The organism is Kitasatospora sp. NPDC059599, from assembly GCF_042735125.1.
Lineage (GTDB): Bacteria > Actinomycetota > Actinomycetes > Streptomycetales > Streptomycetaceae > Kitasatospora.
In genome coordinates this window covers 1-91,092 of sequence record NZ_JBHWCL010000020.1, presented here as the reverse complement: position 1 = coordinate 91,092, position 91,092 = coordinate 1, and the positions used below count along the sequence as shown (strand labels likewise).

Here is a 91,092-nt window from a genome sequence, read left to right as displayed (position 1 = left end):
CGCCCATTTCCCCGCCGTCTCCGCCGCAGCCCTCCGCGGGTTACCCTCGGAGACGCCGCGCGCCGGGCCCCGCCCCACCGCCCCCCGGCGCGCGTCCGGCTCACGGGCACAGCGGGTCGCCCGCGGATCGCAGGCTCCGCACCGCACGGGCCACCCGCTCGGACCGGACCTTCGCCGCCACCTTCCGGCACCAGTCGATCTCGTCGGCGAGTTCCATGCGCCCGAGCGTCAGCGTGTCCCCGGTGCCCCGCGGTGCCGCACCCACGCGGTTCGCCTGCAGCGCGAGTGAGAGCAGGACGGCCTCAACGGCGGCGTCCAGATCCGCTCCCGGTGGCATGGCGGCGGACAGCACGCGTTCGGCCTCGTCCCGGTCGGACGGGGAGAGGTGCCGGTCCAACGCCAGAACGCCGTCGTGGATCTCGATCACGTAGCGGTAGAGGACGAGGTCAGGTTCCGACCGGAGCTTCCGTGGCAACGGAAGCACCGTCGCGGGCGTCGCCGCCTTCACCATGCTCCACAGGGGACGGATCGCACGCGCCTGCCGCCAGGCCCGTCGGCGCCGGATCAGTTCGGAGAGCGAAGGCCACGTCATCCCCACGATCATCAGGAGGACACAGACGGCCAACAGCACCTGGGTCGTGGCCACCGCGAGCGCGGGTTCGAGGTTCGGCCACCCCAGCGTGCCGGCCAGCAGGTACACCGAGCGCTGGACGACGTAGAGCAATCCGGCCAGCTTGGCCAGCCCGACGAGCGTCATGAAGGTTCGCGAAGACCCGGGCATCGCGTGCCGACCGTACTGCCAGCACAGTCTGGTCCCGATCACACAGCCGATGGAGATGTATCCGAGGAAGATCGCCCAGTAGGCGTCCGTCAGCGGCTGGCCCACGTTGGCCGTCAGCAGGTCCGCCTCGCCGTCCGGGCGCGGCATCGCCGCGAAGGTGCCGGTGAGACCGAGTACCGAACCTGCCAGGAAGGCCCAGCGGAGCGGGGAGAGCCGACCGGAGGCCTCGGTGGCCTCCCGGACGAACTCGAAGAAGGCCGTCACAGCGCAGAGGGCCAGGATGTGAACGAGGAGGTTGGTAATGCTCCGGACCCCGATGGCCGCGTCGATCACCCTCCGGACGGCGGGCACGCCGATCACGAACGAGACGGCGAACATCGCCCACATCGACCAGAGCACCCGATCGCGCCGGTCAGCCGACGCCAGGCCCCTGGCCTTCCACAGGGCGATCAGCGAGATCGACGGGACGACGATCAGGTCGAACAGCCTCATGACGACCTTCCGATCCCCGAGCGGGTGAAGGCGTCGATGACCCGCCTGAGCGTGTTCGCGTCCTCGGTCGGCGCGGTCGCCGCGGTCAGCGGTGCGACGTTGAAGTGCTGCCACATCATGGACGCCAGCAGTTCGGCTTCCTTCTCCTGCCGGTCGGCCGCTCCGGATTGACTGCGGGCGAGCAGCCTCACCGCCATGGCCGGGTCCAGGTCGGGGAAGAGCTGAGCCAGCATCTCGGGCGCGGCACCGGACGGCTGCCGGTGGTCGAGCAGCATGTGCGCCAGTTCGTGCAGGATGATGTGGGTCTGGTGGACGCCACTGGCGACGGGCGCGTAGTAGACGTGGTCCACCGCCCCGAACGCCACCCACAGGCCGCACACCCCGGCGTCCGCCGGTCGGGGCATCGGGAGCAGCCGGAGCGGACGGCCTCGCAGCGCGGCTACGGCCTCACACAGGTCGTCGAGGCGGAACGGCCTCGGAAGATCGAAGCGCCGGAGCAACTCCGCGAACCTGCCTGCCTGCTCATGGCATTCATCGACGTCCATGCCCGTTCCCCCCGGATCCGACGAGCTGACCCGCCGTCAGCCGTGATCATTATGGCGGACCGTTCTGGCACGGACGTACGAACTCGGGTCACCCCCGCTTCGCGGGTTCCTCTTCTTCGGCCCCACGCTCCGTTGCGCCACCCTGCTCGACGAGCGACCGTACGATGTCCAGGCCCTGGCTGGACATCGTGGCCACGTCGGCGGCACGGAGGGCCACCGACCGCACGTCGTTCGCGCGCATGGCGGAGATCAGCGACAGCTGGGCGGAGACCCTGGCGGCGACGTCGTCGTCGATGAAGTAGGCCTGCGGCACGCCGAAGAAGTCACCCAGCGCCCGCAGGGTCGACACCGTGGGGTTCGACGCCTTGCCCTTGACCAGCGCCCACAGGCGTCCGACCGAGAGCTTCGGCGCGTTGGGGCCGCTCTGCCGGATTCCGTCCACGACCTCCTGCAGCGTGAACCGTCGACCCAGCGGCTGCACGTACTCGAACAGGTACTCCACGCGTCGTCCCAGCAGCTCCGCCTCGGGGTCCGCCTCATGCGCGGCGTCCTCCCCGGAGAGCGGTTCCTTCTCGTCGTCCATCGCGTTCCCACCCCTGTTCGAAGTCGGTCGAGCTTATCCCTCCCATGTGGTGGCAATGTACCCATCTCGCCACGAGTTCCGCCGGACGGTCCGGGTGCGGTGCCGGTTCGGCCGGGCAGCGTACGGGGTGGCAGGCTTGGCGGCCATGGGAGCGAACGAGGGCACGCCGACGCTGCTGGTGGTGGACGGCGCGAACGTGGTCGGGTCGGTACCCGACGGCTGGTGGCGGGACCGGCGGGGCGCCGCCGAGCGGCTGCGGGACGGGCTGGTCGTCGTCGCCGGGCGGGGGCTGGCGGAGTACCCGGGCCCGCTGGAGGTGGTGCTGGTCGTGGAGGGCGCGGCGCGGGGCGTCACCGGACTGCCCGAGGTGCGGGTGGTCGAGGCGGACGGCAGCGGGGACGACCGGATCGTGGAGGTGGTCCGGGCGGCCCGTGCCGAACACCCGGACCGGACCTGCGTGGTGGTCACCGCCGACCGTGGACTGCGCGCCCGCGTCGGTGCGCTGGGCGCGGCCGTGACCGGGCCGCGCAGCGTGCGGCCCTGATCACTCCCAGGGCCAGGCGACGGTGCGGCCGCGTTCCAGCAGCGGGACGAGCGCGAACGACGCGTCGCCGAGGCCGCCGAAGGTGTAGCGGTGCGGGCCCGGGGCGTTGTGGCCGGTGACGTACCCGGCGAGGTTCCAGGTGTAGACCGGGACCTCTTCCGGGACGGGTGCGAAGACGTCGCCCGACGGCCCGTGGGCCTGCTCGTCGGTCACCACGACGACCCGGTCGTGGTCCCGGTAGTGCGCGCGGACCGCGGCGGCCGTGCGGGTGCCGCCGAGCTCGCGGAAGCGCCGCAGGGTCTGCAGCACCGATGGCTCCGGTGTGATCACGCCGCTGCCGGAGCCGAACTGGACCAGGTCGGCCCGCTCGGCCCGTAGGGCCAGTGCCGTGCCGAAGACGGCGGCGGTGTCGGCCCGGTTGAGCTTGGTGCGGGCGGACGGCCGGTCGAACATCGAGCCCGAGCGGTCCACCAGCACCAGGGTCCGGCCGGGCAGCGCCGGGACGCCGGCCAGCGAGTGGCCGAGGGCGGTCTCCAGGGCGTCGGCCCAGCGCGGCGCGCCGGCCGCCCGGTGGGCGGCCAGGAAGCGGAACGGGAACTGCCGGGAGCGCCGCACCTCCTCCGGGTCGGCGATCCGGCGGGCCGCCTCCGCGGCCACCTCGTCGGACACTCCGGCCTCGTCGAAGTTGCGCAGGTTGCGGACCAGCGCCATCGGCCCCATCGAGGGGATGACGGCCTCCCAGGCTGCGGCGTCCAGCGGGCCCTGCAGCCAGCCGGCCAGGGCCTCCCAGGTCATCCCGGCCTCCGCGAGGCGGTCCGCCCCGCCGGGCTCGGTGACCAGTGCGCGGCGGTCGTCCGCCGGGACGGCGAGCAGGGCGTGGTGGGCGCTCAGCAGGCGCTCGTCGGCCGGCGGCACGGCCCGGTCGGGGCGGTGCCGCCGGTCCAGGGCGTGCCGGAACAGCGCACCCTGCCAGGGTTTGGCCGGGTCGGGCGCGGGGTGGGTGAGCTCCAGGACGTCACCGAAGCGGAAGCGGTGCGAGGGGGTGTCGTACTTCAGCAGGGCGCGGCCGGTGTAGAGCCGGCGGACGGCGTCGCCGATGCCCCGGCGCAGCGGCTGGGGCAGCCGGCGGCCGTACCGGGCGGTCCAGTGCTCCAACAACTCCCCCGGTTCGTCCGGCCGTTGGAGCACCGCGTCGACGGCCTGCCGGGAGAAGCCGGCGCAACCGGCCGCGGCCCGGGCGTGGACGAACTCGACGGCGCCGACGACCGCGGCGGTCCGGATCCGGGCCTCGGCGCGCAGCCAGCGCAGCAGCCCGAGGGTCCACTGCGGGTCGCTCACGGCGTGCTCGCGGATCAGCCCGAGGTAGCGCTCGTCGCGTTCGGCGGCTCCCTCGTAGAAGCTGCCCTGCCCGTACAGGTGGGAGACGGCGAGCAGGAACAGCTCCGACTTCGGCTCCCGGACGTACCCGGCCCCGCCCTGGTGGTTGGTGACCGCCCCGCGCCGCCCGGGCCGGCCACCCGGGGCGGCGGCCCGGAGCGAGAGGACCGGAGGCGGCGGCAGCCGCAGGTGGGCGACCTCGGGTACCGGCCAGAGGCCGTCGGTGGCGAGCGGGGAGGACACCCCGCGCCTGGTGAGTCCCGGTAGTTCTCGCTGGATCTCGGCCCTGGTGGCGGCCTTGGTCCGTTGGCGGTTGAACCGGGTCATGCAGAGGTCCCCCTGGTGGGTGGTCGGGCTGGGGCGGGGTGCGGCGGTCAGCGGTGTGCGGCGGTGTGCAGCGGTGTGCGGCGGTCGGTGGTTCGGGGTGCGGTGCGGGCGCACGCGCGGACGGGCGCGAGCCGACACGGGCACACGCCGAAGCGGGCGCCTCCCGGGATCGGAAGTGGCACCGGTGGCACTTGTGTTGCTGTCAGAGGAAGTAACCGGGGCCGGGCGCATCGGGAGGCGCCGTCCCGGACGCTACCGGGCCGGGTGGCGGTCCGTCATCCGATTTGGTTCGGCGACTTCGCCGCGGGGATTTCGGACCGTACGGGAACCGATCGCGGGGCCCGTCCGACTGCTGGGAGGTGAGTGCGAAATCGCCGGGTGTCCGGCCGTCGAGTGTGCTGGCGGGGTTCGCCCTGCTGCTGGTGGTGGTGTTCGTGGTGGCCTACGGGGTGGGCCGGCAGGTGGGGCCGGTGTCGCCCGGCCTGCGGCCGGGCAGCGGGGGCGGGGCGTCGCCGGGAATGGACGGGCACGGCATGGGCGGGATGCGGTGAGCGCCGTCGCGGAGCCCGCGGCCCTGGTCTCCACCGACCTGGCGGTCGGCGGGATGACCTGCGCGGCGTGCGTGGGCCGGGTGGAGAAGCGGCTGGGCCGGATCGACGGGGTGACGGCCGGGGTGAACCTGGCGACCGGCCGGGCCCGGGTGCTGCACCCGGCCGGGGTGCCGGTCGCCGAGCTGGTGGCGGCGGTCGAGCGGGCCGGGTACACCGCCGAGCCGGTGCCCGAGGGGGTGCCGGTCGGGGCGGTGGCGGCGGAGGAGCCGGACGAGCGCCTGCGGCTGCTGGTGACCGCTCTGCTCGCCGTCCCGGTGCTGGTGCTGTCGATGGTGCCCGCGCTGCAGTTCACCGCCTGGCAGTGGGTGTGCTTCGGACTGGCCGTCCCGGTGGTCACCTGGGGTTCGGCCGCGTTCCACCGGCGGGCGTGGCAGGGGCTGCGGCACGCGGCGGCGACCATGGACTCCCTGGTCAGCCTGGGGGTGGCGGCCTCCTTCGGGTGGTCGGCGTACGCGCTGGTGTTCGGCGGGGCCGGGGATCCGGGCATGCGGATGCCGTTCTCGCTGACCGCGGACGGCGGTGGCGCAGCGCACGTGTACCTGGAGGCGGCGGTCGGGGTGCCGCTGTTCGTGCTGGCCGGGCGGCTGCTGGAGGGCCGGGTGCGGCGGCGCAGCGGTTCCGCGCTGCGGGCGCTGGCCGAGCTGGGCGCCAAGCAGGTGTGCCTGCGCGGGGCGGACGGCGAGGAGCGCTTGGTGCCGGTCGAACTGCTGCTGCCCGGGCAGGAGTTCGTGGTGCGCCCGGGTGAGCGGGTGGCCACCGACGGGGTGGTGGTGGAGGGCGGTTCGGCGCTCGACCTGAGCCTGCTGACCGGGGAGAGCGTGCCGGTCGAGGTCGGCCCCGGGGACCGGGTGGCGGGCTCGACGGTGAACGTCGGCGGCGCGCTGGTGGTCCGGGCGACGGCCGTCGGCGCGGACACCCGGTTGGCCCGGATCAGCGCCCTGGTGGCGGACGCGCAGGCCGGCAAGGCCCGGGCGCAGCGGCTGGCGGACGCGGTGGCCGGGGTGTTCGTGCCCTGCGTGCTGACGGTCGCGGCCTCCGTACTGGGCTTCTGGCTGGGCGCGGGCGCGGCCCCGCAGGCGGCGGTGACGGCGGCCGTCGCGGTGCTGGTGGTGGCCTGCCCGTGCGCGCTCGGCCTCGCGACGCCGACGGCGCTGCTGGCGGCGACCGGGCGGGGCGCGGAGCTGGGCGTGCTGGTGCGCGGCCCGGAGGTGCTGGAGAGCCTGCGCCGGGTGGACACCGTGGTGATGGACAAGACCGGGACGCTGACGACCGGCCGGATGGAGCTGGCCGAGGTGACCGCCGCCGGCGGCGCCGGGCCCGACCGGACCGACGCGTCCGACGGCGCCGGGGCGCGGGAGGCGCTGCGGCTCGCGGGCGCGGTCGAGCACCGCTCCGAGCACCCGATCGGGCGGGCCGTCGCGGCGGCGGCCCGGGAACGCTGCGGCGCCCTGCCGCCGGTGGACGGCTTCGCGGCCGTCGCCGGGCTCGGGGTGTCCGGAACGGTCGAGGGCCGGGCCGTCCGGGTGGTCCGTCCGGACGGCGCCGTGCTGCCGCCGGTGCTGGCCGAGGCCGTGGCACGGGCCGGGGACGCGGGCCGTACGGCCGTCGCGGTCGAGCTGGACGGGGAACCGGCGGCCGTGCTGGCGGTCGGCGACACGCTGCGCCCCGGCAGTTGGCGGGCGCTGCACCGGCTGCGCGGGATGGGCCTGGACACCGTCCTGCTGACCGGGGACGGCCCGGGCGCCGCCCGGGCGGTGGCGCAGGAGCTGGGCATCGAGCGGGTGCACGACTCGGCCTCGCCGGAGCGCAAGGCCGAGGTGGTGGCCGACCTGCGCGCCGCCGGGCGGACGGTGGCGGTGGTCGGCGACGGCGTCAACGACGCGGTCGCCCTGGCCTCGGCCGACCTCGGGGTGGCGCTGGCCTCGGGCAGCGACGCCGCGATCGGCGCGGCCGGGCTGACCCTGGTGCGCGGTGACGTCGAGGCGGTGGTGGACGCCGTACGGCTGGCGCGCCGGACCCTCGCAACGATCCGGGCCAACCTGCTGTGGGCCTTCGGGTACAACCTGGTGCTGATCCCGCTGGCCGCGGTCGGGCTGCTCAACCCGATGCTGGCGGCGGTCGCGATGTCGCTCAGCTCGCTGCTCGTGGTGGGCAACAGCCTGCGGCTGCGCACCTGGCAGCCCGGCCGGGGCGCCCCGGGGCGCGGCACGGGCTTCGACGGCCGGAAGGGCGGGCGGCGGTGAGCGTGTTCGAACGGCTGAAGGTCGCCGGCCCACCGGTCGCCGCGGCGGCGCTGGCGCTGGTCCTGCTCACCGGCTGGACGGCGGTCGGCGGGGCCGGCCGAACCCGCCCGGTGGAGGCCGCACCGGGCTGGGTGCTGCTGCCGGCGGCGGGCGCCGCCCCGGCCACGGCGGCCTTCTTCACGATCCGCAACCCGGGCGACGTACCGGACGAACTCATCGGCGCCGAATGGGAGTTCGGCGGGAAGGTCACCCTGAAGCGGCACCTCCACCAGGGCGCGGCGGGCCGCTGGGAGCCGGCCCCGGCGCTGCCCGTCCCGGGCCGCGGCGAACTGGTGATGTCCCCGGAGGACGCGGACCTGATGATCGCCGACCCGCCGCCGCTGCGGGCCGGCCAGTGGGTGGGGTTCACCCTCACCTTCCGCCACAGCCCCGAACTCCGGCTCAGCGCCCGGGTGCTGGCGGCGGCGGACCGGCCGCGCTGAGCCACGGCGTTCGGTACGCGGCGTTCGGGGCACGGCGTTCAGGGCGCGGCGACCGGCCCGGTCGGCGGTGCCGTGGCCACCCCCGGCGACGTCTCCGGGACGGCCCCGGCCGGATCGCCGAGCGCGCCCAGCGTCTCCGCGACCGGGCGCCGGGGCGTGGCCGCGCCGGGCGTGCCGTAGCCGATCCGCAGCACCAGCTGGACGTGGCCCGGCCCCTCGTCCGGGTCGCGCAGCGCCCAGCGGGTGTCCGGCCACTCGACGGCCTGGTGCCAGACCGTCAGCCGCACACCGTGCACGGTGGCCAGCAGCCAGACCCGCTGCAGCCCCTGGCCGGTGCGCAGCCAGTCCAGCGGGCCGTCACCCGGGGTGGTGAGGGTGCACAGCTGCGGCAGCGCCTCGAAACGGCGGGAGGGCTGCGCGGGCCCCTGCGGCGGCCGGCCGGCGAACTCGCGCATCGGCACCCGGGCGTCGTGGTCCTGCGGGCCGAGCGCGGACCGCGGGATGCCGTCGACGGAGGCGGCGCCGTCCGGCCGCAGCCAGGCCCGGGACTCGGCGGTCCGGGCCGGGTCGGCGGCGTTGCGGCGCTCGGCCTCCGCGGTCAGGGCCAGCACCCTCCGCACGCCGTCCTCCTCCAGGGCGGCCAGCGTCACGCCCTCCTCGCGGGCGGCGGTGATCAGCTCGCCGAGCACGGCCTCGGGCACGTCGCGCTGGGCGAAGGGCTCGCGGCTGGAGTGCCGGGCGGCCACGGCGGGGTAGAGGTCCCGGCCGAAGGGGGCGCTCGCGCGGGCCGGGCTCGCCGGGGGGAGGTCGAGCACGGCGAGCAGGGCCGGCTCGGCGGCGTCCGGGAGGAGCCGGACCACCGGCTCACGGCCGAGCCGGCCGGCGGCCACCCGCAGGTTGAACACGGCCGCGCCCACCGCGACGTGCCGGGCGGCCCCGACCGGGTCGGCCAGCGGCACGGCCCGGCCGGGGTCGGCGTACACGGCGAGCCCGTGCCCGTCCGGCGTCGGCGCGAAGCGCCACGGCTGGCTGTTGTGCAGCGACGGCGCCGCCCCGCCGGCGGCGGCGAGCAGCCGCAGGTCCGCCGGGGTGAGCGTCGGGGTCGGTGCCGGGGTGCGCGTCATGACGATCCACTCCTTCGCCGGAGAGCGGTCCACTCGCGCGACCGCGTGGTCCTCACTACCTCCGAGCCTGCGCGCCCGGCCCGGGCGGGCGACAGGGCCGGACGGCTCCCGCCCGCCGGGGCCTTGGTCACCTCACCCGTGCGGGACGACCGCGACCGGCGCCCCGGCGTGGTGCAGCACCGCGTGCGCGACCCGGCCGAGCCGGGGGCCGACGTCGATCGGGCGGCGGCGCCGGCCGATCACCACCAGCGAGGCCCCGGCGGAGGCCTCGACCAGCGCGCGGGCCTCGCCCAGCCGGACCTCCTCGACCACGTCCACGCCCGGGTACTGCTCGCGCGGCCCGGCCAGGGCGAGCGAGAGCAGCTTGGTCTCCAGCGCCTCCAACTGGCCGATCTCGCCCGCCGGGACGGCCCCGCCCGCGTAGCCGAACAGCGGCGGGAGCTCCCAGCCGTGCACCGCCCGGAGCCGGGCGCCGCGCAGGACCGCCTCGTGGAAGGCGAAGTCGAGCACCTCCTCCTCCGGGTCGTGCGCGTCGACGCCGACCACCACCTCGGCCGTGCCCGGCGCGCTCTCCCCGGTGTCGCGCACCACGACCACCGGCACGGCGCTGCGGCCGGCCACCGACCGGCTGACCGAACCGAGCAGCAGTCCGGTGAAGCCGCCTCGGCCGCGCGAGCCGAGCACCAGCAGCCCCGCGTCCGCGGCGGCGGCGACCAGGCCGTCGACCGGCGCGTCCAGTACCGCGTCGGTCCGCACGTCCAGCTCCGGGTGGCGCCCGCGGATGTCCTCGGCCGCCTCGGCCAGGGTCCGCTGGACGGCGTCCGGCAGGTCGTCCGGCTCGGCGAAGGTGGACACGCCGTCGGTCAGCCACGGCCAGGCGTGCACCAGCCGCAGGGTCCCGCCGCGGCGCACCGCCTCCTCGGCGGCCCAGTGGGCGGCGGCGGCGCTCTGCGGCGACCCGTCGACCCCGGCCAGCACGGTCGACGTCAGCTCGCTTCGCTCGGTCATGAGCGTTCCTCCACGGTGTCGGCACTCGGTGGTTCGGCGCTGGCGGCGGGGTGTCCTGACGCCCCGTCCGCTCCTCCCCCACCCTGGCAGCCGCGTCCGGCGCCGCGACAGAGGCCGCAGGACCCTCGGCGACGGGACGAAAGGCCCGCCCGCGGAGCCTACGACCGACCCCGCCGTACACTCCGGCGACACCCTGCCACTACCGTGAACAGGGCAATCCCGCTGGTCGGACGCCGACCGGGCCGGGTCGGGGGCGGGGGCCCGCCGGGGCGGGACACGAGCGGGACGACGAGGAGGACGACGGTGGGCGGAGCGGACGGCGGCGCGCGGATGCCCCGGCTGCGCCTGGACGAGCTGCTGGAGGAACTCCAGTGGCGGATCGACGCGGCGCGCGGGACGCAGAACCGGGTGCACAGCCTGCTGGAGGCGGTGCTCGCGGTCGGGCGTGAGCTGGACCTGGCGCAGGCGCTGCACCGGATCGTCGAGGCGGCCGCGGACCTGGTGGACGCCCGGTACGGGGCGCTGGGGGTGATCGGGCCGGACGGGCACTCGCTGTCGCAGTTCCTGACCGTGGGTCTGACCGACGAGGAGATGGCCGAGATCGGCCCGCCGCCGTCCGGCCGGGGCATCCTGGGGGAGCTGATCCGCGAGCCGCAGCCGTTGCGCTGCCCGGTGCTGTCGGACCACCCGGCCTCGGCCGGCTTCCCGGCGAACCACCCGCCGATGCACACCTTCCTCGGGGTGCCGGTGCGGGTGCACGGCGAGGTGTTCGGCAACCTCTACCTGACCGACAAGCGCGGCGGGCTGGACTTCGACGAGGACGACGAGGCGGTGATCGCCACCCTGGCGGTCGCGGCCGGGGTGGCGATCGACAACGCCCGGCTGTACGAGGAGGCGCAGCTGCGCCAGCGCTGGCTGCGGGCGAGCACCGAGATCACCCGCAGTCTGCTGTCCGGCGCGCCGCGGCTGGAGGTCGTCGAGCTGATCGCCCGGCGGGCCCGGGAGATATCCGGCGCCGAGCTGGCGGACGTCTCGGTGGCGCTGGCGGGGCCGGAGGAGCGGGCCGAGGAGCTGGCCGTGGAGGTCGCGCTGGGCGGCGCGCCGTCGGCGCGGCTGGGGGTGACGGTGCCGGTGGACGGCACGCTGTCCGGTGCCGCGTACGCCTCCGGTTCGCCGGTCACCAGTGACGAGCTGGCCGGCGACGCCCGGTTCCCGGCCGGTCCGGCGGGCCGTTTCGACGGGCTGGGTGCGGCGGTGGCGGTGCCGCTGGGCACCGGTGCCGGGTACGGGCGGGGTGTGCTGCTGCTGGCCCGGGCGCAGGGGCAGCCGGCCTTCGGGCCGGAGGAGACGGGCCCGCTGCTGGGCTTCGCCGATCAGGCCGCGCTGGCCCTGGAGCTGGCCGAACGGCGGCGTGACGCCGAGCAGTTGAACCTGTTGGAGGACCGCGACCGGATCGCCCGGGACCTGCACGACCTGGCGATCCAGCGGCTGTTCGCGACCGGTATGACGCTGCAGAGCGCGGGCCGGCTGATCGAGAGTCCGGCCGCTGCGGACCGGGTGGCCCGGGCGGTGGCGGACCTGGACGAGACCATCAAGATCATCCGCTCGACCATCTTCGGCCTCCGCGCCCACAGCGAGCCCGACCGCGGGCTGCGCGCCCGGGCGACCAGGGCGGTCACCGAGGCGCAGGGCACGCTCGGCTTCGCGCCCCGGCTGAGCATGGAGGGCCTGCTGGACACCGACGTGCCGCCGGAACTGGCCGAGCACGTGGTCGCCGTCCTCGCCGAGGCGCTCAGCAACGCCGCCCGGCACGCGCACGCCTCCCGGGTCGAGGTGACGCTGCGCGCCCTCGCCGGGCGGGTGGTGCTCACCGTCGCCGACGACGGCGTGGGGGTGCCCGAGGGCGGGCGGCGCAGCGGTTTGCGCAACCTCGCCGAGCGGGCCGAGCGGGTCGGCGGGTCCTTCACGGTCGGCCCGGCGGAGGGCGGCGGCACCCGGCTGTCCTGGGAGGCTCCGGTCGGATCCTGAGGCCCGCCCCGGTGGCCGAGGCCCGCCCCGGTGGCGGAGGCTTCCCCTGCCCCGGGGCTGGGGAAGCCGGCCGGGCGTCCCGGGCGGAAACCCGGGAGCCGTCCGGCCACCGGGTGGAGGCCGGACGGCGCAGGGTCAGGCCCGCAGGGCGCCCGGGCCGTCGTCCGGGATCCAGGACCCGTGGAGGCCCGCGCTCACCCGGTGCGGCAGGTGGACGGTGGCCACCTGGTCGAGGCCGGCGGCGTCCAGGACGACGAGCTGGGCGGCGTCCTGCTTGAGGTCCGTCACGACGGTGAGCAGGTAGCCGTCGTCCTCGCCGGTGGCGTCGGCGGCCGGGACGAACAGGGCCTCGCTGGGCATCCGGGCGTCGCCGATCCGGCGGATGCGACGGGCGCCGGTGACCCGGTCGTACTTGACGACGCCGTAGCTGCCCTGACCCGTCTCGTCGGGGAAGGAGACGGCGTACTGGTAGCGGTTCTCGGCGCCCAGGTACTCCTCGTTGAGGGTCGGGAACTCCACCGGCAGGTCGTCGATGATCCGCTCGTCGACGGTGCCGGCCACCGGGTCGACGACCCAACGGCGGGTGTAGGAACGGGAGACGGGTTCGCTGCCGCGCCCCGGCGCCCCGGTCCACCAGTTCCAGGACAGGGCGAAGCCCTCGCGGTCGACGGTCGGGCCCTCCAGGACGATCCGGCCGCGCGCGTCCTCGTAGGCGTTGGAGACGTGCAGCATGTTGCCCGGCTCGATGGAGAACCACCGGATGTTCCGGGCGCCGTCCGCGCCGCGCGGCATCACGCCGATCCGGGACGGCTGCTCGTCCTTCCAGCCGTACGGGATCCCCGAGTGCTCGGTGGGGTCGAAGGTGACGGAACCCTCGACGAACACCACGTGGCCGCGGGTGATCGCGAAGTCGTGCTTGAGCGAGGCGCTCGCCCCGGGCACCTCCACGCTGTCGACGATCCGGCCCTTGGCGTCGGCGACGTGGTAGGTGAGGAACGGCGGGACGGGCGAGGAGCCGAAGAAGTGCAGCTCGCCGGTGACGGGGTCGACCTTGGGGTGGGCGGTCATCGCGGTGCGCAGCTTCCCGCCGAAGTCGTAGGCCCCGACGGTCTCCAGTTCGGGCGTCAGCTCGAAGGGGAGGTTGGCCTCGCACAGCGCCAGCAGGCGCCCGCCGTGCTCGATGACGTGGGTACCGGCGGCGCTGGCGGTCAGGTCCGGGCCGTGCTCGGTCATGTACGGGGCGCCGTCCAGGGCGGGGGTGCGCACCCAGCGGTTGCGGTACCACTCGGCGCGTCCGTCGCGCAGGCGCAGGCCGTAGACCATGCCGCTGCCCTTGAACCAGTGCGTCGGCGTGACACCGGGCTTCGGGTTGTGGCTGTTACGGACGAGCCGGCCGGTGAGCTCGGGGGGCAGGGTGCCCTCGACGGTCAGCCCGGTGGCGGTGACCTCGTCGACGACGGGGGTGTAGTGGCCGGTCAGGTAGGGCTTCTGGGCCGTCATGGCGGCTTCCTCTCGGTGGATGTGACGGTTGTCCGGACGGTTCCGGGCAGTGGGGTGCGGGTCGGTGGGGTGCGGGTCGGTCCGGATCGGTGGGGTGCGGGTCGGCGGGGTGCGGTGCGAGCCGGTGAGGTCGGCCGGGTCAGGCGGCGGTCCGTCCGACCCGGGGTTCGCGGTGATCGGGCAGCAACGGGGCGGCGTCCGCGACCGCTTTCCCGCCGGCGCACCGGACGAGCAGCGGCGCGAGCAGCGCGGTGGCCGTCAGCACGGCAGCCGAGACCGCGAAGGCGGCGCGGTAGCCGGCGGTGAGCGCCTCCGGGTGGGACCCGTGAACGGCCGCGTGGGCGGTGACGGACCCGGCGAGGGTGGTCAGGACGGCCAGGCCGATCGCGCCGCCCACCTGGCGGGTGGTGTTGACCAGTCCGCCGGCCAGCCCGGCGTCCCGGGGCGGGACGCCCTCCACGGCCAGCGCGGTGAGCTGGACGAAGGCGGTGCCGAGGCCCAGGCCGATCAGGAGGCTGGGGCCGAGGACGTCGGTGGCGTAGCTGCCCTCGGCGCCGATCCGGGACAGCCACAGCAGGCCGGCGGCCTCGGTGAGCAGCGCGGCGGCCGCGGTCGTGGTCGCGCCGAACCGCCGGGCGATCCGCGGCGCCAGCGAGGCGCCGAGCATGTTGGCCCCGGCGAGCGGGAGTTGACTCGCCCCGGTGGCGAGCGGCCCCGATCTGAGGACCTGCTGCTGGTAGAGCGGCAGGAAGAAGAACAGGGCGATCCACACGGAGCCCAGCAGAGCCATCAGGAGGTTGCCGGTGGCCACCCGCCCGGTGGTGAGCAGTCTCGGCGGTATCAGCGCGTTCGACCGGCGGCGCTCGATCACGGCGAAGGCCACGAGCAGGACGACCGCGGCGGCCAGCGCGCCCACGACCCGGCCGTCGCCCCAGCCCTCGCTCCGTGCGGTGGTCAGGCCCCAGACCAGGCAGGTCAGGGCGAGTGTGACGGTGAGGGTGCCGGCCAGGTCGAACCGCCCTGCGCCCCGGTCGGCCACCGGTCCGGCGTCCGCCGGCACGAGGACGACCACGGCGGCGAGGACCAGCGCCGACCCGAGGGCGACCGCGTGGAAGATCCAGGACCAGCCCCACGCCTCGGTGAGCACCCCGCCCAGCAGCACGCCACCCGCGCCGCCCGCGCCGGAGACCGCGCCCCACACCCCCAGGGCCCGGCCGCGCCCCGGCCCGGACGGGTCCTGCGCCAGGGCGAGGGCGAGCGCGGCCGGGGCGATCGCCGCCGCGGCGAGGCCCTGGAGGGCCCGGGCGGTGATCAGCACCTCCGGGGTGGCGGCCAGTCCCGCCGCCAGCGAGGCGGCCGCGAACAGCCCGACCCCGGCGATCAGCACCCGGCGGCGTCCGAGCAGGTCCGCCGCCCGTCCGCCGGCCGGCAGCAGCGCGCCGAACGCCAGGCCGTACGCGTTGACCACCCAGGTGACCGCGCCGTCCGACAGCCCGGTCCCGGCGCGGATCTGGGGCAGTGCGACGTTCACGATCGAGGTGGCGAGCATGACCGTGAACTGGGCTGCGGCGAGTGCCGCGAGCGCCGCTCCCGGTCGCGGGGAACGGCCGGTCGCCGACCCCTTCGGTGTGCGTACGAGGTTCATGCCGCACAGCTTCCGGGCGGGCGCTGTCCACCTGCCAGGGCTGACGGGGACGGGCACTGTCCACCGCTGTCCACACCTGTCCACCGCGCCGTCGGGCACGGCCGGCGGCACGCCCGGCCCGGTGCCCGGCCCCGGGCCCCGCGTGCCGGGCCCCGGGCCCCGTGTGCCTAGTCGGCGCCGTGCAGCTCGCGCTGCCAGAGCGCTTCGCAGAGCAGGTCCAGGCCCTGGCGCAGGTGTCGCCGGTAGGTCCCGTACGGGAGGCCCATCCGGCGGGCGGCCGCCTCCTGGGTGGGCGCGCCGGAGAAGTAACCCGCTGTCAGGGCCTCCCGGGCGCGCGCGCCGCGCGGGTCCCGGGCGAGATCGTCCACGGCCTCGCGCAGCAGCGCCCGCAGGTCCTCGACGGGATCGGCCGAGTCGGCCGCCAGCCGGGCCCGCAGCAGCGCGCAGGCGGCGAACGCCCCGGGGTCGCGCCAGTGCGCCAGGGCCTCCCGCACGGCCTGCTCGAAGGCGCTGCGGGAGACCGCCGACGGCGCCTCCTGCACGGGCACGGCCGTGGCCGAGATGAAGTGCCGCAGCCAGGTCTCGACGGGGACGTGACGCCAGTCGACCCCGAACACGCCGTAGGTGCGATCGCCGACCCGCGGCCGCGCGCCGGTGTCGGTGAGGCTGCCCCTGACCCGCTCGGCCCACGCGTCGGCGTCCTGCCAGACCGCGAAGCCGTAGGCACGGGCGCGGGCCCGGGCGGACTCGGCCTGGGCGCGGGAACTGCTCAGGTCGATGACCCGGGAGGGCACCTGGTACCGCTCGGGGTAGACCGTGAAGCGGCTGATGCCGATGTGCTCGCCGGGGCGCACCGGCGCGGTGGCCTCGGTGTACGCCCACGCCGCGGCCACGACCGGGTCGGCGGCCACGTCCTCGGGGTCGGCGGGGGCGGGCAGGGCGAGGCGGGCGGTGAACGCCACCACGCGGCCGGTGCTCACCAGGCGGTAGACGCTGAAGGCCTGCGGCTGACGCCGCGCCCAGTAGCGGACCAGCTCGGCCGAGGCCGGGCCCTCGGTCTGCTCGGCCATGCGCAGCACCACGTCGAGGTCGTCCGGCTGCAGCGGCCGGTCGTGCACCTCGTCCTCGCGGGACCAGGTGCGCAGGCGGGCCACGATCTCGCCCTCCCGGAACAGGTAGAAGAGCTCGTCGGTGACGGTCCAGACCTGCTCCTCGGGTGCCTCCCGGAGCAGGCGCAGGTACTCCTCGGCGAGGCGTTGGCGCATCGCGACGAAGGCGTTGGGGGCGCGCCAGCGCAGGTCGGCGGCCAGGGTCTCGCGGGCGGCGTCGTGCGGGTGGAGCCCGCGGTGGGTGGACTCCATGAAGGGCAGTCCCCGCAGCCAGCCGAACAGCTGGTGGGCGTCCTCCTCGGGCAGCACCGAGGCGAGGAGTTCCTCGGAGGTCGAGTAGGCCTGCGCCGCCAGCTCCAGCGCGCGGCGGTGGGCGGCCGTCGGCACCTCGCCGATCAGGCCGGAGAGCAGGGTGCGCAGGACGTCGGCCGAGGGCGCCCAGACGTCCTCGCGGCTCCAGTCCGACGCCCTGGCGGCGGCCGCGAGCGACAGCGCCAGCGGGTTGCCCCCGGCGAAGCGCAGCACCCGCTCACGCAGCTGCGGCAGGACCTGCGCCGCGGCCAGCAGGCTCCGCGCCTGCTCCGCGGAGAACGGCTGCAGTTCACGGACCTGCAGCAGCCCGGCCCAGGCGGGATCGGCGGTCCACTGCGGCTGCGGTGCCAGCCGGCCCGCCAGGACGACCAGGGTGTCGTCGGCGGCGCGGGGCAGGAAACGTTGCCACAGCCAGGTCTCCAGCCACTGGCAGTGCTCGAAGGAGTCGACGAACAGGACCGTCCCGGGCACCTCCAGGAACGGCGCGGCGGCCCGTTCGAAGTCGGCCGGGTCCCGGCTCACGAAGCGGCCGTCCAGCTCCAGCAGCGGTCGGCCCGTCGCCCGGGCGCGGTCCGCCATCCGTCGCAGCAGCGTCGACTTGCCGATGCCGCCGGGGCCGACCACGTGGAACACGAACGGGGACTGCGGATCGCCGGCCAGGGCGCGCGCGAAGCCTTCCAGTTCGTCGTCGCGGCCGATGAAGGCCTGGACCCGTGCGTTGCTCAGTCTCTCCTGGACGGTCGCCATGACGGCTCCCTTCTCCGTGTGTCGGTGCCGGACCTGTGGGTGTCCGTCGGGTTTCACGAGTCGAGGCCCGGATTCCGGTCATCCGCGCGGCCGGGTGTCGGGCCTGCCGGGCGTCGGGCCGCTCCGGGCGTCAGACCTGGCCGGGTACGCCGTCGTGGACGGGTACGCCGTGGTGGACGGGGGTGAAGTCCAGCGGCAGGGCGACGGGGCCGCGGGTGTACAGGCCGGTCTCCCGGTAGCGGGAGCCGGGGCTGTGCCGGACCCGGTCGAACAGCGGGAGCAGCAGCGCCGCGACGGTCTCGATCTCGGCGCGGGCGAAGGCGGCGCCGACGCACTGGTGGAGTCCGGTGCCGAAGGCCAGGTGCCGGGCGGCGGCGGTGAACGAACGGGCGGTGCCCAGGTCCGGCCGGTGGAGGTCGAACACGTCCGGGGCCGTGAAGGCCTCGGGGTCGCGGTTGGCCGCACCGGTCATGCAGAAGACGGTGGCGCCCGCGGGGACGACGGTGCCGGAGAGTTCGGTGTCGTGCTGCGCCAGGCGGGGCACCAGCTGGACGGGCGGGGTGAGGCGCAGGGTCTCGGCGACGGCGGCGGACAGCAGGGCCGGGTCCCGGCGGACCTGCGCGAGCTGCTCCGGGTGGTCGATCAGGTGCCGGAAGAGCAGGCCGAGGGTCTTGTCGGCGGGCTCGACGGCGGCCACCAGGACGTTGACGACCAGCGCGGTGACGTCACGGGTGGTCATGGCGACGCCGTCGAACTCGGCCGTGCACAGCGTCGATATCAGGTCGGTGCCCGGGTGCCGGCGGCGCTGCTCGATGACCGGGACGAGGTGGGCCTCCAGCTCCAGGGCGAGTGCGAGGCAGTGCCGGCGGCGTTCGTCGGTCAGACCGACGCTCGTGATGAACTCACCGACCCCGGCCAGCCAGGCGGCGACCCGGGGCCGGTCCTCCTTGTCCAGGCCGAGGACGTCCAGCATCACCTGGACGGCGAAGGGCTTGCCGAAGTCGTTGACGAGGTCGATCCGTCCGGTGGGCAGGAAGGGGGTGACCAGTTCGGCGGCGTTGGCGCGGATCGTCCGCACCTGGTCCTGCAGCGCCGGTCCGGTGAAGGACCGCACGACGATCTTCCGCTTGGCGGTGTGCTCCGCTCCGGTCATCCGGGCGAGGACGGGCCCGCGCATCACGGGCTCGGCGCGCTGCTGCAACGTCTCGGTGGTGAACGCCTCGTGATCCTCCAGCACCCGCCGGACGTCCCGGTAGCGGGAGACGAAGTAGGCGTCCACCGTCGGCTCGTGGTGCACCGGCGCGTGCTCCCGCAGCCACCCGAAGTACCGCTCGGGTGCGGCGTCGAACTCCTCGGACAGGACGCTGAAGCGCGCTTCGGCCATGGGCGGCGGACCTCTCGGGGTGCGGGAGCACCGCGGTGACGAGGTGCCGGTTCCTGCGTCGGGGCGGCCGACGAGGTCATCGCCGGAGCGGGTCGGCGCCCGCCCCTGACGATTGTCGTGCGCACTATAACCCGACGCTCCGGGCGCCCCGGAGGCCCTGCTTCCGCACCAAGGACCGTTCGTACCAGCCGAGTTTCCGCACCGCGGGCGGCCGGGCGCACCGTGGGCGGCCGGGCCGGAGCCGACTCGGTGGAGTTCGTGGACCGCCTCGGGCTCGACCACGAGGTGGCCCAGGACGGCCGGCGCCGGTCCGTCGTCCCGCTCAGGGCGAGGCCGGGCCCGCTCGCGAGGGCGGCTCCGGTCGGGGCGAGGCCGGGCCCGCTCAGGTCCGGAAGGACAGCAGGCGGTAGCGCGGGTCCGGGCGAGGTGCGTCCTGGCCGGGCAGGGCGGCCGGCGCCCGGACGGTGGCCGTCACGTCGGCCGGGTCGGCGCACCACGGGAGGCGGCCGCGCTCGACCGCCTCCCGCCAGGCACGCGGGCTGCGGCCCTGCCCGAGGCCGGTGAATCCGGTCCCGCCCGCGGGGCGCAGGCCCAGGGCGGCCGCCTGCCCCGTCAGCCGGTCGGCGTCGTCGGTCGTCCGCGGCGCGTGCCGACGGCGCAGGGGCGCGGTGAGTTCGGCGAGGTCGCTCGGTTCGGCGAAGCGGCGGCGTCCTTGTCGACGGTGGTGATCAGCACCCCGCCGGGGCGCAGCACTCGGCGGGCCTCCGCCAGGACCGGTCCGGCCGCCGGGAGCAGGTGGAGCAGCCGGACCAGCACCACGGCGTCCGCACTGCCGGTCCGGACCGGCAGCCGGGTGACGTCCGCGCGGGCCGCCGCGCCCGGGAGGCGCCGCGCCGCAAGCCGCAGCATCCCGGGCGAACGGTCGATCCCGAGGACGGCGCGGCCGGGTCGCCGCAGCCGGGCGGTGACGATGCCGGTGCCGCAGGCCACGTCCAGCAGTGTTCGGACGCCCTGCGGCAGCAGTCGTTCGACGGCCGTCGCGGCGGCGGCCGCCCGGGGTTCACCGCCGCGCGAGGCGTCGTACGCCCGTGCCTCGGTGTCGTAGTCGAGCATGTGGCGCCCCCTTCCGTGCGGTAGTGAAGCGAACCGGCGGACGCCGGGGCAAGCCCTCCGCTTGTGTTCGGCCCGGCAGGCGGTGCGGACGGGGAGGGCGTCGGGGATGCCCGGCTGACGTTCCGTGATCGGTGGTTTGACGCAACGGCACTTCGTGACATCTCGTCAGATCGCTTCTGCGGCACCGTCCTCACCCGAACGACCACAGCGGCCGCAGGTGGTTCACAGTTCCGTCACGGCCCCTTGGAAGAACACCCTCAACATCCATTGTCGCCACGCATGTTCGAAGGTAGAGTCGCCGTTCGCCGAGCACGGATGAGCACTTCTCGGCTCCATTTGGGGCGGGCATGTCAAATAATCGTGGTTCCCTCCGGGTCGTCCCCGACCTGATCGACGTGTTCAGTGAAATCGCACGTCGAAATCCCCGTCGTCCGGCGATCGTCCACAACGGACACGCCCTGAGTTACGGCCGGCTCCTGGAGTCGGCGAACGCCCTGGCCACACGCCTGGGCCCGGATCCCGGCACGGTCGCCGTGCCGGCGCTCCACACCCCGGAAACGGTGGTCGCACTTCTCGGCGTGCTGGCCGCCGGGGGCACCTATTGCCCCGTCGATCCGGCATTCCCGACGGCCCGCCGACAAGCCATGGCGGCGGCCGCACGGTGCCGTTCCGCGGTGTCCGGACGATCCGGTGACGTCCTCCGACTCGACCTCCCATTACGGGAGTTACCAGAGCCACCCGAATTCACCGGGGACCCCCCGGGACGCCCCCCGGCGAACCCCGCCGGGAACGACCCGGAACAACCGGCCTACATTCTCTTCACGTCGGGTTCGACCGGGCAGCCGAAACCCGTCGTGACACCCCGCCGGGCCGTCACGACCACGGCCCGGGCCCTGGGCGAGCTGTTCGGCCTCACCCCCGAGGACCGGGTGCTCCAGTTCGCCTCGCTCAACTGGGACACCTGCTTCGAGGAGATCCTCCCGGCCCTCACCACGGGCGCGGCCCTCGTCCTGGACCGGGACGCGCACAGCGGGTCGTTCCCCCGGCTCCTGCGGATGGTCGAACGCGAACGGATCACCGTGCTGGACCTGCCGACCGCCTTCTGGCACGAACTGGTCCACCACCTGGTCGACTCGGGCGACCGACTGCCGTCCTGCCTGCGCCTGTTGGTGATCGGCGGGGAGGCCGTCGGACCGGCCCGACTGGCCGACTGGGCCCGGCTGCCCACCGGCGCGGTCCGGCTGCTGAACACGTACGGCTGCACCGAGACCACCCAGATCACCCACGCCGTGGACCTCGCCGGCCCGCTGGCGCCCGGGCGGACCTGGGACGGCACCACCCGCGCGCCGATCGGCCGCGCCCTGCCCCACGTCGTCGAACACCTCGACGAACGGGGCGAGTTGCTGATCGGCGGGCCGGCCCTCGCGCTCGGCTACCTCGGCCTGCCCGAGGCGACCTCGACGCGGTTCACCACCCTGGACGGCGGGCGGTTCTTCCGCACCGGCGACCGGATGAGCCGCGGCCCGGACGGTCTGCTCACCCACCAGGGCCGCCTGGACGGCGAGTTGAAGGTCCGCGGCATCCGGGTGGACCCGGCCGAGGTCGAGGCGCACCTCACCGGCCACCCCGAGGTCACCGCCGCCGCCGTCACCGGCACCACGGCGGCCGGCCGCACCACCCTGGTGGCGTACGTGGTGGCGCGCCCGCACACCCGGACCCGGCAGCTGGACCGCGAACTGCTGTCCTACCTGCGGGACCGGGTCCCCGGCCACCTGGTACCGGGCCGGATCACCCTCGTGCCCCGACTGGTGCACACCCCGAGCGGAAAGATCGACCGGGCCGGCTGCCACCTGCGCTACGCGGCTTCCCCCGACAGGTCGAAGGAGACCTCCCATGAGCACTGACCTCACCACCCCCGCCGGCCCGAACACCGGCACCGGTTCCACGGCGGACGACCTGGTGGCCGTCTTCCGGCGCGTCCTGGAACGCGAGGACGTCACCGCCGACTCCGACTTCTTCGACCTCGGCGGGGACTCCCTCGTCGCCACCCGGGTGCTGAGCGCGGTCGCCCGCACCCACGGCGTCGAGTTGACCTTCGACGACTTCCTGCTCGCCCCCACCCCGGCCCGCCTGGCGCACCGCATCGCGACCACCGCATGAGCGAGGCCCACAGACGCCAGGGCCACGGACGCCAGGACCACAGACGCGAGGGCCGCCGGGGCACCGCCGTCGTGGTCGGCGCCGGACTCGCCGGGCTGACCGCGGCGACCGGACTGGCGGCGCGCGGATTCGACGTCACCGTCCTGGAGGCCCGGAACCGGGTCGGCGGACGCATCCACGGCATCGAAGCCGCCCCCGGCACCTGGGTGGACGGCGGCGCCGCCTACCTGGGCGACCGGCACACCGAACTGCTCGCACTGGCATCGGAGTTGGGTCTCAAGACCACCCCCACCACGATGCTCGGCGCCAGCCGCTTCGCACTCGATCGCGACCCCGATCCCGACCCCGATCCCGACAGCGCCCCGGCGGACCGGACCGGCACCGACACGGTCACCGGCACGGCCACCCGGGACGGCCGGTTCCCGCCGCTCAACGCCGTCGCCCTCGGCGACCTCTTCGAGCGCCTGGCCCAACTCACCGCCGCGGTAAGGCCGGAGGCCCCCTGGCTGACCCCGGACGCCGAGCGGCTGGACACCCTGACCGCCGCCGAGTGGGCCGAGCAGCACCTCTCCCACCCGGACGCCCGGCTCTTCTTCCCGCTCTTCCTGGGCGAGATGTGCGCCGCCGACCCCGCCGACGTCTCCGTCCTGCACCTCGCCTTCTACCTGCGCTCCGGCGGCGGTCTGCGCTACCTCAACGCCTTCGCCGGAGGCGCCCAGCAGGACCGGATCGACGGCGGCGCCCACCGGCTGTGCGAGCGGCTGGCCGAGCGGCTGGGTGAGCGGGTACGGCTGGGCGAGGCGGTCCTGGCCGTCCACCAGGACGACCGCGCGGTGACCGTCCGCAGCGACCGGAGCGCGTACCGGGCGGACGTCGCGGTGATGGCCCTGCCGCCACTGCTCGCCGACGCGATCGCGTACGAGCCCGCCCTGCCGGTGCCCCGGGCCGGGGAGCGCACCGCGCGCGGCTGCGCCGTCAAGGTCCACCTGGTGTACCCGGCGCCGGTCTGGCGCGACCACGGCCTCTCCGGCTGGTCGGTCAACGCCCGGGGGCCGCTGCTCTCCACCGTGGACGACTCCCCCGAGGGCGGGATCGGCGTCCTGACCGGCTTCGTCACCGGTGCCGAGGCCCACCGGTTCGGCGCGCTCACCCCGGAGCAGCAGCGCGCCGAGGCCCTCGCCCAGGCCGGGCGGCTGTTCCCGATGCTCCCCGAACCGGTCGGCTTCCACGTCACGGACTGGCTCGACGACCCGTTCAGCCGGGGCTGTTACGCCGCGCTGCTGGGGCCCGGGGACTGGACCCGGCTCGGCCCCACGCTGACCGCGCCGCACCGCCGGGTGCACTGGGCCGGCACCGAGACCAGCACCGCGTTCTTCGGGCTGATGGAGGGCGCGATCCGCTCCGGCCACCGGGTGGTCGCCGAGGTCCTCGACCGCGGCTAGGGCTTGTCCGACCGCACTGACACCTTCGCACCACTCCCCGCCACCGCACCTCCGCACCCCCTCACCCCCTCACCCCCGCGCGCGCACGCCCCGACGGGCCCGCGGGCAGCTCCCCCCACCCCTCCCCCAGGCGCCGGTTCCACGAGAACCCCGCGCCCGGCACCCCACGTCCGGAGACCGCCATGAGCGACCAGAGTCCCATCGCGCCCCTCGCCGCCCGGGAGCGGCTGATGACCGAGCCCGCCCTCGGGGCAGGCAACTTCCTCGACCACGCGGTCGCGGCGAACCCCCACCGGTCCGTCCCGTCCGTCTTCACCCACCGCACCGACCACCGCGGTGAGGTCGTGCTGCGCGGCCACAGCCTGCTCGACCTGGTCGCCCTGCGCGACCGCTACGCCGCCTGGTACCACGCCAACGGTGTGCGCCCCGGCGAGCCGGTCGCCGTCGTCATCGCCGAGGGCCTGGAGCCGCTGCTGCACTTCCTCGCACTCACCTCGCTGGGCGCCGTCCCCGCCCTGGTCAACGACGCGATGCGGCACGACGTGATGGTCCGCTACCTGGACCACGTCGGGGTGGTCGGGGTCGTCGCCGACGACACCACCCGGCTGGCCGCCGCCTACCGCGAGGACCCCGGGCGCCGTCCGCGCTTCCTCGCGCTCGCCGCCGAGGTGCGGGCCTTCGACGCCACCGCCGTCGAGCTGCCCGCCGAACACCCGTACCGGCACGGCGCCGACGACGTGGTGGCGCTGATCCACTCCTCCGGAACGACGGGCACCCCCAAGTCCACCATGCTGGCGCACCGCGGGTTCTGGGACGGCAAGCAGCCGCGCATGGTGCGCTTCCCCGCCGAGCCGTACGACCGGCTGATGTCGCTGATGCCGCACACCCACGCCGGCGGCCTGAGCTACTTCCTCACCGCCGTCCTGCTGGGCCTGCCGGTCGTGGTGATGTCGGACTGGCGGCGCACCGTGGTGGAGCCGGTGATGGAGGCGTTCCAGCCGACCATGGTCGCCTCCTTCCCGCGCACCTTCGTCGAACTGGCCACCGGGGAGCTGCCGGTGCGCGGCGCCGCCCGGGTCCACTCCTGGTTCAACACCGGCGACAGCGCGCACTTCGGGCACGTCCGCCGGCTGGTCACCCTCGGGGAGCGGCCCGCCGGGCTGATCCGCCCCTGGCTGCTGCCGCAGCAGAAGGCCGAGCAACCCGCCCTGCCCGGTTCGCAGTTCGTCGACGGGCTGGGCTCCTCGGAGATGGGCATGGCACTGTTCGGTCAGGTCACCACCCCGGAGAGCGCGCGCGACGACCGCTGTGTCGGCAAGCCGCTGGAGGTGGTCCACAAGGCCGCCGTCCTGGACCTCGACGGCTCCGAAGTCCCGGACGGGACGGTCGGGTTGCTCGCCGTGGACTCCCCCTCCCTGACCCCGGGCTACTGGAACGACGAACGGCTGACCGCGAGCTTCGAGCTGTCCGGTTACTGGCTCACCGGCGACGTCGCCCGCCGCGACGCCGAGGGCCGCTACTACCACCTCGACCGCACGGTGGACGTCATCGACACCGCCGCCGGCCCGGTCTACAGCCTGCCGATCGAGGAGGTGCTGCTGGCCGACTGCGCGGACCTGGTCCGGGACTGCTCGGTGGTCGGCGTCCCGGCAGGCCCCGGCACGGGCCAACACCCCATCGCCGTGGTGCAGTTGCAGGAGGACGCCGCCGACACCGACGCCGACTCGGTGCGGGCCGCGGCCAACGGGGCGCTGGCCGCGGCCGGGCTGACGGCCCTCGCCGCCGTCCGGATCGCCCGGACGGCGGCGGACTTCCCGCTCGGCCCGACCGGCAAGGTGCTCAAGCGCGAGCTGCGCACCCGCTACGCCACCCTCCTCACCGGCCAGTAGACCACCATGGACCACCCCGTGATCCGCCAGCCCTACCAGTACGCGCGGACGGCGCTGGTCGAGCCCGACTGGCGCCGGCTGCCCGGCTGGCGGCAGGTCACCGAGGCGCAGTGGCGCGACGCCCAGTGGCAGCGCGCCCACTCCGTCAAGAACGCCCGCCAGCTGCGGGCGGTCGTCGGCGACCTGCTCACCGACCGGTTCTACGACGAACTCGCCGCCGACCAGGACGACTTCGCCACCATGCCGATCCTGCTGCCACCGCAGGTCCTGAACACCATGGCACCCGGTGCCCCGGCCACCCCGGCCGCCTTCACCGAGGCGTTCCTGGCCGACCCGGTGCGCCGCTACATGCTGCCGGTGCGCGCCGACCGCCACCCGCGGTGGCCCAGCCACCCGCTGGCCGAGCGGGACTCGCTGCACGAGGCGGACATGTGGGCGGTCGAGGGCCTGACCCACCGCTACCCCACCAAGGTGCTGGCCGAGCTGACCGCCACCTGCCCGCAGTACTGCGGGCAGTGCACCCGGATGGACCTGGTCGGCACCTCCACCCCCCAGGTGGCCAAGACCCGGCTGCTGCTGCGCCCCGCCGACCGGCAGGAGCAGATGCTCGACTACCTCAAGCGCACCCCTTCGGTGCGCGACGTGGTGGTCTCCGGCGGCGACGTCGCCAACGTGCCCTGGCCGCGCCTGGAGTCCTTCCTGCTGCGGCTGCTGGAGCTCGGCTCGGTGCGCGACATCCGCCTCGCCAGCAAGGCCGTGGTGGGTCTGCCGCAGCACTGGCTGCAGCCCCGGGTGCTGGAGGGAGTGGCGAAGGTCGCCGGGATCGCCGCCGGCCGCGCCGTCAACCTGGCGGTGCACACCCACGCCAACCACGTCCGGTCGGTCACCCCGCTGGTCGCCGAGGCGGCCCGGGCCCTGCTGGACGCGGGCGTCCGGGACGTCCGCAACCAGGGCGTGCTGATGCGCGGCGTCAACGACACCCCGGAGGACCTGCTGGACCTCTGCTTCGCCCTGCAGGGCGAGGCGAACGTCCTGCCGTACTACTTCTACCTCTGCGACCTCGTCCCGGGCGCCGAGCACTGGCGGACCCCGCTGCACCGGGCGCAGCACCTCCAGGAGGCGATCATGGGCTACCTGCCCGGGTACGCCACCCCCCGCCTGGTGTGCGACGTCCCGCGCGTCGGCAAGCGCTGGGTGCACCAGGCGGTGGAGTACGACCGCGAGCGCGGCATCTCCTACTGGACCAAGAACTACCGCACCGGCCTGGACGCGACGCCCGACGGCGACGGCGACGGCCCGCAGGCCGCGCTCGACCGGCGCCACCCCTACTACGACCCGGTGGACACCCTTCCCGAGTCCGGCCGCCGCTGGTGGACCGGGTCGTCCGCCGCACCCCACCCGGCCGGCCCGTCCCACCCGGCCGGCCCGACCCGCACGCCCGACCCGGCCCGAGGAGCACGATGAGCGCCCACCCCCCGACCGGCGGACTGCGCCGGATGTGCTGGATCTTCCCCGACCGGGAGTCCTCCCGGATGGCCGAGATGTGGCACGGGTTCTTCTGGGACCTCTACGCCGAGTGCGCCGCGGACCTCGGACTGCGCTGGAGCCGGCACGCCCCGGAGGCGGTCTCGGTCGACGCCACCGGGCCGGGGCGCCCCCGGGTGTACGTGGACGACGAGCCCGTCACGCCCGAGGACACCCTGTTCATCACCGCGCTGTACTCGCTGCCGTACCAGTCGATGGACGTCTTCAACCAGTACGCGCTCTACGCGGTGCTCGAACAGGCCGGTTTCTACCTGCCGTTCCCGCCGCAGCTCTCGCTGATCGGCAACGACAAGCTGGCCACCCTGCTGTTCCTGGCCGGCTCTCCGGTGCCGACCGTCCCGACCGTGCGGATCGGGACCGGGCGCGACACCGGCAAGCACGTCTACGAGGTCGCGCTCGGGACCATGACCTACCCGGCCATCGTGAAGCCCTCGGGCTGGTGCGGCGGCGGCGGGATCAACCTGGCCCGCGGCCCCGAGGACGTCCGGGGGCTGGCCAGCCTCGCCCAGGGCGGCGACACCACCCTGGTGGTCCAGCCGTACCTGGGCGACGGCACCGTCGACTACCGGGTGTACGTGATCGACGGACAGCCGTACGCGGTGATGAAGCGCACCCCCGAGCCCGGCTCCCCGGTCGCCAACGCCAGCCGCGGCGGCACCATGGAGTTCCCCCCGGTGCCGCCCGAACTCGCCGCCGCCACCGCCTGGTTCGCCGAGCGGCTGCCGATCCCGTTCTTCTGCGTCGACTTCCTGTACGACGGCGAGCGGTACTGGTTCTCCGAGCTGGAGCCGGACGGCGTGATCGCCCCGGACCTCACCGACCCGGAGCGCACCCTGCAACGGGACGTCACCCGGGCCCGCTTCGCCGCCTGCCGGGACGGCCACGCGAAGTGGCTGGCCGACGGCGCCCGCCCGCTCACCCTCGACCTCACCCCCTCCCCCGCCCACCGGACGGACCGCCGATGACCGCCTTCTCCCTCTCCCCCGAGGCCGCCGGGCCCCGGCTGCCCGTGGCCCGACGCACCCTGGAGCGGCTGCGGAGCGTCCCCGCACTGGCCCCGCGCTACCCGAGCCACCTCGACGCCGGGTCCCTGGAGCAGCTCGCCGCACTGCCACCGCTCGCCAAGGACGATCTCAACACCGCCCTCGCCCACCTGGAGCCGGCCGCCGAGCACTCCGCCACCTGGCTGTTCCAGAGCGGCGGCAGCACCGGCGCCCCCAAGGTCGGCTACGCCCCCACCGGCTTCTACATGGCCGGTGTGCACGCCCACTGGCAGCCGCTCGACCGCACCGACGTGTTCGTCAACGCCTGGGGCGCCGGGCGGATGTGGGGCGCGCACTTCCTCGCCGCCGCGCTCGCCGACCTCTCCGGCTGCCGGATCATCGCGCTCGGCTCGGTCGCCGGGGAGGAGTACGGCGACTGGCTGGCCTTCCTGGCCGCGCGCCGGGTGACGGCCATCGGCGGCACCCCCAGCGTGCTGCGGCTCTGGTTCGCGCACGCCCGGGCCGCCGGGGTCGAACTGCCCTCGCTGCGCAAGGTGTTGTGGCTCGGCGAGGCCTGGCAGGAACAGCTGACGGAGGACCTGGCGGCGGTGGCGCCGCAGGCGCGCCGCTGGGGCATGTTCGGCAGCACCGAGACCTGGGTGGTGGGCACCAACACCCCGCACTGCCCGGCGGACGTCTTCCACCCGCTGCCGTCCCAGCTGGTGCACGCCGACGCCGGAGGCCTGCTGGACTTCACCACCCTCGACCCGGAGATGCTCAACCCGGTGCTGCGCTACCGCACCGGCGACGCGGGCGAGTTGACCGCCTGCCCGTGCGGCCGGCCGGAACCGGCGATGCGCGTCCTGGGCCGGCGCGACAGCGTCGTCCAGGTGCGCGGCCTCGGCCTGGACGTGGACGAGCTGATCGCCCGGGCGGAGCGCGAGCCGGGCGTGGCCCGGGCCCAGGTGGTGCTCACCGAGCAGGGCGGCCGGGCCGCCTCCGTGGAGGTCCTGGTGCTGGCCGCCGGCCCCGGTGCCGCCCCCGACGTCGAGCGGCTGCGCAAGGAGCTGTTCGGCGCCACCTTCACCCTCAGCACCGCCTTCCAGCACGACCCCAGGTCCTTCCGGGTGCGCCCGGTCGGCGAGCTGGTCAGCAACGGCCGCACCGGCAAGACGGCGGCGCTGGTCGTACGGGAGGAGTCGTGACGGCGGCACCCGCGGCGGACGCCGCCCGGGGCGGCGCGCAGCCGCCCGCCCGCCCGGCGCCGCTCGGCCGGAGCTTCTCGGTGTTCTGGGCCGGACAGAGCGTCAGCCTGGTCGGCGACAAGGTCACCGTGTTCGTCGTCCCGACCCTGATGATCTTCGTGCTGCACGCCTCCGCCCTCCAGGTCGGTGTGGTGGCGATGGCCCAGTACCTCGGGATCCCACTGCTCGGGCCGGTCGCCGGGGTGCTGGTCGACCGCTGGGACAAGCGCCGGACGATGCTGGTCTGCGACCTGGTCCGGCTGGTCGCCGTGGCGGCGATCCCGCTCGCCTACGCGCTGGACGTGCTCTCCACCCCGCTGCTGTTCGGCTGCGTGGCCGTCATCAGCGGCGCGACCATCGTCTTCAACGTCGGCTACCTGGTCGCCGTCCCCGCCGTGGTGCCCGAGGACGGCATGGTCCGCGCCTACTCCCGACTGGAGGGCAGCGGCTCGGTCGCCGAGGTCGCCGGGCCCTCCGTCGCCGCCGCCCTCTACGGCGCGCTCGGCGTGGCCGCCCTGCTGGTCGACGCGGCCAGCTACCTCGTCTCGGCGGCCTGCTTCCGCTCGATGCGCCCGTGGGGCGAGCGGACGGTCGAGGCGGGCTCGATCCGGGAGCGGCTGACCAGGGGCTTCCGGCTCAACTGGGCCGACCCGGTGCTGCGCCGGGTGGTGCTGGCCGCCGTCACCCTCAACTGCGGCGGGCCGGTGTTCGTCACCGTGCTGCCCGTCCTGGCCTACCGCGGCCTGGACGTGCGGGTCGGTGTCTTCGGCGCGGCCATGTCGGTCGCGGCGGTGGGCGCGCTGGCCGGCGCACTGGTCGCACCCCGGCTCTCCCGGCGCTTCGGCCTGGGCCGCACGATGGCCTGGTCGCTGCTGCTGCACTGCCTGGTCGGACTCGGCGTGCTCGCCGCGCCCGCACTGCCCGCCGGACCGGTCATCGCGGTGACCATGGGCTGCTACGGCTTCTTCATGTCCTGCATCAACGTGTGCAGCGCCCCCGCCCGGCAGTCCCGGATGTCCGCGCGCAACCAGGGCGTGATGCACGCCGCCTTCCGCACCGTCACCTGGGGCGTGATCCCGCTCGCCGCGCTGGTCGGCGGCCTGGCCGTCTCGCTGCTCACCGGCCCGCTCGGGATCCTGGACGCCGCCCGGGTGGTGATGGCCGGCGGCACCCTGCTCGCCGCCTGCTCCTTCCTCCCCGCCCTCGGCCTCCAGCCGCTGCTCGACGCGGCCGAACGCGAGCGGGCCGCCGAGGCCACCGCGTCCGCTCCCGCAGCGCTCCCGGAGGCCGGCGCATGACCGACCCGCACACCGGCCCCACCGACCTCGCCGACCTCGCCGACCCCACCGACCTCGCCGGCCCCGCTGCCCCTACCGACCTCGCTGCCCCTACCGACCTCACCGAACCCGCCGGGCGGGTCCTGCTGATCACCGGCACCTCCTCCGGCATCGGCCTGGCCACCGCCGTCGCCGCGGCCCGGGCCGGGTACACCACCGTCGCGACGCTGCGCGAGCCCGACCGGGCCGGGCCGCTGCGCGCCGCCGCCGAGGCCGCCGGGGTCACCCTGGACGTCCGCCGACTGGACGTCACCGACCCCGCCTCCGTCACCGCCTGCCTGGACGCGGTGCGGGCGGCGCACGGGCGGCTCGACGCCGTCGTCAACAACGCGGGGGTGTCCAACTCCGACCCGACCGTGGAGATGTCCACCGACGCGGCGCTGCGCGCCAACCTGGAGGTCAACTTCTTCGGCGTCGCCGCGGTCAGCCGGGCCGCACTGCCGCTGCTCCGCGCCTCGGGCGGCCGGCTGGTCACCCTCGGCAGCGTGCACGGCGTGGTCGGCCAGCCCTTCAACGAGGCGTACTGCGCGGCCAAGTTCGCCGTCGAGGGGTTCATGGAGGCACTCGCCCCGGTCGTGGCGGCGCACGGCGTCCTGGTCTCCGTGGTGGTGCCCGGCTTCGTCCCGGACACCCGGTTCGGCGTCTTCCCCGACATCGACCGGACCACCCTCGGCGCCGCCTCCGGCCCGTACGCGCCCACCTTCGCCGGCTACCTCGACTGGGTCGGCGGACAGGGCTGGGAGTCGGCCGGCCAGCCGGCCCGGGAGGTCGCCGAGGTCGTGGTCCGGACCCTGCGCGAACGGCGCCCGCCGTTCCGGGTGCCCACCGGCCCGTGGGCCGCCGACTACCTGGCCGCCAAGCTCGCCGACCCCGACGGCTCCGCCGTCCAGACCCTCGCCCGGACCTGGCTCGGGCAGCCCGCCCCCGCCGTCTGACGTCTCCCTCCCCATCCACGGAGTCCGCCCATGCCCGCGAAACCCCTGGCCGAGCTGATCCGGATCGCCCGCGCCGACTCGCCGTTCTACGCCGAGCTCTACCGCGACCTGCCCCCGGGCGTCGACCGGCTCGACCTGCTCCCCGTGATCGACCAGGCCGCGTTCTGGGCCGCCAACACGTGGCCCGACAACCGGGTGCTGACCGGCCCGCTCACCGACGCCGGCGTCTACAAGACCGGCGGCACCACCGGCGTCCCCAAGTTCTCGCCGTGGACCCGCACCGAGCACGCCGACTCGGTGACCGCCTTCGGCGCCGGACTCGTCCGGGCCGGGCTGCGGCCCGGGCACCGGGTGGCCAACCTCTTCACCGCCGGCGAACTCTACGGCGGCTTCCTGTACATCGAGAACGCCCTGCACCACGCCCCCGTGGACAACGTCCGCCTCGGCGTCGGCGGCGCCGCCCCGAACCCGTACGTCGCCGACCTGATCACCGGCTTCGGCGTCCAGGTGCTGGCCGGCGAGCCGATGAAGCTCAGCGCCGTCGCCGAGTGCCTGATCGGGCGCGGCGAGAGCGCCGAGGGGGTGGAACTGCTGCTGTTCGGCGGGGACCTGCTCTTCACCGACCTGCGCCCGCTGCTCTCCCGCGCCTTCCCGAAGGCGGCCGTCGCCTCCGTCGGCTACGCCTCCAACGACGCCGGGCTGGTGGGCGCGCCCGTCCCCGGGGACGACGTCCGGGTCCACGAGGCCTTCGCCGACCGCACGGTGGTGGAACTCCTCGACGAGGTCACCGGCGAGGCGATCACCACGCCCGGCACGCCCGGCCGGGTCGTGGTCACCAACCTCTTCCGCACCCTGATGCCGATCCTGCGCTACCCGACCGGCGACCGCGCCGAGTGGGCGGACGACGGGTGCCGCCGCTTCCGCCTGCTCGGCCGCTCCACCGAGGGCGCCCGGGTCGGCACCGTCACCCTGCCCACCGAGGAGGTCCGGGCCGTGCTGATCGCCGCCGACCCCGGCCGGCACATCGCCGGGATGCAGCTGGTGCAGCGCCGCTGGGACGGCCGGGACGGCCTGATCCTGCGCCTCGGCCACCTCGACCAGCCGCCCGCCGACCTCGCCGGCCGGCTGGTCGAGGCCGTGTACGCCGCCCTCCCGCTCTACCCGTCGGAGGTCGCCGTCGGCAGCCTCCACCACCTCGCGGTGGAGTGGGTGCCGCGCTCGGAGCTGGTCACCAACCCCCGGACCGGCAAACTCCAGCAGGTCCTGGACGAGCGCCCGCAGGAGTAGTCGCGACGGCGGGCCGGCCGCTCAACCCGACTGCGGCCGGCCCCCGATGACGACGCTCTGCCCCCGGAACTCGGCGATCACCCTGCCGTCCACCCGGCGCACCGTCACGTCGTAGATCCCGCTGCGCCCGGCCCGCGAACGCTCCACCGCCTCGGCGACCAGCTCGTCCCCGACGGCCGCCGGGGCCAGGAAGGCCACCTGCGCGGCCTGGGCGACGGTCACCGGACCGTGGCTGTTGCAGGCGTACGAGAACGCCGCGTCGGCCAGCAGGAACAGGAAGCCACCGTGCGCGGTGCCGTGCCCGTTCACCATCGTCGCGGCCACCGTCATCCGCATCACCGCACGGCCGGTGGACGCCTCCTCCAGGGCGATGCCCAGCGTCCGGCTGGTCTCGTCGCGCTCGTACAGCGCGGCGATCACGGGGTCGAACATGGCGTCGCGGTCCCTCCGTCGGCGGTGTCCGGCCCAGCGTAGGGGACGGACCGCCTCCGGTCACGGGCCGTCGGACCGGCAGTCCGTTGGCCCGGCAGTCCGGCAGTCCGGCAGCCTCACGCCAGGCAGCGGCCGATGACCAGTTCCGGGCGGATCCGGATCCGCAGCGTGTCCGCCGCGTCGGCGGTGCCCCGGCGGACCTGGGCGTGGCCGAGGACGGTGACGAACCAGCCGGAGCCGTCCCGGCCGTCCACCTCGTCGGCCTCGAAGGCGATCACCGCGCCGTCGACCGCCCGGGCCAGTCCGGCCTCGGCGGGTGCGGAGACGAGCACGCCGCCGGGCACCAGCCGGAACGGCACCGGCAGGACGGCCGGGAGGGCGTCGACGGTGTAGACCACCCGTCCGACGTCGGCCCGGCCCAGCAGCTCCAGGGCCCGGTTCCGGTCGAGTTCGCGGAGTTCGGGCAGCGCGGGCCGGTCGGACGAGGAGTGCCGGGGGTCCCGGACCTGATCGTGGTTCATGCGAGCGATGCTCACCCGGGGCCGGGTCCGATCACGAGGGCCGATGGTCCCGGCGGAGCCCGCCGAGGGCCCCGCACCGCGGTACCAGCGGCCCCCGGGCCGGTCAGCCCCGGCCGCCGCGCAGCGGGGAGGACTGCGCGGCGGCGGACGCCTGGCGCAGCTCGGTGGCGATCAGGGCCGCCTGCACCCGCCGCTCCACGCCGAGCTTGGCGAGCAGCCGCGAGACGTGGTTCTTCACCGTCTTCTCGGCGAGGTAGAGGCGTTCGCCGATCTGCCGGTTGGTCAGGCCCTCGCCGATCAGCGCCAGCACCTCCTGCTCGCGCACGGTCAGCCCGGGGCCGGTGGTGACCGGCTGGACGGGTTCGGCGTCGCTGCGCAGCCGGTTGAGCAGGCGGGTGGCGGCGCCGGGGTCGAGCATCGAGCGGCCGGAGGCGACGGTGCGGACGGCGGCGACCAGGTCGGTGCCGCTGATCTGCTTCAGCACGTAGCCGGCGGCGCCCGCCATCACGGCGTCCAGCAGTGCCTCCTCGTCGTCGAAGGAGGTGAGCATCAGACAGGCGAGGTCGGGCATCCGGGAGCGCAGTTCACGGCAGACCGAGACGCCGTCGCCGTCGGCCAGCCGGACGTCCAGCACGGCGACGTCGGGGCGCAGCGCCGGTACCCGGACCAGCGCCTGCTCTGCGGTCGCGGCCTCGCCGACCACCTCCAGGTCCGGCTCGCCGTCCAGCAGGTCGTGCACCCCGCGGCGCACCACCTCGTGGTCGTCCAGCAGGAACACCCGGACCGGGGCCGGGGTCCCGGCCCCCTCCGTCTTGGTCGCCATCACGCGGCTCCACCTTCGTCACCCCCGCACACTCCCAGCGGGGCCCAGGGCATCATCACCCGCGGCGCGGCCGGGTCCCAGGGTCGAACGGCCCCATTGCGCCGGGTTCAGCGCCCCGGACGGCGGACGTTCCCCAGCCCCATCAGCAGGAACGCGAGGGCGACCGCCGCGCCGCTGACCGCGGCCAGGACCACGCGCGGGCCGGCCCCGCCGCCGCCCGACAGCAGGATCGCCGCCGCGCCCAGCGAGGCGACGGCGGCGCCGACCACCAGCCAGCCGGCGAGGGCGACGGCGAGCGGCCAGCCGGTGCGCGGCGCCGGGCCGGTGTCCAGCGCGGCCCAGCGCGCCGCCGTCTCCCGCACCTCGCGCCGGCGGTCCCGGAGCGCCCGCACCCGCAGCGCCGTGCCGCCGACCAGACCGGCGAGGGCGATCTGTGCGGCGGGCCGCCAGTCCGGCACGACGAGCAGCAGTCCGCCCGCCAGCGCGAGCGCCGCCCACCACAGCACGCAGGCCGCCGCGGCGGTCCGGGTGGAGCGGGGGCGGTCGGCGCCGGCCTGGAGGTCGGCGATGGCGGGCAGGTACCAGACACAGCCGCTCGCGGTGAGGGCAGCGGTGCCGATGGCGAGAACGGTGTGGTTCACGACCCGGCCTTCCTGGTCACGAAGGGGTGAGGGAGCGGGGCCGTCCCCGCCCGCCCGGGGGCAGCGACGCGGGCGGGGACGGCGTTCGGGGGGCGGCCTCAGCCGTCCGAGGGGGGCGGGTCGTCGGTCGCGGCGGTCGCGGTGGACGACGCCGGGGCGCCGGACGCCACGGCCGGTGCGGTCGGTGCGGTCGAGGCGGCGGCGGAGCCCGAGGACACCCGCGCCCGGTCCGCCCGGCTCAGCGGCCGGTCGTACTTCACCGGCTCCACGTCGCCCAGGTGGGCGGCGGGCTTGCCGCTGTGCACCAGGACGTCGCGGGCCGCGATGTCCGGGTGGTGGAGGTCGAAGGCCGGGGATTCGGAGCGGATCCGGGGCAGCTTGACGAAGTTGTGCCGCGGCGGCGGGCAGGAGGTCGCCCACTCCAGGGACCGGCCCCAGCCCCACGGGTCGTCCTCGGTGACCTTCTCGCCGTACTTGGCGGTCTTCCAGACGTTGTAGAGGAACGGCAGGATCGACAGGCCGAGCAGGAAGGAGCCGATGGTCGAGACGGTGTTCAGGGTGGTGAACCCCTCCGAGGCCAGGTAGTCGGCGTAGCGGCGGGGCATGCCCTCCGCGCCGAGCCAGTGCTGCACCAGGAAGGTGGCGTGGAAGCCGACCGTCAACGTCCAGAAAGTGATCTTGCCGAGCCGCTCGTCCAGCTTCTTGCCGGTCATCTTCGGCCACCAGAAGTGGAAGCCGGCGAACATCGCGTACACCACGGTGCCGAAGAGCGTGTAGTGGAAGTGGGCGACGACGAAGTACGAGTCCGAGACGTGGAAGTCGATCGGCGGCGCGGCGAGCAGCACGCCGGTCAGACCGCCGAAGAGGAAGGTGACCAGGAAGCCGACCGTCCAGAGCATCGGGGTCTCGAAGCTCAGCGAGCCCTTCCACATCGTGCCGACCCAGTTGAAGAACTTCACACCGGTCGGGACCGCGATCAGGAAGGTCATGAAGGAGAAGAACGGCAGCAGCACCTGCCCGGTGACGTACATGTGGTGCGCCCACACCGTCACCGACAGGCCCGCGATGGCCACCGTCGCGGCGATGAGTCCCGCGTAGCCGAACATCGGCTTGCGGCTGAACACCGGGATGACCTCCGACACGATGCCGAAGAACGGCAGCGCCAGGATGTACACCTCCGGGTGCCCGAAGAACCAGAACAGGTGTTGCCACAGCATCGCCCCGCCGTTGGCCGGGTCGAAGACGTGCGAGCCGAACTTGCGGTCGCACTCCAGGGCCAGCAGCGCGGCGGCCAGCACCGGGAAGACCATCAGCACCAGCACCGAGGTGAGCAGCACGTTCCAGCAGAAGATGGACATCCGGAACATCGTCATGCCCGGGGCGCGCATGCAGATGATCGTGGTGATGAAGTTGACGGCGCCGAAGATGCTGCCGAAGCCGGAGAGCGTCACCCCCATGATCCACATGTCGGAGCCGACGCCGGGCGAGTGGACCGCGTCGGACAGCGGCGCGTAGAGGAACCAGCCGAAGTCGGCGGCGCCCTGCGGGGTGGCGAAGCCGGCGGCGGCGATCAGCGAGCCGAACATGAACAGCCAGAAGGACAGCATGTTCAGCCGCGGGAAGGCCACGTCCGGGGAGCCGATCTGCAGCGGCATGATCCAGTTCGCGAAGCCCGTGAACAGCGGCATCGCGAACAGCAGCAGCATCACCGAGCCGTGCATGGTGAAGGCCTGGTTGAACTGCTCGTTGGAGAGGATCTGGGTCCCCGGCCGGGCGAGTTCGGCACGCATGACCAGGGCGAGGACGCCGCCGATCAGGAAGAACGCGAACGACGACACCAGGTACATGGTGCCGATCGTCTTGTGATCGGTGGTGGTCAACAGCCTGACCAGGGCCGAACCGGGCCTCCTGGCCCGAACCGCCGCGGCCGGTACGGCCGTCGGCGGTCGCGTGGGGTCGCCCTGTGCCTGGATGGCGCTCAAGGACCCACTCCTTAGGAACGTCGTACGAATGATTGGCGCTCCATGATCCGAACAGGCCGCCTCCCGGCCCCAGGGCCCTTGGGCCCGCCCGCCCGGGGCCGCTGGACCCGAGTTCCCGGCGCCGGACCGGGACTTCCCGACCGGTGGGCCGGGACCTCCCGGCCGTCGGCCCGTCCGCTCGGGCCGTGCTCGCCCGACTGCGGAGCCCCGGTCGAGAACCACCGGAGCACCGCCCTCCCCGCACACCCGAACACCCGGCCGACGGACGCCCGTACGCCGGCCGCGCACCGGGCCCCGGCACCGTGACGCACCCGGCCCGACCTGCCGGAACACCGTCCGCACCGCGGTGCGGAACACCCCGCCGGCCCGGCCCCCGGACGCCCCGGTTGTGAGGACGGCGTGCGCGAACCGGCCCGATTCCGTGCCCTTCAGCCCCGATCGACCGTCAAGTAGCCTGCGCGCAGCGACGACCGCGGTCGAACCGTCGGTCGCACCGCGCACCGCACCACGCACCGCAATACGCACCGCACCGCACCGCACCCGCCCACGCACAGCCCGCCCACGCACAGCCCTCACCCTCGCCGGACGGTCACGCCCCGCCCTCGCCCCGGAGGTACGCCGATGCCCCTGGCCCAGCCCGCCGCCGCCACCCGGCTGCGCTTCTCCGTCCTCGGCCCGCTCACCGGCGAGGCCGCCGGCCGGCCGCTGGCCCTCGGGCCGCTGAAGCAGCGGCTGGTGCTGGCCGTCCTGCTGAGCCGCGCCAACACGGCCGTCCCGGTCGACCTGCTCACCGACGCCGTCTGGCCGGAGGAGCCGCCGCGCACCGCCCGCAAGAACCTCCAGGTCTACATCTGCACCCTGCGCACCCTGCTCGGCCGCGAGGAGGGGCCCGACCGGCTGGTCCACTCGGCCGGCGGCTACCTGCTCCGGGCGGCCGAACCCGAGCTCGACCTGCTGCAGTTCCGCGCCCTCGCCAGGGCCGGCCGGGCCGCGGCCGACGGCGGCGCGCTCGCCCCCGCCGCCCGGCTGCTGCGCCAGGCCCTCGACCTGTGGCACGGCGCGCCGCTCGCCGACCTGCGCTCCTCACCCGCCGTCGAGGCCGAGGCACGCCGGTTGGAGGCCCGCTGCCTGGGCGTCCACGAGGACTGGGCGGAGACCGAGTTGGAGCTGGGCAACGCCGCGGACGTCGTGGAGGAGCTGGCCGAGCTCGCCGAGCGCCACCCGCTGCGCGAACGCCTCCAGGCGGCCCGGATGAACGCCCTCCACCTCTCCGGCCGCCAGGCCGAGGCGCTCGCCGTCTACGACACCCACCGCCAGCTGCTCGCACGCGAGTTGGGCCTGGAGCCGAGCCCCGCGCTGACCGCCCGCTACCGCGAGCTGCTCGCCCGCGGCCGGACCGGGCCCGCCGCGGCCCGCCCGGAGCGCGGCACCGCCCCGCACGGCGACCTGCTGCCCGCCGACACCGCCGACTTCACCGGCAGGACGGCCGAACTGCGCGAACTGGTCGACCGGTTGGGCGAGGGCAGCGGCCGCGTCACGGTGCTCTCCGGGCCGGCCGGCAGCGGCAAGACCGCGCTCGCCGTCCACGCCGGCCGGCTGCTCGCCGACCGTTTCCCGGACGGCCGGCTGCTGGTGCGGCTGCGCACCGGCGACGGCACCCCGCGTGCGCTGCCCGAGGTGCTCGCCGAACTGGCCTCCCTCACCGCCCGGCCGGGCGCCTCCCCGGCGGATCGCGCCCCCGCCGACCCCGGCCGGGCCACCGCCCTCTGGCGCGCCTCGCTCGCCGGCCGCCGGATGCTGCTGGTCCTGGACGACGCCCCGGACGAGGCCGTGGTCCGGGAACTGCTGCCGGGTCACGGCCCGAGCGCCGTCCTGGTCACCTCCCGCAGCCAGCTCGCCGGGCTGGCCTCGGTGCACCGGACCACCGTCCCGCCGCTCACTCCCGCCGAGGCCCTGGAACTGCTCGGCCGCATCGTGGGCACCGGCCGGATCGGCACCGACCGCGCGGCCGCCGCCCGGATCGTGGACGCCTGCGGGCTGCTGCCCCTCGCCGTCCGGGTGGCCGGCACCCGGCTGGCCGTGCTGCGCCACCTGCCGCTCGCGGAGTACGCGGCCCGGCTGGAGGACCCGGCGGGCGCCCTGGACGAGCTGGAGGCCGGGGACGTCACCGTCCGGGACCGGCTCGACTCGGGCTGGCGGGACCTCACCGACCAGGGCCGCCTCGCCCTCGCCCGGCTCGCCGCCCTGCCGCTGTCCCTGCTCTTCACCCTCCCCGAGGCGGCCGCCGCCCTCGGCCGCCCCGAGCGGCTGGCCCTGCGCACCCTGGAGGCGCTCACCGACACCGGGGCCGTCACCTCGCCCACCGGGGAGGTCACCGCCCACGCCGCGCTCTACGCGCTCCCCCGGCTCACCCACCTGCACGCCCGCGAGCACGCCGCGGACCCGCTCACCGTGGTCTCCTGACGCCGCGCCGTGGTCTCCTGACGCCACGCCGGGGCCGGAGGCAGCCGCGAAGGGCCCGGAGACGGCTGCCCCCGGGCCGCCGGGCCACCGAGCCCCCGAGTCACCGGCCTTCCCGGCCCCCCGGCCCCCCGGCCTCACCCCAGGGTCAGCAGGTCCAGCACGTCCCCCCGCTCCTCCTCCAGCCCCCACAGCCCCAGCAGCACACCCGCCGCCCCGGTGTGCAGGTCCGCCGAGAACCGGCGCAGCCGCATCCCCGGCACCAGCAGCCCCTCGGGCCGCGCCACCAGGTGCCACTGCAGCCGCGCCACCTGCCCGGCCACGGCCTCCGGCGCGCCGCCCAGCCCCCGCAGCGCCAGGGTCAGCCCGACCCGTCCCCGGAACAGTCCCGGTTCCCGGACGAACCCGGGCCCGCAGACCGTCCGGACGTCGGCCAGGAACTCCTGCCCGCCGGGCAGTGCGGCCGTCTCCAGGTACTCCCGCAGCACCAGCGCGATCCCGCTGCTCCCCCGGTCCAGGTAGGCCAGCCGCCGTCCCGCCTCCAGCACCTGCAGCGACCCGTCCGGCACCCGTACGCACTGCGCCACGGCGCGCTCCAGCGCCAGCCGCGCCGCGTCCAGCAGCCACGGCTCGCCGGTCCGGCGGTAGAGCCGCAGCTGCAGCAGGGCGATTCCCGCCAGCCCGTACAGCAGCCCGGCCGCCGAGGGCGCGTCCAGCCCGTCCACCGGCTCGCCGCGGACCACCGCCGCCAGCTCGCAGGCGTCGGCCAGCGCGTCCGCCTCCTCCCGCCGGCCACCCAGCGCCTCCGCCAGCCGCAGCCGGGCGAGCGTGGCACCGGCCCGCCCGCCGAACAGGCCGACCTGGCGCGCCGGACGGGCGGTGCGGGCCGCCGCCAGCAGTTCCGCGGCCGCCTCCGCCCGCCCGGTGCGGGCCAGCACCACGGCGGTGCCGAGCGGGCCGTCGTACAGCCCGCCCGTGCCCGGCCGGGCCCCGCGCCGGCGCAGTGCCGCGACCAGCCAGTCGGCGTACTCCTGCGGCCAGTCGGCGCCTGCCCGGTGCAGCGCGTACAGCACGCCGGCGGCGCCGTGCGCGACGCCCGTGCCGCCGTCGGCGAACCCGGCGACGTCCCCGGGGAAGAGCCGGTCCGGCCGGTCGGGGGTGGCTCCCGCGTGGATGCCCGCGACCAGTTCGCGGCGGGCCCGCGTCCAGGACGGGCCGTCCAGCAGCTCCCGGCCCCGCCGTTCCCTCACCGACTCCGTCCGCGCCGTCAGCACCCCTGGACGCACCGGCCCCTCCTCCGGCCCGAGTCCGAACCACTCCCGCGCCCGCCGTTCCAGCGCCGTGAGCTTCCCCTCGTCGCGGTCGGCCAGCTCCAGCACCGGCATCAGCAGCATCAGCCAGGTCGCCCACAGCATGTACCGGTCCGCGTCGGTGCCGTCGAGCCCCGGCGGGATCCGCAGCCCGGCCGCGCCGGCCGCGGGCACCAGCCGGTCGTCCGCCTCCGCCGCGTACTCGAAGTCCACCAGCACCACCGAACCGTCCGGCCGGAGCCGCACGTTGGCCGGGTGCAGGTCCCCGAAGCGCACACCCCGCCCGTGCAGCGCGCCGAGCGCCTTCTCCAGCCCGGCGACCACCCCGTCGACCCACTGCGCGTACTCGGCGCGCTGCTCGGCCGTGCAGTCCTGGTGCACCAGCGGGTAACGCCGGACCGCCTCGTCGAACAGCTGGACGCCCTCGACGTGCTCCTGCACGAGGAAGGTGTGCTCCCACACCGTCCGCACCTCGTGCAGCCGGGGCACGCAGTCCAGTCCGGCCAGCCGCTCCAGCGCCCACTGTTCGCGCCGCAGCCGGGTCACCGCGTCCGCCCCGGCGGCGTCCAGTCCGGCGTGCGGCCGGGCTTCGCGCAGCACGACCCTCTCCCCGGTGCCCGGGCGCTCGGCGAGGTAGATCCCGCCGGCGGCGGAGAACTGCAGCACCTCCAGGATCCGGTACGGCAGGTCCCCGACGGCCGCGTCCCGCGCGGCCAGGTGCGGGCGCAGCACCTCGGGCGGCTCGACCCACTCCGGCAGCCGGAACACCGGCTCGCGCGGGTCCGGGACGAGGGTGCCGGAGGGGTCCCGCAGCGCGGGCACCGGCCGTCCGGCCCCGTCCTCGCACCAGAGTTCGACGAACGCGCCGTAGCGTGCGTACACCGGGGCGGTGCCGATCCGCAGGTCGGTCAGCACGTACGGTCCGGGGCGGCCGTCCAGTTCCCGTGCCAACTCCTCGGCCAGTGCGGCGAATTCCGCGTCCGACCGGGGGTAGGCGGTGATGAACTTGCCGCTGCTCCCGCGCCCGGTGAACTTGCCGTTGGCGACCCGCAGCGCCGCAGCGCTGCGCAGGAACTTGAACGCCACCCGGCGCTGCGCGCAGATCCGGTGGACGACGGCCAGCGTCTCCTCGGCGCCGTCCTCCACCGCCGACACGTGCAGCTTCCAGCCCTGCTCCGGCAGCGGGACGCCGTCGGGCCGCAGCACCGTCCACAGCCCCCGCTGCTCGCGTCGCCAGCCGGCGGGCGGTTCGCCGAGCCCCGGCGCGTAGCGGCTCGCCCGGTCGCGCAGTCGGCCCGGGGTGTCGTAGTACATCGGGTCGGCGAGGCAGTACAGCTGGGTCTCGTGGGCGCCGGCCATGGCGCGCCTCCTCTTCCGGTCGCTCCGGGGCGGGTGGTGCGGGGCGGGTCAGACGGCGGGCACCGGCACCGGTCCGCGCCGCACCGGCGGCGCCCAGGTGACCACGGCCGCGCACAGCGCGATGGCGAGGGCGAGCAGCCCGAAGGTCCGGGTGCCGCCGACCGCGCCGAGCAGGGTGCCGCCCACCAGCGGGCCGAACGGCTGGATCAGGGTGGAGAGGAAGCCGGCGGCGCTCTGCACCCGCCCGATCCGGTCCGGCGGCGCGGCGAGCAGCATGCCGGAGACGAAGCCGATGCTGGCGACGGTGGACAGGCACATGCAGGCCGCGCAGAGCAGCCCGATCACCAGCGGCACCCGGGTCACCGTCAGCACGCCCGCCGTCAGCGCGGAGGCCCAGCAGGCGAGCGCCACCAGGCTGCCGTCGCGCGCCCGGGCGCCCAGCCTCGGGGCGAGCAGCGCACCCGCCAGCGCTCCGGCCGCGGTGCAGGAGACCACGGTGCCGCCGCCGACGCCGGAGCGGCCGCCGTCGGAGGCGACGGCCAAGGTGGCGAACATCAGCGCACTGAAGGCGAAGTTCATCCCCAGGCCGAAGATCAGCAGCAGGGTGCGCAGGTAGGGCTGCTGCCAGATGAAGGCCAGCCCGGCGGTCAACTCCTGCTTGCTGAAGACCGATCCGCTCTTCTCGGCGGGTTTCGAGCGGGTCCGGATCAGGGCCACGCAGACCGTGGACAGCAGCAGTCCGACGCCCTCGGCGAGGAACGGCAGCACCGGGTGCCAGCCGAACAGGGCGCCGCCGCCGATCGGTCCGGCCAGCCGGGCCGCGGCGCCGCGCGCCTGCATCCGGGACGAGGCCTCCCGGGCCTGGTCGCGCGGCACCACCGCGCGCAGCAGGGCGCCGGCGGCGGGCCCGTAGACGCTGGAGATCAGCGCCCCGGCGGCGGCGACCAGCAGCACCAGCGCCAGCGGGGTGTGCCCGCGCAGCACGGCGACGACCAGGGCGCTGACCGCGAGCAGGCTGCCGACGTCGCAGATCCGCATCAGCCGGCGCCGCTCGATCCGGTCGGCGAGCACGCCGCCGGGCAGCATGGTGAGCAGCAGCGCACCGACCGAGACGGTGCCGATGGCGCCCGCGCGGGCGGCCGAGCCGGTCTCCCGAAGGACGAGCAACGGCAGGGCGATCGAGGCGAGTTGGGAGCCGAGCGAGGCCAGCAGGCCGCCGGCCCAGAGCAGCCGGAAGTCCCGGTTGCGGGCGAGCGGGGTGGGCTCCATGGCCGTCCTCCTGGGGGCGTGACATCGGGCCGGGGTGACATCGGGCCGGGGCGGCCCCGTGTCGACGGGACCGCCCCGGAAGCCTTGCGCCGGCCGGCCGCCGGGGGCGAGGGTGCGCCCGTCCCCGCGTCCGGCTCGGTGGTTCGATCCGCGACCGGTCGGTCAGGCCGAGGTCTCGGCGCCGCCGACGTAGCTGATCAGGCTGAAGCAGTTGCCGTCCGAGGCCTCGGCGAGGACCTTCATCGACTGCAGGTCCAGGACGTTGGCGGCGTGCGCCTCGACCTCCGGGGTCTCCTCGTCGTTCTCGCCGACGTTCTGGTCGATGTTCTCAGCCATGGTCGAACTCCCTTCCACAGGTGGGCCGTCACGGTGACGGCGAGCGGCTGCCCGCCGCACCGACCATGGTGGGAGGGGCCGGCTGCGCCCGGCTTCGGCGGCGGTTGGCCACCGGTATGGCCGCAGGCCGGGGCCCCGTCGGCGGCGCCCGCCCGGCGGCGCGGGGTGCCCTCCGGCCCCGCAGCACCCCGCGCGGCCTGCGGCCATACCGATCGCCGGGCGTTCCCGAACCGGGCCCGAAGCCGCCGCCGCAACCCTGGCCCGAGTACCCGAACACCCCCTGCGCCCGGCTGTCCGGGCGCCCGGACAGCCCCGCGCCCGAGCATCCGCACCGCCCGCGCCCCGTACGCCCCGCACCGCGGAGGACGACCGAAGGACGGCCCCCATGCCCTGCCCACTCTGCGCCCAACTCGTCGCCACGAACGACCAGTTCTGCCCCTCCTGCGGCACGCCCCGGGCGGCCGCCCTCGACCTGGCCGCCGAGGAGCGCAAACTGGTCACGGTGGTCTTCTGCGATCTGGTCGACTCCACCGCGCTGTCCGGCGCGCTCGACCCGGAGACCCTGCGCGAGGTGATCCTGCGCTACTTCGAGCGGATGCACCACCGGATCGAGGCGCACGGCGGCACCCTGGAGAAGTTCATCGGCGACGCCGTGATGGCCGTCTTCGGCGTGCCGGTGATCCGGGAGGACGACGCCCACCGGGCGCTGGCCGCCGCGCTCGCCATGCTGGAGGACCTGGAGGACCTCAACACCGAGCTGGACGCCACCCTCGGGGTCCGGCTGGACGTCCGGATCGGCGTCAACACCGGTCAGGTGGTGGCGGGTTCGGATGCCTCGGCGCGCCAGGCGCTGATCTCCGGCGAGACCGTGAACATCGCCGCCCGGCTGCAGACCCAGGCCGCCCCCGGCCAGGTGCTGATCGGCCCGCAGACGCTGCGCGCGGCCGGCCCGGCCGCCCAGGTGGACGAGGTCGGCCCGCTGCGACTCAAGGGCAAGGCCGAGCCGGTCACCGCCTACCGCCTGGTCGGCCTGGACGAGGACGACCCGGAGCTGCTGCGCCGCTTCGACGTGCCGCTGGTCGGCCGGGATCGCGAACTGGCCGGTCTGGACGCCGCGTTGGCCCGGGTGGCGGGCGGCTCGGGGGCCGAGCTGCTGCTGGTGGCGGGCGAGGCCGGGATCGGCAAGACCCGCCTGGTGCGCGAGTGGCGCGAGCGGGTGGGCCGGCGCACCGCGCGCTGCGGCACCGCCCGGTGCCGCAGCTTCGGCGAGCAGGGCGTGCTGGCGCCGCTCGCCGAGGCGGTGCGCACCCTGCTGGACGAGCCCGAGGGCGCGGCGCCGGCCGAGGCGCTGGCCCGGCTGGACGAGGCGACCGCGCCGGGGATCGGCGCCGGGCGGTCGCTGGAGCTGCTGGCCGCGATCCTGCGCGGCCGCACCGTGGAGCGCCCCGCCGTCCTCGTCCTGGACGACTGCCAGTGGGCCGGCCCGGTCCTGTTGGACGCCGCCGAGCGACTGGTCGAGCTGCTCGGCTCGGCTCCCGTGCTGCTGCTCGGTCTGGCGCGGCCCGAGCTCCAGGCCGCCCGCCCGGAGCTGCCGACGCTGCCGGTCGGCGGCCTGTCCTGGGACGAATCGGCGCTGTTGGCCGCCCAGTTGACCGAGCTGAGCGCCCACCAGGACACCGTTCCGACCCGGTTGCTGGAGCGCGCCGAGGGCAACCCGCTGCACCTGGAGGAGCTGCTGGCCGCCCTCACCGAGGCCGAGGGCCCCGCCCTGGCCGACGAACTCCCGCCCACCGGACGGGCGTTGCTCAGCGCCCAGATCGACGGGCTGGAGCGCGACGAGCGCGCCACGCTGGACCTCGCCGCCGTCCTCGGACGCGCCTTCACCGCCGCCGAACTGGCCGAACTCGCGCACGGCGGCTCCGATCAGGACGCCTTCGCCGATCCCGAGGACGACGTCTTCACCGGCCCGATCGACGGCCTGCCGGTCGGTCCGCCCGCCGAGGCGGACGGCACCCCGCCCCGGCTGCACGCCGCGCTCGCCCGGCTGGCCGAGCGCCGCCTGGTCGAACCGACCGGCACCGGCTACCGGTTCAGCAGCGGCCTGGTCCAGGAGTCGGTCTACCAGTCGATGTCCAAGCGGGCCCGCGCCGAGCGCCACGAACGGGCCGCCGACCTGCCGGCCGTCCGCTCCACCGGGCCCGCCGCCGTCGGCGGCCACCTGGAGCGCGCCCACCGCTACCGGCTGGAACTCGGCCTGCTGGACGCCCGCACCGACACCCTGCGCACCCGGGCGGCCGCCGCCCTGGGCGCCGCCGGGGCCCGGGCCCTGGCCGGCGCCGACCTGCCCACCGCCACCGACCTGCTGGAGCGCGCCGTCCGGCTGCACTACCCCAACGAGCGCGCCGCCGGCCCCGTGCTGCGCCGCCTCGGCGAGGCCCGCCTCGCCCTCGGCCGCGCCGACGAGGCCCTGCCCGTCCTCGCCCAGGTGCGCGACGCGGCCGCCGACCCGCTGGACGCCGCGCACGCCCGGCTCGCCCTGGCCGCCCGCGGCCTGCCGCCCGGCCAGGACCAGCCCGCCGCCACCGCCCGCGCCGTCCTGCCGCTGTTCACCGACACCGGGGACGACCTCGGCCGGGCCCGCGCCCTGCTGCGGCTGGCCGAGGAGCACCTGCTGGCCGGGCGGCACACCGAGGCCGAGCAGCTGCTGGACCAGGCCCTCGACCGGGTCTCGCGCACCGACGCCGAGCTGGACCGGGCCGCCGTGCTGGCGGCGCTGGCCGCCTCGCTGCTGGCCGGCCCCGAGCCCGTCCCGAACGCCACCTTCCGGCTGCGGGCCCTGCTCGCCGAGCACGGTGCAGGCCGCCGGACCGTCCGGGTCGCGCTGAACGGCCCGCTGGCCGTCCTGCTGGCCCTGCGCGACCGCCCCGACGAGGCCGAGCTGCTGCTCGCCGAGGCCAACGGCCTGGCCGGGGAGCTGTCGCTGGCCGAGGCGATGGTGGCGCTGCCCGCGCTGACCGCCCAGGCGGCGGCCGCCACCGGCCAGTGCGGCCAGGCCCTGGACCTGCTGGCCGACGCCGCCGAGATCGCCCGCCACCAGGGCACCGCCGCGCCGCTGCCGCGCCTCGCCCTCACCACCGCCCGGGTCCTGCTGGACACCGACCGTCCGGCCGAGGCCGCCCAGCACCTGGACGGCGCGGACGCCGCCGCCGCGCTGCCGCCGGTGCTCGCGATCGAGCTGGACGCGCTGCGCGGCCGGCTCGCCGCCGCCCGGGGCGAGGTCCAGCCCGCGCTGGACCTGACCGCGGCCGCCCTGGACGCCGCCGGGGCCACCGAATCGCTGCTGCTCCAGGCGCTCACCGCGGTCGACCGCGCGCACGCCCTGCTGCTGCTCGGCCGCCCCGCCGAGGCCGCCGAGGCCGCCGCCACCGCCCGGGACCGCTTCGCCGCCAAGGGCCACCTGCCCGGCGTGCGGCGGGCCGAGCGGCTCGGGGGCACCAAGTGAGCGGCCCGGCCGGCCTCACCTGGAGCCTGCGCGACCGCTCCCCCGCCGACCTCCCGGTGCTGGCCGACGCCCTCGGGGCGGACGCGGTCGCGTCCGGGGCCCCCGACGCCGGCGACGCGGGCACCGGCAAGGGCGTGCGGGTCTGCGTGGTGGACTCCGGCGTCGAGCCGGACCACCCGCTGGTCGGCCCGCTGCAGGGGTCCTGGGCGGTGGTCAAGGACCCGGTGACCCGGGAGCTGACCGTCCGCCCGGACACCGCCGGCGACACCTGCGGCCACGGCACCGCCTGCGCCGGCATCATCCGCCGCACCGCCCCGGACTGCGAGCTCTACAGCGTCCGGGTCCTCGGCGAGCGCTTCACCGGCACCGGCGACATGCTGATCGCCGGGCTGCGCTGGGCCGTCCGGCAGGGCTTCGACGTCGTCAACCTCAGCCTCTCCACCACCCGGACCCGCTTCCTGGAGGAGCTGCACGCGATCGCCGACGACGCCTACTTCGCCCGCACCGCGATCGTCGCCTCCGCCCACAACACCCCGGTGGAGAGCTTCCCGTGGCGCTTCTCCTCGGTCATCTCGGTCGGCAGCCACCAGGAGGACGACCCGGCCCTGCACCTGTACAACCCGGCGCCGCCGGTGGAGTTCTTCGCGCCCGGCCAGAACGTCCGGGTGCCCTGGCTCGGCGGCGCCACCATCCGCACCACCGGCAACAGCTTCGCCACCCCCTACGTGGCCGGGCTCTGCGCCCGCGTCCTGTCCCGGCGGCCGCGGCTGACCACCTTCCAGCTCAAGAGCGCGCTCTACCTCACCGCGGCCAACGTCCAGGTCCCGACCACCCCCACCCCGGAGGCGCCCGATGACGCTCAGCACTGACCCCGCCGTCGATCCGCTGGCCCGCGAGCTGCTGCAGTCCGTGGTGGACGTCGCCCGGGCGATCTTCGACGCGCAGGCCGGCTCGGTCTGCCTGCTCGACGAGTCGGCCGGGGAGCTGGTCTTCCAGGCCGTCTCCGGGCGCGGCGAGGAGTCCCTGGTCGGCCGCCGCTTCCCGGCCGGCCGGGGCATCGCCGGCTGGGTCGCCGCCTCGGGCGAGCCGATGGTGGTCGACGACCTGGGTGCGAACCGCACCTTCGACCGGGACTTCGCCGAGTCCACCGCCTACGTCCCGAACGCCCTGATGGCCGCGCCGCTCACCCACGGCAGCCGGGTCCTCGGCGTCCTGGAGGTGCTGGACCCGGCCCCGCAGGCCCGCGCGAGCCTGCCCGAGCTGGACCTGCTGGCCATGTTCGCCCGTCAGGCCGCCGCCGCCCTGCGGGTCCTCGCCGACCGGGCCCCCGCCCCGGAGCCGGCCCCCGACCGCGCCGCCGCCCTCGGCCTCCTCGCCGACCTGGAGGAGCTGCTGCGCCGTCAGCCGTGACCCGGCGCTGCCCGCCAGCGGTGACCGGCGCCGGGCCGTCGGCCGTCAGCGGTGACCGGCGCCGGGCCGTCGGCCGTCAGCACTGACCCGGCGCTGCCCGTCGGCCCTGACCCGGCGCCAGGCGGAGGAGCTGCCCGCGCTCCAGCGCCGCGTACACCGCGCCGTCCGGGGCGACGGCGATGCCGTGCGGCTCGGCGCCGGCGCCCGGGACCGGGTACCCGTCCGGCCGCCCGTCCGGGCCGAGCACCCCGATCCGGCCGGCGCCCCACTCGGTGAACCAGAGTCGGCCGTCCGGCGCCGCCGCGATCGCGTGCGGCTTGGCGGCCCGGTCGGCCAGCGGGTGCTCGGTCACCTCGCCGTCGACGGTGATCCGCCCGACCAGCCCGCCGCCGATGCCGACGTACCAGAGGGCGCCGTCCGCCCCGGCGGTGATCCCGACCGGCGCGGTGCCCGGGGTCGGCAGCCGGTGGACGGTCACCTCCCCGTCCGTGCCGATCCGCGCCACCGCGTCCGCCCGGTTGAGCGTGCACCACAGGGCGCCGTCCGGACCGGCCGTGAGCAACGCCGGGAAGGCCCCGGTGACCGGCAGCAGGTATTCGGTCACCTCGCCGTCCACGGTGATCCGCCCGATCCGGTCCGCGTTCGTCTCGGTGAACCAGAGCGCCCCGTCCGGCCCGGCGGCGATGCCGTACGGCCCGGCGTCCGCCGTCGGCACCGCGAACGAGTCGACCCGCCCGTCCACCGTGATCCGCCCGATCCGGTGGTCCCGCATCCGGCTGAACCACAGTGCCCCGTCCGGACCGGCCGCGATCACCGCCGGTCCGCAGTCCGGCGCCCCGAGCCCGTGGTGCCGCACCGTCCCGTCCGCTGCCAGCCGCCCGATCTCCCCGCTGTGCACCAGCGTGAACCACACGCCGCCGTCCGGCCCCACGGCCACCCCGTACGGCCCTGCCCCCCGGTCGGACACCTCGATCAGTTCCACGGACACCCCCCCCTTTGCTATCGCGACTCCTGTCGCGTTAGAGATGCTGCCATGCCCGCACCCCCACCACAAGCGGATTACGCGTCCCGCCCCGGGAGACCGCGCAGGACCGAGATGACCCCCGTGGCCGCCGCGCAGACCGGCACCGCGAGCAGGGCGCCGATGATCCCGGCGATGCCGGAGCCGGCCACCACGGCGACCATGATGGTCGCCGGGTGCAGCTCGACCGTGCGGCTCTGGATGACCGGCTGCAGGACGTTGCCCTCGATCATCTGGACGGTGAGCACCACCCCGAGGGCCCAGAGCGCCGTGCCGAGACCGCCGTCGGCGAGGGCGACCAGGACCGCCACCGTGCCGGACAGGAACGCCCCGACGAAGGGGATGTAGGCGCCCATGAAGACCAGCGCGCCGAGGCCGGGCGCGCCGGGCACCCCGAGGGCGAGCAGGCCGATGGTGATGAAGCCCGCGTCGATCAGGGCGATCAGCGTGGTGCCGCGCATGAAGCCGGCCATCGCCGCGAAGGCCCGCTCCGCACAGGCGATGACGGTCTCGGCGCCGCGCCCGGGCAGGTAGGAGCGGATGGCGTCGCCGGTGCGGTGCCCGTCGCGGAGGAAGAAGAAGACCAGTGCGAGCGCCAGCACCCCGCCGGTGATCAGCTGGGTGAGCAGCCCGAGTCCGGACAGCACGCTGGTCGTCAGGGTCGAGACCAGCGAGTTGGTCTCGCCCTTGGCGTTGTTCAGGGCGTGCTGGATCTTCTGCCCGAGCGGCCCCAGCCACTGCTCCAGCCTCCGCCCGGCCGCGGGCAGCGCCTCGGCGATCTGCGGGGCGCTGTGCACCAGGGAGTTGACCAGCAGGGCGATCACCCCGCCGCCCGCGACGACCAGGACCGCGCAGGTCAGCCCGGCGGCCAGGCCCCGCCCGACGCCGTGCCGCACCAGCCACGGAACCACCGGGTAGAGCAGCGAGGCCCCGAGCAGCGCCAGGATGAAGGGCACCGTCGCGGCCCGCAGCTCGACCAGCGCGAACACCACCAGCGAGGCGACGGCGATCAGCAGGATCACCGCCGCCGACCAGGCCGCCGCCCGCCGCAGGACGGGCGGCAGCATCAGGTACGGCCGGCGGTCGTCGGGCCGCTGCGGTCCGCCGGGCGGGCGCTCCACGGACAAGGCCACCTCCGCCGGGATCGTCGATGAGTCCGAACCGATCCAGCTCAGCAGAGAATGTGACGGTCCGCCCGTCGTGTCCCTACTCGACCGCCTCGAAGCGGACCGTCCCGCCGCCGTTCCGGACCCGGCCCCCGTCGCGGTCGCCGTGGCCCCCGTCGCCGCCGCGGTCGCCGCGCTCGGCCGCGAAGGCCAGCACCCGCTCCGCCTCGGCCTCCGCCGCCTGCCGGTCGGCCCGCCGCAGCGCCGTGAAGGGCCGCAGGACGACCTCCTGCTCCGCCGTCAGCTGCCAGGAACCGGCGACCAGCCCGTCCACCAGCAGGGTGCCGAGCACGATCCCGTTCTGCGTCATCACCCGCGCGCGGTACTCCTCCGGCAGCACCCTGGTCCGGTCCGCGTGCGAGAGCAGCAGGTTGTCGAACGGCGCGACCAGCCGCACCGGTGCCGGGGTGTCCTCCTCCGGCCGGGGCGCCTGCGGCAGGTCGTACAGCACTCGGCCCTGCTCGTCGCGGAAGGTCAGCAGCCGCGGCGCGAGCCGCCGCACCACCGGGGCGAGCCCACCGAGGCCGGACCACTTCTTGAGGTCGGCCGCGGTGGCCGGCCCGAAGGCGGCGAGGTAGCGCAGCACCAGGTCCTCGACGGCGGGCGCCGGGTCGAGCGTGCGGCCGAGCCAGGACTCGGCGGTGGTGTGCGCGGCCGGCCCGCCGCGCCCCCACAGGCCGCGCGGCGGCACCTGCACCAGCGGCAGCAGGCAGCGGGCCGCCTGGGCGAGTGCGGCCGGGTCTCGGTCCGGGCGGGTCGCGGCGAGCAGCGCGCCCAGCTGCTGGAAGGTGCGCGGCTGCGCCTCGACCAGCTCCCGGGCCTCGGCGGCGAGCGCGTCCAGGTCCAGCCCGGTCAGCCGTTTGCCGTAGGTGGTGCGCAGCCCCTGGTCCAGGACGGGCTGGAGCAGGGGGCGCAGCGTCAGGCAGTCCTCGGCGGTGACCAGGTGGATGGTGCCGCGCTGGAGGGCGATCCGGACCGCCGCCCGCTGCTCGATCAGGGTGCTCAACCGCTCGGGCGTGAAGCCGTCGAGCCGGGCGAGCAGCCCGAGGTAGGGCGGCTGCGGTGCGGCCTGGGCCTGGAGGCCGCCGAGGTGGTGGATCGTCGCGGTGGCCGTCCGGTCGGTGCGGGCGAGCAGGTGCTGACGGGCCAGCAGGGCCCGGCCCAGCGCCCGCCGCCCCAGCACCGGCTCCGGAGCCGTCACCGGCGGCCGTCCAGCACCGCGCGCAGCAGGGCGATCCGGTTGGTGGTGATCGAGGCGACGCCGGCGTCGCGCAGGCGGCGCATGGTGCGGCGCCGGTCGGCGGTCCAGGTGGAGACGGCGAGTCCGGCGTCCGCGGCGGCGGCGGTGAACTCGGGGGTGACCAGGCCGAACGGCGGGTTGAGGTAGCGCGGGCGCAGGTCGTCCAACAGGCTGCGGACGGGCATCCTGGGCTGCTTCCAGGTGAGCGCGATCTCGGCGTCCGGGGTCAGCGCGCGCACGGCGAGCATCGCGGTGACGGGCCCGCAGAAGGCGACCTGCCGTTCGGCGCCGAGTCCGGTGACCACGGACCAGGTGGCGGCTGCCGGCCCGGGCTCGTCCAGGTCGATCAGCAGCCGGCGGCCCTCGACGGCGGTGACCGCCTTGATCGCCTCGGCGAGCGTGGGGACGGCGAGCGGGCCCTGCCGCAGCTCGTCCAGCTGCTCGGCGGTGACCCGGTCGATCGGGCGCGGGTCTCCCCAGAGCCGTTCCAGGGTGCGGTCGTGCAGCAGGACCGGCACCTTGTCGCGGGTGAGCTGGACGTCCACCTCGACGGCGTCGGCGCCGGCGGCGAGCGCGGACTCGACGGAGGGCAGGGTGTTCTCGCGGTGGCGGTACGGGTCGCCGCGGTGGGCGACGGCCAGCACCCGGGGGCTGCGGTCGGTGCTCATGGGTTCCTCTGGTCGGTGGGGCGTCAGCGCCGCTCGATCATCACGTTGGTGGACTTGATGACCGCCGTGGCGGGTGCGCCGGGGACCAGGTTCAGCTCCTCCGCCGACTCCCGGCTGATCAGCGACACCACCCGGAACGGCCCGGCCTGGATCTCCACCTGCGCGGCGACGTCGCCGAGCAGCACGTCGGTGACGATCCCCGGGAAGCGGTTGCGGGCCGAGGACGGGCGGCCCTCGGCCTCGGCGTTCTCCGGCCGCGCCAGCTCGCGGGCGAAGGCGGCGAGCTCGGTTCCGGGGATGATCCGGTGCCCGTGCTCGTCCCGCGCGGCGGCGAGCCGCCCGGCGTCCACCCAGCGCCGCATGGTGTCGGCGCTGACGCCGAGCAGCGCCGCGGCCTCGCCGATGCGGTACGGGTTCGCCGGCACCTCGGGCTGGCCCATGAGCGACTCCTGACGGTGGTTCGAGGGACAAGGGTCTCGGCAGTGCGCACCCCCCGGCGGCCATCCTGCCGTACCGGGCGCGGCGAGGGGAAAGCGAGGGCTGCCGCGGGTTCGAGGACGGACCCCGGGGTTCGTCGTCGAACCCGCGTCTGCGGGGCTCCGGGCGGACGCCGGGGGTTTGAGGACGGACCCTAGGGTTCGCCGAAGAGGTCCCGCCGGACCGCGTCCCCGGCGGTCAGCACCGCCCCGGCGAGCACCGCGCCGCCGCCCGCGGTGCCGGCCCGCACCTCGGTGCTCAGCGGGGAGAGCCGGGCGAGCCGGCGCTCCACCCGCCCGGCCAGCCCGGCGCCGCCGGCCCGGCCGACCTCGCCGCCGAGCACCACGCAGCCGGGGTCGAGCACGACGCAGACGCTCGCCGCGCCGACGGCGATCCGTTCGGCCAGCTCGTCCAGGAAGCGTCCGCCCGCCTCGCCCGCGTCGACGGCCGCCCGGACGGCGGCCTCGGCGGCGGGGGCGTCCCCGGCGGGGTCGGCGGGCAGGCCGTGCTCGCGGGCCAGCGCGCAGACCGCCGCGCTGCCGACCAGACCGTGGAAGCCGCCCTCGCAGCTGTCGGCGCTGGGCAGTCCGACGGTGCCGGGGACGGGCAGGAAGCAGATCTCGCCGGTGCCGCCGGAGAAGCCGCGGCGCAGCCGCCCGTCCAGGATGACGGCGGCGCCGACGCTGTGGCCGAGCCACAGCAGCACGAAGGTGTCGCGGTCGCGTGCGGCGCCGACCCGGTACTCGGCCCGCCCGGCCAGGTTGACCTCGTTCTCCAGGATCACCTCGGTGCCGGGCAACTCCTCCAGGGCGGCGAGGAGTTCGGCGTGCCAGCCGGGGAGCTTGCCGGTGCTCTGCAGCCGTCCGGTGGCGGGGTCGACCAGTCCGGGGGCGCCGACGGCGACGGTGTGCAGCCGTTCGACGCCGGCGCCGCGGGCGGTCTCCAGCAGCGTGGCGGTGATGGCCGCGGCGGTGCCGGGTCCGCCGTCGCCCTCGACCGGGACCTCGGCGGTGGCGAGGGTGTGCCCGGCGAGGTCGGCGACGACCAGGCTGACGCCGCCGGAGCGGACGTCGAAGGCGGCGATGTGCGCGCGGGAGGCGACCAGTCCGTAGACCCGGGCGTTGGGGCCGCGCCGCTGTTCGCCGCGTTCGCCGATGACGGCCACCAGTCCGGTGCGTTGGAGGCGTTCGAGCAGGTCGGCGACGGTCGGCCGGGAGAGGCCGGTGAGGTCGCGCAGCTCGGTCGCGGTCAGGGGGCCCTGTTCGAGCAGGAGGTTGAGCGCCAGCCGGTCGTTGATCGCCCGGGCGGTGCTCGGCGTGGCCGTACGCGCGGTGGTCATGGCAGCTCATCCTTCCAGAGTGTTTCTATCAGGGTCCCTTCCTGATAGTTTATTGAACCGTCCGGCCGAACCGCTCGCCCGGGCCACGAGACCCGGACTTTGAGGCCCGGACCGGGCGAACGGACCACACGCACCACCCGCCGCAGGCACCGCACGGACCGGACACACCTGCGCTTGACTGCCGACAGGGGCACCCACAGGGCACTGTCGCGCCCGCCTCGCGCGACCGGGAGGGAAACGCCGATGAACCGCACCACCGCACCACCCCCGGAACCGCTGACCGCCCCACGCCGGGCCCGGGCGAGCATCGCCCTGGTCTTCGGCGTGCACGGCGCCGTCAGCGGCAGCTTCGTCACCCGCATCCCGTGGATCCAGGAGCGCCTCGACCTCTCCACCGGACAGCTCGGGCTGGCCCTGGTCATGCCCGCCATCGGCTCCTCGCTCGCCATGCCGCTGGCCGGCCGCTTCGTCCACCGCCACGGCGGACGGGCGGCGGTCCGCGGCCTGATCTCGCTCTGGTGCCTGGCCCTCGCCCTGCCCGCGCTCGCCCCCTCCCTGCCGGTGCTGTGCGTGGCGCTCCTGGCCTACGGGGCGACGGCCGGGATGGCGGACGTCGCGATGAACGCGCAGGGCGTGGAGATCGAGGAACGGCTCGGCCGCTCGATCATGTCCGGCCTGCACGGGATGTGGAGCGCCGGCGGCCTGCTGGCCTCCGGCTTCGGCATCCTCGCCGCCCACCTCGACCTCGACGCCCGGCTGCAGCTGGCCGTCACCGCGCTGGTCCTGCTGGCCCTCGCCCAGCCGGTCTGCCGCGGCCTGCCCGACCTGCGGGCCCACGAGGGCGCGGAGGAGCCTCCGCGGTTCGCGCTGCCGCCGCGCAGCTCCCTGGTGATCGGACTGGTCGGCTTCTGTGCGGTCTTCGCCGAGGGCGCCTCGATGGACTGGAGCGGCATCTACCTGCGGGACGTCACCGGCGCCTCGGCCACCTTCGCCGCCGCCTCCTACACCGCCTTCTCGCTCACCATGGCGGTCAGCCGCCTCGCCGGGGACGCCGCGATCCGCCGCCTCGGCGCCGTCCGCACCACCCGGATCGGCGGCGCCGTCGCCACCCTCGGCGGCCTGCTGGTGGTCGCCGCGGACAGCCCGGCGCTGGCCATCCCCGGCTTCGCCCTGATCGGCATCGGCATCGCGGTCATCGTCCCGCTCGCCTTCGCGGCCGCCGGCCGGATCGGCAGCAACGCCAGCCAGGCCATCGCGGGCGTCGCCACCGTCACCTACACCTCCGGCCTGATCGCCCCCGCGGTCATCGGCGCCCTCGCCCAGGCCACCTCGCTGACCGTCTCGTTCGGCCTGGTCACCGCGCTCGCCTTCGCGCTGGTGCTGAGCGCCGGGGCGCTGCGCCTGGCCGAACGGAATTCCGCCGGCGCAACCGTGACCGCACCGGAATCGAAAGAGCCTTCCGGAAAAGATCTCTCCACGATATGATCGGGAATTCTTCAGGGAATTCCCCGCTAATGTCTCCGACCGTCGGGCGCAGCCGCGCCCGGCGGTTTTTCGCGATCCGCGAGAGGGATTCCCGTGTGCTACGACCCGGATGCCGCCCCACCCGCCTTCTCCCCCGCCCGGCAGCCCCTGGCGGAGGCCGTACCGCTCACCCTGACCTCGGCCGACGGCACCGGATTCGGCGCGTTCCTGGCCCGGCCGGAGGTCGCCACCGGCGTCGGCGTCCTCGTCCTGCCGGACAACAAGGGGCTCTCCCCCTTCTACCGGCGGACGGCCGTCCGGCTCGCCGAACAGGGGCATCCCGCCCTCGTCCCGGACTATTACGGCCGGACCGCCGGAGCCGACCCGGAGAACCGCCCGCCGGAATTCGGCGAGCTGCCGAACCTGCTCCCCCACCTGCTCGCGCTCACCCCGGACGGGCTGGACGCCGACCTCACCGCCGCCCTGGAACGGCTGCGCGCCGCCGGGCCGTCCGACGTGGTCGCGCTCGGCTTCTGCTTCGGCGGCCGCCAGGCCTTCCGCGCCGCCGCACCCCGCTTCGGCCTGTCCGGCGCGGTCGGCTACTACGGCTACCCCGACGCCGTCAACGGAGCCCCGGGGCCGACCCAGCTCGCGGCCGGCCTCACCGCCCCGGTGCTCGCCTTCTGGGGCGGCGCCGACGAACACATCCCGCCCGCCGCCGTCGACGCCTTCGACGCGGCGCTCACCGAGGCCGGCTGTCCGCACGAGTTCGTCACCTATCCGGGCGCGCCGCACAACTTTTTCGAACTGTCCGCAGTCGAACACTCCGTCGCGGCCCGGGACTCCTGGCAACGCCTGCTGGCGTTCCTCGCCGGGCCGCGCTGAACCGCCCGTCCGCCACCGGGCCCGCCACCGGACGTCCGTCCGCCGACGGGCACCCACTCACCATTCCCAGGGGGGAACGCATGACCGCCGTACCCGACCGAACCCGCCTCCGAACCGTCGCCGGCGCCCTCGCCGCAGCCGGCCTCCTCGCGCTCGCGCCGACCGCCCCGGCCGGCGCCGACGTCACCACGCCCGGCTCCGAGGACATCCCGCGGGCGATCGTGGCCTCGGATGATGTCAAGAAGTGCCTGGAGGTCGCCGACTGGCGCACCGACGACGGCGCACCCGTCCGCCTGTGGTCCTGCACCGGCGGCGCCAACCAGCAGTGGGTCCGGCGTTCCGACAGCACCTACGTCAACGTCCACAGCGGCAAGTGCCTCGAAATCCCCGGGTCCAGCACCACCTGGGGCACCCAGGCCGACCAGTGGACCTGCCACGGCGGGCCGAACCAGCAGTGGCGGATGATCATCCTGCCGCAAACGGCCGTCTTCCACCTGCAGAACGAGGCCAGCCGGCTCTTCCTCGACGTCTCCGGAGCCGGCACGGCCGACGGCACCCCGGTCATCCAGTGGCAGCCGACCATGGGGGCGAGCAACCAGTACTGGCGCAACGACCCGTCGTGGCGGCGCTGACCCCGCCGGCCGGGCCCCGGGCACCCCGCCCGGCTGCGGCCCCGGCCGCACGGTGCTTCCGACGCACGTCATCCCATGACCACGTTCCCAGGGGGGAATCCATGACCACCTCACACCTCCGGCAGGGCCGGCCCGCCCCGCTCACCACGGCGCGCCGCCTGCTCGTCACCGCCGCCCTCGGGCTCGCCACCGCCGCCGCGACGGTGCCCGCCGCCCCGGCGGCCTCGGCGAGTCAGGCCGGGCAGTACCGGATCAGCAACGTCGTCACCGGCAAGTGCCTGGAGGTCGCCGACTGGCGCACCGACGACGGCGCCCCCGTCCGCCAGTGGACCTGCACCGGCGGCGCCAACCAGCAGTGGACCAGCGGGCCGGGCTCGACGATCGTCAACGTCCACAGCGGCAAGTGCCTGGAGGTCCCCGGGTTCAGCACCGCCGGCGGCACCCGGATCGACCAGTGGACCTGCAACGGCGGCTCCAACCAGGGCTGGTTCGACTCCACCCAGGGCCCCGGCCACCCCCACGTCTACGCGAACGTGAACAGCGGCCTCCGGCTCGACCTGTTCGGCGGGAGCCCGGAGGACGGGACGCCGGTGATCCAGTGGCCGCTCAACGGGAGCGGCAACCAGGCCTGGTACACCGACGTCGCCCCGGCGGCCCGGTAGCACCCGCTCCCGGTTAGGCTCGGGCAGGTGTCCGAGCCCGATGCCGCCCCCGCACCCCCCGCCGCGCCGCGTTCGCCCTGGTGGCGACTGTCGCTGCTGATCGTGCTGCTCGGCGCGGCGGCCGGGTCGCTGCTGCTGTGGAGCCCGACGGAGCTGCTCTCCGGCGGGCTCGCGGACCGGCTGCCCGGGTACTGGTTCGGGCCGCTGTTCGCCCTGGTCTACGCGGTGGCGACGCTCGCCTTCGTGCCCCGGCCGGCCTTGAACGCGGCGGCCGGGCTGCTGCTCGGCATCCAGCAGGGCGTCGCGCTGGCGGTGCTCGGCACCACGCTGGGCGCCGCCCTGGCCTTCGGGCTCGGCCGCGGCCTCGGCCGGGACGCGCTGCGCCCGTACCTGCGCGGGAAGGTGCTCGGCGCCCTGGACCGGCGTTTCACCGAGCAGGGGTTCCGCAGCGTGCTGGTGATGCGGCTGCTGCCCGGCATGCCGTTCCAGGCGGTCAACTACGGCGCCGCCTTCTCCGGAACCCGCGCGCTGCCCTTCGTCCTCGCCACCGCGGTCGGCGCGGTGCCGACCACGGCGGTGTACGTGACGGCGGCGGCCAGCTCGGGCAAGCCCGGGTCGGCGGCGTTCCTGCTGTCGGCGGGCCTGATCGCGCTGCTGGGCCTGGGCAGCGTGGCCGGGCTCTGGCGGGCGGCCCGGGCCCGTCGCCGGGCGCCGGCGGTCTGAGTACCCCGCCGGCCGTCCCGGCCCGTACCGCCGCATCGCCGCCCCTCCTCCCGCCGTCCTTCCGAGCGGCCCGCCCCGGCGAACAATTCGTTCGCGCCCGAGCGGCGCCGGGCACCAGGATGGCCCGCATGACCGAACAGAACCCGCGGGTGGACCCACCGATGGCCGCCGACGAGGCCGCCACCCTCACCGCCTTCCTCGACTACCACCGCACCACCCTGGCGCTCAAGTGCGAGGGGCTGACCGACGACCAGCTGCGCCTGCGCTCCGTCCCGCCGTCCGGGCTCTCGCTGCTCGGCCTGGTCCGGCACATGGCGGAGGTGGAGCGGTACTGGTTCCGGAGCGTCCTGCTCGGCGGGGAGGTCGCGGGCCACTTCTGGACCGAGGCCGAGCCGGACGGCGACTTCGACAACGTCGACACCGCCGACGTCGCGGCCGACTTCGCGACCTGGCGCGCCGAGATCGACGCCGCCCGCGGCGCGGCCGCCGGTCTGCCGCTCGACACCGTCGGCAAGCGGCTGCGCCACGGGCAGGAAGTGACGCTCCGCTGGATCCTTGCCCACATGGTCGAGGAGTACGCGCGACACAACGGGCACGCCGATCTTCTGCGCGAGTCGGTGGACGGCGCGACCGGGGAGTGATGCGCCGGGTGAAATCTTTTCCGCATTGTTGACAGAAGGTCAATTACGCGGCGACCGCTACCGATATGGTCTACGCGCGCAACCGTACGGTGCCGCGCCGCGTCTGCTCTCTTTGCCCGGGTCCGCCCGGGTTTCCGGCACGGCACGACTCGTACGGGGGTCGCGAGCGGGCACGGGACCGGTGAACAGTGCGATACTCGGACAGTTCCGACGAGTGGATGACGTGTCAAAAAGGGCACGCGACCCCGGGGGACCAGGACGGGACGAGGCAGGGAGGCGCGGCATGGGAGCACTTCGCGACGAGCACCACAACGGCTGGCTGATGCCCTCGGGGAACTACCCGGCCGCGGTGTACGACGACGAGTGGGTGGATCAGGAGACGGTGCCGTCCGTCCCCGCGCCCACGAAGATCGTCTCCCTGCGGCCGACGGGCTTCGAGGCGGCGCGCACGGTCGGCGAGCACATCCGGGCGAGCACCCCGGTGGTCATGGACCTCACCGAGATGGCGGAGGCCGAGGCCAAGCGCATGGTCGACTTCGCCTCCGGGCTGATCTTCGGCACCAGGGGCGGCATCGAGCGGATCGCCCGCCGGGTCTTCCTGCTCACCCCGGCCGAGGTCGAGGTCATGGTGATCGACCGCCCGCTCGACGAGACCGGCTTCTACAACCAGAGCTGAGCCGCGCGCCGGAGCCGAGCAGCACCGGAGCCGAGCAGCGCCGCAGCGGTTGCCCCGACCGGGGACGGTACCCACCGTCCCCGGTTTTTTGCTGTCCGGACACCCGTCACCTGTGGATCATTTGAGACTCGGAACTTAATAATGAGACATCCATGTCTCAGATGAACTAGACTCGATTCATGGCCACCGACCGCGACACCGTCCTCGAAGCCGCCGTCGGCGTGCTCTCCCGCCGCCCGACCGCCCACCTGGACGAGATCGCGCGGGCCGCCGGCATCAGCCGCGCCACCCTGCACCGACTCTTCCCCGGGCGCGAGGCGCTGATCCGCGAGGTCGGCCTGCTCGGCCTGCGCCGGTTCGCCACCGCACTGGACACCGCCGACGTCGAGGAGGGCGACGCCGAGGCGGCACTGCGCCGCCTGGTGGACGCCTCGGTCCCGGACGCCATGCTCTGCGCCTTCCTGGCCGGAGAGAACCAGCTCTACGACGTCGACGACATCAACGACCTCTGGGAGCTCCAGATCGCCCGGCTGCACGCGCTGTTCCTGCGCGGTCAGCAGCAGGGCGTGTTCCGCATCGAGCTGAGCGCCGCCTGGCTGAGCGAGGCCTTCTTCGACCTGGTGGCCGGCGTCGGCTGGGCCATCCAGGACGGCCGGCTCGCCCCGCGCGACGCGGCCTTCTCGCTCGCCGAGCTCTTCCTCGGCGGCGCGCTGCGCAGACCGGGCGCCCCCTCCCCCGCCCCCACCACCCACAGCACCTCGGACCGCAGCACCTCCGACTGCAGACCGGACACCGATACGCCATGAGTTCCCCGACCGCCCGCCAGCGCTGGACCGGCCTCGCCGTCCTCGTCCTGGCCGTCACCGTGGTCGCCCTGGACGCGACCGTCCTCTCCCTCGCCATCCCGTCGATCAGCGAGACCCTGCGCCCCAGCGGCACCCAGCTGCTCTGGATCGGCGACGCCTACTCCTTCGTCCTGGCCGGCCTGCTGGTCAGCATGGGCGCGCTGAGCGACCGGATCGGCCGCAAGAAGCTCCTGCTGGCCGGTGCCACGGCCTTCGGCGCGGCCTCGCTGCTGGCCGCCTACGCGCCGAGCGCGGGCTGGCTGATCCTGGCCCGCGCGCTGCTCGGCGTCGCCGGGGCGACGATCATGCCGTCCACCCTGTCACTGATCCGCAGCCTCTTCCCGGACGACCGGGAGCGGGCCACCGCGATCGGTATCTGGGGCGCGGCCGCCACCGCCGGCGCCGCGCTCGGGCCGGTGGTCGGCGGGGTGCTGCTGGAGCACTTCTGGTGGGGTTCGGTCTTCCTGCTGAACATCCCGGTGCTGCTCCTGCTGCTGGGCTTCGGTACCTGGCTGCTGCCGGAGTCCAAGGACCCGAAGCCGGGCCGCTGGGACGTGCTGAGCGTCGTCCTGTCGATGGCCGGGGTGATCGGCGTGGTGTACGCCGTCAAGGAGGCCGCCGCGCACGGCGTGGTCCGCTGGGACGTGCCGGTCACCTTCGTGCTCGGCGCCGCCGCGCTCACCGCCTTCGTCCGCCGTCAGCTGCGGCTGGAGACCCCGCTGCTCGACGTCCGGCTGTTCCGCGACCGGAGGTTCACCGCGGCGGTGTCGGCCTCGCTGATCTCCCTGGTCGGCCTGTCCGGCGTGATCTTCGTGGTCTCGCAGTACCTGCAGCTGGTCCGCGGCTACCAGCCGCTCCAGGCCGGCCTGGCCGAACTGCCGGCCTTCGCGGGCTCGGTGGTCGGCGGTCTGCTGACCGTCCGGGTGGCCCGGCGCTTCGGCGCCCGGAAGGCGCTGACGGCCTGTCTGCTGGTGATGGGTCTGGGCGTCGGCGTACTGGGCGGGCTGGAGCAGGACACCACCTACCTGCTGCTGGCCGCCTCCTTCCTGCTGGTCGGGACGGCCGAGGGCGTGGTCTACACGCTCGGCGCCGACCTGGTGCTGGGTGCCGCGCCCGCCGACAAGGCCGGGGCCGCCTCCGCGGTCTCCGAGACGGCGTACGAGCTGGGCACCGCGCTCGGCATCGCCCTGGTCGGCTCGGTGGTCGGCTCGATCTACGCCAACGGGCTGGCCGTCCCGGCCGGGACGGACCCGGCGGACGCGGCCCGGGCCGGTGAGTCGCTGGGCGCGGCGGTCGAGACGGCGCATGGGCTGTCGCCGGAGCTGGCGCAGCCGCTGCTGGCGAGTGCGAAGCAGGTCTTCGTCGGCGGCATGAACACCGCCGGACTGCTGGCCGCCGCGCTGCTGGTCGGCGCGTCCGTGATGGCCTGGCGCCTGCTGCGCGGGCTCGCCGGGCCGACGCCGGCGGCGGACGGCGCGCAGGCGCCGGAGCTCGCTCCGGAGGAGGCGCCGGCCGGCTCCTCGGAGCAGGTCCGGGTGTGACCCGGCCGGCCACACGGTAGGACACGCCCGGGACCGGCCCGGACACGACGCGACACGAACGGCCGTTCTCCCGAGGAGAACGGCCGTTTCCGTGTGTCGCGCGGCGGCGGCTACCCCGCCCCGAACGGCAGCTCCAGCTCGGCCCAGACGACCTTGCCGTCCCGGGTGAGCCGGCTGCCCCAGCGTTGGGCCAGCTCGCTGACCAGGAACATCCCCCGCCCGCCCTCGTCCTGCTCGGCGAACGGGCGCAGCTGCGGGGTCTGGCCGCCGGCGTCGGAGACCTCCAGGGTGAGCACCCGGTCGCGGAACAGCCGCAGCCGCCGCGGGGCGTCGGCGTGCAGCAGGGCGTTGGTGACCAGCTCGCTGACGAGCAGTTCGGCGTAGTCGGTGAGCGCGGACAGCCCCCAGGACTCCAGGGTGGCGCGGGTGAAGCGGCGGGCCTTGCCGGGCAGCCGGCCGCCGCCGCTGAGCGGGAGGGTGGCGATCCGGTCGGCGGGCAGCGGCAGCACCCGCGCCATGATCATCGCTATGTCGTCCTCGGTGCCGTCGGTGACCAGCGCCCCGAGGACGGCGTCGCAGCTCTCCTCCAGCGTCCGGCCGGGCCCGGAGAGCGTGCCGGCCAGCAGGTCGATCCCGGCGTCCAGGTCCTGACCGCGCCGCTCGACCAGGCCGTCGGTGTAGAGCGCGACCGTGCCGCCCTCGGGGATGGTGAACTCGATCGACTCGAAGGCCACCCCGCCGACGCCCAGCGGCACGCCGGGCGGCACCTCGACCATCTCGGCGGTGCCGTCGGGGGAGACCCGCACCGGCGGCAGGTGCCCGGCCGAGGCGACCTGGACGGTGCGCTCCAGCGGGTCGTAGACCGCGCAGATGCAGGTAGCGAACTGGCCCTCGCCGATGCCGGAGGCCGTCTCGTCCAGCCGGGTGAGGACCTGTTCGGGCGGCATGTCGAGGGTGGCCAGGGTCCGGGCGACGGTGCGCAGCTGGCCCATCGTGGCGGCGGCCCGGATGCCGTGGCCCATCACGTCGCCGACCACCAGGGCGACCCGCCCACAGGACAGCGGCACCACGTCGAACCAGTCGCCGCCGACCTCGCTGACCACGCTGCTGGGCAGGTAGCGGTAGGCGATCTCCAGGCCGAGCGTGCGGTGCACCTCCTGCGGCAGCAGGCTGCGCTGCAGGGTGAGGGCGGTCTCCCGCTCGCGCCGGTAGAGCCGGGCGTTGTCGAGTGCCAGCGCGGTCCGGGCGACCAGTTCCTCGGCGAGGGCGACGTCGGCGGCGGTGAAGGGCTCGGGGTTGCGCATCCGGATGAACTCGGAGCCGCCGAGCACCATGCCCCGGGCGGTGATCGGCACCATCAGGTACGAGTGGATGCCCGCCGCCATCCCGGGGGCGACCCGGTCGTCGCTGGAGACCAGTCCGCGCAGCACCTCCTCGTCCACGCTGGCCCGCAGCAGCGGCTTGCCGCTGCGCAGGCACTGGGTGTAGCTGCGGTCGGGGGCGTACTCGGAGGTCTCGCCGACGACGTCGACGGCGCTCGCGAGGCCGGTCTCGTAGGACTCCCCGACGGCGACGGCGCGCAGGGTGACGGTGCGGTCGGAGGGGATCGGGGTGGGCTCGGCACCGCGCAGCACCGGTTCCAGGAGGTCGACGGTGGCGAAGTCGGCGAACCGGGGGACGACGGCCTCGATCAGTTCCTCGGCGGTGCGCTGGAGGTCGAGGGTGGTGCCGATCCGCGCGGTGGCCTCGGCGATGGTGGCGAGCCGTTCCTGGGCCCGGGCGGCGCGGGCCTCGGCCTGGAAGCGCTCGGTGACGTCGATGATCGAGGAGCAGACGCCGAAGACCCGGCCGGTGGAGTCCTCCAGCCGGAAGTAGGAGGCGGACCAGGCGCGGTCCCGCCTGGGGTCGCCGGGGACCCGGCCGTGCGAGCGGGCGTCCACGACGGGCTTGCCGGTGCGCAGCACCAGCCGCATGGTCTGCTCGATCTCGGCGCTGTTGATGCCCGGCAGGACGGCGGATATCCGGCGGCCGAGGTGGGCGGCGACCGGTACGCCGTTCATCCGGGCGAGCGCCTCGTTGAGCCGGATGTAGCGCAGGTCGGTGTCGTAGACGGCCATGCCGATCGGGGAGCGGCCGAAGATGCCGTCCAGCACCGCCAGGTCGGCCTCGACGGCGTGCAGGGCGCGGGTGTCGGAGGCGGTGGCGAGGAGCAGCAGGGTGCCGGTCGGTCCGGCGATGGGGTAGGTGCGGAACTCCAGGTCGACCTTGTGGCCGTCGCGGTGCCGGACGGGGAAGACGCCGGACCAGCCGGTGCCGCCCATGATCCGCTCGAACAGGGCCAGCACCTCGGCGCGGTCGCCGCTGTCGGTGAGCAGCTGCGCGGCGTAGCTTCCGACGGCCTCCTCGCTGGTGTAGCCGAGCAGGGCCTCGGCGTCCTCGCTCCAGTGCAGGATCAGGCCGTCGTCCTGGAGGAGGGCCGTCGCGAGCGGGACGAGCCGGTGGCCTTCGGGACGTACCCCCTCCGGACGCACCGATGTGCCGCCCGGTGCCGGGTCGGCGGCGTCGGTCGCGTCCCACTCGTGTCCGTGCATGATCAGGCAGCACCCCGGTTCGGCTCGTGCCCGGCCGGGTGGGCCTCGCGGTCCGTGCCGGCCGGGGTTCTTCTCCAGACTGCACGGACATCGGCCGCCCGGCGACCCCTTGGTCAGGGGTTGTCCGGCCGCTCCGGATGTACGGGCGTCATGGGCGTACCGGGCGCAGCGTACTCTCAAGAACGCCCGCCCACTGCCGGATCACTCCGGATCGTCGGAGGCTGTCGTCGGTGAGCAGGTTGGCCAGACCCAGCCCGCGGGCGAGGTCCAGCGTGGCCTGCACCGATTCGCGCACACCGGGGTTGCCCTCGTCGGCGTCCAGGAACTCCACGGCGGCCCGGTGGGCCTCCCGGCCGACGTGCCCCTCCAGGGCGATGATCCGTTCGCGCAGCGCGTCCTCGGTCGCGGCGGCGGTCCACAGGTGCAGGGCGGCGCGGAACAGCGGGCCGGTGTAGAGGCGCACGATCATGTCGACCACGGCGCGGGTGCGGTCGGGGCCGCCGACGGGCAGTTCGTCCGCGTGGGCGCGCACGGCCGCCAGCCGCTCGGCGGTGACGTGCTCGACGGCTGCGGTGAACAGGTCCTCGCGGGTCGGGAAGTGGTGCTGGGCGGCGCCCCGGGAGACGCCGGCGCGCTCGGCGACGACGGTGACGGTGGAGCCGTTCCAGCCGAGTTCGGCCAGGCAGTCCACGGCCGCCGCGAGCAGCCGGGCCCTGGTCGCGCGGCTGCGGTCCTGCCGGGGGGTGCGGGCGGCGGCGTGGCTGGTCATGGCGGTGGGCGGCTCCTGTTCCGGTGGTGGCGCGGCGGGTCGATCCTCACAGACGGGCGCCGGTCGGCGCCGTTCAGGGTCCGGTCGGCGCCGTTCAGGGTCCGGACGGCGGCGTTCGGGGTCCGGACGGCGGCGGTGCGCCCGCCCGGCGGCCACCCGCTCAGTCGACGGCGGCGCGCCCGGCCTCGCGGGCCCGCAGTTCGCGGCGGAGGATCTTGCCGGCCGCGGACTTGGGGACGGCGTCCACGAACTCCACCGCCCTGACCTTCTTGTACGGGGCGACCTGCCCGGCCACGTACCCGGTGACCTCCTCGGCGGTCAGTCCGCTGCCGGGGACGCGGACCACGAAGGCCTTGGGGCACTCGGTGCCCTCGGCGTCCCGGACGCCGATCACGGCGGCGTCGGCGATCTGCGGGTGGCCGAGCAGTACGGCCTCCAGCTCGGCGGGGGCGACCTGGTAGCCCTTGTACTTGATGAGTTCCTTGACCCGGTCGACGATGTGCAGGTAGCCGCGCTCGTCCACGTGGCCGACGTCACCGGTGTGCAGCCAGCCCTCGGCGTCGATCACCGCGGCGGTCTCGGAGGGGCGGCCGAGGTAGCCCTTCATCACCTGGGGGCCGCGGATCAGCAGCTCACCGCGCTGCCCCGCGCCGAGGTCCCCGTCGGAGCCGTCCAGGGCGGCGACCCGCAGTTCGGTGGAGGGGACCATCCGGCCGACCGAGCCGCGCGAGGGCTCGCCCTCCCGGGGGGAGACGACGTGGGTGACCGGGGAGAGTTCGGTCATGCCATAGCCCTGGAGGAGGTGCGGCAGGCCCAGGCGCCGGGCGCAGGCGTCGGCGAGCTCGTGGTCCAGCGGGGCGGCGGCGCACAGCAGGTACTCGACGGAGGAGAGGTCGAACCGGTCCACCGCCGGGTGCTTGGCGAGGGCGAGGGCGATCGGCGGCGCCACCACCAGGGCCTGCACCCGGTGCTCCTCGACGGCGCGGCAGAACTGCTCCAGGTCGAAGCGGGGCAGCACGACCACGGTGGCGCCGCAGCGCAGCGGCTGGTTGAGCAGTGCCGCGAGGCCGTAGATGTGGAAGAACGGCAGGACGGCGAGGACCCGCTCGCCCTCGGCGGGGCGGTAGAGGGCATCGCACTGGGCGAGGTTGGTGGCGATCGAGCGGTGGGTGAGCATGACGCCCTTGGGCAGGCCGGTGGTGCCGCTGGAGTACGGCAGGACGGCGACGTCCTCGCCCGGGTCGATGACGGTCTCGGGGGCGGGGCCGGGCGCGGCCAGCAGGTCGGCGAGCGAGCGGTGGCCGTCGGCGCCGTCCAGGACGACGATCTCGGTCAGCGGGTGGCCCTGCTCGGCCAGCAGGGCGGCGGCCGTCCGGGCGGTGGGCAGGAACGGGGAGACGGTGACCAGCAGGCGGGCGCGGCTGTCGCGCAGCTGGCCGGCCAGTTCGGCGGGTGTGGCCAGCGAGGACACGGTGGTCACGGTGGCGCCGGCCCGGGTGGCGCCGTAGAAGGCCATCGGGTAGGCGGTCGAGTTGGGGCTGAACAGGGCGACGACGTCGCCCCGGCGCACGCCTGACGCGACCAGTGCGGCGGCGACCCGTTCGACGGCGGCGGCGAGCTGCGCGTAGCTGACGCGTTCCCCGGTGAGGCCGTCGATCAGGGCCGGCCGGTCGCCGTACCGGGCCGCGGCGCCGAGGACCGCGTCATGGATCGGCAGGTCGACCACGGGGACGTCCGGGAACTCACTGCGGAACACCAAGGTAAGCCTCCAGTAAGGAAGTTGACGCGGCAACAAAACCCCGCGAGGGCGCCTTCAGGAGCATACGGACAGTCAGGGGGCGGGCTCGGCCATTGTGGGGAACCGGGGGCGGCGCTCGCGTGGCACGGTTGTCACCGGGGGCGCCCGACCGGCCGGTGCTGCACCACGGCCGCCCGCCCCCGGGTCGCGGCCCCGACCCCGGAACGCCCGACCGTGAAACCGCTCTCCACCCCCCGGCCACCGGCCCTCCGGCTGCTCGCCGCCACGGGCGCGGCCCTGGCGCTCACCCACGGCAGGCCCCCGCCGCACCGCGCGCACCGGGCCGACCGGGCGACAACGGCACCGTCGAGATCCACGGCGACACCACTCCAGTGGCCGATACCCGCGACGAACCCGGGGTCCGCGTGCTCCCCCTCCCCCCGGACGCGTTCGGCGCCGACATCGTCCGGCGAGCCGACCGGACGATCACGCGGCAGCCGCCGGCCGGCACCGCCCAGGTGCCGACCGCGCGGAGCTGCGACTGATCACCTGCGGCGGGACGTTCGACCGCAGGACCGGGTACGAGTCCGACACCGTGGTGTTCGCCCACCTCTCCTCGTCGCGCTGACCACGGTGACCGCTGTCACCACGGCAGCCCCTGCGGCTCGGCGCGGCTCAGTACGACTTCGGCAGGCCGAGCGTGTGCTGGGCGACGTAGTTGAGCACCATCTCGCGGCTGACCGGGGCGACCCGGCCGACCCGGGTGGCCGCCAGCAGCGCACCCAGCCCGTACTCCTGGGTGAGGCCGTTGCCCCCCAGGGTCTGCACCGCCTGGTCGACGGTCCGCGCGGCGGCCTCACCGGCGGCGTACTTGGCCATGTTGGCGGCCTCCCCCGCGGCGAGGTCCTCGCCCGCGTCGTAGAGCAGCCCCGCCTTCTGGGTCATCAGCCGAGCCAGCTCGATCTCCACCGCGCACTGGGCCAGCGGGTGGGCCAGGCCCTGGTGCGCGCCGATCGGGGTGGACCAGACGGTGCGGGTCTTCGCGTACTCGACGGCCTTTCCGAGGGCCTGGCGGGCCAGGCCGAGCGAGAACGCGGCGGTGAGGATCCGCTCGGGGTTGAGCCCGGCGAAGAGCTGCAGCAGGCCCGCGTTCTCGTCGCCGACCAGGGCGTCGGCGGGCAGCCGGACGTCGTCCAGGAAGACCTGGAACTGCTTCTCGGGCGCGACGAGTTCCATCGGGATCGCCCGGTACTCGAAGCCGGGGGTGTCACGCGGGACGACGAACAGACAGGGCTTGAGCTTGCCGGTGCGTGCGTCCTCCGTGCGGGCCACGAACAGGACGGCGTCGCAGTGGTCGATGCCGGAGACGAACACCTTGCGGCCGGTGAGCAGCCAGTCCTCACCGTCGCGGCGGGCGACGGTGGAGATCCGGTGCGAGTTGGAACCGGCGTCCGGCTCGGTGATGCCGAAGGCCATCCTGCGGCTGCCGTCGGCCAGGCCCGGCAGCCACTGCCGCTTCTGCTCCTCGGTGCCGTAGCGGGCTATCACGGTGCCGCAGATCGCCGGGGAGACGATCAGCAGCAGCAACGGGCAGCCGGCGGTGCCGAGTTCCTCCAGGACGATGGCGAGGTCGGTGATGCCGCCGCCTCCGCCGCCGTACTCGGCGGGCAGGTTGACACCGAGGTAGCCGGCCTTGCCGGCCTCCGCCCACAGCTCGTCGGCGGGTTCGCCGGCCCGGGCCTTGGCGAGGTAGTAGGCGGAGCCGTAGCGGCGGCCGAGGTCGCCGACGGCCTGGCGCAGGGCCCGGCGTTCGGGGGTTTCCAGGAGTTGACTGCCGATGGCGGACATGCGGTGGGTCCTTCCTCAGGCCTCTCGGGGGGACGTGCGGGGGGACGTTCCGGGGGACGTTCCGGGGGACGTTTCGGGGGACGCGGCGACGGCCTGGACGACGGCCAGCAGGGCACCGAGCTCGACCTGTCGACCCGGGGTGGCGCGCAGTTCCACGAGGACGCCGTCGGCCGGGGCGGTCACCCGGTGCTCCATCTTCATCGCCTCCAGCACCAGCAGCGGCTGCCCGGCCGTGACGGTGTCCCCGACGGCGGCGGTGGTGCGCACGACGGTGCCGGGCATCGGGGCGAGCAGGGCGCCGGGGTCGGTGCGGACGGTGGGGTCCGGGAAGCGCGGCAGGGCGGTGAGCGCGGCGCCGCCGGCCGGGGTGTCGACGTGCACCCGGTCACCGTGGCGGGCGACCAGGTAGGTGCGCCGCAGCTCGCCCTCGCGCAGCACGACCCGGTCCGCGGTGGCCTCGACCAGCTCGACGTCCGGGTGGTCCTCGGCCTGCAGACCGGCCCGGGTGAAACGGTAGCGGACCTCGAACTCGGCTCCGTCGTCCGCCCGGTAGCGCTTGAGCTGCGGCTGCGCGGGCAGGTTGCGCCAGCCGGAGGGGAACGCGGTGCGCCGGGCCGCGGCGTCGGCGAGGGCCGCCGCCAGCGCGGCGCGCTCGGCGCCCTTGCCGTCCGGGGCGGTCAGGTCGGCGACGTGCTCGGCCAGGAACCCGGTGTGCAGCCGCCCGCCCAGGAACGCCGGGTGGCGCAGCGCGCGGACCAGCGACTCCCGGTTGGTGGCGGGCCCGTGGATCCGGGCCCGGGCCAGCGCGTCGGCCAGCCGGCGGGCGGCCGCCGCACGGGTCGGCGCCCAGGCGATCACCTTGGCGAGCATCGCGTCGTAGTGCGGGGTGACCTCACTGCCGGACTCGACCCCGGAGTCCAGCCGGACCCCGGACTCGGTCCGCCCGCCGGTTCCGGTGAACTCTCGGTACGGCACGGTGAGTTCGAGCCGGTGCAGGGTGCCGGTGGCGGGCTGCCAGTCCTTGGCCGGGTCCTCGGCGTACAGCCGCGCCTCGATCGCGTGGCCGCGGCTGACGGGGGCCTCCCGGGGCAGCTCCTCCCCTTCTGCGACGGCGATCTGAAGGGCCACCAGGTCCAGCCCGGTGACCGCCTCGGTGACCGGGTGCTCGACCTGCAGCCGGGTGTTCATCTCCAGGAACCAGAACCGGCCGTCCTCGGCGAGCAGGAACTCCGCGGTGCCGGCGCCGACGTAGCCGATCGCCCGGGCGGCGTTCACCGCGGCCGCGTGCAACGCGGCCCGGACCTCCTCCGGCAGGCCGGGGGCGGGCGCCTCCTCGATCACCTTCTGGTGCCGCCGCTGCAGCGAGCAGTCACGGTCGCCGACCGCGTGGACCGTGCCGTGCGCGTCGGCCAGCAACTGGACCTCGACGTGCCGCCCGGTCGGCAGGTAGCGCTCGCAGAACACCTCGTCCGAGCCGAAGGCCTTGGCGGCCTCCGCGCGGGCGGCCGCCAGCTCGCCGGGCAGGTCCGCGAGGCTGCGCACCACCCGCATGCCGCGGCCGCCACCGCCCGCCGCGGCCTTCACCAGGACCGGCAGGTCGGCCTCGGTCGGTTCGGCGAGCGCGTCGAGGACGGGCACCCCGGCGGCGGCCATCAGCCGCTTGGCGGCCGTCTTGGAGCCCATCGCGGCGATCGCGGCCGGCGGCGGCCCGACCCAGACCAGGCCCGCGTCCAGGACGGCCTGCGCGAACCCGGCGTCCTCGGAGAGGAATCCGTAGCCCGGGTGGACGGCGTCGGCTCCGGCCGCCAGCGCGGCGCGGACGATCAGATCGGCCCGCAGGTAGGTGTCGGCGGGCGTGGCGCCGGGCAGCCGGACGGCCGCGTCGGCCTCGCGCACGTGCGGGGCGTCGGCGTCCGGGTCGGAGTGGACGGCGGTGGTCGCGATGCCGAGCTCCCGGCAGGTGCGGAAGACCCGGCGGGCGATCTCGCCCCGGTTGGCGACCAGCAGGGTGCCGATCGATGTCGTGGAAGTCATTCGTGGCTCCGTCACAGGGGCTCGCTCACATTCGGAAGACGCCGTAGCCGCGCGTGCCCTCGACCGGCGCGTTGTGGATCGCGGACAGGCACAGGCCGAGCACCGTGCGGGTGTCGCGCGGATCGATCACACCGTCGTCGTAGAGGCGGCCGGACAGGAACACCGGCAGCGACTCGGCCTCGATCTGCTGCTCGACCATCGCCCGGATCGCCGCGTCCGCGTCCTCGTCGTACGGCGTGCCCTTCGCCGCCGCCGACTGCCGGGCGACGATCGAAAGCACCCCGGCGAGCTGCTGCGGGCCCATCACCGCGGACTTGGCGCTCGGCCACGAGAACAGGAAGCGCGGCTCGTACGCCCGGCCGCACATGCCGTAGTGGCCGGCGCCGTAGGAGGCGCCCATCAGGACGGACAGGTGCGGGACGGTGGAGTTGGCGACGGCGTTGATCATCATCGCGCCGTGCTTGATGATGCCGCCCTGCTCGTAGTCCTTGCCGACCATGTAGCCGGTCGTGTTGTGCAGGAACAGCAGCGGGGTGTTCCGCTGGTTCGCCAACTGGATGAACTGGGCGGCCTTCTGGGACTCGGCGCTGAACAGCACGCCCTGGGCGTTGGCCAGGATGCCGACCGGGTAGCCGTGCAGACGGGCCCAGCCGGTGGCCAGGCTCGCGCCGTAGAGCGGCTTGAACTCGTCGAAGTCGGAGCCGTCGACCAGCCGGGCGATCACCTCGCGCGGGTCGAAGGGCACCTTGAGGTCACCGGGGACGATGCCCAGCAGCTCCTCCTCGTCGAACCGCGGCGGCTCGGCGAGCGGATCGGGGCCCGGCCCCGGCTTGCGGTGGTCGAGCCGGGCGACGATCCGGCGGGCCAGCCGCAGCGCGTCCGCCTCGTCCACCGCGACGTGGTCGGCCAGGCCGGAGGTGCGGGCGTGCATCTCGGCGCCGCCCAGCGACTCGTCGTCGGCCTCCTCCCCGGTCGCCATCTTCACCAGCGGCGGACCGCCGAGGAACACCTTGGCGCGCTCCTTCACCAGCACGGTGTGGTCCGACATGCCGGGGACGTAGGCGCCACCGGCCGTCGAGTTGCCGAACACCACGGCCACCGTCGGGATCCCGGCGGCGGACAGCCGGGTGAGGTCGCGGAACAGGGCGCCGCCGGGGATGAAGATCTCCTTCTGGCTGGGCAGGTCCGCGCCGCCGGACTCGACCAGGTTCACCAGCGGCAGACGGTTGTGCAGCGCGATCTCGTTGGCCCGCAGCGCCTTGCGCAGCGTCCACGGATTGCTGGCACCGCCGCGCACCGTCGGGTCGTTGGCGGTGATCACGCACTCCACGCCCTCGATCACCCCGATGCCGGTGACCAGCGCCGCGCCGACCGGGTAGTCGCTGCCCCAGGCGGCCAGCGGCGACAGCTCCAGGAACGGCGAGTCCTGGTCGATCAGCAGCTCGATCCGCTCGCGGGCCGGCAGCTTGCCGCGGCCCCGGTGGCGTTCCAGGTACCTGGGGCCGCCGCCGGCCAGCGCCTTGGCGTGCTCGGCGTCCAGGTCGGCCAGCTTGGCGAGCATCGCCGCGCGGTGCTCGGCGTACTCGGGCCCGGCCGGGTCGACGCGGGTGGGAAGGACGGTCACAGCGGCCTCTCCGGGCTGTCGGGGAGCGGGTTCGGGGCGTCCGGCGGCGCAGCCCCCGGACGGTCGAGCGGCGCGGACTCCGGACGGTCGAGCGGCGCAGGCTCCGGACGGTCGAGCAACACCGTCGGGACGTCCAGCCGGCGCGAACGCAGCCACTCGCCGAGGGCCTTGGCCTGCGGGTCGAAGCGGTGCCGGGCGGCGACGCCCTCCCCGAGCAGGCCGGTGAGCACGAAGTTGACCGCGCGCAGGTTCGGGAAGAGGTGCCGGGTGACGGCCAACTCGGCGGTCTCCGGCAGGAGTTCCCTGATCCGGTCCACGGTGAGGGCGTGCACCAGCCAACGCCAGCCGTCCTCGGTGCGCGCCCAGACGCCCAGGTTGGCGTCGCCGCCCTTGTCACCGCTGCGGGCACCGGCCACCAGGCCCAGCGGCACCCGCCGGGTGGGGCCGGGCGGCAGCGGCTCCGGCGCCTGCTGCTCGACATCGGCGGACCGGCCGGTGAGCGGCGCGGGCGGGACGGCGATCCGGCGGCCGTCCGGCAGCACGGCGGTGTGCTCCACCACCTTGGCGTCGACGTACGAGGCGGTGAAGACCCCGTACGGCGCACCCGGCCCGGGTGGGGCCGTCAGATGGAAGCCTGGATACCCGGCCAATCCCAACTCGACGGCGGCCTTGCCCAGTTCACGCCCGACTTTGGCCGGGTCCGGGTCGCGGGCGGTCAGCCGCAGGAGGGCGGAGGCGGCCTCCTCGGTCGGAGCATCCTGATGGTCCGTCCGGGCGAGCGTCCAGCGCAGCTCGGCCGGGCGCGCCTCGGGCGGCAGGGCCTCGGCGAACTGCCGTTGCACCAGCGCGGCCTTGGCCTCGATGTCCAGGCCGGTGAGGACGAACACCACCTCGTTGTGGTGGCCGCCGAGCGCATTGAGTCCGACCTTCAGCGTGGCCGGCGGCGCCTCTCCCCGGACCCCGTCGATCCGGACCCGGTCCGGCCCTTCCTCGGTGAGCCGGACGGTGTCCAGCCGGGCCGTCACGTCGGGGCCCAGGTAATGCGATCCGCCGGTCTCGTACAGGAGTTGGGCGGTGACGGTGCCGATGGTGACGGCGCCGCCGGTGCCCGGATGCTTGGTGATCACGCTGGAACCGTCGGCGTGGAGTTCGGCGATCGGGAAGCCGGGACGGGTCACGTCGTGCTCGCGGAAGAACGCGTAGTTGCCGCCGGTCGCCTGCGCCCCGCACTCCAGCACGTGCCCGGCGACCACCGCCCCGGCCAGCGCGTCCGACTCCGTCGGATCCCAGCCGAAGTGCGCGATCCCCGGCCCGACGACCAACGCCGCGTCCGTCACCCGCCCGGTGACCACCACGTCGGCGCCCGCCCGCAGACAGGCCGCGATGCCGAACCCGCCGAGATAGGCGTTGGCCGCCAACAGCCCTTCCGGCAAGCCGAGTTCCGCCCGACGGGGCAGCAGATCGTCCCCCTCGACGTGCGCCACCGCCGCCTCGACACCCAACCGCCGTGCCAGCCCGCGCAGTTCCTCCGCCAGCCGCGCCGGGTTGAGACCGCCCGCGTTCACCACAATCGCCACCCCGCGCTCACGCGCCAGGCCGAGGCACTCCTCCATCTGCCGTAGGAAGGTCCGGGCGTACCCGCGCGACGGGTCCTTGATCCGGTCCCGCGCCAGGATGAGCATGGTCAGTTCGGCCAGGTAGTCCCCGGTGAGCACGTCCAGCGGCCCGCCGGTCAGCATCTCCCGCACCGCGGCGAACCGGTCCCCGTAGAACCCCGAGGCGTTCCCGATCCGCAGTACCGCGCGCTCGCGCACCAAAGCGCCTCCCCTGCCGGTGAGTTGGCGACGCTCCCACACGAGCGCCGTCGGGCAGCAGCGTGGCACCGCCGGTAGAAAAAAGCAATCATGCCTGCTTGTTTTCCGTCACGACCCCCACCGGGCACGCCACGTACGCCTCCACCACCCGCACCGGGCACTCCGAGGCGCAGCCCGAGCCGGCGACGGCCGGCGCGAGGCCTCGGCCCGCCCGGTCGCCGGCGGGTCACGACGCCCCGGCAGGTCATGACGCCCCTCCGGGCCACAACGCCCGAAAAGCCGATCCCGGTCGCGCACCCGACGCGACGACAACCACGAGGATTCGACCCGATCAGCGGTGCCGGAATACCCGCATCCGACTCGGCGATCGATCGATCGATTCTCACGACGGCCGATCGCCGATGATCCCGAACGGCGCGGACCGGTCGCGCGGACATCGGCCCCACCGGACGTTCGACGCCTCTTTCACCCGACCCCAAAGGTCCGCCGAGCATTATCCGGATTCCGTACGACCACTTGGGCGGACGAAGGATCACTGCGGCCTGTCGTGGCGCCCTCCCCGGACCTGCGGAGCCGACCGGAGCAGGCTGTTGCGGCTCCGGATGTCAATTCCGGACAGATTGATTCCGCAGCATTCGCCCGTTGCGGATTCAACGGCCTGCGTCCGCGAAATCCGCAGTAATCCGGCAACGCCGACCCGATCCGACGGAATGGGGAATTCGGACGACAAACCCGCCTCGACGGCCGAATGCCCGCGGGGTTTGCCGGAATTTTGACATACCGGAGAACGTGATATCTGGACCGGGCCCCACCCCTGTGGCACTGTTCCGGCGAGAATCCTTCGACACCCACGGGGGGACATCCATGAAGCTCCGCACCCGGATCCGCGCCGGCGCCACCGCGCTCGCCGTCGCCACGGGCGGCCTGACCTTCGCCGTGGCGGGCCCCGCGACCGCCGCGCACGCGTGCGGGCTGTCCCAGCTCGGCCCGGGCCACTCCATCTGGAGCGGGGGCCACACGGTGGGCGGCTTCTACCTCGCGTGGAACTCGTGCACCGCCCAGGCCTACACCGAGGCCCACATCACCAACACGAACTGGACCCGCAAGCAGGGTCAGATCGACGTCTACAACTACAGCTACCTCAGCGGCGGCGGCTCCCACGCCTCCGGCCCGTCCAGTCCGACGGTCGTCTTCGACGGGACCGCCTGGTGGGACTCGGGCATGCTCTCGATCTACTCCTACCCCAGCGGCGACCGCAACTACATGGGCCAGGTCCAGTTCAACGGCTGCTCGATCGGGTTCACCCCGAAGTGGAACTTCTCGGGGAGCGGGGCCCAGACCAACGGTTCGGACATGTACTGCTGACCCGGCGACAACAGCAGCCGTGCGCGGCCCCGGTGTTCCCCAGGTCCGACCTGATGCGGACACCGGGGCCGTCCCGTACGCCGCACCCACCGCCGCACCCGCCCCTACGGCGACCGTCAACGGACTGTCTCGGGTTGCCGGTTGCCGCGCCGGAGCGGGAGAAGACCGGCAACCGGTCGGGCACGGACGGCAGGTGAGGCACGGCCATTGACCGGTGGTCAGCTGCGACGGAAGGATCCGCGGTCATGACGACGCGCATGGGTCCTGTGTGCCGGTGGCCGGTCGCTCCGCTGCGGTGGGCGGCCTTGCTGTCGCTGTTGGTGTCGGTCGGCGTGTTCTTCGCCGGGGCCGGGGAGGCCCGGGCCGCGCCCGCCTGCGGGGTGCTGTCCACCGGGGCGGCGCCACAGGCGACCGCGGCCGTCCGGTCCGCCTGCGGGCTGATCGGCACGCCGTACTCGTGGGGCGGCGGGCACGGGGCGCAGCCCGGTCCGACGTACGGGCTCTGCGACGCCTCCAACGGCGCCCCGGACGACTGCCACGTCCGGGGCCTGGACTGCTCGGGCATGGTCCGTTACGCCTACGACCTGGCGGTCGGCGAGGACGTCGTCAACGGCACCACGCGGACCCAGTGGCCGTCCTCCCGGGCCGTCGCCCGCTCCTACCGGGCGGACGGGACCGCGCCGCTGCTCCCCGGCGACCTGGTGTTCTTCGGCGCCACCGCCCCGACCATCCACCACGTGGCGATGTACCTCGGGCAGGGCTGGATCGTCGAGGCGCCCTACTCCGGCGGCTACGTCCAAGTGGCCGCGCTCGCCTCGCACGGCGACTACTACGGCGCGATCCGGCTGTACGGCCCCGGCAACTCCACCCCGACGCCACCCCAGCCGCCGTCGGGCGGCGGCACGTACTGGGTGGACACCTTCGCCGCCGCCGCCGTCTACGCCTCGCCGAACTCCACCACCGCCACCGGAACCCTGAAGCAGGGCACCAACTACGTCTACTGCAAGGCCTGGGGTCGCGAGGTGTCGAACGGCACCGCATACAACCACTGGTGGCTGAAGACCGACCCCGACAGCGGCCCCGCCGGCCAATGGGTCTCCGCCTACAACCTCTCCCACTGGGGCAACGACACCGCCAAGGACAACGACGGCACCACCATCCCCGACTGCTAGGAGGAGGTTCCCGGAGCCCGATGCGTCGGGGACCGGGCGGGACGGACCGGGCAGGGCGGGGACCGGACGGACAGGGACCGGACGGACGGGTACCGGGCGGGGCGGACCGATCAGTTTTCGAGAAGCCCCCGGCCCGGGCCCCCGCCTAGCGTTGCGGTCATGAGCGACATCACCATTCACTGGACCTTCCTCCCGCACACCGACCCCGAGGCCTCCCTCGCCTTCTACCGCGACCTGCTCGGCTTCGAGGTCCGCAAGGACGTCGGCGGCGGCGCGATGCGCTGGATCACCGTCGGTCCCGCCGACCAGCCGGGCGTCTCGCTGGTGCTGGAGCCGCCGGCGATCGACCCGGGCATCACCGAGGAGGAGCAGCGGACCATCACCGAGATGATGGCGAAGGGCACCTACGCCCGGCTCGTCCTCGGGACCGCGGACCTGGACGGCGTCTTCGACCGGCTGAAGTCCGGCGGCGCCGAGCTGGTGCAGGAGCCGGCCGAGCAGCAGTGGGGTGCGCGTGACTGCGCGTTCCGCGACCCGGCGGGCAACCTGATCCGCTTCAACGAGGTGCGCTGAACCAGCCGCCAGGCCGGCCGGGCAGCCGTAGGCCGCCCCGGTGGCCGAACACGGAAACCCCCCGGCACCCGCACCCGACGGGCCCGACCCCACGGCACCGGCCGGACCGGACCGGACCCCCTCGATTCTGGTTGGATCGAGGGGGTTCACCGCCGACCGTGACCGCGGGGTCGGGCCCGCCCGATCGACAGGGAGAGACGACGACCATGCCCAAGAGGACGGACGCGCACCCCGCGCCGCACGCCGCCGACACCCACGACCTGATCCGCGTCCACGGCGCGCGCGAGAACAACCTCAAGGACGTCAGCGTCGACATCCCCAAGCGCCGGCTGACGGTGTTCACCGGCGTGTCCGGTTCGGGCAAGAGTTCACTGGTCTTCGACACCATCGCCGCCGAGTCCCAGCGGCTGATCAACGAGACCTACAGCGCCTTCGTCCAGGGCTTCATGCCCACGCTGGCCCGCCCCGAGGTGGACGTCCTGGAGGGCCTGACCACCGCGATCATCGTCGACCAGCAGCGGATGGGCGCCGACCCGCGCTCCACCGTCGGCACCGCCACCGACGCCAACGCAATGCTGCGCATCCTGTTCAGCCGCCTCGGCACGCCGCACATCGGTTCGCCGAAGGCCTTCTCCTTCAACGTGCCCTCGATCAGCGGGGCGGGCGCGGTGACCGTCGAGCGCGCCGGCAAGACCGTCAAGGAGCGGCGCAGCTTCAGCATCACCGGCGGCATGTGCCCGCGCTGCGAGGGCCGGGGCAGTGTCTCCGACATCGACCTCACCCAGCTGTACGACGACGGCAAGTCGATCGCCGAGGGCGCGATCACCATCCCCGGCTGGAAGACCGACAGCTGGTGGACGGTCGGCATCTACGCCAACTCGGGCTTCCTCGACCCGGACAAGCCGATCCGCGAGTACACCAGGAAGGAACTGCAGGACTTCCTGTACCGGGAGCCGACCAAGGTCAAGGTCAACGGCGTCAACCTCACCTACGAGGGCCTGATCCCCAAGATCCAGAAGTCGATGCTCTCCAAGGACAAGGACGCGCTGCAGCCGCACATCCGCGCCTTCGTCGAGCGTGCCGTCACCTTCACCGCCTGCCCCGACTGCGGCGGCACCCGGCTCAGCGAGGCCGCCCGCTCCTCCAGGATCGCCGGGACCAGCATCGCCGACGCCTGCGCGATGCAGATCAGCGACCTCGCCGCGTGGGTCCGCGGACTCGACGAGCCCTCGGTGACACCGCTGCTCACCACCCTGCGGGAGACCCTCGACTCCTTCGTGGAGATCGGCCTCGGCTACCTCTCGCTGGACCGCCCGTCCGGCACGCTCTCCGGCGGCGAGGCACAACGGGTCAAGATGATCCGTCACCTCGGCTCCTCACTCACCGACACCACGTACGTCTTCGACGAGCCCACCACCGGCCTGCACCCGCACGACATCGACCGGATGAACAAGCTGCTGCTGCGCCTGCGCGACAAGGGCAACACCGTGCTGGTGGTCGAGCACAAGCCGCAGACCATCGCGATCGCGGACCACGTGGTCGACCTCGGTCCCGGCGCCGGTGCGGCGGGCGGCTCGGTCTGCTACGAGGGCGGCGTGGACGGGCTGCGGGGCAGCGGCACGGTCACCGGCCGGCACCTGGCGGACCGGGCGCCGCTGCGGGAGAGCGTGCGCAAGCCCACCGGGCAGCTGGAGATCCGGGGCGCGGACGCCCACAACCTGCGGGACGTGGACGTGGACGTCCCGCTCGGGGTGCTCACCGTGGTGACCGGGGTCGCCGGCTCCGGAAAGAGCTCGCTGATCCACGGCTCGATCCCCGTCCACGAGGGCGTGGTCTCGGTCGACCAGGGCGCGATCCGCGGCTCGCGCCGCAGCAACCCGGCCACCTACACCGGACTGCTGGAACCGGTCCGCAAGGCCTTCGCCAAGGCCAACGGCGTCAAGCCGGCCCTGTTCAGCGCCAACTCCGAGGGCGCCTGCCCGACCTGCAACGGCGCCGGGGTGGTCTACACCGACCTGGCGATGATGGCCGGGGTGGCCACCACCTGCGAGGACTGCGAGGGCAAGCGCTACCAGCCCGCCGTGCTGGAGTACCGTCTCGGCGGCCGGGACATCGCCGAGGTGCTGGCGATGCCGGTGACCGAGGCCCAGGAGTTCTTCGGCGAGGGCGAGGCCCGGCTGCCCGCCGCCCACCGGATCCTGGAGCGGCTGGCGGACGTCGGCCTCGGCTACATCAGCCTCGGTCAGCCGCTCACCACGCTCTCCGGCGGCGAGCGGCAGCGGCTCAAGCTGGCCACCCACATGGCGGACAAGGGCGGCGTCTACGTCCTCGACGAGCCGACCACCGGCCTGCACCTGGCCGACGTCGAGCAGCTGCTCGGGCTGCTGGACCGGCTGGTCGAGTCCGGCAAGTCCGTCATCGTGATCGAGCACCACCCGGCGGTCATGGCGCACGCCGACTGGATCATCGACCTGGGCCCGGGCGCCGGTCACGACGGCGGGCGGGTGGTCTTCGAGGGCACCCCGGCCGAGCTGATCGCGGCCCGCTCCACGCCGACGGGCGAGGCCCTGGCGGAGTACGTCGGCGGCTGAGCCCCGCCGCTCCGGCCGGTCACCGGTCGCCGGGCGCCGGGCGCGGGTCACCGATCGCCGGGCGCGGGTCACCGAGCACCGGGCGCCCCGGGCCCTCCCCCTCGGGAGCCCTCCCACAGGGGGCGTCACCCCAGGGGGAGGGCCATCTCCAGGATCCGCGCCGAGGTGTCCAGCACGTACGGCGTCTCGCCCCCGGTGTACGCGAACCCGCGCCGCAGGTAGAAGGCGGCTGCGCGGGGGTTCGCCTCGTGGACCCCGAGCAGCATCCGCGCGGCGCCCTGACCGCGGGCCCAGGCGAGGACCGCGTCCAGCATGGCGTCCGCGACGCCGCGTTCGCGGCCGCGGTGCTCCGGGTCCACCCAGACGCCGATCAGCTCGACGGCGTCGGCGTGGTCCTTGCTCGGGACGGACAGCATGGTGGCGACCCACTCCCCGTCGGCGTCCACCGCGACCAGGCCGACCCTGCCGGGCTCGTTGACCCAGTCCGTCCGGGCCCGCCACGTGCCTTCGCCGAGGCGGCCGGCCTCGGCGTGGATCTCGCCGAACGCCATGGGCGTGTCGAGGAGTTGGGCGAGGCGCACCGTCCGCAGCCGCTGCCAGTCGTCACGGCCGATCCGCTCGATCCGGTACGTCACGCTCTCCCCCGTCACACCGCGCGTCACAGGACGCTGCCTCCGCCACCGGTGATCACCGGTGGCGGAGGCAGGATAGCCGGAGCCCGGGCCTTGACCGCGGGCCCGGGCCGAGGCCCCCGGTCAAAGCCCCAGGTCAGGGCCCGCGGTCGGCCCCGGGGCGGACCGGCGTCACGGCTTGATGCGGACCACCTGCGGGTCGTGGTCGCTCGCCTGCTGGGCGAACTCGGAGTTGATGTGCACCACGTCGTACTTGGCGTAGCCGACCTCGGGGCTGACCAGGATGTGGTCCAGCACCTGCGAGTTGCCCTGGTAGACGTACGAGTACTGCTCGGTCTCGGGCAGCTCGTTCACCAGGTCGCGCAGCACGCCGCCCTTGGTGAGCGCGGCCAGCGCGGGCGAGAACTGGTAGTCGTTGAAGTCGCCGAGGGAGACGACCCTGGCCTCCTTGTCGGCGGCCAGCAGCTGCGCGACGAAGGCCTGCTCGACGGTGGCCTGCTTGACCCGCTGCACCTCGGAGCTGCGGGTCGGCTGCTGGAAGCGGCTGTCGATGCCCTGGTCGCCGCCCTTGCTGTTGAAGTGGTTGGCGATCACGAAGACCTTCTGGCCGCGGAAGACGAACTGGCCGACCAGCGGCTTGCGGCTGTTGGTCCAGGCGTCGTCGTTCGGCGCGATCCGGCCGGGCGAGGCGGTCAGCGCGGTGGCGGCGCCGGTGCCGGTGACGCCGACGGCGGTGGTGGAGTCGCCGCCCGCGATGTCGGTGAAGGAGACCCGCTGCGGGTTGAACAGGAAGACCTGGCGGATGTTGCCGCCGGGCTCGCCGCCGTCCTTGCCGTCCTGCGGGTCGATCGAGCGCCAGTCGTAGGCCGGGCCGCCGGCCGCCTTGATCGCGGCGACGAACTTGGCCACGGTCTGGCTCGCGTCCACGGTGCCGTCGCTCTTGGAACCGTTGTTGTCCTGGATCTCCTCCAGGGCGACGACGTCGGGCGAGCGCAGGTTGGTGACGACGCCCTGGGCGAGCTCGGCGAACTTGGCGTCCGGGTTGTTCGGCGCCAGGTTCTCCACGTTGTAGGTGGCGAGGGTGAGTTCGCGGTCGGTCGCCTGGGCGGTGACCTCGCGCTGGAGGTGGTTGTCCTTCAGGGTGCCCACGGTGCCGGCGACGAGCGTGTAGCCGCCGAAGTTGTTGTAGTCCAGCGGGCCGGTGGTGGTGCCGGTCAGCTCGTCGCCGACGTTGGCCACCGGGAAGGGCTGCTGGGAGACCGCGGCCTGCTGCTGGATCATCAGACGGCCGACGTTGGGCTCGCGGTAGGACTCGTACAGGACGCCGCCGCGCTTGCTGCGCTGGTCCTGGCGGTCCGCGGCGACCCACAGCTCGTTGTACTTGTCGGTCGCCTGGATCACCCGGACGTCCTTGACCTGGACGAGCATGCCCTCCAGGGACTCGTAGAAGTCCAGGGCGTACTTCTCCGGGTTCAGCGTCACGCCGTCGATGGATCCGTCCGCGCCGGCCGCCGGGCTGTAGGTGCCGGGGATGTTGCGGGTGTCGACGACGACCGGGGCGGGCAGCGGGTTGCCGGAGGAGACGACCGTGACGGCCGGGGCAGTGATCTCGGTGACGGACTGCGAGCCGCCGGAGTAGCTCGGGTAGTACTCGGTGACCTTGCCGCTGACCAGCACGGAGTCGCCGACCTTGACGGTCGGGTTGCCGCCGGTGAAGACGAAGATGCCCTCGCTGGTGGCCGGGTCCGCGTCCGGGTTCGGGTCCTGGATCCAGAAGCCCTTGGAACTGCCGTACGCACGCACGCCGGTGACGATGCCGGGCACGCCGGTGACGGGCTTGCCGGCCTGCGGGGATATCCGGGTGGCGCCCTGGACGTCGTGGATCCGCAGCGGGCCGGCCTCGGTCGGGGCGGGGGTGGCCGCGCCGGCGGCGTTGGCCACCGGGAGCGGGACGAGCACCAGCGAGGCGGCCAGCGAGGCCGGGATCAGGGCGGCGCGCAGCAGGGTTCTGTGCGGGCGGGAGGCGGGGGCGGTGGTCACCGGGGCAGGACTCCTAGCTCCGTCGTGCGGCACGGTCGTGGCACGGCGGTCCGGGCGGAGGCGCGCTTCGAGCGCGCGCTACTCGCGTAGAGGAAGCAGGGGACGGACACCCGCCCCCCGCGGCGCCCCTCAAGATACGCGCGTAGAAAAAGCCCCGACAAGACCCCGTCAGTGAACTGTCGGTTCCCCCCAGGTGACTTGACTCACGGTCAGACCAGGCTGCTCACAGCCCGCTCCCAGCGGACTCCCAGAAACCCCCGGCCCCTCCGCCACCGGCCCGCACGGCTCGCGGCCGCGCAAGGCGTCGTGCGCGTCGAGGGTCCTGCCGGTGCGCACGGCGTCCAGGAACGTGAGCACGCACTGCTCGCGGCAGCACGCCGGTGGGGGGGCGGCCGGGCGGCCCCCCCCCCCCCCCCGGCGGGGGGGGGGGGGGGGGCCCCCCCCCCCCCCCCCCCGGCGGGGCGCCCCCCCCCCGCGCCCCCCCCCACGCGCTCCACGATCAGCTCACACAGCTCGTGCGTGCGCAGCGCGTCGTGAGCGTCGAGCGTCTTGCCGGCGCGCACGGCGTCCAGGAACGTGACGACGGCCTGCTCGATGCCTCGCTGACGGGCCACCGGCACCCAGTCGCCCCGGCGCCGGACGGTCGGCTGGCCCCGGTGGTCGACCACCTCGGAGAGGTTGTGGACCTCACGCTTGGAATCGCCGCCGGACACCTCCAGCACCTCCTCCGTCGAACCGGACAGCCGGTTCATGATGCCCAGCGCCGTGAACCCCTCGCCGGCGAGGGTCAGCACGACGTGCTCGACCAGGCCGTCACGCACCCGCGAGCGGACATCGACGTGCTCGACCTCCCCCGGCACCAGGAACCGGAGCACATCCACCACGTGGATGAAGTCGTCGAAGACCATCGACCGCGCAGCCTCCGGCAGACCCTCACGGTTCTTCTGCAGCACGATCAGGTCACGCGGACGCTCCTTCGCCTGCACGTAGCCGGGCGCGAAACGCCGGTTGAAGCCCACCATCAGCGAACGGCCCGTCCGGTCGGCCAGATCGACCAGCCGACGGGCACCGTCCACGGTGTAGTCCAACGGCTTGTCCACGTACACATCGATGCCCGCCGTCAGCAACTGCTCCACGATCGGCACGTGCTGACTCGTCGCGGCATGCACGAACGCCGCCCGGATCCCACTCCCGACCAGCGCACCGAGATCGGTGAACCGGTGCTCCGGCGCGATCCGGTGAGCATCACCGATGCGGTCCAGCTTGGCCGCGTCCCGGGTCATCAACCGCAGGTCGAGCCCGGGCAGCGCGGTGAGCACCGGCAGATACGCCTTCTGCGCGATGTCACCGAGGCCGATGACCCCGACCGGGAGGAGGCTGTCGGAAACAGAGGACGAACTCATCGGATTCTCCACACACGCGTGTCGGCAGTGTCGCCCCCACCCTATTCACTGGCTCCCACGCCCCACCAACCCGTCGCCGGCACGCACCATCGCCGGCGCGGCCGGCCACCGCACGGTCCCTCCGTCGAGTGGCCGGCACCAGTCGACACCGACGGCCTGGGGCGGTGGCGGCGTGCACGGTGGTTGGCCCGGTTGCGGCTCGCGGTCGGCGTGCCGAGGTTGGTGAACCGGTCCTCGGGGGTGATCCGGTGGGCCTCGCCGATCCGGGTCGGTCCGGTGCTGAGGGTGCGGGCGATCGTCGGTTCCCGCCCCGTGCGGCCGGCGCCCTGCCGGCTCAGGTGGCCAGGAGGGATTCGGCGATGCTGCGGGCGCGCCAGGCGGCGTCCGGGGTGCCCTCGCGTAGGGCGGTGACGATGGCTCCGTCCATCAGCAGGGCGAACTGCCGTGCACGGCAGGAGGGTTCGGGGATGTCGGCGGCGCGCATGAGCTGTTCGACGAGTTCGATGACGCGCCGTTTGTGCAGGGCCGCCATCTCGCGGGCCGGGCTGGTGCGGTCGGCGATTTCGGTCATCGTGTTGATGGCGACGCAGCCGCGGTAGTCCTGTGCGGCGAATCGTTCGGCCAGGGCGTCGAAGACGTGCAGGGGGTGGCCGCCGTGGGCGGCGACGCGTTCGGAGAGCCAGGCGCGCCAGCGTGCGTCCCGGCCTTCGAGGACGGCGGTGACCAGGGCTTCCTTGCCGGTGAAGTGCCGGTAGAAGGAGGCCCGGCCCACGCCGGATTCGGAGAGGATGCGCTCGACGCCGACCGCGTGGATGCCGTTCGCGTAGAAGAGGGACTCGGCCGTGCTCAGCAGGCGCGCCCGTGCGTTGACTGCCATGGGACCGATCCTAACCGCCCTTGACGCCAAACGGCACCGATCGGTACCGTTTTCGCGTCGGAACGGAACCGATCGGTACCGTTTCAGGGGACAGTCGTACAGCGGGGGGACGCATGAACGAGGACTGGGCCGAGGCCGCCGTCGAACTGGTCGCCGGCTACACGGTGGTGACGGCGGGCGGCGAGGCGGTCTCCTCGGTGCCCCGGGCGCTGGTGGCCTTCCAGGGCGGCTTCGCCAAGCTGCGACTGCCCGGCACCGCGACGGTGCAGGTGGTCTCCGCCCCCGCCGTCCGCCTGATCACCCTCACGACCGGGTGACCCCGGCGGTCGGACGCCCGACCGCCCCCATGGACCTGCGGCTGCACGGCCGCCCTGGCCGGGACGCCACGCCACCTGCACACGGCGCGGCCGCCCGACCCGGGACGCCGGGCAGCCGCACAACCGTTTCCTGACGCCCGTTTCCGAACGCCCGTGGCAGAACCCCGCCGCGCGCTACGCGCTCGCGGCCGCCGCCTCGGCGAGGGCGTCGAGGACCGGCCGGATCAGCGGGTGCCCGTCGGCACCGGCCCGCACGGCCGCGAACACCCGACGGGTGGCGAGCTCGCTGTCCACCGGGCGGACGGCCACCTGCCCGAGGTCGACGCCGCGCAGCGCCGAGCGCGGCACCAGGGCGACCCCGGCGCCCGCCGAGGCGAGCGCCACGACGGCGCGGAAGTCGTCGGAGGAGTGCAGCAGCCGGGGCTGGAACCCGGCGTGTTCACAGGCCAGCAGCACCACGTCGTGGCAGGGGTTGCCCGGGTAGGGGCCGATCCAGGGCTCGTCGGCCAGGGCGGCGACGTCGAGCGGGCCAGCCTCTCCGGCGAGGGGGTGGCCGAGCGGCAGGACGGCCTCGAAGGGCTCGGCGTACAGCGGCACCCTGGTCAGCCGGGCGTCGTCGGCGCGCGGGGCGCCGCGGTACTCGACGGCCACCGCGAGGTCGGCCCGGCCGTCCAGGACCATCGGCAGGCTGGCGTCGCCCTCGGCGTCCAGCACCTTGAGCCGCACTCCCGGCGCGCGCTCGCCGAGCAGGCCGATGGCGGGGGCGAGCACCAGCCCGATGCCGGTGGCGAAGGAGGCGACGGTGACCTCGCCGGAGACGCCCGCGCTGTAGGCGGCGAGGTCGGCCTCGGCACGTTCCAGTTGGGCGAGCACGACGTCGGCGTGGCCGAGCAGGATCTCCCCGGCGGCGGTCAGCCGCACGCCCCGGCCCTCGCGGGCGAGCAGGTGGTGCCCGGTCTCCTGTTCCAGGGCGGCGAGCTGCTGGGAGACCGCGGAGGGGGTCAGGTAGAGGGCGGCCGCCGCGGCGGTCACGGTGCGGTGGTCCGCCACGGCCCGCAGGGTCCGCAGCCGTCGTGCGTCGATCACAGGCCAATTCTGCCAGCGCGGCGGAGCGAACCGGACCGAGCGGGCGGGACCGCGTGGACGCGGGCCCGGCAGGCGGCACGGAGCGGGACCGCGCGGACGCGGGCCCGGCAGGCGGCACGGAGCGGGACCGCGCGGACGCGGGCCCGGCAGGCGGCACGGAGCGGGCCGGGACGCGGCCGAGCCGGCGCGGCCGAGCCTTCGGACGGAGCTACCACCCGTGACGTATTTCCGGTCGGGATCGCTCCCCTTCGTTGACCGTCGGGCCGGACGGCGCTTGGCTCGTGACCGACCGGGCCGCGGGGGTCGAGCGGGCCCGGACACCGTCATCTGGGGAGGATGATCGATGACCACCGCACGCACCCGCCGCCGACTGGCCCGTACGGCCTGCGTCCTGGCCGCCGTCACCGCGGTCGGCGCCGTGACGCCCGCCGCCGAGGCCCGGCCGCCCAAGGGCGACACCGCCCGGGTCAGCGACGGGCCCAAGGGCGAGGGGCTCGACCGCGAGTCCTTCGCGCTCGGCCTGAGCGGCGACGGCCGTCTGGCCCTGTTCTCGTCCTCGGCGACGAACCTGCTGCCCGGCGGTGCCGGCGCCGGGGGCGACGTCTACCTCTGCGACCTGCGCAACGGGCACCTCCAGCGGGTCAGTGTCGCCGACGACGGCGCTTCGCTGAACGCGGGCACCGGCGATGCGGCGATCAGCGGGGACGGCCGGTACGTGGTGTTCGGCACCGCCGCGACCAACCTGCTGCCCGCCCTGCCGAAGCACGCCAACGACATCTACGTCCGGGACCTGTGGACCGGCCGCACCGAGCTGGTCACCGCCGCCGACGGCAGCTCCGGCGTGGGCGACGACCAGAGCCGGCGCACCGCCTACAACCCGGCGATCAGCTGGGACGGGCGCTACGTGACCTACTCCTCCGACCGCTCCGACCTCGCCCCCGGCGTCCGCGGGGGCAAGTTCAACATCTTCGTCACCGACCGCTGGACCCACACCACCCGGGTGGTCTCCACCGGGGCCGACGGCAGCCCGGCCGACAACAGCTCCTACAGCCCGACGATCAGCGCGGACGGCAGCCGCATCGAGTTCAACTCCCGGGCCGGCAACCTGCTCCCGGCGGCCGAGACCCCGCCCGCCGCCAAGGCCGCGGCGGCCGACACCGCCGACGAGCCCGGGGCACCCCGCACCACCGCCGCCGGGACGAGCCCCCGGCTGGCCGGGCTGCGCGCCTACCCGGACTACGTGTGGGACTCCCGCACCGGCAAGATCACCGGCGCGAGCCTCGACGAGACCGGGGAGCTGCAGGGCGGCGGTTCCGACGGGCAGATCAGCCCGTCCGGCCGGTACGTCGTCTACGACCTCTTCCAGCCGGGTGGCCGTCCGGGCTCGCACGGCCGGCACTCGGACGTCTTCCTGCACGAGCTGGCCACCGGCAAGGTCACCAAGGTCAGCAACCCGCTGCCCGGCACCACCAACATCAACTCCTCCTTCGACGCCGCGATGTCCCTGACGGACGAGGTCTTCTTCGCCTCCGACGCCGACGACCTGGTCCTCGGCGACACCAACGAGCAGACCGACATCTTCCGCTACAGCCCGTGGACCGGGCGCACCGACCGCGTCTCCCTCACCCGGGACGACGCGCAGAGCACCGCCTCGTCGTACTTCCCGAGGGTCGACGCCTTCGGCACGACGCTGCTGTTCACCGCCGACGACGGCAACCTCGTCCCGGGCGACGACAACCAGAACGCGGACGTCTTCCGCCGCCGCCTCTGAACCGACCGGACGGCTGGACGACCGGACGGCCGGCCACCTGGACGGCCGGCCACCCGGGTGGCCGGGTGGCCTGATCCGCTGCCCGAAATGGCCTGACTCCCCTGCGGGATACGTCCGTTGACGTACTTTTCCGCCGGGATCACCCGGGGCCGTTGACCACCGCGCCCTCCCGACGATTGGCTCTGCACGAGCCCGTCGCCGGGAGGGAGCCCGGCGCAGGGGGCGATCACCGGGGAGGACAACGCCCATGACCCGTAGCACCCGTAGCACCCGCACTTCCGGTACCACCCGCACTTCCCGCACCACCCGCAACCGGTGGCTGGCCGGCAGCGGCGGCGTCCTCGTGGCCGCCGCCGTGCTCGCCACCACCGTCGTCCCCGCCCAGGCCGCTCCGGCGCCGCGCGGCACCGTCCAGGTCAGCGTCGGCCTGAACGGCGCGGTGCCGGACAACCAGTCGTGGAGCAAGGGGATCAGCGCGGACGGGCACTACGCCCTGTTCACCTCGTGGGCCACGAACCTGGTGTCGCAGCCCGCGAAGAGCGGCCGCGACGCCTACGTCCGCGACCTGCGGACCGGCCGTACCGAGCGGATCAACCTGGCCGACGACGGCAGCGTCCTGAACGGCTTCACCGATTACGTCGCGATCAACGCCGACGGCCGCTACGTCGCCTTCGAGAGCGACGCCGAGAACGTGCTGCCCGGCATGCCGGTCCCGGGACGCACCGAGGTGTACGTCCGCGACCGCAGGACCGGCCGTACCGAGCTGGTCAGCGGCGCTCCCACCAGCACCGACGCCGACAAGTTCCACGCCTCGTACGCGCCCTCGATCAGCGCGAACGGCCGCTACGTGGCCTTCGTGTCCTCCCGGACCGACCTCGTTCCGGGCCTCCAGGGCGGTGACCCCTCGCTCGCCAGGCCCTACACCTGGGACTACAACGTCTACGTCACCGACCGCTGGACCGGGAAGACCCGTCTGGTCACCCTCGGCGTGGACGGCAAGCCGGGCGACAGCATGTCCCTCAATCCGACCATCAGCGCGGACGGCCGCACCGTCGGGTTCACCTCGTTCGCGTCCAACCTGGTGCCGGCCGGGCAGACCCCCGCCCTCGCCGCCCCGGCCGCCGAGGCCGCCGAGGCCGCGGCCGCCGCCGGTCCCGTCGCAGGTCCCGCCGCCACCCGTCCCGCCCCGGGCCCGGCCGCCGCCACCGCCGACGTCGAGCTGGCCCCGGGCACCGCCCCGGCCCTGCCCCGCGGCGCCCGGGTGGCACAGCCGAACCTCGCCCGGCCGACCACCGGCGCCTACTACACCTACGACGTCGACTCCGGCCGCATCTCCGCCGCGAGCCTGGACCTCGACGGCAAGCTCGGGTTCGCGAGCTTCGACGCGACGATCAGCCCGGACGGGCGGCGCGCCGTCTACGCCCTGCCGGAGCCCGGCGGGTCCACCAACGGCCACCGGTACCACCTGGTGCTGTACGTCCGGGACCTCAGGAAGGGCACGGTGACGAAGGTCAGCGGCGGCCTGCCCGGCACCACCTCGGTCGGCACCTCCGACCACGGCAGCGTCACCGCCGACAACCGCTGGATCTACTTCTCCTCCGCCGCCGACAACCTGGTGGCCGGCCCGCAGCACACGGGTTGGGACGTCTACCGCCAGGACCTGCGCACCGGCCGGACCGAGCGGGTCGCCACCGCGCCGGACGGCTCGTCCGGCAACGGCTCCTCGGTCGACCCCTTCGTGGACGCCCGGGGCGAGGCCGTGGTGTTCGGCTCGACCAGCGGCAACCTGGTCGCCGGCACCAACGGCCCGGCGAGCGAGGGCTACCAGGTCTTCGCCCGTCCCACCGGCCACCCCGGCGACGGCGACGGCGACGACCAGGGCCAGGACGACGACGACTGACCGGGCCGCTCCCACCCGTCCGTCCGCCCCGGTCCCGCCCCGGAAACCGCGAACGGGGGCGGGACGTCGGCGGGGCCGGCGTCCCGCCCCCGAGGCGGGAGGGTGGGGCAGGTGGTTGGTGGGCCGGGCGGCGGAGGGGCGTCGA

Annotated in this window: 70 protein-coding genes and 2 pseudogenes; 35 read left to right on the top strand and 37 right to left on the bottom strand. The window is 74.8% G+C overall.

Translation table 11 applies throughout. From position 1 onward, the window contains the following. Window positions 1-100: 100 nt before the first annotated feature. The 3 genes from ACFV04_RS10660 to ACFV04_RS10650 all read right to left on the bottom strand — a co-directional run bounded on the left by ACFV04_RS10660 (window position 101) and on the right by ACFV04_RS10650 (window position 2,401). On the bottom strand, window positions 101-1,273 hold the full coding sequence (locus ACFV04_RS10660) for an MAB_1171c family putative transporter (protein WP_380344890.1): 1,173 nt from the start codon (window positions 1,271-1,273) through the stop codon (window positions 101-103). Then, window positions 1,270-1,818 (bottom strand): hypothetical protein, encoded by a 549-nt coding sequence (locus tag ACFV04_RS10655; RefSeq protein WP_380528289.1) that lies wholly within the window; start codon window positions 1,816-1,818, stop codon window positions 1,270-1,272. Before ACFV04_RS10655 ends, ACFV04_RS10660 begins: the two co-directional genes overlap by 4 nt. An 88-nt stretch (window positions 1,819-1,906) precedes the next feature. After that, window positions 1,907-2,401 (bottom strand): hypothetical protein, encoded by a 495-nt coding sequence (locus ACFV04_RS10650; protein WP_380344893.1) that lies wholly within the window; start codon window positions 2,399-2,401, stop codon window positions 1,907-1,909. A gap of 145 nt (window positions 2,402-2,546) precedes the next feature. On the opposite strand from ACFV04_RS10650, the gene ACFV04_RS10645 reads away from it, so the two are divergent. Then, the gene (locus tag ACFV04_RS10645) at window positions 2,547-2,945 is read left to right on the top strand and encodes an NTP pyrophosphohydrolase (protein ID WP_380528287.1); all 399 of its coding nucleotides are present in this window, start codon (window positions 2,547-2,549) and stop codon (window positions 2,943-2,945) included. Here ACFV04_RS10645 and ACFV04_RS10640 read toward each other — a convergent pair whose 3' ends face one another. Beyond that, window positions 2,946-4,649 (bottom strand): TROVE domain-containing protein, encoded by a 1,704-nt coding sequence (locus ACFV04_RS10640; protein WP_380528285.1) that lies wholly within the window; start codon window positions 4,647-4,649, stop codon window positions 2,946-2,948. It lies immediately after the preceding gene. A 359-nt stretch (window positions 4,650-5,008) separates the two neighbouring features. On the opposite strand from ACFV04_RS10640, the gene ACFV04_RS10635 reads away from it, so the two are divergent. Genes ACFV04_RS10635 through ACFV04_RS10625 form a run of 3 tightly spaced genes read left to right on the top strand, consistent with a single transcriptional unit; the run spans window position 5,009 to window position 7,985 of the window. Continuing rightward, window positions 5,009-5,200 carry a hypothetical protein gene (locus ACFV04_RS10635; protein WP_380344899.1) on the top strand — a complete coding sequence of 64 codons (192 nt, stop codon included), beginning with the start codon at window positions 5,009-5,011 and terminating at the stop codon, window positions 5,198-5,200. Further along, on the top strand, window positions 5,197-7,503 hold the full coding sequence (locus ACFV04_RS10630; RefSeq protein WP_380528283.1) for a heavy metal translocating P-type ATPase: 2,307 nt from the start codon (window positions 5,197-5,199) through the stop codon (window positions 7,501-7,503). Before ACFV04_RS10635 ends, ACFV04_RS10630 begins: the two co-directional genes overlap by 4 nt. Continuing rightward, a complete protein-coding gene (locus ACFV04_RS10625) occupies window positions 7,500-7,985 on the top strand; it encodes a copper chaperone PCu(A)C (RefSeq protein WP_380344902.1) in 486 nt (161 codons plus the stop codon). Before ACFV04_RS10630 ends, ACFV04_RS10625 begins: the two co-directional genes overlap by 4 nt. Before the next feature lie 38 nt (window positions 7,986-8,023). On the opposite strand, the gene ACFV04_RS10620 is transcribed toward ACFV04_RS10625, so the two are convergent. Then, window positions 8,024-9,109 (bottom strand): Acg family FMN-binding oxidoreductase, encoded by a 1,086-nt coding sequence (locus ACFV04_RS10620; protein ID WP_380528281.1) that lies wholly within the window; start codon window positions 9,107-9,109, stop codon window positions 8,024-8,026. Between the two features lie 132 nt (window positions 9,110-9,241). Beyond that, window positions 9,242-10,117 carry a universal stress protein gene (locus ACFV04_RS10615; protein ID WP_380344905.1) on the bottom strand — a complete coding sequence of 292 codons (876 nt, stop codon included), beginning with the start codon at window positions 10,115-10,117 and terminating at the stop codon, window positions 9,242-9,244. A gap of 330 nt (window positions 10,118-10,447) precedes the next feature. Here ACFV04_RS10615 and ACFV04_RS10610 point away from each other — a divergent pair, with 330 nt between their 5' ends. Then, on the top strand, window positions 10,448-12,145 hold the full coding sequence (locus ACFV04_RS10610) for a GAF domain-containing protein (protein ID WP_380344998.1): 1,698 nt from the start codon (window positions 10,448-10,450) through the stop codon (window positions 12,143-12,145). Window positions 12,146-12,280: 135 nt separating this feature from the next. Here the strand turns inward: ACFV04_RS10610 and ACFV04_RS10605 are convergent, their stop codons facing one another. The 5 genes and pseudogenes from ACFV04_RS10605 to ACFV04_RS10585 form a co-directional block, all read right to left on the bottom strand. Beyond that, the gene (locus ACFV04_RS10605) at window positions 12,281-13,645 is read right to left on the bottom strand and encodes a carotenoid oxygenase family protein (protein WP_380528279.1); all 1,365 of its coding nucleotides are present in this window, start codon (window positions 13,643-13,645) and stop codon (window positions 12,281-12,283) included. A 139-nt stretch (window positions 13,646-13,784) separates the two neighbouring features. Then, a complete protein-coding gene (locus ACFV04_RS10600) occupies window positions 13,785-15,290 on the bottom strand; it encodes an MFS transporter (protein ID WP_380528277.1) in 1,506 nt (501 codons plus the stop codon). A gap of 167 nt (window positions 15,291-15,457) precedes the next feature. Beyond that, window positions 15,458-17,458, bottom strand: coding sequence for an ATP-binding protein (locus ACFV04_RS10595; RefSeq protein ID WP_380528275.1), 2,001 nt, complete (start codon window positions 17,456-17,458; stop codon window positions 15,458-15,460). A gap of 130 nt (window positions 17,459-17,588) precedes the next feature. Beyond that, window positions 17,589-18,842 (bottom strand): cytochrome P450, encoded by a 1,254-nt coding sequence (locus ACFV04_RS10590; protein WP_380528273.1) that lies wholly within the window; start codon window positions 18,840-18,842, stop codon window positions 17,589-17,591. A gap of 382 nt (window positions 18,843-19,224) precedes the next feature. Further along, window positions 19,225-19,955: pseudogene (locus tag ACFV04_RS10585) on the bottom strand (class I SAM-dependent methyltransferase). Between the two features lie 347 nt (window positions 19,956-20,302). Between ACFV04_RS10585 and ACFV04_RS10580 the strand changes: the two are divergent. The 10 genes from ACFV04_RS10580 (at window position 20,303) to ACFV04_RS10535 (ending at window position 32,777) form a co-directional block, all read left to right on the top strand. Next, window positions 20,303-21,859 carry an AMP-binding protein gene (locus tag ACFV04_RS10580; RefSeq protein WP_380528271.1) on the top strand — a complete coding sequence of 519 codons (1,557 nt, stop codon included), beginning with the start codon at window positions 20,303-20,305 and terminating at the stop codon, window positions 21,857-21,859. Further along, window positions 21,849-22,115: an acyl carrier protein gene (locus ACFV04_RS10575; protein WP_380528269.1), complete on the top strand. Its 267-nt coding sequence runs from the start codon at window positions 21,849-21,851 to the stop codon at window positions 22,113-22,115. The genes ACFV04_RS10580 and ACFV04_RS10575 overlap by 11 nt, the downstream gene beginning before the upstream one ends. Then, complete coding sequence (locus tag ACFV04_RS10570) at window positions 22,112-23,557, top strand: flavin monoamine oxidase family protein (protein WP_380528268.1); 1,446 nt, start codon at window positions 22,112-22,114, stop codon at window positions 23,555-23,557. Before ACFV04_RS10575 ends, ACFV04_RS10570 begins: the two co-directional genes overlap by 4 nt. 182 nt (window positions 23,558-23,739) lie before the next feature. Beyond that, window positions 23,740-25,446 carry a class I adenylate-forming enzyme family protein gene (locus tag ACFV04_RS10565; RefSeq protein WP_380528266.1) on the top strand — a complete coding sequence of 569 codons (1,707 nt, stop codon included), beginning with the start codon at window positions 23,740-23,742 and terminating at the stop codon, window positions 25,444-25,446. A gap of 6 nt (window positions 25,447-25,452) precedes the next feature. Next, window positions 25,453-26,910 carry a KamA family radical SAM protein gene (locus tag ACFV04_RS10560; protein ID WP_380528265.1) on the top strand — a complete coding sequence of 486 codons (1,458 nt, stop codon included), beginning with the start codon at window positions 25,453-25,455 and terminating at the stop codon, window positions 26,908-26,910. Further along, window positions 26,907-27,956, top strand: a complete 1,050-nt coding sequence (locus ACFV04_RS10555) for a RimK family alpha-L-glutamate ligase (RefSeq protein WP_380528264.1) — start codon at window positions 26,907-26,909, stop codon at window positions 27,954-27,956. The genes ACFV04_RS10560 and ACFV04_RS10555 overlap by 4 nt, the downstream gene beginning before the upstream one ends. After that, the gene (locus ACFV04_RS10550; protein ID WP_380528263.1) at window positions 27,953-29,179 is read left to right on the top strand and encodes an AMP-binding protein; all 1,227 of its coding nucleotides are present in this window, start codon (window positions 27,953-27,955) and stop codon (window positions 29,177-29,179) included. The genes ACFV04_RS10555 and ACFV04_RS10550 overlap by 4 nt, the downstream gene beginning before the upstream one ends. Next, window positions 29,176-30,516 carry an MFS transporter gene (locus ACFV04_RS10545; RefSeq protein WP_380528262.1) on the top strand — a complete coding sequence of 447 codons (1,341 nt, stop codon included), beginning with the start codon at window positions 29,176-29,178 and terminating at the stop codon, window positions 30,514-30,516. Before ACFV04_RS10550 ends, ACFV04_RS10545 begins: the two co-directional genes overlap by 4 nt. Next, complete coding sequence (locus ACFV04_RS10540; protein WP_380528260.1) at window positions 30,513-31,490, top strand: SDR family NAD(P)-dependent oxidoreductase; 978 nt, start codon at window positions 30,513-30,515, stop codon at window positions 31,488-31,490. The genes ACFV04_RS10545 and ACFV04_RS10540 overlap by 4 nt, the downstream gene beginning before the upstream one ends. Window positions 31,491-31,520: 30 nt before the next feature. Then, window positions 31,521-32,777, top strand: coding sequence for a phenylacetate--CoA ligase family protein (locus ACFV04_RS10535; RefSeq protein WP_380528258.1), 1,257 nt, complete (start codon window positions 31,521-31,523; stop codon window positions 32,775-32,777). 21 nt (window positions 32,778-32,798) lie between these two features. On the opposite strand, the gene paaI is transcribed toward ACFV04_RS10535, so the two are convergent. From paaI to ctaD, 5 genes are all read right to left on the bottom strand, one after another. Further along, window positions 32,799-33,209, bottom strand: a complete 411-nt coding sequence (gene paaI, locus ACFV04_RS10530; RefSeq protein ID WP_380344932.1) for a hydroxyphenylacetyl-CoA thioesterase PaaI — start codon at window positions 33,207-33,209, stop codon at window positions 32,799-32,801. 116 nt (window positions 33,210-33,325) lie between these two features. Next, entirely contained in the window at window positions 33,326-33,730 is a 405-nt protein-coding gene (locus tag ACFV04_RS10525) for a pyridoxamine 5'-phosphate oxidase family protein (RefSeq protein WP_360254464.1), read from the bottom strand. A gap of 103 nt (window positions 33,731-33,833) precedes the next feature. Beyond that, window positions 33,834-34,553 (bottom strand): response regulator, encoded by a 720-nt coding sequence (locus ACFV04_RS10520; RefSeq protein WP_380528255.1) that lies wholly within the window; start codon window positions 34,551-34,553, stop codon window positions 33,834-33,836. A gap of 107 nt (window positions 34,554-34,660) precedes the next feature. Beyond that, window positions 34,661-35,194 (bottom strand): hypothetical protein, encoded by a 534-nt coding sequence (locus ACFV04_RS10515; RefSeq protein WP_380528253.1) that lies wholly within the window; start codon window positions 35,192-35,194, stop codon window positions 34,661-34,663. Window positions 35,195-35,292: 98 nt separating this feature from the next. Next, window positions 35,293-37,167: a cytochrome c oxidase subunit I gene (gene ctaD, locus ACFV04_RS10510; protein ID WP_380528293.1), complete on the bottom strand. Its 1,875-nt coding sequence runs from the start codon at window positions 37,165-37,167 to the stop codon at window positions 35,293-35,295. Window positions 37,168-37,797: 630 nt separating this feature from the next. Here ctaD and ACFV04_RS10505 point away from each other — a divergent pair. Further along, window positions 37,798-39,639, top strand: a complete 1,842-nt coding sequence (locus tag ACFV04_RS10505) for a BTAD domain-containing putative transcriptional regulator (protein ID WP_380344939.1) — start codon at window positions 37,798-37,800, stop codon at window positions 39,637-39,639. Between the two features lie 134 nt (window positions 39,640-39,773). On the opposite strand, the gene lanKC is transcribed toward ACFV04_RS10505, so the two are convergent. The 3 genes from lanKC to ACFV04_RS10490 form a co-directional block, all read right to left on the bottom strand. After that, on the bottom strand, window positions 39,774-42,305 hold the full coding sequence (gene lanKC, locus ACFV04_RS10500) for a class III lanthionine synthetase LanKC (RefSeq protein WP_380528251.1): 2,532 nt from the start codon (window positions 42,303-42,305) through the stop codon (window positions 39,774-39,776). 48 nt (window positions 42,306-42,353) lie between these two features. Beyond that, window positions 42,354-43,574 carry an MFS transporter gene (locus tag ACFV04_RS10495; protein WP_380528250.1) on the bottom strand — a complete coding sequence of 407 codons (1,221 nt, stop codon included), beginning with the start codon at window positions 43,572-43,574 and terminating at the stop codon, window positions 42,354-42,356. 162 nt (window positions 43,575-43,736) lie between these two features. Next, the gene (locus tag ACFV04_RS10490) at window positions 43,737-43,910 is read right to left on the bottom strand and encodes a hypothetical protein (protein WP_380528248.1); all 174 of its coding nucleotides are present in this window, start codon (window positions 43,908-43,910) and stop codon (window positions 43,737-43,739) included. 385 nt (window positions 43,911-44,295) lie between these two features. Between ACFV04_RS10490 and ACFV04_RS10485 the strand changes: the two genes are divergently transcribed. The 3 genes from ACFV04_RS10485 to ACFV04_RS10475 are packed head-to-tail and all read left to right on the top strand — an operon-like array spanning window position 44,296 to window position 48,822. Next, window positions 44,296-47,412, top strand: a complete 3,117-nt coding sequence (locus tag ACFV04_RS10485; RefSeq protein ID WP_380528246.1) for an adenylate/guanylate cyclase domain-containing protein — start codon at window positions 44,296-44,298, stop codon at window positions 47,410-47,412. Then, window positions 47,409-48,281 (top strand): S8 family serine peptidase, encoded by an 873-nt coding sequence (locus ACFV04_RS10480; protein ID WP_380528244.1) that lies wholly within the window; start codon window positions 47,409-47,411, stop codon window positions 48,279-48,281. Before ACFV04_RS10485 ends, ACFV04_RS10480 begins: the two co-directional genes overlap by 4 nt. Beyond that, window positions 48,265-48,822, top strand: a complete 558-nt coding sequence (locus ACFV04_RS10475; protein ID WP_360254482.1) for a GAF domain-containing protein — start codon at window positions 48,265-48,267, stop codon at window positions 48,820-48,822. The genes ACFV04_RS10480 and ACFV04_RS10475 overlap by 17 nt, the downstream gene beginning before the upstream one ends. 76 nt (window positions 48,823-48,898) lie before the next feature. Here the strand turns inward: ACFV04_RS10475 and ACFV04_RS10470 are convergent, their stop codons facing one another. The 6 genes from ACFV04_RS10470 to ACFV04_RS10445 all read right to left on the bottom strand — a co-directional run bounded on the left by ACFV04_RS10470 (window position 48,899) and on the right by ACFV04_RS10445 (window position 54,733). Continuing rightward, window positions 48,899-49,810 (bottom strand): virginiamycin B lyase, encoded by a 912-nt coding sequence (locus tag ACFV04_RS10470; RefSeq protein ID WP_380528242.1) that lies wholly within the window; start codon window positions 49,808-49,810, stop codon window positions 48,899-48,901. A gap of 71 nt (window positions 49,811-49,881) precedes the next feature. Then, complete coding sequence (locus ACFV04_RS10465; RefSeq protein ID WP_380344951.1) at window positions 49,882-50,964, bottom strand: AI-2E family transporter; 1,083 nt, start codon at window positions 50,962-50,964, stop codon at window positions 49,882-49,884. A gap of 85 nt (window positions 50,965-51,049) precedes the next feature. Next, window positions 51,050-52,210, bottom strand: coding sequence for a winged helix DNA-binding domain-containing protein (locus ACFV04_RS10460; protein ID WP_380528239.1), 1,161 nt, complete (start codon window positions 52,208-52,210; stop codon window positions 51,050-51,052). After that, a complete protein-coding gene (locus ACFV04_RS10455) occupies window positions 52,207-52,917 on the bottom strand; it encodes a glycerophosphodiester phosphodiesterase (protein WP_380344953.1) in 711 nt (236 codons plus the stop codon). The genes ACFV04_RS10460 and ACFV04_RS10455 overlap by 4 nt, the downstream gene beginning before the upstream one ends. Window positions 52,918-52,940: 23 nt before the next feature. Then, on the bottom strand, window positions 52,941-53,357 hold the full coding sequence (locus tag ACFV04_RS10450) for a molybdopterin-binding protein (protein WP_380344955.1): 417 nt from the start codon (window positions 53,355-53,357) through the stop codon (window positions 52,941-52,943). A 191-nt stretch (window positions 53,358-53,548) separates the two neighbouring features. Next, complete coding sequence (locus ACFV04_RS10445) at window positions 53,549-54,733, bottom strand: ROK family transcriptional regulator (protein ID WP_380344956.1); 1,185 nt, start codon at window positions 54,731-54,733, stop codon at window positions 53,549-53,551. Between the two features lie 243 nt (window positions 54,734-54,976). Here ACFV04_RS10445 and ACFV04_RS10440 point away from each other — a divergent pair, with 243 nt between their 5' ends. The 9 genes from ACFV04_RS10440 to ACFV04_RS10400 all read left to right on the top strand — a co-directional run bounded on the left by ACFV04_RS10440 (window position 54,977) and on the right by ACFV04_RS10400 (window position 62,802). Next, entirely contained in the window at window positions 54,977-56,218 is a 1,242-nt protein-coding gene (locus ACFV04_RS10440) for an MFS transporter (RefSeq protein WP_380344958.1), read from the top strand. A gap of 93 nt (window positions 56,219-56,311) precedes the next feature. After that, a complete protein-coding gene (locus ACFV04_RS10435; RefSeq protein ID WP_380528236.1) occupies window positions 56,312-57,082 on the top strand; it encodes a dienelactone hydrolase family protein in 771 nt (256 codons plus the stop codon). Window positions 57,083-57,162: 80 nt separating this feature from the next. Next, entirely contained in the window at window positions 57,163-57,714 is a 552-nt protein-coding gene (locus ACFV04_RS10430) for an RICIN domain-containing protein (RefSeq protein ID WP_380528234.1), read from the top strand. Between the two features lie 101 nt (window positions 57,715-57,815). Then, complete coding sequence (locus ACFV04_RS10425; RefSeq protein WP_380528232.1) at window positions 57,816-58,376, top strand: RICIN domain-containing protein; 561 nt, start codon at window positions 57,816-57,818, stop codon at window positions 58,374-58,376. Window positions 58,377-58,403: 27 nt separating this feature from the next. Further along, entirely contained in the window at window positions 58,404-59,099 is a 696-nt protein-coding gene (locus tag ACFV04_RS10420; protein WP_380528230.1) for a TVP38/TMEM64 family protein, read from the top strand. A 128-nt stretch (window positions 59,100-59,227) separates the two neighbouring features. Beyond that, window positions 59,228-59,740: a DinB family protein gene (locus ACFV04_RS10415; RefSeq protein WP_380528228.1), complete on the top strand. Its 513-nt coding sequence runs from the start codon at window positions 59,228-59,230 to the stop codon at window positions 59,738-59,740. Between the two features lie 283 nt (window positions 59,741-60,023). Next, on the top strand, window positions 60,024-60,416 hold the full coding sequence (locus ACFV04_RS10410) for a cell division protein SepF (protein ID WP_360254506.1): 393 nt from the start codon (window positions 60,024-60,026) through the stop codon (window positions 60,414-60,416). Window positions 60,417-60,595: 179 nt separating this feature from the next. Continuing rightward, on the top strand, window positions 60,596-61,222 hold the full coding sequence (locus ACFV04_RS10405) for a TetR/AcrR family transcriptional regulator (RefSeq protein WP_380344969.1): 627 nt from the start codon (window positions 60,596-60,598) through the stop codon (window positions 61,220-61,222). Continuing rightward, window positions 61,219-62,802: an MFS transporter gene (locus ACFV04_RS10400; protein ID WP_380344970.1), complete on the top strand. Its 1,584-nt coding sequence runs from the start codon at window positions 61,219-61,221 to the stop codon at window positions 62,800-62,802. The genes ACFV04_RS10405 and ACFV04_RS10400 overlap by 4 nt, the downstream gene beginning before the upstream one ends. Before the next feature lie 110 nt (window positions 62,803-62,912). Here ACFV04_RS10400 and ACFV04_RS10395 read toward each other — a convergent pair whose 3' ends face one another. The 7 genes from ACFV04_RS10395 to ACFV04_RS10365 form a co-directional block, all read right to left on the bottom strand. After that, the gene (locus ACFV04_RS10395) at window positions 62,913-65,393 is read right to left on the bottom strand and encodes a SpoIIE family protein phosphatase (protein ID WP_380344972.1); all 2,481 of its coding nucleotides are present in this window, start codon (window positions 65,391-65,393) and stop codon (window positions 62,913-62,915) included. Window positions 65,394-65,541: 148 nt separating this feature from the next. Next, window positions 65,542-66,162, bottom strand: a complete 621-nt coding sequence (locus tag ACFV04_RS10390) for a TetR/AcrR family transcriptional regulator (RefSeq protein WP_380344974.1) — start codon at window positions 66,160-66,162, stop codon at window positions 65,542-65,544. A 160-nt stretch (window positions 66,163-66,322) separates the two neighbouring features. After that, window positions 66,323-67,921, bottom strand: coding sequence for a 4-coumarate--CoA ligase family protein (locus ACFV04_RS10385; protein ID WP_380528225.1), 1,599 nt, complete (start codon window positions 67,919-67,921; stop codon window positions 66,323-66,325). A gap of 654 nt (window positions 67,922-68,575) precedes the next feature. Next, window positions 68,576-69,748: an acyl-CoA dehydrogenase gene (locus ACFV04_RS10380; RefSeq protein WP_360254518.1), complete on the bottom strand. Its 1,173-nt coding sequence runs from the start codon at window positions 69,746-69,748 to the stop codon at window positions 68,576-68,578. Window positions 69,749-69,763: 15 nt separating this feature from the next. Next, window positions 69,764-71,782 carry a biotin carboxylase N-terminal domain-containing protein gene (locus tag ACFV04_RS10375; RefSeq protein WP_380528222.1) on the bottom strand — a complete coding sequence of 673 codons (2,019 nt, stop codon included), beginning with the start codon at window positions 71,780-71,782 and terminating at the stop codon, window positions 69,764-69,766. Between the two features lie 25 nt (window positions 71,783-71,807). Beyond that, the gene (locus ACFV04_RS10370) at window positions 71,808-73,406 is read right to left on the bottom strand and encodes a carboxyl transferase domain-containing protein (protein ID WP_360254522.1); all 1,599 of its coding nucleotides are present in this window, start codon (window positions 73,404-73,406) and stop codon (window positions 71,808-71,810) included. Further along, window positions 73,403-75,220, bottom strand: coding sequence for an acyclic terpene utilization AtuA family protein (locus ACFV04_RS10365; RefSeq protein WP_380528220.1), 1,818 nt, complete (start codon window positions 75,218-75,220; stop codon window positions 73,403-73,405). The genes ACFV04_RS10370 and ACFV04_RS10365 overlap by 4 nt, the downstream gene beginning before the upstream one ends. Window positions 75,221-76,084: 864 nt before the next feature. Here ACFV04_RS10365 and ACFV04_RS10360 point away from each other — a divergent pair. From ACFV04_RS10360 to ACFV04_RS10345, 4 genes are all read left to right on the top strand, one after another. After that, on the top strand, window positions 76,085-76,585 hold the full coding sequence (locus tag ACFV04_RS10360) for a hypothetical protein (RefSeq protein ID WP_380344981.1): 501 nt from the start codon (window positions 76,085-76,087) through the stop codon (window positions 76,583-76,585). Between the two features lie 245 nt (window positions 76,586-76,830). Continuing rightward, on the top strand, window positions 76,831-77,757 hold the full coding sequence (locus ACFV04_RS10355; RefSeq protein WP_380528217.1) for a C40 family peptidase: 927 nt from the start codon (window positions 76,831-76,833) through the stop codon (window positions 77,755-77,757). 159 nt (window positions 77,758-77,916) lie between these two features. Beyond that, window positions 77,917-78,330 (top strand): VOC family protein, encoded by a 414-nt coding sequence (locus tag ACFV04_RS10350; RefSeq protein ID WP_380528215.1) that lies wholly within the window; start codon window positions 77,917-77,919, stop codon window positions 78,328-78,330. Between the two features lie 206 nt (window positions 78,331-78,536). Beyond that, complete coding sequence (locus ACFV04_RS10345; RefSeq protein WP_380528213.1) at window positions 78,537-80,921, top strand: ATP-binding cassette domain-containing protein; 2,385 nt, start codon at window positions 78,537-78,539, stop codon at window positions 80,919-80,921. 125 nt (window positions 80,922-81,046) lie between these two features. Here the strand turns inward: ACFV04_RS10345 and ACFV04_RS10340 are convergent, their stop codons facing one another. The 4 genes and pseudogenes from ACFV04_RS10340 to ACFV04_RS10325 all read right to left on the bottom strand — a co-directional run bounded on the left by ACFV04_RS10340 (window position 81,047) and on the right by ACFV04_RS10325 (window position 85,873). Beyond that, complete coding sequence (locus tag ACFV04_RS10340; protein WP_380344986.1) at window positions 81,047-81,556, bottom strand: GNAT family N-acetyltransferase; 510 nt, start codon at window positions 81,554-81,556, stop codon at window positions 81,047-81,049. A gap of 168 nt (window positions 81,557-81,724) precedes the next feature. Further along, entirely contained in the window at window positions 81,725-83,539 is a 1,815-nt protein-coding gene (locus ACFV04_RS10335; RefSeq protein ID WP_380528291.1) for an endonuclease/exonuclease/phosphatase family protein, read from the bottom strand. Window positions 83,540-84,078: 539 nt separating this feature from the next. After that, a pseudogene (locus tag ACFV04_RS10330) lies at window positions 84,079-84,996 on the bottom strand (Gfo/Idh/MocA family protein); the annotation flags it as partial. Between the two features lie 334 nt (window positions 84,997-85,330). Then, entirely contained in the window at window positions 85,331-85,873 is a 543-nt protein-coding gene (locus tag ACFV04_RS10325) for a TetR/AcrR family transcriptional regulator (protein WP_380344989.1), read from the bottom strand. A 113-nt stretch (window positions 85,874-85,986) separates the two neighbouring features. On the opposite strand from ACFV04_RS10325, the gene ACFV04_RS10320 reads away from it, so the two are divergent. Next, window positions 85,987-86,190 (top strand): hypothetical protein, encoded by a 204-nt coding sequence (locus tag ACFV04_RS10320; protein ID WP_380344990.1) that lies wholly within the window; start codon window positions 85,987-85,989, stop codon window positions 86,188-86,190. Window positions 86,191-86,364: 174 nt separating this feature from the next. Here the strand turns inward: ACFV04_RS10320 and ACFV04_RS10315 are convergent, their stop codons facing one another. After that, the gene (locus ACFV04_RS10315) at window positions 86,365-87,276 is read right to left on the bottom strand and encodes a LysR family transcriptional regulator (RefSeq protein ID WP_380344992.1); all 912 of its coding nucleotides are present in this window, start codon (window positions 87,274-87,276) and stop codon (window positions 86,365-86,367) included. A gap of 343 nt (window positions 87,277-87,619) precedes the next feature. Here ACFV04_RS10315 and ACFV04_RS10310 point away from each other — a divergent pair, with 343 nt between their 5' ends. Next, a complete protein-coding gene (locus tag ACFV04_RS10310; RefSeq protein WP_380528208.1) occupies window positions 87,620-89,047 on the top strand; it encodes a TolB family protein in 1,428 nt (475 codons plus the stop codon). 247 nt (window positions 89,048-89,294) lie between these two features. Then, window positions 89,295-90,947 carry a TolB family protein gene (locus tag ACFV04_RS10305; RefSeq protein WP_380528205.1) on the top strand — a complete coding sequence of 551 codons (1,653 nt, stop codon included), beginning with the start codon at window positions 89,295-89,297 and terminating at the stop codon, window positions 90,945-90,947. Window positions 90,948-91,092: the final 145 nt, after the last annotated feature.

Excerpts from the sequence above, each read along its gene's own strand:
- ACFV04_RS10390 (WP_380344974.1), bottom strand. The coding sequence starts at position 66,162 with ATGACCAGCCACGCCGCCGCCCGCACCCCCCGGCAGGACCGCAGCCGC.
- ACFV04_RS10430 (WP_380528234.1), top strand. The coding sequence starts at position 57,163 with ATGACCGCCGTACCCGACCGAACCCGCCTCCGAACCGTCGCCGGCGCC.
- ACFV04_RS10325 (WP_380344989.1), bottom strand. The coding sequence starts at position 85,873 with ATGGCAGTCAACGCACGGGCGCGCCTGCTGAGCACGGCCGAGTCCCTC.
- ACFV04_RS10580 (WP_380528271.1), top strand. The coding sequence starts at position 20,303 with ATGTCAAATAATCGTGGTTCCCTCCGGGTCGTCCCCGACCTGATCGAC.
- lanKC (WP_380528251.1), bottom strand. The coding sequence starts at position 42,305 with ATGGCCGGCGCCCACGAGACCCAGCTGTACTGCCTCGCCGACCCGATG.
- ACFV04_RS10645 (WP_380528287.1), top strand. The coding sequence starts at position 2,547 with ATGGGAGCGAACGAGGGCACGCCGACGCTGCTGGTGGTGGACGGCGCG.
- ACFV04_RS10610 (WP_380344998.1), top strand. The coding sequence starts at position 10,448 with ATGCCCCGGCTGCGCCTGGACGAGCTGCTGGAGGAACTCCAGTGGCGG.
- ACFV04_RS10565 (WP_380528266.1), top strand. The coding sequence starts at position 23,740 with ATGAGCGACCAGAGTCCCATCGCGCCCCTCGCCGCCCGGGAGCGGCTG.
- ACFV04_RS10490 (WP_380528248.1), bottom strand. The coding sequence starts at position 43,910 with ATGGCTGAGAACATCGACCAGAACGTCGGCGAGAACGACGAGGAGACC.
- ACFV04_RS10350 (WP_380528215.1), top strand. The coding sequence starts at position 77,917 with ATGAGCGACATCACCATTCACTGGACCTTCCTCCCGCACACCGACCCC.
- ACFV04_RS10345 (WP_380528213.1), top strand. The coding sequence starts at position 78,537 with ATGCCCAAGAGGACGGACGCGCACCCCGCGCCGCACGCCGCCGACACC.
- ACFV04_RS10540 (WP_380528260.1), top strand. The coding sequence starts at position 30,513 with ATGACCGACCCGCACACCGGCCCCACCGACCTCGCCGACCTCGCCGAC.
- ACFV04_RS10445 (WP_380344956.1), bottom strand. The coding sequence starts at position 54,733 with ATGACCACCGCGCGTACGGCCACGCCGAGCACCGCCCGGGCGATCAAC.
- ACFV04_RS10575 (WP_380528269.1), top strand. The coding sequence starts at position 21,849 with ATGAGCACTGACCTCACCACCCCCGCCGGCCCGAACACCGGCACCGGT.
- ACFV04_RS10600 (WP_380528277.1), bottom strand. The coding sequence starts at position 15,290 with ATGAACCTCGTACGCACACCGAAGGGGTCGGCGACCGGCCGTTCCCCG.
- ACFV04_RS10615 (WP_380344905.1), bottom strand. The coding sequence starts at position 10,117 with ATGACCGAGCGAAGCGAGCTGACGTCGACCGTGCTGGCCGGGGTCGAC.
- ACFV04_RS10650 (WP_380344893.1), bottom strand. The coding sequence starts at position 2,401 with ATGGACGACGAGAAGGAACCGCTCTCCGGGGAGGACGCCGCGCATGAG.
- ACFV04_RS10655 (WP_380528289.1), bottom strand. The coding sequence starts at position 1,818 with ATGGACGTCGATGAATGCCATGAGCAGGCAGGCAGGTTCGCGGAGTTG.
- ACFV04_RS10660 (WP_380344890.1), bottom strand. The coding sequence starts at position 1,273 with ATGAGGCTGTTCGACCTGATCGTCGTCCCGTCGATCTCGCTGATCGCC.
- ACFV04_RS10520 (WP_380528255.1), bottom strand. The coding sequence starts at position 34,553 with ATGGCGACCAAGACGGAGGGGGCCGGGACCCCGGCCCCGGTCCGGGTG.
- ACFV04_RS10410 (WP_360254506.1), top strand. The coding sequence starts at position 60,024 with ATGGGAGCACTTCGCGACGAGCACCACAACGGCTGGCTGATGCCCTCG.
- ACFV04_RS10425 (WP_380528232.1), top strand. The coding sequence starts at position 57,816 with ATGACCACCTCACACCTCCGGCAGGGCCGGCCCGCCCCGCTCACCACG.
- ACFV04_RS10555 (WP_380528264.1), top strand. The coding sequence starts at position 26,907 with ATGAGCGCCCACCCCCCGACCGGCGGACTGCGCCGGATGTGCTGGATC.
- paaI (WP_380344932.1), bottom strand. The coding sequence starts at position 33,209 with ATGTTCGACCCCGTGATCGCCGCGCTGTACGAGCGCGACGAGACCAGC.
- ACFV04_RS10455 (WP_380344953.1), bottom strand. The coding sequence starts at position 52,917 with ATGAGCACCGACCGCAGCCCCCGGGTGCTGGCCGTCGCCCACCGCGGC.
- ACFV04_RS10570 (WP_380528268.1), top strand. The coding sequence starts at position 22,112 with ATGAGCGAGGCCCACAGACGCCAGGGCCACGGACGCCAGGACCACAGA.
- ACFV04_RS10640 (WP_380528285.1), bottom strand. The coding sequence starts at position 4,649 with ATGACCCGGTTCAACCGCCAACGGACCAAGGCCGCCACCAGGGCCGAG.
- ACFV04_RS10560 (WP_380528265.1), top strand. The coding sequence starts at position 25,453 with ATGGACCACCCCGTGATCCGCCAGCCCTACCAGTACGCGCGGACGGCG.
- ACFV04_RS10595 (WP_380528275.1), bottom strand. The coding sequence starts at position 17,458 with ATGGCGACCGTCCAGGAGAGACTGAGCAACGCACGGGTCCAGGCCTTC.
- ACFV04_RS10590 (WP_380528273.1), bottom strand. The coding sequence starts at position 18,842 with ATGGCCGAAGCGCGCTTCAGCGTCCTGTCCGAGGAGTTCGACGCCGCA.
- ACFV04_RS10405 (WP_380344969.1), top strand. The coding sequence starts at position 60,596 with ATGGCCACCGACCGCGACACCGTCCTCGAAGCCGCCGTCGGCGTGCTC.
- ACFV04_RS10550 (WP_380528263.1), top strand. The coding sequence starts at position 27,953 with ATGACCGCCTTCTCCCTCTCCCCCGAGGCCGCCGGGCCCCGGCTGCCC.
- ACFV04_RS10375 (WP_380528222.1), bottom strand. The coding sequence starts at position 71,782 with ATGACTTCCACGACATCGATCGGCACCCTGCTGGTCGCCAACCGGGGC.
- ACFV04_RS10415 (WP_380528228.1), top strand. The coding sequence starts at position 59,228 with ATGACCGAACAGAACCCGCGGGTGGACCCACCGATGGCCGCCGACGAG.
- ACFV04_RS10485 (WP_380528246.1), top strand. The coding sequence starts at position 44,296 with ATGCCCTGCCCACTCTGCGCCCAACTCGTCGCCACGAACGACCAGTTC.
- ACFV04_RS10400 (WP_380344970.1), top strand. The coding sequence starts at position 61,219 with ATGAGTTCCCCGACCGCCCGCCAGCGCTGGACCGGCCTCGCCGTCCTC.
- ACFV04_RS10605 (WP_380528279.1), bottom strand. The coding sequence starts at position 13,645 with ATGACGGCCCAGAAGCCCTACCTGACCGGCCACTACACCCCCGTCGTC.
- ACFV04_RS10495 (WP_380528250.1), bottom strand. The coding sequence starts at position 43,574 with ATGGAGCCCACCCCGCTCGCCCGCAACCGGGACTTCCGGCTGCTCTGG.
- ACFV04_RS10320 (WP_380344990.1), top strand. The coding sequence starts at position 85,987 with ATGAACGAGGACTGGGCCGAGGCCGCCGTCGAACTGGTCGCCGGCTAC.
- ACFV04_RS10360 (WP_380344981.1), top strand. The coding sequence starts at position 76,085 with ATGAAGCTCCGCACCCGGATCCGCGCCGGCGCCACCGCGCTCGCCGTC.
- ACFV04_RS10525 (WP_360254464.1), bottom strand. The coding sequence starts at position 33,730 with ATGAACCACGATCAGGTCCGGGACCCCCGGCACTCCTCGTCCGACCGG.
- ACFV04_RS10380 (WP_360254518.1), bottom strand. The coding sequence starts at position 69,748 with ATGTCCGCCATCGGCAGTCAACTCCTGGAAACCCCCGAACGCCGGGCC.
- ACFV04_RS10505 (WP_380344939.1), top strand. The coding sequence starts at position 37,798 with ATGCCCCTGGCCCAGCCCGCCGCCGCCACCCGGCTGCGCTTCTCCGTC.
- ACFV04_RS10450 (WP_380344955.1), bottom strand. The coding sequence starts at position 53,357 with ATGGGCCAGCCCGAGGTGCCGGCGAACCCGTACCGCATCGGCGAGGCC.
- ACFV04_RS10355 (WP_380528217.1), top strand. The coding sequence starts at position 76,831 with ATGACGACGCGCATGGGTCCTGTGTGCCGGTGGCCGGTCGCTCCGCTG.
- ACFV04_RS10305 (WP_380528205.1), top strand. The coding sequence starts at position 89,295 with ATGACCCGTAGCACCCGTAGCACCCGCACTTCCGGTACCACCCGCACT.
- ACFV04_RS10310 (WP_380528208.1), top strand. The coding sequence starts at position 87,620 with ATGACCACCGCACGCACCCGCCGCCGACTGGCCCGTACGGCCTGCGTC.
- ACFV04_RS10395 (WP_380344972.1), bottom strand. The coding sequence starts at position 65,393 with ATGCACGGACACGAGTGGGACGCGACCGACGCCGCCGACCCGGCACCG.
- ACFV04_RS10475 (WP_360254482.1), top strand. The coding sequence starts at position 48,265 with ATGACGCTCAGCACTGACCCCGCCGTCGATCCGCTGGCCCGCGAGCTG.
- ACFV04_RS10620 (WP_380528281.1), bottom strand. The coding sequence starts at position 9,109 with ATGACGCGCACCCCGGCACCGACCCCGACGCTCACCCCGGCGGACCTG.
- ACFV04_RS10535 (WP_380528258.1), top strand. The coding sequence starts at position 31,521 with ATGCCCGCGAAACCCCTGGCCGAGCTGATCCGGATCGCCCGCGCCGAC.
- ACFV04_RS10440 (WP_380344958.1), top strand. The coding sequence starts at position 54,977 with ATGAACCGCACCACCGCACCACCCCCGGAACCGCTGACCGCCCCACGC.